At 34.1% G+C, this 115343-nt stretch carries 92 protein-coding genes and 6 pseudogenes (2 of these 98 cut by a window edge); 81 read left to right on the top strand and 17 right to left on the bottom strand.

Annotated elements, in window-relative coordinates:
• Nucleotides 1-374, top strand: a pseudogene (locus tag LB888_RS02145) (lipopolysaccharide biosynthesis protein) (it extends 1044 nt beyond the left edge of the window).
• A gap of 177 nt (nt 375-551) precedes the next feature.
• Here the strand turns inward: LB888_RS02145 and LB888_RS12130 are convergent.
• The 7 genes and pseudogenes from LB888_RS12130 to LB888_RS02115 all read right to left on the bottom strand — a co-directional run bounded on the left by LB888_RS12130 (nt 552) and on the right by LB888_RS02115 (nt 6550).
• Entirely contained in the window at nt 552-1067 is a 516-nt protein-coding gene (locus tag LB888_RS12130) for a transposase (RefSeq protein ID WP_412928168.1), read from the bottom strand.
• 32 nt (nt 1068-1099) lie between these two features.
• Nucleotides 1100-1834, bottom strand: a complete 735-nt coding sequence (locus LB888_RS12125; RefSeq protein WP_412928166.1) for a transposase — start codon at nt 1832-1834, stop codon at nt 1100-1102.
• 130 nt (nt 1835-1964) lie between these two features.
• Nucleotides 1965-2543 carry a YdcF family protein gene (locus LB888_RS02135; RefSeq protein ID WP_318753423.1) on the bottom strand — a complete coding sequence of 193 codons (579 nt, stop codon included), beginning with the start codon at nt 2541-2543 and terminating at the stop codon, nt 1965-1967.
• Between the two features lie 90 nt (nt 2544-2633).
• Nucleotides 2634-2861, bottom strand: a complete 228-nt coding sequence (locus tag LB888_RS02130) for a hypothetical protein (RefSeq protein ID WP_318753422.1) — start codon at nt 2859-2861, stop codon at nt 2634-2636.
• 75 nt (nt 2862-2936) lie between these two features.
• A pseudogene (locus LB888_RS02125) lies at nt 2937-4271 on the bottom strand (PrpR N-terminal domain-containing protein); the annotation flags it as partial.
• Nucleotides 4272-4910: 639 nt separating this feature from the next.
• Nucleotides 4911-5663 carry a copper homeostasis protein CutC gene (locus LB888_RS02120; protein WP_318753421.1) on the bottom strand — a complete coding sequence of 251 codons (753 nt, stop codon included), beginning with the start codon at nt 5661-5663 and terminating at the stop codon, nt 4911-4913.
• A 2-nt stretch (nt 5664-5665) separates the two neighbouring features.
• Nucleotides 5666-6550 carry an ROK family protein gene (locus tag LB888_RS02115; RefSeq protein WP_318753420.1) on the bottom strand — a complete coding sequence of 295 codons (885 nt, stop codon included), beginning with the start codon at nt 6548-6550 and terminating at the stop codon, nt 5666-5668.
• A 198-nt stretch (nt 6551-6748) separates the two neighbouring features.
• Here LB888_RS02115 and LB888_RS02110 point away from each other — a divergent pair, with 198 nt between their 5' ends.
• Together LB888_RS02110 and LB888_RS02105 are read left to right on the top strand one after the other, a co-directional pair.
• Nucleotides 6749-7729, top strand: a complete 981-nt coding sequence (locus tag LB888_RS02110) for a N(4)-(beta-N-acetylglucosaminyl)-L-asparaginase (RefSeq protein WP_318753419.1) — start codon at nt 6749-6751, stop codon at nt 7727-7729.
• The gene (locus tag LB888_RS02105; protein ID WP_318753418.1) at nt 7716-8852 is read left to right on the top strand and encodes a M20/M25/M40 family metallo-hydrolase; all 1137 of its coding nucleotides are present in this window, start codon (nt 7716-7718) and stop codon (nt 8850-8852) included. The genes LB888_RS02110 and LB888_RS02105 overlap by 14 nt, the downstream gene beginning before the upstream one ends.
• A 51-nt stretch (nt 8853-8903) precedes the next feature.
• On the opposite strand, the gene LB888_RS02100 is transcribed toward LB888_RS02105, so the two are convergent.
• The 3 genes from LB888_RS02100 to LB888_RS02090 form a co-directional block, all read right to left on the bottom strand.
• Nucleotides 8904-11102: an AraC family transcriptional regulator gene (locus tag LB888_RS02100; protein WP_318753417.1), complete on the bottom strand. Its 2199-nt coding sequence runs from the start codon at nt 11100-11102 to the stop codon at nt 8904-8906.
• A 76-nt stretch (nt 11103-11178) separates the two neighbouring features.
• Nucleotides 11179-11718: a DUF624 domain-containing protein gene (locus LB888_RS02095; RefSeq protein ID WP_318753416.1), complete on the bottom strand. Its 540-nt coding sequence runs from the start codon at nt 11716-11718 to the stop codon at nt 11179-11181.
• 3 nt (nt 11719-11721) lie between these two features.
• On the bottom strand, nt 11722-12207 hold the full coding sequence (locus tag LB888_RS02090) for a hypothetical protein (protein ID WP_318753415.1): 486 nt from the start codon (nt 12205-12207) through the stop codon (nt 11722-11724).
• 151 nt (nt 12208-12358) lie between these two features.
• On the opposite strand from LB888_RS02090, the gene LB888_RS02085 reads away from it, so the two are divergent.
• From LB888_RS02085 to LB888_RS01910, 36 genes and pseudogenes are all read left to right on the top strand, one after another.
• Complete coding sequence (locus LB888_RS02085) at nt 12359-13300, top strand: ABC transporter permease (protein ID WP_318753414.1); 942 nt, start codon at nt 12359-12361, stop codon at nt 13298-13300.
• Nucleotides 13301-13315: 15 nt separating this feature from the next.
• Nucleotides 13316-14230, top strand: a complete 915-nt coding sequence (locus LB888_RS02080) for a carbohydrate ABC transporter permease (RefSeq protein ID WP_318753413.1) — start codon at nt 13316-13318, stop codon at nt 14228-14230.
• A gap of 3 nt (nt 14231-14233) precedes the next feature.
• Nucleotides 14234-15238, top strand: coding sequence for a family 20 glycosylhydrolase (locus LB888_RS02075; RefSeq protein ID WP_318753412.1), 1005 nt, complete (start codon nt 14234-14236; stop codon nt 15236-15238).
• A gap of 86 nt (nt 15239-15324) precedes the next feature.
• Complete coding sequence (locus tag LB888_RS02070) at nt 15325-16671, top strand: alpha-L-fucosidase (protein WP_318753411.1); 1347 nt, start codon at nt 15325-15327, stop codon at nt 16669-16671.
• Nucleotides 16672-16684: 13 nt separating this feature from the next.
• Nucleotides 16685-18286: an extracellular solute-binding protein gene (locus LB888_RS02065; RefSeq protein WP_318753410.1), complete on the top strand. Its 1602-nt coding sequence runs from the start codon at nt 16685-16687 to the stop codon at nt 18284-18286.
• 75 nt (nt 18287-18361) lie between these two features.
• The gene (locus LB888_RS02060; protein ID WP_318753409.1) at nt 18362-21406 is read left to right on the top strand and encodes an alpha-mannosidase; all 3045 of its coding nucleotides are present in this window, start codon (nt 18362-18364) and stop codon (nt 21404-21406) included.
• A 9-nt stretch (nt 21407-21415) separates the two neighbouring features.
• Nucleotides 21416-23647: a glycoside hydrolase family 3 N-terminal domain-containing protein gene (locus tag LB888_RS02055; protein WP_318753408.1), complete on the top strand. Its 2232-nt coding sequence runs from the start codon at nt 21416-21418 to the stop codon at nt 23645-23647.
• A 30-nt stretch (nt 23648-23677) separates the two neighbouring features.
• A complete protein-coding gene (locus LB888_RS02050; protein ID WP_318753407.1) occupies nt 23678-25057 on the top strand; it encodes an alpha-L-fucosidase in 1380 nt (459 codons plus the stop codon).
• A gap of 450 nt (nt 25058-25507) precedes the next feature.
• Complete coding sequence (locus LB888_RS02045) at nt 25508-26368, top strand: MurR/RpiR family transcriptional regulator (protein ID WP_318753406.1); 861 nt, start codon at nt 25508-25510, stop codon at nt 26366-26368.
• Nucleotides 26358-27284 carry an N-acetylmuramic acid 6-phosphate etherase gene (gene murQ, locus LB888_RS02040; protein ID WP_318753944.1) on the top strand — a complete coding sequence of 309 codons (927 nt, stop codon included), beginning with the start codon at nt 26358-26360 and terminating at the stop codon, nt 27282-27284. The genes LB888_RS02045 and murQ overlap by 11 nt, the downstream gene beginning before the upstream one ends.
• Nucleotides 27274-28710 (top strand): PTS transporter subunit EIIC, encoded by a 1437-nt coding sequence (locus LB888_RS02035; RefSeq protein WP_318753405.1) that lies wholly within the window; start codon nt 27274-27276, stop codon nt 28708-28710. The genes murQ and LB888_RS02035 overlap by 11 nt, the downstream gene beginning before the upstream one ends.
• Nucleotides 28703-29764, top strand: coding sequence for a MupG family TIM beta-alpha barrel fold protein (locus LB888_RS02030; RefSeq protein ID WP_318753404.1), 1062 nt, complete (start codon nt 28703-28705; stop codon nt 29762-29764). Before LB888_RS02035 ends, LB888_RS02030 begins: the two co-directional genes overlap by 8 nt.
• A gap of 410 nt (nt 29765-30174) precedes the next feature.
• Nucleotides 30175-31908, top strand: a complete 1734-nt coding sequence (locus LB888_RS02025; RefSeq protein WP_318753403.1) for a sensor histidine kinase — start codon at nt 30175-30177, stop codon at nt 31906-31908.
• Nucleotides 31905-32588, top strand: coding sequence for a DUF624 domain-containing protein (locus LB888_RS02020; protein WP_318753402.1), 684 nt, complete (start codon nt 31905-31907; stop codon nt 32586-32588). The genes LB888_RS02025 and LB888_RS02020 overlap by 4 nt, the downstream gene beginning before the upstream one ends.
• Complete coding sequence (locus LB888_RS02015; protein WP_318753401.1) at nt 32581-33879, top strand: hypothetical protein; 1299 nt, start codon at nt 32581-32583, stop codon at nt 33877-33879. Before LB888_RS02020 ends, LB888_RS02015 begins: the two co-directional genes overlap by 8 nt.
• 284 nt (nt 33880-34163) lie before the next feature.
• Nucleotides 34164-35024 (top strand): ABC transporter permease, encoded by an 861-nt coding sequence (locus LB888_RS02010; protein ID WP_318753400.1) that lies wholly within the window; start codon nt 34164-34166, stop codon nt 35022-35024.
• An 11-nt stretch (nt 35025-35035) separates the two neighbouring features.
• Nucleotides 35036-35950 carry a carbohydrate ABC transporter permease gene (locus LB888_RS02005; protein ID WP_078756280.1) on the top strand — a complete coding sequence of 305 codons (915 nt, stop codon included), beginning with the start codon at nt 35036-35038 and terminating at the stop codon, nt 35948-35950.
• Nucleotides 35951-35964: 14 nt separating this feature from the next.
• The gene (locus tag LB888_RS02000) at nt 35965-37617 is read left to right on the top strand and encodes an ABC transporter substrate-binding protein (protein WP_318753399.1); all 1653 of its coding nucleotides are present in this window, start codon (nt 35965-35967) and stop codon (nt 37615-37617) included.
• 91 nt (nt 37618-37708) lie between these two features.
• Nucleotides 37709-39979 (top strand): alpha-xylosidase, encoded by a 2271-nt coding sequence (gene yicI, locus LB888_RS01995; protein WP_318753398.1) that lies wholly within the window; start codon nt 37709-37711, stop codon nt 39977-39979.
• Nucleotides 39980-39988: 9 nt separating this feature from the next.
• Nucleotides 39989-42001, top strand: coding sequence for a beta-galactosidase (locus tag LB888_RS01990; RefSeq protein WP_318753397.1), 2013 nt, complete (start codon nt 39989-39991; stop codon nt 41999-42001).
• 18 nt (nt 42002-42019) lie between these two features.
• Complete coding sequence (locus tag LB888_RS01985; RefSeq protein ID WP_318753396.1) at nt 42020-44683, top strand: beta-glucosidase; 2664 nt, start codon at nt 42020-42022, stop codon at nt 44681-44683.
• Nucleotides 44684-46126 carry an alpha-L-fucosidase gene (locus LB888_RS01980; protein ID WP_078756275.1) on the top strand — a complete coding sequence of 481 codons (1443 nt, stop codon included), beginning with the start codon at nt 44684-44686 and terminating at the stop codon, nt 46124-46126.
• A gap of 10 nt (nt 46127-46136) precedes the next feature.
• Nucleotides 46137-46943, top strand: a complete 807-nt coding sequence (locus LB888_RS01975) for an alpha/beta hydrolase (RefSeq protein WP_318753395.1) — start codon at nt 46137-46139, stop codon at nt 46941-46943.
• A 23-nt stretch (nt 46944-46966) separates the two neighbouring features.
• Complete coding sequence (locus LB888_RS01970) at nt 46967-48388, top strand: response regulator (RefSeq protein ID WP_318753394.1); 1422 nt, start codon at nt 46967-46969, stop codon at nt 48386-48388.
• Entirely contained in the window at nt 48385-48954 is a 570-nt protein-coding gene (locus tag LB888_RS01965; protein ID WP_318753393.1) for a glycoside hydrolase family 3 C-terminal domain-containing protein, read from the top strand. The genes LB888_RS01970 and LB888_RS01965 overlap by 4 nt, the downstream gene beginning before the upstream one ends.
• Entirely contained in the window at nt 48951-50765 is a 1815-nt protein-coding gene (locus LB888_RS01960; protein ID WP_318753943.1) for a beta-glucosidase, read from the top strand. Before LB888_RS01965 ends, LB888_RS01960 begins: the two co-directional genes overlap by 4 nt.
• Nucleotides 50766-51508: 743 nt before the next feature.
• Nucleotides 51509-52336, top strand: a complete 828-nt coding sequence (locus LB888_RS01955) for a glycoside hydrolase family 113 (RefSeq protein ID WP_412928320.1) — start codon at nt 51509-51511, stop codon at nt 52334-52336.
• A 59-nt stretch (nt 52337-52395) separates the two neighbouring features.
• Nucleotides 52396-53646, top strand: a complete 1251-nt coding sequence (locus tag LB888_RS01950) for an ABC transporter substrate-binding protein (protein ID WP_318753942.1) — start codon at nt 52396-52398, stop codon at nt 53644-53646.
• A gap of 207 nt (nt 53647-53853) precedes the next feature.
• Nucleotides 53854-54726 carry a carbohydrate ABC transporter permease gene (locus LB888_RS01945; protein WP_078756269.1) on the top strand — a complete coding sequence of 291 codons (873 nt, stop codon included), beginning with the start codon at nt 53854-53856 and terminating at the stop codon, nt 54724-54726.
• A gap of 6 nt (nt 54727-54732) precedes the next feature.
• On the top strand, nt 54733-55557 hold the full coding sequence (locus tag LB888_RS01940) for a carbohydrate ABC transporter permease (protein ID WP_318753391.1): 825 nt from the start codon (nt 54733-54735) through the stop codon (nt 55555-55557).
• A 207-nt stretch (nt 55558-55764) separates the two neighbouring features.
• The gene (locus tag LB888_RS01935) at nt 55765-56226 is read left to right on the top strand and encodes a hypothetical protein (RefSeq protein WP_318753390.1); all 462 of its coding nucleotides are present in this window, start codon (nt 55765-55767) and stop codon (nt 56224-56226) included.
• Nucleotides 56223-58445 (top strand): alpha-galactosidase, encoded by a 2223-nt coding sequence (locus tag LB888_RS01930; protein WP_318753389.1) that lies wholly within the window; start codon nt 56223-56225, stop codon nt 58443-58445. The genes LB888_RS01935 and LB888_RS01930 overlap by 4 nt, the downstream gene beginning before the upstream one ends.
• 15 nt (nt 58446-58460) lie before the next feature.
• Nucleotides 58461-59173 (top strand): annotated as a pseudogene (locus tag LB888_RS01925) (GntR family transcriptional regulator).
• A gap of 9 nt (nt 59174-59182) precedes the next feature.
• On the top strand, nt 59183-60025 hold the full coding sequence (locus LB888_RS01920) for an ROK family protein (protein WP_318753388.1): 843 nt from the start codon (nt 59183-59185) through the stop codon (nt 60023-60025).
• An 11-nt stretch (nt 60026-60036) separates the two neighbouring features.
• A complete protein-coding gene (locus tag LB888_RS01915; protein WP_318753387.1) occupies nt 60037-60999 on the top strand; it encodes an acetylxylan esterase in 963 nt (320 codons plus the stop codon).
• Nucleotides 61000-61009: 10 nt separating this feature from the next.
• Entirely contained in the window at nt 61010-62401 is a 1392-nt protein-coding gene (locus tag LB888_RS01910) for a glycoside hydrolase family 1 protein (RefSeq protein ID WP_318753386.1), read from the top strand.
• Nucleotides 62402-63161: 760 nt separating this feature from the next.
• Here LB888_RS01910 and LB888_RS01905 read toward each other — a convergent pair.
• Nucleotides 63162-64631 (bottom strand): nucleotide sugar dehydrogenase, encoded by a 1470-nt coding sequence (locus tag LB888_RS01905; RefSeq protein ID WP_318753385.1) that lies wholly within the window; start codon nt 64629-64631, stop codon nt 63162-63164.
• A gap of 187 nt (nt 64632-64818) precedes the next feature.
• Between LB888_RS01905 and galU the strand changes: the two genes are divergently transcribed.
• Nucleotides 64819-65691 carry a UTP--glucose-1-phosphate uridylyltransferase GalU gene (gene galU, locus LB888_RS01900; protein ID WP_318753384.1) on the top strand — a complete coding sequence of 291 codons (873 nt, stop codon included), beginning with the start codon at nt 64819-64821 and terminating at the stop codon, nt 65689-65691.
• A gap of 412 nt (nt 65692-66103) precedes the next feature.
• Nucleotides 66104-69436, top strand: coding sequence for a G5 domain-containing protein (locus tag LB888_RS01895; protein ID WP_318753383.1), 3333 nt, complete (start codon nt 66104-66106; stop codon nt 69434-69436).
• A 224-nt stretch (nt 69437-69660) separates the two neighbouring features.
• Here LB888_RS01895 and LB888_RS01890 read toward each other — a convergent pair whose 3' ends face one another.
• Nucleotides 69661-70515 (bottom strand): AraC family transcriptional regulator, encoded by an 855-nt coding sequence (locus LB888_RS01890; protein WP_318753382.1) that lies wholly within the window; start codon nt 70513-70515, stop codon nt 69661-69663.
• A 373-nt stretch (nt 70516-70888) separates the two neighbouring features.
• Here LB888_RS01890 and LB888_RS01885 point away from each other — a divergent pair, with 373 nt between their 5' ends.
• From LB888_RS01885 to LB888_RS01845, 9 genes are all read left to right on the top strand, one after another.
• Nucleotides 70889-71158 (top strand): YSIRK-type signal peptide-containing protein, encoded by a 270-nt coding sequence (locus tag LB888_RS01885; RefSeq protein ID WP_318753381.1) that lies wholly within the window; start codon nt 70889-70891, stop codon nt 71156-71158.
• Nucleotides 71140-72084 carry a hypothetical protein gene (locus tag LB888_RS01880; RefSeq protein ID WP_318753380.1) on the top strand — a complete coding sequence of 315 codons (945 nt, stop codon included), beginning with the start codon at nt 71140-71142 and terminating at the stop codon, nt 72082-72084. Before LB888_RS01885 ends, LB888_RS01880 begins: the two co-directional genes overlap by 19 nt.
• Entirely contained in the window at nt 72050-76744 is a 4695-nt protein-coding gene (locus tag LB888_RS01875; protein ID WP_318753379.1) for an endo-alpha-N-acetylgalactosaminidase family protein, read from the top strand. The genes LB888_RS01880 and LB888_RS01875 overlap by 35 nt, the downstream gene beginning before the upstream one ends.
• A 237-nt stretch (nt 76745-76981) precedes the next feature.
• Nucleotides 76982-78295, top strand: coding sequence for a carbohydrate ABC transporter substrate-binding protein (locus LB888_RS01870; RefSeq protein ID WP_318753378.1), 1314 nt, complete (start codon nt 76982-76984; stop codon nt 78293-78295).
• Between the two features lie 181 nt (nt 78296-78476).
• Nucleotides 78477-79262, top strand: coding sequence for a sugar ABC transporter permease (locus tag LB888_RS01865; RefSeq protein WP_311919684.1), 786 nt, complete (start codon nt 78477-78479; stop codon nt 79260-79262).
• Nucleotides 79263-79277: 15 nt separating this feature from the next.
• Nucleotides 79278-80138, top strand: coding sequence for a carbohydrate ABC transporter permease (locus tag LB888_RS01860; RefSeq protein WP_311919683.1), 861 nt, complete (start codon nt 79278-79280; stop codon nt 80136-80138).
• 15 nt (nt 80139-80153) lie between these two features.
• Complete coding sequence (gene gnpA, locus LB888_RS01855) at nt 80154-82388, top strand: 1,3-beta-galactosyl-N-acetylhexosamine phosphorylase (protein ID WP_318753377.1); 2235 nt, start codon at nt 80154-80156, stop codon at nt 82386-82388.
• Entirely contained in the window at nt 82388-82570 is a 183-nt protein-coding gene (locus LB888_RS01850) for a DUF6903 family protein (protein ID WP_311919681.1), read from the top strand. The genes gnpA and LB888_RS01850 overlap by 1 nt, the downstream gene beginning before the upstream one ends.
• Nucleotides 82571-82584: 14 nt before the next feature.
• Complete coding sequence (locus LB888_RS01845; protein WP_318753376.1) at nt 82585-83475, top strand: ROK family protein; 891 nt, start codon at nt 82585-82587, stop codon at nt 83473-83475.
• Nucleotides 83476-83661: 186 nt separating this feature from the next.
• On the opposite strand, the gene LB888_RS01840 is transcribed toward LB888_RS01845, so the two are convergent.
• Together LB888_RS01840 and LB888_RS01835 are read right to left on the bottom strand one after the other, a co-directional pair.
• Nucleotides 83662-84147 (bottom strand): hypothetical protein, encoded by a 486-nt coding sequence (locus LB888_RS01840; protein WP_318753941.1) that lies wholly within the window; start codon nt 84145-84147, stop codon nt 83662-83664.
• Nucleotides 84120-84431: a DeoR family transcriptional regulator gene (locus LB888_RS01835; protein WP_318753375.1), complete on the bottom strand. Its 312-nt coding sequence runs from the start codon at nt 84429-84431 to the stop codon at nt 84120-84122. The genes LB888_RS01840 and LB888_RS01835 overlap by 28 nt, the downstream gene beginning before the upstream one ends.
• A 163-nt stretch (nt 84432-84594) precedes the next feature.
• Between LB888_RS01835 and lacD the strand changes: the two genes are divergently transcribed.
• The 10 genes and pseudogenes from lacD (at nt 84595) to LB888_RS01785 (ending at nt 91849) form a co-directional block, all read left to right on the top strand.
• Nucleotides 84595-85590 (top strand): tagatose-bisphosphate aldolase, encoded by a 996-nt coding sequence (gene lacD, locus LB888_RS01830; RefSeq protein ID WP_318753374.1) that lies wholly within the window; start codon nt 84595-84597, stop codon nt 85588-85590.
• 15 nt (nt 85591-85605) lie between these two features.
• Nucleotides 85606-86772, top strand: a complete 1167-nt coding sequence (locus LB888_RS01825) for an SIS domain-containing protein (protein WP_318753373.1) — start codon at nt 85606-85608, stop codon at nt 86770-86772.
• A gap of 17 nt (nt 86773-86789) precedes the next feature.
• The gene (gene nagA, locus LB888_RS01820) at nt 86790-87965 is read left to right on the top strand and encodes an N-acetylglucosamine-6-phosphate deacetylase (RefSeq protein ID WP_318753372.1); all 1176 of its coding nucleotides are present in this window, start codon (nt 86790-86792) and stop codon (nt 87963-87965) included.
• Nucleotides 87962-88396 carry a PTS sugar transporter subunit IIA gene (locus LB888_RS01815; RefSeq protein ID WP_318753371.1) on the top strand — a complete coding sequence of 145 codons (435 nt, stop codon included), beginning with the start codon at nt 87962-87964 and terminating at the stop codon, nt 88394-88396. The genes nagA and LB888_RS01815 overlap by 4 nt, the downstream gene beginning before the upstream one ends.
• On the top strand, nt 88396-88680 hold the full coding sequence (locus tag LB888_RS01810) for a preprotein translocase subunit YajC (RefSeq protein WP_311919674.1): 285 nt from the start codon (nt 88396-88398) through the stop codon (nt 88678-88680). Before LB888_RS01815 ends, LB888_RS01810 begins: the two co-directional genes overlap by 1 nt.
• Nucleotides 88681-88715: 35 nt before the next feature.
• Nucleotides 88716-89192 carry a PTS N-acetylgalactosamine transporter subunit IIB gene (gene agaV, locus LB888_RS01805; RefSeq protein WP_284629726.1) on the top strand — a complete coding sequence of 159 codons (477 nt, stop codon included), beginning with the start codon at nt 88716-88718 and terminating at the stop codon, nt 89190-89192.
• A 14-nt stretch (nt 89193-89206) separates the two neighbouring features.
• A complete protein-coding gene (locus LB888_RS01800) occupies nt 89207-90019 on the top strand; it encodes a PTS sugar transporter subunit IIC (protein ID WP_311919673.1) in 813 nt (270 codons plus the stop codon).
• The gene (locus LB888_RS01795; RefSeq protein WP_284629728.1) at nt 90009-91031 is read left to right on the top strand and encodes a PTS system mannose/fructose/sorbose family transporter subunit IID; all 1023 of its coding nucleotides are present in this window, start codon (nt 90009-90011) and stop codon (nt 91029-91031) included. The genes LB888_RS01800 and LB888_RS01795 overlap by 11 nt, the downstream gene beginning before the upstream one ends.
• Nucleotides 91032-91187: 156 nt before the next feature.
• Nucleotides 91188-91388 carry a type II toxin-antitoxin system HicA family toxin gene (locus LB888_RS01790; RefSeq protein WP_318753370.1) on the top strand — a complete coding sequence of 67 codons (201 nt, stop codon included), beginning with the start codon at nt 91188-91190 and terminating at the stop codon, nt 91386-91388.
• A gap of 15 nt (nt 91389-91403) precedes the next feature.
• Nucleotides 91404-91849, top strand: a pseudogene (locus LB888_RS01785) (type II toxin-antitoxin system HicB family antitoxin).
• Nucleotides 91850-92306: 457 nt separating this feature from the next.
• Here LB888_RS01785 and ald read toward each other — a convergent pair.
• A pseudogene (ald, locus tag LB888_RS01780) lies at nt 92307-93412 on the bottom strand (alanine dehydrogenase).
• Between the two features lie 655 nt (nt 93413-94067).
• Between ald and LB888_RS01775 the strand changes: the two are divergent.
• The 7 genes from LB888_RS01775 to LB888_RS01745 all read left to right on the top strand — a co-directional run bounded on the left by LB888_RS01775 (nt 94068) and on the right by LB888_RS01745 (nt 96793).
• A complete protein-coding gene (locus tag LB888_RS01775; RefSeq protein ID WP_066124577.1) occupies nt 94068-94292 on the top strand; it encodes a helix-turn-helix domain-containing protein in 225 nt (74 codons plus the stop codon).
• Nucleotides 94293-94305: 13 nt separating this feature from the next.
• Entirely contained in the window at nt 94306-94785 is a 480-nt protein-coding gene (locus tag LB888_RS01770; protein WP_276933515.1) for a sigma-70 family RNA polymerase sigma factor, read from the top strand.
• 404 nt (nt 94786-95189) lie between these two features.
• Nucleotides 95190-95390, top strand: a complete 201-nt coding sequence (locus tag LB888_RS01765) for a hypothetical protein (protein ID WP_276933512.1) — start codon at nt 95190-95192, stop codon at nt 95388-95390.
• Between the two features lie 13 nt (nt 95391-95403).
• A complete protein-coding gene (locus LB888_RS01760; RefSeq protein ID WP_318753369.1) occupies nt 95404-95655 on the top strand; it encodes a DUF2922 domain-containing protein in 252 nt (83 codons plus the stop codon).
• Nucleotides 95656-95717: 62 nt separating this feature from the next.
• On the top strand, nt 95718-95960 hold the full coding sequence (locus LB888_RS01755) for a hypothetical protein (RefSeq protein ID WP_318753368.1): 243 nt from the start codon (nt 95718-95720) through the stop codon (nt 95958-95960).
• Entirely contained in the window at nt 95950-96186 is a 237-nt protein-coding gene (locus LB888_RS01750) for a phage holin (RefSeq protein ID WP_066124588.1), read from the top strand. Before LB888_RS01755 ends, LB888_RS01750 begins: the two co-directional genes overlap by 11 nt.
• The gene (locus LB888_RS01745; RefSeq protein ID WP_318753367.1) at nt 96161-96793 is read left to right on the top strand and encodes a CHAP domain-containing protein; all 633 of its coding nucleotides are present in this window, start codon (nt 96161-96163) and stop codon (nt 96791-96793) included. Before LB888_RS01750 ends, LB888_RS01745 begins: the two co-directional genes overlap by 26 nt.
• 199 nt (nt 96794-96992) lie before the next feature.
• On the opposite strand, the gene rpsT is transcribed toward LB888_RS01745, so the two are convergent.
• Complete coding sequence (gene rpsT / locus LB888_RS01740; RefSeq protein WP_318753366.1) at nt 96993-97244, bottom strand: 30S ribosomal protein S20; 252 nt, start codon at nt 97242-97244, stop codon at nt 96993-96995.
• A gap of 275 nt (nt 97245-97519) precedes the next feature.
• On the opposite strand from rpsT, the gene uvrB reads away from it, so the two are divergent.
• Together uvrB and LB888_RS01730 are read left to right on the top strand one after the other, a co-directional pair.
• Entirely contained in the window at nt 97520-99520 is a 2001-nt protein-coding gene (gene uvrB / locus LB888_RS01735) for an excinuclease ABC subunit UvrB (RefSeq protein WP_318753365.1), read from the top strand.
• 589 nt (nt 99521-100109) lie between these two features.
• Nucleotides 100110-101483, top strand: coding sequence for a LysM peptidoglycan-binding domain-containing protein (locus LB888_RS01730; RefSeq protein ID WP_318753364.1), 1374 nt, complete (start codon nt 100110-100112; stop codon nt 101481-101483).
• Nucleotides 101484-101858: 375 nt separating this feature from the next.
• On the opposite strand, the gene LB888_RS01725 is transcribed toward LB888_RS01730, so the two are convergent.
• Nucleotides 101859-102104 (bottom strand): GlsB/YeaQ/YmgE family stress response membrane protein, encoded by a 246-nt coding sequence (locus LB888_RS01725; RefSeq protein WP_318753363.1) that lies wholly within the window; start codon nt 102102-102104, stop codon nt 101859-101861.
• 331 nt (nt 102105-102435) lie between these two features.
• Between LB888_RS01725 and LB888_RS01720 the strand changes: the two genes are divergently transcribed.
• The 12 genes and pseudogenes from LB888_RS01720 to LB888_RS01670 all read left to right on the top strand — a co-directional run.
• Nucleotides 102436-102930, top strand: a complete 495-nt coding sequence (locus tag LB888_RS01720; RefSeq protein ID WP_318753362.1) for a hypothetical protein — start codon at nt 102436-102438, stop codon at nt 102928-102930.
• 266 nt (nt 102931-103196) lie between these two features.
• Complete coding sequence (locus LB888_RS01715; protein ID WP_318753361.1) at nt 103197-105221, top strand: acyltransferase family protein; 2025 nt, start codon at nt 103197-103199, stop codon at nt 105219-105221.
• A 254-nt stretch (nt 105222-105475) separates the two neighbouring features.
• A complete protein-coding gene (gene rpsO, locus LB888_RS01710; protein ID WP_066126785.1) occupies nt 105476-105745 on the top strand; it encodes a 30S ribosomal protein S15 in 270 nt (89 codons plus the stop codon).
• A gap of 174 nt (nt 105746-105919) precedes the next feature.
• Nucleotides 105920-106616: pseudogene (locus LB888_RS12120) on the top strand (polyribonucleotide nucleotidyltransferase); the annotation flags it as partial.
• Nucleotides 106617-106734: 118 nt separating this feature from the next.
• Nucleotides 106735-108021 (top strand): polyribonucleotide nucleotidyltransferase, encoded by a 1287-nt coding sequence (pnp, locus tag LB888_RS12115; protein ID WP_412928145.1) that lies wholly within the window; start codon nt 106735-106737, stop codon nt 108019-108021.
• Between the two features lie 934 nt (nt 108022-108955).
• Complete coding sequence (locus tag LB888_RS01700; protein WP_318753360.1) at nt 108956-109537, top strand: TetR/AcrR family transcriptional regulator; 582 nt, start codon at nt 108956-108958, stop codon at nt 109535-109537.
• The gene (locus LB888_RS01695; RefSeq protein ID WP_318753359.1) at nt 109534-110601 is read left to right on the top strand and encodes a DUF2871 domain-containing protein; all 1068 of its coding nucleotides are present in this window, start codon (nt 109534-109536) and stop codon (nt 110599-110601) included. Before LB888_RS01700 ends, LB888_RS01695 begins: the two co-directional genes overlap by 4 nt.
• A 375-nt stretch (nt 110602-110976) precedes the next feature.
• Complete coding sequence (locus tag LB888_RS01690; protein WP_318753358.1) at nt 110977-111915, top strand: FAD:protein FMN transferase; 939 nt, start codon at nt 110977-110979, stop codon at nt 111913-111915.
• A 165-nt stretch (nt 111916-112080) separates the two neighbouring features.
• Nucleotides 112081-112740, top strand: coding sequence for a Crp/Fnr family transcriptional regulator (locus tag LB888_RS01685; protein WP_318753357.1), 660 nt, complete (start codon nt 112081-112083; stop codon nt 112738-112740).
• A 298-nt stretch (nt 112741-113038) separates the two neighbouring features.
• Complete coding sequence (locus LB888_RS01680) at nt 113039-113641, top strand: NADPH-dependent FMN reductase (RefSeq protein ID WP_318753356.1); 603 nt, start codon at nt 113039-113041, stop codon at nt 113639-113641.
• Between the two features lie 18 nt (nt 113642-113659).
• Nucleotides 113660-114937, top strand: a complete 1278-nt coding sequence (locus tag LB888_RS01675; protein ID WP_318753355.1) for an NAD(P)H-dependent oxidoreductase — start codon at nt 113660-113662, stop codon at nt 114935-114937.
• A 397-nt stretch (nt 114938-115334) separates the two neighbouring features.
• Nucleotides 115335-115343, top strand: the 5' end (the start) of a protein-coding gene (locus LB888_RS01670; protein ID WP_318753354.1) for a hypothetical protein. It continues 162 nt past the right edge of the window; the window shows 9 of its 171 coding nt (coding positions 1-9); the start codon lies at nt 115335-115337; its stop codon lies beyond the right edge, outside the window.

The raw sequence follows: 115343 nt of genomic DNA, 5'->3' as shown, positions 1-115343 counted from the left end.
ATATGAAGGCTCTAAGAATGGAAAAAACTATTTTTAAAGTTAATATTTTTACTTTATTGATAAGTGTAATTTCTACATTTATTTTTACTGTTTATTTCAAAAATTTGGAATTAACAGTTTTAAGCATTGTATTCTTGTTAGCAGTTAGATGTTTTTTTGCAGAATATATTCTATCAAAGATATTAGTTATTAAAGTTATGAAGGATATTTTGTTAGAAACAATTCTTACAATAATATTTGTCTTATCTGGCTGGTTTATTGGAGGAATTGAATCATTCTTATTGTATTTATGTGCATATTGTTTGTATTTAGTCATTAAAGGAAAGGACTTATCCTATCTAATTGAATCTACAACTCTTTTTAAAAATAATTAAAACGGATAATATTTGAAATTTTTGGTTAAAGAAATATTTATTTGCTTAATATGGGCTCTTTGACAATTTTTGTTGGTCATAAAATTTTATAGACTCTACAACTTTTTGTGTAGACCCACAATAAATAGGGCATTTCTTTTTCGAATGTTCGTAATCGATTTACATTTTATTGTTAAATTAGTCTCTTAATATCCAGTTATCTTTATTAATAACATACATCATTCTGTTTCGACAACGTTCGAAGGAATGCATTCCTTTAGCGTTTCGAATCATATCCTTTATCGTTCCATTAGATGCTTCTGTAAAAGCATTTGATATTCGTATGCCGTCTATCCTAGTAAATGAGTTACAAATTTCTATTTTCCACCTTGTTAGTAATTTACCAAATTGCACTAATTCAGGAATGCCTGATTTAAGAAAATTATTGATATAATAATCAATTTCGAGTAACTTTCTTTCAGGTAAGTCATCGTAAGAATTAAAAAGAATGTATTCATCTACTAAACGATAAGCTTTTTCTAAATCAGGATGAATTTGAAGTATCAGTTCGAATAACTGAGCCTTATTGATATAGCGTTTTAATTTACGGTTGTATTGGGGCTTATTATGAAAACTACTTTTTCGATCAAAGAGTAGAAATTTCCAGTTTTTTAGTAGATAATATTCAATAGAATCGGAATGGTATTGGTTCATAATCAGTACTCTGATTTTGTCTAAGCTATCATTTAAGTTTTGATCACGTGGAAGGAATCAATACAAATGATAGCTTTTTTAAAATGTATCCTTGCGATATCATAATAGGTATGATACATAACCATACAAATGTATTGGACTTTCTCTTTTTCTTTCTCATTTAAATGATAAAAATAACGATGAAGATCCGTTTTCTTTCTAGAAGAGATGACTTCAATTAATCGTTTTCTCTCAAAATCATATAGGACACTCAAATAATTAGAGCTAATATTTAAGCTGGGAATATAGACTTCGTCAAAACATAAAACTGAAAGTAAATTGAATTTATACGGATGATAATATTTATCAAAGTACCGTTTTACAGTTGTTTCTGAGACAGAAAAATGTTCGGCAGTCGACTTAAACGTTTCGTTTGGCTTCTTCAGGTTTTCCATAATACTGTCGATTGTTGAATGCGGAATAGCGAAATTTCGAGGCGTAAGCCCGATACTATTCGAGAAAGAATCGTGACATTCTTGACACTTAAAACGTTTAATCTTAAGCAGAACGATCTTGATGTTACTATGATTAAAAGGTAAACGATACTTCTTTTTATAGTACCCCTTACTGTGAAGATGGGAGGAACAACAATAAGGACACTTTTGAATCTTACTATCCAATGAACATGAAAGGGTTGTTTTATCTATCTCGACGACTTCACCAGTATCTTGTAAAGATAAATTTAGTAGTTGCGACAGAATATATTTAATATCATCGATTTTTTCCATAATAATAACCACCTACTGATAATACGAACATTTGATCATTGTCAGTTTAGGAGGTTATTTAACAATAGTCTATTCAAAACACAACATATGGTGAGGAACTTTACTTCCCACTGCCAGTTGTTATTCTATTTTATATATCAACATAATAATACAATCCAAACCAATATCCCCAATATTTGTATATTTCGCGTAATGCCCATTTTCTATTATTTTTATTGGTTAAATAGGAATTTTTATAATCTGATTGTTTTGGATATGCAGATATATAAATAAATTTCAGGTCTTTGTTACGTTTTGCCCGTTCAAAGGTCATTTTGGTTCTTCTAGTGTGAAAATCACTGGTTACCACTATAGCAGTTTTCCAACCATGTTGCTCCATTATTTTTATTGATTCTGTGGCATTTGTCCAAGTAGACGTTGCCACTGGTTCAGCAATTATATTATCGGGATTCACGATATCATCATTGACAGGGGGACGAGCATTTTTTTGATTTTGAGTAATGGGCGAAACTATCACTTTGTTAGAGGTACTGTAACCTTGTTCTAAAAGTTCTTTTGCTTTGGCCTCACGGTATAATTGTCCACCAGCAACAATAATAACATCTGATTTTTCCGGAGATTCGCCAATATCTAAGGTGAAGAATAAAATAAATGAGGAAATAATCATCGTGATTAAGAACGCTATAAAACTTGCTTTAATTAATTTCATATTGCCTCCTTATTTTCTTTTCATTTATCTTATTATAATTGATGGATGATTACAAATTTATTTTATTCGCCTAGAATATGGGTGATACCATTATTTTTGATGGTTGCGCTCTTCTTTATCCAAATAACGATAAATTTTACTCCGACTAATTTTTAGCTCAGTTGCTGTTTCTTTAATACTTCCTTGATTTTCTTCAATTTTATAGCGAATAATCTCTTCAATATATTCTTCTAAGCTAGGGTGATTATAAGATATCACTTTGGTTATTAAATCTTCTCGCATAGGGTGTTTTAATAATTGGTTAAATGCGAATTTCACTTCAGTTTTATTGATGACGCCACTTTTGGTATTGACGACCAGATATTTAATGATACTGGTTAACTCACCATAATTTTATGGAAATTGATAATCTTTTAAAGTATTAATCGCTTCTGTTGTATAAGTACTCACTATCCCTTCGTGTATCGAATTCAAATCAAGTATAAAAATATCAATAATCTCTTCAAAATTTTCTTGTTGCCCTGATAGTGGCTCCATATAGATTCTATAACCTGAATTCCAGTCACTGTGAAGTTTGGGATGATTGGCATTGAGTTCATATATCGCAATCATCGGTAACTGGTGTTTATTATGGCTCATTATTATTTGCGTTTGTGCATGGTCTAGTTGTTCAACGTGTCTCAAGATGATTATGATATTTTCTTGTTTTAATATTTCTGGCCATAACTCCCAAAAAAGTTTATCGATATAGCGACAATCAATTTGATAGATAAGTTGATTAGAAAGCTGACTTGCTAAAAGATTAGCCAGTCTTGATTTTAAAGTGTATTGTTCACCATAAATAACAACGGCTGAATAATGAGTAAACAATTTATTAATATCAAGATTACGACTCTTTTCTTGGACTGTTGAATAAAAGAAATCATTTTGAATTTGATCGTTCAGTGCTTCTATTATTAAAGCTTTAATAGCCGTATGCTTAATCGATGGGTATAGTGGAAGTTTCTCAAATTGATATAAATTAAAAAACGAATCCTTCCAAGTAATCATATTACAGATTACTTGATAACGATTGTTAGCTTCATCAATAATAGTAGGTTGTTCTTCGCTTAAATGTTTTAGTTGTTTCTGTAATTGTTCTCTTTCTAAGTAAGGAAAATGAGAAATAAGAATACGATTTTGTTGGTCAGTGATAGCATATTTCATAGATAATTTTTGAGTTAGTTGATTTTGAATATGTGCTTGTAATAGCGACTGCTTGATGGGCATCACGATATTTATGATTTCGCGATATTTCGATTGGATGGTGGTTTCATCTAGTGTATTGGAGATTTGCTTGACTGGGTATAATTTCAAAATTGAATAAAGGGCAGGACTACAGATGTAATATTGATATTGGTTCAGAATTGAACGTGACATATCTTCTTGAAAATTAGTTAAGGATTTGGTTACGATGGTGGGGTATTCGACATTTAGATGTTGGCATAAATCCGGGCATAACTCAATGAATGCTGTCTCACCGACGATCAGTGTCTTATTATGGTATTGGTTCATGGTAGTGAGAATTCTTAATAGTTCAAGAGGATTATTTTCCACTTTGACGACGGGAAGAGTGGTATATTGCCGAATGTCCGTTAATGGATAACCATAACTTAAGACTGCATCAAAATTTTGTTGATGTTGTTCGAGATATTGGAATGCTTTATTCGGCTTGTCAGTTAGAATTGTTAATTGAAGATTGTGAAAATCCTTGGCTCAGTGCTTGAATTTATCAACTAAATAGTAGTCAGAAGTGATAATAAGAAGATTGACTTTCATAACAAACCTCCGTGTCTCATGTTAAGACATTTTATCACAGTTTATTAAGAAATTCATAAGTTTGTCGCTTAAAAATTTTAAATTTTATGAAAATGAAAATGAATTCAAAAAACATGGGTTTTCGTGCCTCAAGATGAGACACGGTGAAAATTTATGAAAGCGAAATTCGAAGATTTTGCCTAATGTTTTGACAAAAAAGTCAAATGAAAGCTTTTCATGACATCTGTGTGTATTTGTGAAAATAGACTAGTTGCAAAGATGGAAATAAGGATGATTGTGAAAAATGAAAATGGAAGGAATAAAATAATAAAACATGAGTTTAAAAGACAAATAATCAATAAAGGTGAAAAAGTGGGTTGTAAAATATGTAAGGAAAGAATAAACAGCAAATGAGAGTGAAAAAAGCAAAACGTAAAAAATAAAAATAGATGGTGGTGAAAAAATATAGAGTGGAAGATTACAAAAGACAAACTAAAAATATAATAGTGTAAAGATCATTTTGTAATGAAAAAACCTCTAGCAACTTTTGAAGACTACCACAAAAGTATACTAGAGAATAAATCCTTCTTTTGTAACAATTCGCACCAATTCTCGTACTTTTTCTTCCGAAACCACGTCATAGGCCAGTGGAGATGGATTATCGGTATAAGCATAACTGACACCGTGATTTTCAGTTGTAGGGTCTAGGTGCCAATCTTTACAAGAAGAGTGAATATTGGTGATGCCGGTTGTTTGCATTAACTCTACGGCATTCTTCTCATTGACACCACTTCCCATTAAGAAAGTAACTTGTGCTCCGTATTGTGCTTGTATCGATGCGAGTCGTTCAACTGCTTGCGGCGCTTTTTCTTTTTGCCCACTCGTTAAGATACGGTCGATATTGAGTTTAATTAAGTTTTCAATACTGGCTGCGTAATCATTGACCACATCAATCGCCCGGTGAAAGACCGCTTCTTTTTTATACTGATGAATCAGCTCAATCATCTTTTGAGTGCGAATTGTATCAATAGTCAGATCTGGATTTAGAAAACCAAAAGCAATACCGTCAGCACCATTTTCAAGCAATAATTGACAATCAGCCATCATGACTTCAAATTCTTTCTCACTGTAACAAAAGCCACCACCGCGAGGACGCACCATACAGATAACTTTTAAATCGGTATGACGTTTGGTTAGAGTTAAGCTAGCTAAGCTTGGTGTCAGACCACCGAGTGCCAGAGCAGCATTTAACTCAATTTGTTTGGCCCCACCATTATTGGCGGCTAAAGCATCTTCATAACTTCCGCAACAGATTTCGAGCATGATTATTCTCCTTTATTCTTTCCATAAATATTCAACCAATGTTTACTGGCACCAATCAAATTAGCATTGTTTCCAAAGTGACAACGCGCTATTTTGGGGATTATGACATTTGAAGGGATTTTTTCAATGATTTCTTTTATTTTATTTTCTACTAATGGAATGAGTGCTGGTTCTTCACTAACGCCCCCACCAATTAAAATAACATCAGGATCTAATATATATTGCAAGTTGTAACATTGAACGGCTAATTTTTCAACAAACTCATAGACTACTTGTATAGCTTCTGGATTTCCTTGATGGTATTGATGGAAAATTTCGATTCCGCTCGTATGGTGATTGAATTGATTGACCATTCCTTGTGTAGAGCCGACAATGCTCCAAATTTCCCATTGTTGGTTGGGTTGTTTAAATAAAGAATAACCAAATTCTCCTGCTAACAAGTGATTTCCTTTATATAATTGGTTATTAATCATAATGGCACCACCTATCGAAGTCCCAATAACAATCGATATGACATTTTGATATCCTTTGGCGGCGCCTAACCAATGTTCAGCTAATATTGAACAATTGCCATCATTTTCGACACTAATCGGTAATTTAAATTGATTCATTAATAATTGGGGCATGGTTTTGCCGAAAGCTTCTAAAATCGGATTTCCATCGCCAATGGTTAAGTTTTCTTGACTTGCCAATCCAGTACAGCTAATTGCAATTCCTTTGAAAGGTTTTGTAGCATATATTTCAAGATGATTAAGTAATCTTGATTCAAAGGTTTCTAGTTCATGCATTAATGTTGGAAAGTGAGTTTGGTGTGACACTTGACCTTGTTCATCGACTAATCCTAATTTTACATTGGTTCCCCCAATATCAATTGCTAGTAATTGCATATTTCCCCTCCTTATAAGTCATTATCTTCATTGTATCAAATCATCATAACAGTTAAAATATTTTATTTCATGTAGGATAAGGGAATTACCAAGAGCGTGTTTTCCATATTTTTTATAAATCACATATACACACTAAGTGGGTAGTCTGTTAAGATAAAATTGAGAGCATTGAAATTATTTCCAAGGAGGTTATATTAAATGTGGGGAATGATTGGTACATGGCGGATGTCACTTGAAGGGATTACCAAAGCTAGTTTACAACTAAATCAAGGAATCTCAAGTGCAGATGCTGTGGAAATCGCAATTAAAAAAGTTGAGGATTTTCCTTTCTTTAAATCAGTAGGTTATGGAGGATTACCGAATGAATTAATGGAAGTTGAATTGGATGCCGCTTTTATGGATGGTGATAATTTTGATATTGGGGCAGTGGGTGGCATTACGGATTTTGCTAATCCAATCGCGATTGCACGTTCGTTAAGTCAATACCCTGTAAATAATTTTTTGACTGGTGTTGGTGCTGAACGATACGCTAGTCAGATGGGATTCGAAAGAAAAACAATGTTGACTGAAAGAGCTAAAATTCATTATCATAATCGTTTATTTGATGATAAGCAACAAGAATTAAAGCCTTATATCGGTCATGATACGGTTGGTGTTGTGGGTCTTGATCAAGCTGGAAAATTAGTAGCAGGAACGAGCTCAAGTGGTTTATTTATGAAGAAAAAAGGTCGTTTGGGCGATTCACCGATTATTGGTTCGGGACTTTATGCAGATAGTGAAATTGGTGCTGCAACCGCAACAGGACTAGGAGAAGATTTGATGAAAGGCGTTATTTCATATGAGATTGTAAGGCTTATGGAATCTGGACTCTCCCCACAAGCAGCCTGCGAAACAGCGGTTAACAAAACGATGCAAAAATTGACCCCAAAACGTCAAAAAGTGGGTGATCTATCAGTAGTGGCAATGGATAAATCAGGTAATTGGGGAGCAGCGACTAATATTGACAATTTTTCAATAGTGGTTGCTACGTCAAATTTATCTCCAACAGTTTTTTTAGTGAATAAAATAAATGGTGGACATTGTCAAATAGAGCCGGCAAGTGCAGAGTGGTTAGATGAATATATGAAATCACGTACCGCTCCTCTGGAAAGAAAAGGGAATTTAAATGAATTTAATTGAAGAAAAAATCATTGCGAGATGTAAAGAAATCAGACAAGAGTTAATCACTGCAATTCAACAAATCGTGCAAATACCGAGTATTAAATCCGTTCCTTTAGATGATGCTCCGTATGGTAAAGCGATTAAACAAGCGCTAGAACATACACTTTCCTTAGCAAATTCTTTTGGTTTTGAAACTTATAATATTGAAAATCAAGTGGGATTTGCCCAATGGGGGAATAAGCATGATTATGTTGGAGTGATGGGCCATCTTGATGTAGTAGAAGTAGAGGATGGTTGGTTAGTTCCTCCTTTTAGTGGTAAAATAGTAGAAGATAAAATAATAAGTCGTGGTGTTTTAGATAATAAAGGCCCCATATACACCAACTTATTCGCTTTGAAAGTAGTCAAAGAAATATGTGAAGAGGAAAATATTGACCTACCTCTATCGATTCGTATTATTTTTGGTTGTGATGAAGAAAGCGGGTTTCATGATGTTCCTCATTATTTAACAAATGAACGTCCCCCTAAATACGGCTATACCCCTGATTGTAAGTACCCACCTGTTTACAGTGAACGCGGTCGATTAAGAGTCAAATTAAGTTCATCAATGAGTGATATGGATGTTTTCTCGATAGTATTGACAGATTATTTCTTAGCAGCTAATGATTCAGGAGATCGTTTAGGTATCGCAACGGAACATATAGAATATGGCAAATTAGAGATAAGGGGATTTCAACTAGCTTCTGCGGATAAACTAGTAAGTTTTACCTTTTCAATTAGTTATCCACCGACCATTACGTACGATCAACTGATAAAGAACATTCAACATAAATTATCCAATTACCCGATAATAATCGAAGTCATTTCGAATTGGCAACCCGTAGTCTTTGATAAAACTCATCCTCAGATAAAAATAATGTCACAAAGCTACCAAGATGTCACTAGTATGGATGGAACACCGGTTACAACCACTGGCGGCACCTATGCTAAATTAATCCCGAATATCGTGCCCTTTGGACCTAGTTTTCCTGGACAAAAAGGGATTGCTCATCAACCGAATGAATATTGGGATTTAGATGATATATTTCTTAACCTTGAAATATATGCGCTAACGATGTATCGTCTCGCACAATTAGGATAAAAATAAAACTTTCGACAGGATGGAGTAAATATCATTCTGCCGAAAGTTTTTTTATACTTTATTTTTATATTGAGTTCTATATTGTCCAGGTGTGCAACCAAAAAAAGTTCTAAATTGTCTTGTAAAGTTTGAAGCATCTAAGTAACCCGAGTTACGAATGATATCTTTAATGGTTAATTCAGTTGACACCAGTTGTTCCTTAACATAATTGAAACGCAATTGTTGTACATACTTACTGAAAGTAATCCCAACTTTTTCCTTTAATACTTGGTTAATCGCATTAACTGAAACATTTAAATCATCAGCTAGTTGTTCGATGCTAAAGTCAATATTACGGTAATTAGCTAAAATTTGAGTAATGACTTCGTTATTTTGATCTTGTTCTTTCTTCTCAAGGATAGCTTGCATTTGCTCACAAATATAATTGGCAAAGTCTAATAATGGTTGTTTTGCGTTATAGGGATTAAAATTAGCGCCTAATTGATCATAAATCGATTGGGGAATTTTAATCTGGTGTTCTGTAGCATATTTCATCAAGCAATTAACAATTTCGTATAAGAGTGTTTTTGACATTATTTGATTGGTAGTAGGATTCTTGGCGATTTCAATGATTTCTTCTACTGATGTCTGACAAGTACTAATATTTCCATTTTCGATTGAATTTCTTAATTTAATAAAATTAGTTGAGAAAATGTAATTTGCATCAGTTTCCTCTGTCTGATCACTGATATTAAAAAATAAAATGGATTCAGATTCGCCAAATTTTGTTGAATCCTTTTCAAGTAAATACAAAGTGTCTAAATAGGAAGAGTAGAAATCCTGTATTTGATAACCCGATCTACCTACAAGTAATGAAAAGTTTTCTAATTCTTCTTGTAACATATAGTGATATATCGTTTCACTAATGACAGTTGGATTAATATACTTGGCATCATAATGACAAAAGATTAGTTGATATTGTTTGATAAAGCGTTCATTAACGAGAAAAGCTTCAAAATTTTCTGTTTCAAAAGGAAATATATCATCCAATTCTTCCATTAATTCATTTGAATTGATGATGATAGTAAAATATTTTGATTGATCAAACGTTTTAAGATTCGTCATCATAAATTGTTGATCAGTTTCATTCAAGGTATTCCCTTCTAAAACACTTTTATATAAAGAATTAATATACTGATTTTTTTGTCTTTCTAATTGTAGTGATAATTCATTTTGATTTTCAATCATTAAATCAATATTACTCTGTAAGTGGCGATAGATATTCGTATCATCTGCATGAACGTTTACTTCATTGGGTAAGATTGTTCGTAGACTATCGGCAATATTTTTTACTGGGCGATATTGTCGATTAGTAAAGAACCAAGAAATCCATAAGCCAACAGAACTCAAAGCAACGATTCCAAAATAAAATAGGAATTTTAAACGATTGAGAGGGGCTTTAAATTTGTTTTTATTAATTATAGTTACGATTTTAAAAGGAACCCCTATAGTGTCGTAGCTAATGACGTAATCTTTTTCTGCTGTTAGTGTCTTATAATTTTGGTTAGTCTGATGTTGTTTCGCAAGTTGCAGAGTTTCTTCTGTTATATCTTTAGAGCTATAGAGAAACTCATTTTTATGATTAAGTAGGATGATATCGTGTTCATATTCTGACGAAAAATGTTTTACAAAACGTGGTGAATTAATGAAATATATTACTTTCCCACTTTTATAATTACTCGTTTTTAAATTTGATATAAAAACTAATTGCGGTGTGTTTACTTTTTTGATTAGAAATAAACCATAAGCGTCTGAATTAAGTAAGTGATTAAATTCTGCAAATGAATCTTGATCAATTCTTAATTTTTGATTCATAATCGCATCCGAATCATAGAACCCCTGGGAAGAATAGTAATATTCGTCTCCTAAAGGATAGTAAAGTATCATTTCATCGATATTAGAATTAATGTTAGCATATTGCTTTAATAACTCAGAAGTTTCATTTAATACTGCGCGATTGGTTACATAATAACGAGTTAATTTTGGATGATTGCTAATATTATTTGTCATTTGATTTAAGCTAATAATCGTATCATAAATATTATTCTCAGTTTTGAGTATGCTGTTTTTTTCATATTGTTCTAATTGTTCTTGTGTATTGACAATAAAGTAATGATGTAAAAGGAGCGATAAACAAAAGAAAGGAATAAAGAAGACCAGAATGTACGGCAATAAAAAATAAAATTTTGATTTAAAATTGCGTTTTAACATTAAGAACCTCCATTCATTTGATTTCGCTCGAGTTTTGTCACAGCTTGGTAACTAAACCAAGCAAATGGAAAGATAATTAGCGGAATCGATGCAAAAAAGCTAGAAAAGGGAATAGTGCTAAGACAGCTAAGGCTAATGCTGCACCAATAATTCCCGCAATGAATTCAGGGATTGAACACAGTAAAAGAAAAAATCCTTGTTTAAGATGATTATTTATGGATAAATCATAGCGAATTAGACTAGCAAAACTGTAAATAAAAATGCCGATTAATAGGAATAAAATAAACAGTAAAAAAAGACTTAACCATGGCCAATGTAACACTTTTAAGGTTAATAGAATTTCATAACTAATTAATAAGATAAAGACTAATATAATAAACCCAATTAAATTGGCATGTTTAAAATAAGCTTGCCATTTTTTGGAAAATTGAGTTATTTGGGGATCCTTACCAGTATTAAAAGAATCAAAATATAAATCCCAAATGGTTGCCATGGCAGGAAATATACCTAGTATAACTCCGCCTTTTAAAATATGTATTAAGGCTAAAATATGTAATTTCAAAACCGTCAAAATAAAATTACCTAAATTTACTGTTAATGTTGTTAATTTATTCATCGTCTATTCCTTCGCATAATTAAATTTTGTATTTTCCATCATACTTTCCGCTATTAACCACTGATCATTAACTTTTATAAAAGTCATACCAACTGTAGCTTCATGATTGCGATAATCGGCATCATTGTGATTTTCACTTTGTTGTACGACTCTTAATTTGACTCTTTCAGGGGTTTGTTCAACTACTTCAATTGAAATCAGTTCGATGTGTAAATCATATTTTTCAAAGAAAGTGCGTATTTCTTTTTCGGTTTCCTTTCGAGCAGAGGGAATGAGTGTGTTAATATAGTGATCGCTGTTTTCTTCGTTTGAAGCTTTAATATTACTTTTTAGAGTCGCAACGATGCTTTTGAGTGGTGTTTCGTCAACAATGTGTCCGCTTACGGGAAAATCATCTATTATTATCCTATCACTTTTTAAACTTATTAACAAACGTGGTGCGAATAACAATAATAAAAGTAGTAAGAAGATAAGTAAATATTTTTTCATAAGCCTCTCCTTTCTGCGATAGCTATATTATAAAACATTATGAAAATGGTTACAATAAAACCGATAGAATACACATGATCTTAAAAACCACATATTGATAATACGTTGAAAGCGTTTTAAGATGGTGTTATGAGAAGAAAGGGTGAAATTTATGGAACTATCACAACCAATTCGTCGTGTGAATAAAGAAAAAACGATATGGCAAAAAATTTATCACAGTCGTTATTTATACCTCTTTGCATTTCCTGCGTTTCTATATTTTTTAATCTTTGCGTATTTCCCAATGTATGGGGTTATTATCGCTTTTAAAGATTATATGCCTTCATTAGGTATTTTAGGGAGTCCGTGGGTAGGCTTTAAACATTTTCAAAGATTTTTCAATTCATATTATTTTTGGGACTTAGTTAAAAATACTGTCGGCATTAATGTTTATTCATTAATTGTTGGGTTTCCATTGCCGATTATTTTGGCGCTAGCACTAAATGAAGTTAAAGATGGCTTTGCTAAAAAGTTTGTTCAAACGGCAACCTATGCACCCAATTTTATTTCTGTTGTGGTTATTTCAGGGATGATTATTTCATTCTTGTCACCTTCAACCGGGATTATTAACCATTTCTTAAGTTTTTTAGGATTTGAACGCACTGCATTTTTACAAGATCCACGATGGTTTAAAACTATTTACGTTTTATCTGGTGTTTGGCAATCAACAGGTTGGGGCTCAGTCATTTACTTTGCTGTATTATCTGGTGTAGATGAACAATTACATGAAGCTGCAACGATTGATGGGGCAACTAGATGGCAACGTAATTGGTATATTAATATTCCAACCATTATTCCAACAATGGTTATTTTGTTAATTATGAATTTCGGTTCTTTAATGGCAATGGGCTTTGAGAAAATTATTTTATTACAAAACCCTTTAAATATGGATTCATCCAATGTTATTGCGACTTTTGTTTACAAGCAAGGTTTACTTGATGCACAATACAGCTTTGCCGCTGCGGTTGGCTTATTTAATGCTCTTATTAATATGATTTTACTGGTCATTGTAAACCAAATTGCTAAAAAAGTTAGTCAAACTTCATTATTCTAGAAAGGAGTGGTTTAATTGTTTGGAAAAAAATTGTTATTTAAAGACCGTGTATATTTATTTTTTGTTTATCTTTACTTATTAATTGCTTTAATACTGGTCTTATATCCATTAATTTATATATTGAGTGCTTCTGTCAGTAATCCTTATCATGTGAATTCAGGAGAGATGTGGTTATTTCCAAAAGAATTTACTTGGATGGGGTATGAAGCAATTTTTGAAAACAAACAAATTTGGACAGGGTATAAAAATACTATTATTTATACTTTATTAGGAACTGCAATTAACTTAATGGTCACAATTCCTTGTGCTTATGCATTAGCAAGAAAAGATTTTTTTGGACGCAACTTTCTAATGAATTTTATGATAGTTCCGATGTTTATAAGTGGTGGGATGATCCCAACTTATTTATTAATGCGTAATTTAGGCTTGCTTGATACAATTTGGGCGATGGTCTTACCTGGAGCAGCTTCAATGTATAATATTGTTGTGACTCGGACTTTCTTTGAGACAAATGTACCACGTGAATTAGAGGAAGCAGCGATTATCGATGGTTGTAATGATTTAACAATGTTTATCAAAATTATCTTACCACTATCAATGCCGATTATAGCAGTTATGGGATTGTTTTATGGTGTTGGACACTGGAATAGTTTCTTTGGCGCATTAATTTACTTATCGGACAAAGCAAAATATCCATTACAAATGATTCTAAGAGAAATATTAGTGTTACAAGATCTTTCGTCCACTGGTAGTGCAACTTCAAGTATGATGAACTCATCAATGGCAGAGTTAGCTTATTCAAAACAACAGTTAAGTGAAGTCATTAAATATGGTGTTATGATTGTTTCAACATTACCTATTATTATTGTGTATCCATTTTTACAAAAATACTTTGTAAAAGGGGTTATGGTTGGTTCACTGAAAGGATAAGTAATGAAAAAAATTTTAATGGTCGATACGGGACGTAAATATTTTAATTTCAAAGAGATGATAGCAATCCTTGATATTATGGATAAACATCGCTTTGATACGTTACATTGGCATTTTAGTGATAATGAGGGATTCCGTATTGAATGTGACACTTGTTCTGAAATGGTAGCAGAAAATCATTTATCAAAAGAAGAAGTTAAACTGATTATTAGAGAGGCAAAAGCAAAACAAATTAAAATCTTGCCAGAGCTGGACACTCCAGGTCATTTGAAACCATTGCTAGAAGTACAACCTGAATTACGTCTTAAAGTAGAAAATAGTACTCTTAGTATTCCCAATAATGCACTGGACATTACTAATCCCAAGGCAGTGGAATTGGTGCTTTCATTAATAGATGAATATATCGATTTGTTTAATGAAAGTTCAGGATTCCATATTGGGGTAGATGAATTTATTGATTTTGATCAGATTTCAAAGTATCCAGATTTATATCACGGAGCCATCGAAAAGTATGGCACCCAAGCGAGTGGACTTGAACTTTATATTGAATATGTTAATCAATTAATTGAATTTATTTGCTCAAAAGGTTTGCGCCCTCATGTGTGGAGTGATGGACTTTATCGCTTAAATGATTCTGGTCTGGTAGAAGTAGACCATCGTGCTGTTATTCATTATTGGACACGATGGAACAAGAATATGGCACCTCTTTGTACTTTTATTGAAAAGGGACATCAGTTGGTCAACAGCAATGATAAGTATATGTATTTTGTTTTAGGAGAAAATGCGGGGTATCAATATCCTGTACCTGATAAAATCATCCAAGGTTGGCAACCGTTATTATTTTCAGATGATCAAATATTGCCTTCCGGCCACCAGTCTTTACTAGAAGGAGTTGAGTATTGTATTTGGTGTGATAAACCAGATGCTTTAACTGTGGAGGAAATTTTATTTAGATTGGATCAAAATTTAAATGCAATGAATACTGTTATCTCAAACTATAAGAAATAATATTTATCTTACATATTCTATTTGTAGATACATATTGAATAATTACTGTAAGCGTTTTATGATAAAGTAGTGTAAGGAGGGTGATTATGTCAGACTTAGTTCGTGGCGATATTGTCGAAGGTAAGGAAACAAAAGAATTAGATATGAGTCAGTTTCCAGAATCAAAATGGTTGCCACAAAAATTAGAATGGTTTCAAGATCAAAAACTAGGTTTCTTGATTCATTGGGGATTATATTCGCAAGCTGGTATTGTTGAATCATGGCAATTATCAGAAAAAGATGAATGGGCAAGAGAACCTAAAGCTTGGCGTGAGTCGATTGAACAACTCAAGCTAGACTATTGGAATTTAATTGAAGAATTTAATCCGACTGAATTCAATGCTGATGAATGGATGGCTCTTTTAAGTGACTGTGGATTTAAATATGGCATTGTAACGTCCAAACATCATGATGGCTTCAATTTATTTAATACTTTATATAGTGAATTTAAGGTTTGTGGCAAACAAAGTCCCTGTAAAGTTGATTTATATCGAGAAATCATGACAGCGATTCGTCGTCATCATATGGCTGCCGGAGTATATTATTCAAAAGCAGACTGGTACAGTCCATATTATTGGCTAGATGATGATGAGGTAAAAGGACGTCATGCTAGTTATGATACTGCTCAATATCCTGACATTTGGCAACGATATGTAGATTTTGTTCACCGCCAAATCGAAGAACTAATGACCCACTATGGGAAAATTGATTTACTTTGGCTAGATGCAGGTTGGTGTGGTGAAGGCAAGGAAGATTTACAAATGGATCGATTAGCTGATATTGCTCGTAAAAATCAACCCGAGCTCATTATGGTAAATCGAGCAATGGGTGGTCGTCATGAAAACTATGTTACTCCTGAAAGAAAAATTCCTGACTATCATCAGATACCAACGAAACCGTGGGAAAGTAATGTCCCAATTGGCAACGACTGGGGTTATGTACCAGAGGATACGATCAAATCTGGTGATGAATTGATTAGGACAATGGTTGAAATTGTAAGTAAGGGAGGAAATGTGTTATTTGGAGTTGGACCGACTCCGGAAGGAACTTTACTAGCTGAAGAAGTGCAATCACTGAAACGATTAGGTGATTGGATGAAAATTTACGGTGAAGGAATCTATGGAACACGTGCGCTCAAGCATTATCAACCGAAGGATCTGTATTTTTTAACTCAAAAGGATCATGTTATCAATCTGTTTATCGATAAAGCTAGATGTAATCAAAAAATGGCACTCGACGTTTTGTTACCTAGTGAATTAGTCTCTTTAGTACAAGATGTTCAAAGCTTTTCAGATGGAAAAACAATTGAATGGGATGCCCATCATATTACAATACCGGATGATGAAAAGCAATTTCCAATTTATGGCTGTAAAATTATATTAAATAAAAAATAAGGAGAGTTTTAATATGAAAAAACGTTTATTCAAAGCAACAGCAGCAGGTTTATTGTTGTCAACACTGATGAATGTACTACCCGTTAATGCCGACACCTTAACGGAATTTCCTCTTTCTGAAGAACCTTTAGAAATGAGTTTAATTGCTCCAGGTACAGGATTAGCTGAATGGAAAGACATGCCAACTTTACAAGAATATGAAAAAATGACCAATATAAAATGGGAATATATTACACCTCCAATGGCAGATTTTAGTACACGTCTAAATTTGGCGTTTGCCAGTGGTGATCTTCCTGATGTTATTTTTGCAGCAGGTTCGCAAAACTTAACACGAGGGATGGAAGTAGATTACGGTTCTCAAGGAATTTTATTACCATTAGAGGATTTATTAGCAGAAAATGCTCCAAACTTGTCCAAAGTATTAGAAGAAAATCCAGATATTAAAAAATCAATCACAGCTCCGGACGGTCATATTTATAGTTTACCTTATATTAATCATAGTTCAATTAGTATTTGGCCATTAGGTCCAATGTGGTATAACGGTACTTGGTTAGAAGCACTAGGCGTGGAAGAGGTTCCGAAAACAGTTGATGAATTCTATGATTTACTCGTTCGCATGCGTGATGAAGATCCTAATGGTAATGGGCAACAAGATGAAATTCCTTTAACTGATGTTAAACTAGATACGATTCGTTTATATATGATGGCTTCATTTGGAATGAAATCATCTTCTATCGAAGAGGTTGATGGTAAGGTAAGATTTGCTCCTTCAACTGAAAATTATCGTGGCTATTTAGAATTTATGAAAAAATTATATTCTGAAAAATTATTAGACCAAGAAACCTTTATTCAATCTAATGAACAAAAGAAAGCCAAAGGACAAAATAATCAAATCGGAGTATTCCAAGACTACTTCTCATACTTTACTTTAGGCGAAAATGAAAAAGAAGCGATGAATGACCCAATGTTCCAAACATTGACAAGTGAATTTTCACCTGAAACGCTAGCTGTTGCCAGTCCGCGATTCTCAACAGGTACATTCGCAGTGACGAATAAAGCTAAAGATCCTGCAGCTGCCGTTAGATGGGTTGATTATTTCTATTCAGAAGATGGATATGAATTCATTAATCAAGGACCAGAAGGTTTCCTATGGAATAAAGGACAAAATGCCGCAGGTGATGAGATAAAACTCTTTAATGAAGAGAAAGTCGATGTTGAAAAAGCTGAAGATTATCGTGGAACCATCACACCAGCTTATGGTATTTTAGTACCACTTTATGAAACAGACTTAACAGCGATTAAGGTAAATCCTGAGGATCCAGATGTCACTGAATTCACAGAATTCTTACGTGCAGAAACGGAAGAGAAAGTCACACCATATGCTGAAGTTCCATTCCCAATCACTTATTTAACAAAAGATGAACAAGACCAAATTAGTATGAATGCTACTGATATCTCAACTTATGTAACGGAAATGGAAGCTAAATTCATTACTGGAACGGTTGAGTTGAATGATGACACTTGGGCAGATTACTTAAAAACTTTAGAAAACATGGGAATTGAAGACTATGTGAAAGTTTACCAAGGTGCTTATGACCGTTGGGCAAATTCATAAAAGTCGATAATAAATAATTAATAGCCTCTGGTTTCTTATTCCAGAGGCTATTGTTCTAAGCATATGGAGGATTTTATGTTTGAATTTGAATATATAAGAAAACAATATTATAAATTAGCTAATTTTATCAAAAAAGAAGAATATCCAATTCATAATGTTCGATTAGTTAAGGGCGATTTAAATGAAGATTATGTTTTAGGAACTTATTTTGGACAAAAAAATAATTATTATACTTTGTTATCTGAAATTAAGGTTCCACAATTAGATATTGGCGAAACATTCTGGATTGAAGCCTATTCCTCTCTAACAGAATGGGATAATAGCACTAATCCACAGTTGAAATTATATTTAAATGAAGAGCTAATTCAAGGGTTAGATGTTAATCATCGCCATACTGTCGTTCCAGAAAAGTTTTGGGGACAAAAGGTTTCAATGCGATTAGAAATCTTTAGTGGACGAGAAGAAAAGCAATTCCCAATGTATATAAAAGCGTATAAAATTGATCAAGCTACTTATAATACTTATTGGGATTTTAGAGTGGCGGTTGAAGCTTGGCAAGCGATTGAAGAAGATTCTTATAAATTGATTTATCAAGAAACATTATTGAAATGTACTAAGCTATTGGATTTTCGCCAAGTTTATTCTGATGATTACTACCAGCGTTTAGAAACCATTCAGTCTATTTTACAATTGAATTTATATCAAAAATTCAAGGAATTGTCATCAGTGGATGTCTATGCAATAGGTCATACACATATTGATTTGGCATGGTTATGGACTTTTCAGCAGGCCATTGAAAAGGGTGAACGTAGTTTTTCAACGATTTTAAAATTTATGGAAGATTATCCTAATTTTACTTTTATTCAAAGCCAGCCACAATTGTATCAAGATATTAAAGAACAGTATCCAGAACTATATCAATTGATTCAAACCCAAATTAAAGAGGGAAGATGGATACCTGAAGGAGCGATGTGGGTTGAAAGTGATACTAATTTAATTTCAGGTGAGTCCATGGTTCGACAATTTTTATATGGAAAACAGTATTTTAAAAATGAATTAGGAATTGAAAGTAAAATCTGTTGGTTACCAGATGTATTTGGTTATTCACCAACACTGCCACAAATCATGGCTAAAACCAATACTCCGTATTTTATGACCACCAAATTATCGTGGAATCAAATGAATCAAATACCAAATGATTCTTTCACTTGGAAAGGATTAGATGGAAGTGAAGTGTTAGTTCATTTTATACCGACAGTTAGTGTCGGTTATAGTCCTACACCATTTTATACCACCTATAATGGTATGTTAGATCCGTTAACTTTAAAGAAAAGTTGGGATCGTTATATCAATAAAGATAAAAATAACTTTATTATGAATGCCTATGGATATGGTGATGGTGGGGGAGGGCCGACTATCGAAATGTTGGAAACGGCTCAAAGATTAGAAAATGGATTACCAGGAATACCAAAAGTGAAGAATAGTAACGCACTTGATTTTTTTGAAAATTTGGAAAAATCGAGTGAGAAACAAAACTTTAATACATGGGTGGGTGAGCTTTACTTTGAATATCACCGTGGTACTTATACTTCTATCGGTAAAATAAAGCGTCAAAATCGTTTTGCGGAATTTTACTTACAAAACATTGAAAAACTGTATACTCTTTATAAATTGGAAAACTATCCAAAATCAGCAATAGAAAATTTATGGAAAATCGTTTTAAAACATCAATTTCACGATGTTCTACCGGGGAGTTCCATTCAAGAAGTTTATGATGAAGCGGATTCTACTTTCGAAAAATTATTTGCATCATTTGAACAATTATACAACAATCTATTTCCCTCTCCTGAGGAAAAGAATGATTTAATAATCTTTAATCCTAATGGGATTTCACAAAGTGGCTATATTCAATTAAAGGAAACAACAGGAAGTCTACTTTTAAATGGCCAAAAAGAGTTAGAAAGTCAACAGTTGACAAATCACGAACGCTTATATTATTTACCTAACTTGAAACCATTATCCACTGTAAAAGTAGGGCTGGAAGAAACGAAATCGGAAGAAGTCGATTCAAGATTTAAATATAATGACAAAACCCGTCAATTAGAGACTCCTTATTATTGTGTTGAATTTGATAAAGATTACCAAATTATTAGTTTATATGATAAAGAAGTGCAGCGTATGGTGAATGTCGATCGAGGTTTATTAAATGAGTTAGTGGTGTATGAGGATATCCCGATGGATTATGATGCATGGGACATCGATATCTATTATCCCTATAAACGTTGGACTATTCATCATTTAAACAGTGTAAAAGTAAAAGAAAACGGATCTCTGATATTTAGTCTCCTTATTGAACGACATTATCAACATTCTACTATCCAACAGGAAATGATTTTTCATGCATATTCAAGAAGAATTGATTTTAAAACAGAAGTGGATTGGCAAGAAAATCAACAGCTATTGAGGGCTGAATTTAATGTAGATATACATGCATATGAAAGTACTCATGACATTCAATTTGGTAATATTAGGCGTCCAGTGCATCGAAATACCAGTTGGGATATTGCCAAATTTGAAACGTGTGCTCATAAGTGGATTGATTTATCGGAAGAAGATTATGGTTGTGCCCTAATGTCAGATTGTAAATATGGTTACAATACTGAGTATCAGAAATTTGGAATATCTCTAATTAAGTCACCTATTGATCCCTATCCAAAAGCAGATATTGGTTATCATCAATTTTCTTATAGTTTGTATCCGCATCAAGGTGATTGGAAGAATTCGGATGTTGTAGCAGAAAGTTATCAATTAAATAATCCATTAGTGGCTTTACCGGTCGCTGAAAATCAGCAGATAATGTCACCTCCAATTGAATTTGAGAATGATGCGATAATAATTGATACTTTAAAACAATCAGAAGATGGCAAAGGAATTATTGTACGACTTTTTGACTTTAAAGGACGTCGAACCAAAGTGAATGCTAGGGTTATCTCTTCATATACTAAAGTTTATGAATGTAACTTACTTGAAGAAGTTGAAACTGAATTAAGGATTGATTCAAACAATCAATTTATATGTGAAGTTAAGCCCTATGAAATTAAAACAATTAAATTAATGTAAGGTGGTCTTATGATAAATCGATTATTAAAAGAAATGACACTTCGTGAAAAAGTAGGACAACTGAATCAAAAATTATATGGGTGGGATGTCTTCGAAAAAAATAATGGAAAAGTGATTCTAACCGAAACGTTTAAAAAAGAAGTAGAACGATGGGATGGCTTAGGTTTTATTTATGGTGTCTTTCGCGCAGACCCATGGTCAATGATGGATTTTAATCACGGACTGACGAAAGAAGAATCATGGTCTTTAAGTCATGATATTCAAAACTATTTGAAAGAAAATACCCGTTTAGGAATTCCAGTACTGTTAAGTGAAGAGTGTCCGCATGGACATCAAGGACTCTACTCAACAAGTTTTCCAGTCAATTATAGTGTTGGGGCCAGTTGGAATCCCACACTCTATCAAAAAGCACAAGCAATCGTGGCTAACGAAATACGTATGACCGGTGCACATATTGGCTTAATATCTACTTTAGATGTCTCTAGAGATCCTCGTTGGGGTAGAACTGAAGAATGCTTTTCTGAAGATGCTTATTTAACAGGTCGTTTTACAAAAGCAGCTTTAAGAGGACTTCAAGGGGATATTTCTGAACGATTGGGACCAGATAAGGTATTGGCTACCTTGAAACATTTTGCGGGACAAGGAGCGACTTATGGTGGTCATAATGCGGGACCCACTGGTATTGGGAATCGTGAATTATATGAGATTCATTTATTACCTATGAAATATGCTATTGAAGAAAATGTTCGACTGACGATGGCTGCCTATAATGATATTGATGGCATCCCGTGTCATGGTAATGAGAAGTTATTAAATTCAATGCTTCGAGATAGATTAGGTTATGAAGGAGCTGTAATGTCCGATGGTGTTGCATTAGAACGGCTAGTTTCGCTCGTGGATGGCAATCGTGAATTAGCAGCTGCTTGGGCTCTAAAAAGTGGGGTAGATATTAGTCTTTGGGATAATGTTTTCACCTATTTAGAAGGTGCAATTGAAAAGAAATATCTTGAGATGGAGAGTTTAGATCAAGCAGTACTAAGAGTCTTAAAATTAAAAGAAAAATTAGGCTTGTTTGACCCCCCAACTACGAAAATTACAGGATATGATATCCAAGAATCACGCGAAATCAATAAACAACTAGCACAAGAATCAATGGTTTTACTAAAAAATGAAAACAATATTTTACCGATTGATGTTAATAAAATAAAAAAAATAGCGGTTATGGGTCCTAATGCAGATGCACCTTATAATCAGTTAGGGGACTATACACCCTATAAAGAAGATGAAACTGTGTCTACCATTTTACAAGGTATTAACACTCATCTTAAAGACTCCCCCGTTGAAGTATTATATGCTAAAGGCAGTATGATATCATTCGGTTCTAAGGAGCTGATAGAACAGGCAAAAGAAATTGCTGAACAGGCTGATTTTGTTATTCTTGCTTTGGGTGGGGCCAGCGCGCGTGATTTTTCAACTAAATTTGATGAAAATGGCGCTGCCTTAAGTGGCTCTAGTGAAATGACGAGTGGCGAAAATATTGACTTAGCTGATATTGAATTACCACCATGCCAAAAAGAATTAGTTAATGAAATCTATAAAATTAATAAAAATATAATTGTTGCCTTAATTCAAGGACGACCTCATATTATTAATGAAGTTGAGTCGAAAATCAAAGGACTCTTTAATCTAGGATACCCTGGTGAAATGGGAGGGATAGCCTTTGCTGAACTGTTGTTTGGTGAAGTATCTCCAAGTGGTAAATTAGCAATGAGTATACCATTATCAAATGGTTCTTTACCCGTTTATTATAACTATAAAGATAATCACCATAAGTATGCTTATATTGATCAAGAAGAACGTTATGCTTATCCATTTGGTTATGGCTTAACCTACTCAAAATTTGAACTTCGCGACGTTAAAGTTAGCGATAAAATCATTGAGGAAAAGTATCAAGTAGAAATAACAGGACAACTTGCCAATATCGGTGAATTCGATGCTCACGAAGTCGTTCAGGTTTATATTCGAGCTCATCATTTAAAAGTCATACCACGAGTCAAAGAACTGAAAGGGTTCAAGAAACTATTTGTGCCCAAAGGAAAACAGGTTTCGTTTTCCATTATATTAAGCGAACAGGAGTTAAGTGGATTGGATGAAAATCTTGAAGAACGTCGTTACTCTAAAATAAAAGTCATAGTTGAGTGTCAAGAGACTATAATTGAAGAGAATTTAAAGTTTAATTAATGCCAAAACTAGGAGATGACAAATAACACTATGGGAAGGAAAATTGAGGATGTAATAAAAGTTGTACCTACAGAGCGACAATTAAAGTGGCAACAATTGGAATTTATTGGTTTTATCCATTTTGGAATCAATACGTTTTATAACGCTGAATGGGGACAGGGCAATGAAGATATTAGTTGTTTTAACCCCAAGAGATTAGATGCTGAACAATGGGTTCGCGCTTTAAAGGCTGCTGAAATGAAAGGTGTCATATTAACTTGTAAACATCATGATGGATTTTGTTTGTGGCCCAGCCAGTATACTTCACATACTATCGCCAATACACTCTATAAAGATGGTAAAGGTGATATCGTAAAAGAAGTGGCTGATGCTTGCATAAAATATGATATGAAATTTGGAGTTTATCTTTCTCCTTGGGATATGACTGAATCAAGCTATGGTACAGGAAAAGGGTATAATGAATTTTTTGTTAATCAACTTACCGAGCTATTGACGCAATACGGTGACATTTTTGAAATTTGGTTTGATGGAGCGAATGGTGAAGGACCCAATGGAAAAACGCAAGAATATGATTGGTTAGGTTATTATCAAACTATTCGCCAATTACAACCGAATGCCGTAATTGCGATTATGGGACCAGATATTCGATGGATAGGAAATGAAGCAGGCGTTGTAAGAAATAATGAGTGGAGTGTGGTACCAGAAGCGTACTCAGATCCATCCTATACCGCTAGTCACTCCCAACAAGCGGATGATAAGGAGTTTGCTCAAACCTATCGACATGACGATGCAGATTTAGGGAGTCGTTCTGTCATCATGAATTATCCAGGTAAATTAATCTGGTATCCAGCTGAAACAGACACCTCGATAAGACCAGAATGGTTCTATCATCCTGAACAAGATTCACAAGTAAAAAATAGTGAAGAACTATTTAACTTATATAAAAAATCAGTGGGCGGTAATAGTGTCTTATTATTAAATGTCCCTCCTAACAAAGACGGATTGATTTCTGAAGTAGATGCGCAAGAATTAGCAGGATTAGGTGAAAAAATAAGGCAACTAAAAATAAATGACAAAACATTTCCTATTCATTGCGGGAAAAATATTTTGTATAAAAATGATTGCCAATTTGAATTTGTTGAATCCAATGAATTAATTATTGAAGTTGAAGAAACCCAAGATATTCGTTATTTAATCATCCAAGAGGATATTACGAAAGGACAAAGAGTCGAAAAATTCTTAGTTGAAATTGTTAAAAGAGATGGAGAAGTAACAAAATTCTCTTTTGGAACTATTGGCTATAAAAAAATTATTGATTTGCAAAAGGGGATAAAAGTTTCTAGTATCAGGATAATATTTGAAAATTATCGTGGGAAAAAGATCTATTTAAAAAGAGTTAGTGTTAGTTAAGTAATAATACCAATTTCCTATATGAATAGAATTAAACTTTAATCAGAAAATAGGAGTTGATTTCATAATTTTATTCTTTAGTAAAATTATTTAGTCAGTGTTTAGGTGATTTTAGTAGGGTGCTGTAAATTGGTTAGCTCTCACTTGACAATATGTGATGGACATTAAGAGGCTAAGTAAAAACTTTTTTAATTCTGTTCAGGCATATCTATTTAATTCAAAGCGCAGTGGTTGAGTAGCCTCAAACTGCGCTTTAATGGCTTGTTTGAGACCTACTAAACTGTGCGGGGGTGGGCAAGAAGTAGAAAATCAACTGATTTTCTACTTCTTGCCCACTCCCTCTTGCCCATCCTTTTCATTTACCCAAATAATACAGTTTATGGTATAATGTACCATGATTGAAGCGTTTTATAGTAATAAAATTCCACACGTCTTATAATGGAGGTAAGAATGAGTAATACACTGACAAAATTGAGAGTTTATCGACCAACAGCCAGTCAAACAGAGCGGTCGATTATCGACTATGTTTTAAAGAATCCATTGAAAGTAGGAAACATGAGTATTCATCAATTAGCTGAAGCGACTTTTTCATCCCCGACTTCGATTATCCGATTATGCAAAAAGGTTGGATATGACGGGTATAAATCTTTTAATAAGGAATTGCTTTATGAACAAGCGGTGCGAGAAAATGTCTTTGAACTAGATAATCATGTCTTTAGTCTGAATGATAATTCAAGTGAGTTGATTCAAAGTGTGATTTTGAATAACTTATCAATATTAAGAGAACTAACTTTTTTAATTTCGGATTCTTTAATCGACCAATGTGTGAGTGAAATTGAAAAAGCGGATAAAATAGTTTTCTTTGGCATCGGCGCTTCGTTAATTGTCGCAAAAGACGCTCAGATGAAGTTTGCTAGAATTAATAAGATGGTTCACGTATCGGAAGATTGGCATACGCAACTGTTAATGGCACGGAATATGAATGCTAATGATTTAGCTGTTGCGATCTCTTACTCAGGTGAAACAGATGAAGTCATTAAATGTGCACAAGAAGCTAAAAATTTAGGGGCTACGATTATCACCATGACGAAAGAAGGCAACTCACGATTAAGTCAATTATCTACTTATCCTTTATTTGTTCCTAATAGTGAAATAGGAATGAGAAGTGCAGCCATGTCATCGAGAATTGCTCAAATGACTTTAATTGATGTGATCTTTTCTAGTTATTTACATGATATTTATGATGAGGGCATCTTGATGATTGAACGGACGAGAATTTTGAAAGGAGATGAAACACTTGATCAATCTTGAGGGAATGAGTACCGAAACTAGAAATCCAAATACGATGCATTTGGATGAAATGTCCATTCATGAAATATTAACCATAATGAATGAAGAAGACCAAAAAGTGCCTCTAGCTATTAAAAAAGTACTACCACAAATTGAACAAGCCGTTACCGTAATCGATCAAGCATTTAAGAAAGGAGGACGATTAATTTATATAGGTGCTGGAACCAGTGGGCGACTCGGTGTGTTAGATGCAGCAGAATGTGTGCCAACATTTGGGACATCGCCAGAAATGGTTCAAGGCTTAATTGCCGGTGGTCAAGAGGCCATGATGTTTGCGGTAGAAGGAGCAGAAGATAGTCAAGAAATGGCAAAAGCTGATTTGACGGCTATCGATTTAAGTGCAGACGATGTAGTAGTAGGGATTGCTGCTAGTGGCCGAACCCCTTATGTAATTGGCGGATTGAATTATGCTAATCAGGTAGGAGCACATACGGTGTCGATTGCTTGTAACGTGGATAGTGAAATAGGAAAAGTTGCTAAAATCGTAATCGAAGCGGTACCAGGACCAGAAGTCTTGACCGGTTCAACCCGTTTAAAAGCAGGAACGGTTCAAAAATTAATTTTAAATATGTTATCTACCGTTTCAATGGTAAAACAAGGTAAAGTTTATCAAAACTTGATGGTAGATGTTCAAGCAACGAATGAAAAACTGGTTCGCCGTTCACAAAAAATTGTTTGTGAAGCAACAGGAGTTAGTCTTGAAGTTGCTAAACAAACTTTAACCGAAAGCAAAGGTGATGTTAAGACAGCCATTCTAATGATTATATTAGAGGTTGACTTTGAAACAGCCACGACATTGTTGGAAAAATCAGAAGGACATATTAGAGAAGCAATTCGTTTAAACAATACGAATGGAGGAAATGAAAATGGCAAGTAATGTTGAATTAATTAGAAAAATAATAGAAAAAATAGGTGGCGAATCCAATATTGCCTCCGTTACTAACTGTATGACGCGTTTAAGAATCACACCTAAAAATCGTGACTTAATCGATTTTGAAGGCTTAAAAAATATTGATGAAGTGATGGGCGTTGTCGATGCGGACACCGTACAAATAGTAGTAGGACCAGGGAAAGCACGTAAGGTAGCGGATGAAATGATCGAAACCTACAAATTTAAAGCAAGTCCTGAATTAAATATTGATGAATCCAATGAAGATTGGAAATTAAACAAACAATCCGTTAAATCAAAACAACATAAAAGTAAATTAAAACAAGCATTAGAACTTATTGCTAATATCTTTATTCCATTAATTCCAGCTATTATTGCAGCCGGTATTTTCCAAGGCTTTGGTAGTTTACTTGGACAATTGATTACCCAAGGCACTTTAAGTGGCGATTTCTGGGAAGGTACTAGAATTATCTTCTCATTAATCGGGACCAGCTTCCTAGGATACTTTGCTATCTATACTGGTATTAATTCAGCAAAACAATTTGGAGCAACTGAAGCGCTAGGTGGAATGGTTGGGGCAATGTCGATTGCGGCTCCAATCGTAGAATTTTCAACATTGCTTGGTTTATATGATGCGGAAACACCATTAAACTCAATCTTAACGACCGGTAAAGGGGGAATTATTGGGGTTATCTTAGGTGTTTATATCTTATCACGTATTGAAAAAGCAATGCGTAAAGTGGTTCCAGATGTATTAGACTTAATCGTGACACCTGTTGTGAGCTTATTATTGACTGCTATTATTATGGCATTATTAGTAATGCCAGTGTCAGGTTTCTTATCTGATTGGTTAGTTAAATTCTTAAATATCTTTATTGCATCAAATAACCCAATCATTAGCGTACTATCAGGTTATATTTTATCAGCTGTATTCTTACCAATGGTATTATTAGGATTGCACCATGGATTGATTCCAATTTATGCGATTCAATTAGAGCAAATGGGTGGTGTATCACTATTCCCAGTATTAGCGATGGCCGGTGCTGGACAAGTAGGAGCAGCCATTGCTATTTACCTAAAAGCAAGACAAACGAAGGATGAAAGACTACAAAAAGTCATTGCCGGTGCCTTACCAGCAGGATTTTTAGGAATTGGTGAACCCTTAATTTATGGGGTTACTTTACCATTAGGTAAACCATTCATCACAGCAGGATTAGGTGCAGGATTTGGTGGTGCGTATGCAATGTTGATGGGCGTTAGAGCGACTGCGTGGGGACCATCCGGTTTAGTAGCCTTACCATTAATGACTCCAAGTACGATGATTCATTATTTCATCGGTTTAGTTATCGCTTATATTGGTGGCTTTGTGGTAACCAGTATTATGATTAAACCAGAGGACTTAACGAATGTATAAGCCACTTGGCTTTTCCATCTACGCTAGCCATTTTGAAGAGCAAAAGCAATGGTTAACCCAATTAGCGATTAAGGAACGAAGAGTATTCACTTCGTTGCATATCCCCGAAGAGGTATCCAGTGACTATGCTTCAAAAATTAAAACAATGCTAGCGTGGTTGAAAAGCGAACAATTTTATGTCATTGCCGATGTCAGTCACCATACACTAAAGTTTTTAAACGTGAAAAATTTAACTGAACTCGTTGAAGAATACCCGATTGATAACTTAAGAATTGATTTTGGAATTAGTTATGAGGAACTTGCAACATTACCACGGCATATCGATTTAACTATCAATGCTTCAACTCAGCAAAAACAAAGGGAAGAAATTTTACGTTTGAAAGATCAATTAGGTCATAAAATAATGGTCATGCATAATTTTTATCCTCGTCCCGAAACAGGACTCGATATCGAACAGTTTGTAGCCATCAATCAAACTTTCAAAAATGATGGTTTTGAAGTGTTAGCCTTTATCGCTGGCGATACAGCAAAACGTGGACCGCTTGCTTTAGGACTACCAACAGTAGAAGTCACACGTCATTTACCACCAGTTTTGGCCTATTGCAAACTCCTTAAATGGGGTGCGGACGCGGTATTTCTAGGAGATCTTGCATTATCAACGCAACAACTTGAAGCAATTGATAATTATGTCAATCAAGATGTGATGGATTTACCAGTGAACCTTGAAGAATCTTATACATGGTTATATGACCGAGTACTAACCATTCGCTTGGATTCACCGAAAATGCTGTTGAGAGTATCCGATTTAAGAGAAAACTTGATTGCCAATACCTATCAGCCAGATAATATTTCTCAAAAACGGGACAAAGGAAGCATCACAATCGATAATTGCCAATATGGACGCTATGAAGGAGAATTGCAAATTCTAGGCAAAGACTTACCTGCCGATGACAAAGTCAATGTCATTGGGCATCTTACCAGTGACTATCACTCTATTTTTGATTTAGACAATAGTGGCCAGAAAATAAGGTTTAGAAGAGTATCAGATATTTGACTGTTGAATGACGCTGGTCCAAAACTAGATAAATTCAACGAAGTTATTGTACGTTAATAATCGGCGCGGTGGTTGAATGGTATCATACTGCGTCTTAATGACTTGTATGATATATATTCAATTGGTTGCGGCTATGTATATATAGTTAAGCTATCATGTATATTTTGATGACTGAGAAGGCATCGGAGTACATGGTGGCTTTTTAGTATACAAAAATGATGTTGTTGTTTTTTCTATGGTAAAAATTTTAGAATGATCAGTATTCTTAAGAAAAAAGAGTATAATATAATTTGTGACAACAATGAGATAAATTGAAACCCAATAGAAAATGTTTGGGTGAAAAAATATATTGTATTTTGCAAAATAAATGTTAGGATAAAAGTAAGCGTTTTTTTATTCTGGAGGATATTATGAAAATAAATAAATTACTTAATTCGGTAGAACGTAAACTATACTTAATTTATTTTATCATTGCTATTCCTATCTTTGTAATTATTTTTGTTCTAAGTATCTTTGTTAGAAACGATCAAATAGAGAACAAAATAAATGAGATTAATAATGTAACAGCCCAAGTTGCGAGAAATATTTCGGACCTTACTCAAAAAGGAACGGAACTTTCGAATTGGTTATACTATGACACTGAGTTAAGTGATTTAGCTTTACACAATTATCAAACAAATTTTGAAGTTTATGAAAAGTATAAAAATTACACAATTACTTCGGAATATATAAAATACTATCCTGAAATCAGGAAAATTAAGCTATATGTTGAGAATCAGACAGCGTTAAGTGGTAATACCATTATCCCGGTTACAAAGGAAATTAGAGATACGATTTGGTATCGAAACTCTATTAAGAGAAAAACGCGGGAATTATGGGCAGTCTATAAAGATGAAACCAGCACTCATAAAAATCTTACTTTGAATCGCTCAATCTATTTAGAAGATGGCCAGTTAGTAGGTGTATTAGCAATTAGTTTTTTTACTGATAATCTAATTAGTAATTTAAATCAGTCTGATATCCCTATGGCATTAGTTTTAAATGGGCAAGTAATATTTAGTAATTCCTTGTTTGATCAATATAAATACCCACCGAATGGAGAAGACTTAATTGATGCCATTGAAGATGAAAATAATATTTATTCCAAAAAAGTAATAGTTGAAAATCCTGATTCTAAACTTTATATCTATGCAACAATTCCTAAAAAGGTGATAAATGAAGAGGTTAATCGTTATTTAATTTATGCTTATTTGGGCATTTTGACTTCTTTTTTATTCTCTTATTTGCTATTGATTTTATTTGTAAAAAACTTTGGTATACGAGTTACAAAGTTAAAGAAAAATATGGATAAAGTTGCAAATGGTTATTTTAATATACCTAGTAAAATCGAAGGAAATGATGAAATTGCTGAAATTTATAGTAAATTATATATGACTATGCAATCTCAAAGAAAATTAATATACGATCGATATAAATATGAAATAGACAATAAAAATCAAGAATTAATGTTAAAAGAAGCTGAGTTTAGTTTTCTTGCTAGTCAAATTAACCCACATTTTTTGTATAACGCTCTAGAGAATATTCGAATGCAAGCCGTTTTAAACAACGACCGTCAAGTAGCTAATGCAATAAAAATTTTAAGTCGCTTATTGAGACGTGCCTTAGAAACACCACACAAAAAAATTATTGATATTGAAGACGAGTTAAAATTTGTCGACGATTATATGAAAATTCAAAAAATGCGTTTTGAGGAAAGAATTGAATATGTGTTATCCAATAATTTGAATAATGAACAGCCTATTTTACCACTAATTATCCAACCTTTAGTTGAAAATGCTGTAGTTCATGGTATGGAAAATATATCACGAAAGGTTACTGTTTCAGTTAAAATTATGGAATTTAATAATGAGATTTGGATTAAGGTTCATGACAATGGGTCTGGAATTGAAGTGAGTGAACTAATTGCTATTAAAGAAAAAATACATTCAATGAATATGTCTTCTAAAAATATTGGTTTAGTTAATGTTAATAAACGTATTAAACTTTATTATGGAGAACAGTATGGCCTAGAGATTGAAAGTGTTGAAAATGTTTATACCTGTGTCACCTTAAAAATACCTAAGATTGTAGAGGATTTAAAATGAAATTTATCAATGGTGGCTATGATAGCCAGTTTTATAAAATTATTAAATATTTATCGGATTTTCTATTTATAAATCTGTTGTTTTTAGTTGGAAATATGTTATTTTTTATTTGTTTCATTTATTTTGAACCAAGTTTTTCTAACCTAATATTTTATATTCTTAGTTTAGTACCACTGCCGATGGCTACTACTGCTTTATTTTATACGGCAAGTAAAATTGTCGAAGATCGTAGTACCAATGTTATAAAAAGTTATTTAAGAGGTTATAGAGAGAATTTTGTAATTTCATTAAAATTTGGTTTGATGCAAATACTAATTTCAAGTATTTTTGCTATCGATAGTTTATATTTTATAGAGAAGAAACAAATCATCATTGCTTTTATTTTTGGTTTTTTGGCTTTATTATCAATTATATTTAGTTTAATAGGATTAAGTTTGTTGTCGATGATTCACTTGGATTTAAAAAATCTGTATAAGGCGATAGTCGTCTTTATGTTTAATTATTTTTCTTCAATTTTGAAAGTGGTACTATATTTTATATCATTTTCAATTATTTTCTACGCTTATCCAAGTATCATGATGTTATTTGTATTTGCATTATTTGCGTACTTTATGATGCGAGAATTGAAACCAAGGATACTTGATTTTGGAATTAAATTTGGGGGTTGGAAAGATGTTTAAATGGGTTAAAAATATTGTTTTCTTACTACTAATAACTTTTCAGATGCTAAATGTTACTATGATAGATGCAAAGAATACCATGAAAATAGGTGAACTTGGACTTGGTCAACCTCTTGAATGGACCATAATTGAGGATGAACCTAGTCTATCTTATACTTTTACAAAAAATGATGAAAATGTTTGGGAATCTGACTCTATTGCAAAAGTTTTATCAAGTAATGTTGAAAAATTTTTAGAGCTATTATTAGATACCACGATTGAAGAAGTATCAGAATTGAATATCGATGAACTGGTAAAAGCATATGAACTAATCATTAATAATTCAAAAGACACTCTACTATTTGCACATAATGAAGATCAATCGTATTTAATTTTTAGAGATAAAACTTATAAACTATTAAATGCTGTCCCTATAATCGAAGATAATTTTGTTGGTTACTTTACAGAACCACTTTCTAATAGTATGGAAGAGATTACTGAATTTATTTTGCATAATGATTTTGGACAATTGACTTTTAATCAGCAACATCCATATACCAAAATTGAAACAGCTCCATTTATCAGTCAGTGGTATGTTCATACGAATTTGGATACCGTTCTATCTGTTGAATATAAAATAATGGAAAAGATAAAATCTACTTTGATAAATTTGTATAGTGTACAATTAGAAGAACCTATTCAAACGATAAATCAGTCAACTATCCAAATAGATTTCAAGGGTAAAGATACGTACTCATGGCTAATTTCAACTATTAATGATGAATTTAGTCAACTTTTAGATCAAAAAAATAATATCTATTACTTAGTAAAAAATAAAGATATTGATGTTTTTAATTTGCCATTATTAAATTATACAGATAATTTTATTTGTCTTTTACCACTGGATGCTGTCAATACTATTACCATTGAGAGCCAGAATAATAAATATCGATGGGATTTAACCCATAATTTACATCAAGATGACACTCAAATCAAAGCGAATCATACCTTCGAAATTAATGGTAAAGAGATAGAAGAGGAAACGGCACGTAAATTATATCAATATCTAGCTTTACTTAATTATCAAAGAGTAGCTACTGAAAGTGAGTTAAACTCTATTAAAACAACAAAACCTGTAGCTCATATCCAATATGTCTTTAGTTCAGATAAACGGACACATGAACGCAATATTTCATTTTATGATTTAAATGAGTCAGAGTTTGTAGTAAAAAAAGATGACATTATGGAATTCGTTGCCAAAAAAGAGAGCTTCGTCACTTTATTTGAACAAATGAAGCTAGTACTACAGTAAAAATCAAGGAGTAATTTTGCTCTGTTTAACATCTACTATATATAATAGTGGATGTTAAACAGGGCTATTTTGATTATTATAAATAAAAGTCACATTTTTTTAGTAAATAGTCACATAATTTCATTACATAAGCAAGCGTTTACAATTAAAATAAGTATATACTTATTAGGAGGGATTGAAATGGAAATAGTTGGTAATACTCCAATCGTAAAAAGTAAAAAAAGCCAATCAAATCAAAGAAAATTACTTGGAAAAATATTAAAGAGCAAAGAGTTTTAATTTTAATGGCATTACCTTTTGTCATTTGGTTGCTAGTCTTTTCGTATTCGCCATTGATTGGATGGGTCATCGCCTTTCAAAATTATAAACCACAAAATGGTTTCTTTGGTTCAGATTGGGTTGCTTTTAAACATTTTGCTGATTTATTTAAAGAACCACTTTTCTATAAAGCTCTAAAAAATACTTTAGGTATGGGAATTCTAGGATTAGTTTTCGGTACAATCTCATCTATTTCGTTTGCACTAATATTAAATGAAATTCGTTTTACCAAATTTAAAAAATTTACGCAGACAGTTTCTTATTTACCACACTTTGTTTCATGGGTAGTTGTTGCTAATATTGTGTCTCAAACTTTGGCTCCAAGTGGAATTTTTAATCAAATACTTCAGTCTTTACATTTGATTGATAGACCGATTAATTTTTTGGCGGTACCTAAATATTTTTGGGGAATAGTTACATTATCTGATGTTTGGAAAGAAACAGGATGGAATGCCATTATTTATTTAGCAGCAATGACTAGTATTGATCAGGAGATGTATGAGGCGGCTCAAGTAGATGGTGCCAGTCGTTGGGAACAAATGAAAAGTATTACCTTACCTTCCATTCGTCCCATTATTATTGTTTTGTTAATTATGAGTATTGGTAATCTGATTAATATCGGTTTTGAAAAACAAATGCTTTTAGGAAATAATATCGTAGCTGATGAAGCATTGGTAATTGAAAAATACGCATTAGATTACGGTATCGGCATGTTTAGATACTCATTTGGTACCGCAATAGGAATTTTTAAATCAGTGGTCAGTATCTTGTTAATATTTATTTTTAATAATATTGCGAAACGTACTGGTCAAGGTCAATTAATGTAGGAGGATTAAAGATGCAAAGAAAAAGCAAGAAGCCTTTATTAAAAAGACCAACTATGCTGGATTATATACTAGGAGTTTTCTTATTATTAGTTGTGGTAGTCACTTTATATCCGTTCTTAAATGTGTTAGCAATATCGTTAAATAATGCGACAGATACGGCACGGGGAGGACTTCATATTATTCCACGAGATTTTACATTACAAAACTATAAAGAAGTTTTTAGTTCTAACAATAATTTGTTGTTAGCCTTTAGAAATTCTGTATTAAGAACAGTAATAGGAACTATTTGCTCAACTTTTTCCTGTGCGGTTCTAGCTTATGTTGTTAGTCGCAAAAAATTTATTTTTAGAAAACAATTAAATGTTTTACTTACTCTAACAATGTATATCAGCGGTGGTTTGATTCCTTATTATTTATTAATTAAGCAACTAGGGTTAATTAATTCATTTTGGGTTTATATTATTCCGGGGTTAATCAGTGCATTTAATGTAATTGTTATTCGCTCATTTATTGAAGATTTACCTGATGCTTTGGAAGAATCAGCAAAAATAGATGGTGCTTCAGATTGGGTTGTGTTTACAAGAATCATTTTACCGCTCTGTATGCCAGTACTAGCTACCATAGCACTTTTTGTTGCCGTTGGGCAATGGAACAGTTGGTTTGATACTTATTTATACGCAAGAGCAGACAAAAATTTAACAACTTTACAGTTTGAATTGATGAAAATCATGGATAATGCGAATTCGTTATCAGCGCAGGATGTCAATAGTTTAAATCAGAGAGGAGGCCAACAAGGGGTAAGAACGACACCTGAGTCAATAAAAATGGCTATTACAATCGTTGCAACCGTTCCAATTTTAGTTGTTTATCCGTTTTTACAAAAGTATTTTGTTTCAGGTTTAACATTGGGAGCAGTAAAAAGTTAAAAGGAGAAAATTTTATGAAAACAAAACTTATCAAAAAATCTGTATTATCTTTGGGAACGTTAGCTTTATCATTAGGCGGCTTTATAAATATCGGCCAAGTTTCAGCTCAAGAACCGTTAACCTTAACTTTCTTTAGTGCTGATTTAACGACTGATGATCCATTTACTAATCCGGTAGCTCAAGAAATTACCAAACGTACAGGAGTAAAATTAGAATTAAGTCATCCTGTAGGTGGAGATGAACAAGCAATTCCTTTGATGATTGCCTCTGGAGATTATCCTGATATGATTTTTGCTAAAGGTGATTTAAATAAAATGATTGATGCAGGGGCTATTTTACCTCTTGATGATTTAATTGAAGAGAAAGGTGAAAATATTAAGGCGATGTATGGCGATCAAATTGATCGTTTGAGAAATAGTTTAGAAGATCCACAAATATATCATTTAGGAACTGCTGGAGTAAAAAATCAAATTTTAAAAACAGGTGGTACTGTTCAATTACAAATTGAAGTTTTAAAAGAATTAGGTTATCCAGAAATTAAAACTTTAGAAGATTTTGAGAATGCTTTAATAACCTACAAAGAAAAATATCCAGAAATTGATGGACAAGAAACGATTGGATTAAGTTTATTAGGTAGTGATTGGCGTTGGTTAATTACGGTTGGTAATCCTGCTGGCTTTGCTGCAGGATTTCAAGATGATGGACAATGGTATGTTGATGAAGAAACAGGAGAAACTCATTATAAATTTATGATGCCAGAGTTTAAAGAATACTTTAAATGGTTAAATCATATGAATGATATTGGATTATTAGACCCAGAATCATTCACTCAAACATATGATACCTATATTTCAAAATTATCGACTGGTCGTGTTTTAGGGATTGCTGACCAAGAATGGGACTACAATCAAGCATTAGCTGTTTTAAGACAAGATGGAAAAGATAATCGTATTTGGGCACCATTACCAGTAACGTTAAATGAAGATTTAATTTCAATGAGTACTAGAGACAGTGGTTACACTGGTACAACGGGGATTTCAATTACCACGACTTCAGAACATCAAGAAGAAGCATTTGAATTTTTAGATTGGATGGCATCTGAAGAAGCTCAAATTCTTGTGAACTGGGGTGTTGAGGGTATCAACTATGAAATTAAAGATGGTAAAAGAGTTCAGTTAGAAGAAGATCGTAAAAATGCAGAAACAAATCCAAACTATTCAATTGAATCAGGGGTAGGCGCCTATATTTGGCCGTTCCCACAACTTGGTTCTGGACATATTGATTCAACAGGACAAACAATTGGCCGTGACAGCAAGGAGTTAATTGTTGAAAATTATTCTGATGCTGAAAAAGAAGCTTTGGAAGCTTATAATGCTGAATTATGGGTTGATACTTTCCCTAAGACTGAGGATCTAGGGGTTTCAAAACATGGTAGAGCCTATGAATACGTGATTCCTGCAAGTAGTGATGCAGCTATTATCCAACAAAAAGCAGATGATTTAACAACTCAAAAAGTCACCCAAGCTATTTTAGCAAAACCGGAAGAATTTGATGCGATTTGGGATGGCATGATTGAAGAATTAATAGCAATTGGTATCGAAGACGCTGAAAAAGAAATGACTCAATTAACACTCGATCGTATGGAATTATGGGGAACAAAAGAGTAGTATAGCAAAACATTAAAATAATAATAAAACGGGATATTTAATAGAACCTTTGGGACTTTTAAGTATCCCTTTTATATGAAGGAGGAAAATTATGAAATATTCAGACGGTGGTTGGTTAGTAAAAGAAGGATTTGAAGTAAGTTATCCTGCACATGTTTACACAACAAGACAGACAAAGGAAAAGTTGACGCTATTTGCACCTTTCCGCTATACATCCCATAAGGGATATTCTTTAGATGGTGGAATGATGACGATTGAAATCTCAGCTCCAGCACCAAATATTATTGGAGTGAAGGCATATCATCATAAAGGTGTAGTCGATCGATTTCCGAAGTTCGAATTAAATACAGAAACCGTTGATGTTGAAATAAGTGAAACAGAAGAGCACTATATTTTTACCAATGGAAAAATGTCACTTGAAGTCGCAAAAGGTGAACAGTTTCATTTAGTATTTAAATATGAAGGCAGAATATTAACGGAAAGTAAACCAAGAGGGCAAGCTTATATTATAGATAATTTCGGAAAGCCTCATATTAGTGAACAGCTAACAATCGGTGTTGGAGAGTCTATTTACGGATTGGGAGAAAGATTTACTTCTTTTGTAAAAAATGGACAAACTGTTGACATGTGGAATGCAGATGGTGGCACTGGTACTGAGCAATCATATAAGAATATTCCATTTTATGTTAGTAATAATCGATATGGTATATTTGTAAATTCTTCCAATAAAGTTAGTTTTGAAGTCGGAAGTGAAAAAGTATCAAGAGTACAATTTTCAAATCCAGGTGAATCTCTTGAATATTTTGTAGTAGGCGGTCAGACAATAAAGGATGTACTAAAAAATTATACTAATTTAGTTGGGAAACCAGGTTTACCTCCTACTTGGTCTTATGGACTTTGGTTAAGTACTTCATTTTTAACGGATTATGATGAAGAAACAGTCAATCAATTTGTCGATGGAATGGTTGAACGAGACATCCCGTTGGAAGTTTTTCACTTTGATTGTTTATGGATGAAAGAGTTCGAGTGGGTCAACTTTACGTGGGATCCTAGAATGTTCCCAGATCCTGAAGGAATGTTAAGTCGATTGAAAGCCAAAGGTTTAAAAATATGTGTTTGGATTAATCCTTATGTTGCACAAAAATCGATTATGTTTGATGAAGGAATGGAAAAAGGTTACTTCTTAAAACGAGAAAATGGTGATGTTTGGCAATGGGATAAATGGCAAGCTGGTCAAGCAATTGTGGATTTTACTAATCCAGAAGCCACTAAATGGTATGTTGACAAATTAGAAGCATTAATTGATATGGGTGTGGACAGTTTCAAGACAGATTTCGGTGAAAGAATTCCGACAGATTGTGTATATTTTGATGGTTCAGACCCCGATTATATGCATAATTATTATACTCAAATCTATAATGAGGTTGTATATCAATTATTGGAACGAAAACTTGGAAAAAATGAAGCAGTATTATTTGCACGCTCAGCAACAGTTGGTGGGCAAAAATTCCCAGTACATTGGGGAGGAGATAACACAGCTGACTATCCCTCAATGGCTGAATCACTACGAGCGGGATTATCCTTTGGTTTAAGTGGCTTTGGTTATTGGAGTCATGATATTGGAGGATTTGAGTCAGGATGCCAACCAGATATTTATAAACGCTGGACCCAATTTGGCTTGTTATCCTCTCATAGCCGTTATCATGGTAGTTGGGAATACAAAGTTCCATGGTTATTTGGAGAAGAGGCAGTTGAAGTCACTCGAAAATTTACCAAGTTAAAATTGAGCTTAATGCCTTATTTAATTGCGGAATCCAATTATACTCATGAAACTGGTGTTCCAATGATGCGTGCAATGATTATTGATTTTGAACAAGATTTAAATACTCATACTCTTGATCGACAATACATGTTAGGTAGTAATTTGTTGGTTGCTCCTATCTTTAATGAAGAAGGAATTGTACAGTTTTACGTTCCAAACGGAGGCACTTGGACAAATTATTTAACAGGTGAATTATATCTTGGAGGAAAATGGTATACTCAAAAATACGACTATTTTGGATTACCACTATTAGCACGTCCTAATTCAATTATTATTGAAGGAAATGTCAATTCACACGCTGTGTATGATTTTAATAAAGGATTTACAGCTCATTGGTTTGAACCTTCAGAAAACATTGCAAGTGAGGCTAGTATTTATAATCAAGAATCAGAATTAGTTGCAACACTAATAGCTATCAATACTGAAGGAAAATTCCAAGTTGATTTATCAGGTGATGCTGAAGGGAAGTTAATGATTCATATCAAAAATAAAGTGAAGACATTTGAATTGACAAATGGAAGTCAGACATTCGAAATATAGGAGGATAAAATGAGTTTATCTAAATTGTTTTATGGAGGAGATTATAATCCTGAGCAATGGCCATCTTCAATTTGGGAAGAAGATATGCGTTTATTTAAATTAGCAAATATCAATTCTGCAAGTATCAATATTTTTTCTTGGGCTAAACTGCAGCCTAATAAGACTACTTATGACTTTTCTGAATTGGATGAAATAGTTAAATTATTAAAAGAAAATAATATTAATATGGTTATGGCTACCTCAACCGCTGCTTTACCTGCTTGGATGACACGAGAATTTCCGGATGTTAATCGAGTGGATTTTGAAGGAAGACAACATCGTTTTAGTCATCGCCACAATCATTGCCCGAATAGTCCGAGTTTTAAACGCTTTGCTAGCGAATTAGTAAAACAAATTGCTGAACGTTACGGAAAAGAAGAGCACCTTATTTTATGGCATGTATCAAATGAATATAATGGTGAGTGCTATTGTGAAAATTGTGAAAGAGCCTTTAGAAAATGGGTTGAAAATAAATATAAAACAATTGAACAAGTTAATGAAGCATGGAACTTTCATTTTTGGGGTCATACATTACATTCGTTTGAAGATATCGTTGTTCCTAATTTTCTGGGAGATGGTGTAAATGATCGCCAAACAGCATTTGCGGGTATCTCAGTAGATTATCGGCGATTTATGTCTGAGAGCTTATTAAATAATTTCAAAATGGAGCGTGATATCATACGCTCAATGGGCTCTAATGCTCCAATTACTACTAATTTAATGGGAGCTTTCAAAGGAATAAATGCTTTTGAATGGGCGAAAGAGATGGATATTATTTCTTGGGATAATTATCCACATTATATCCCAGACTGGGCATTTGTGTCTTTTAACCACGACTTAATGCGTGGTGTAAAAAGTGGAAAAAACTTTTTAATAATGGAACAAAGTCCAAGTCAACAAAATTGGCAACCTTATAATTTATTAAAACGTCCGGGAGAATTGCACTCGCAAAGTTTCCATGCCATTGCTCATGGTGCTGAAGCAATAAATTATTTCCAATTAAGACAGTCTATTGGAGGGAATGAAAAATGGCATGGAGCTGTAATTGGACATGAAGGTCATGAAAACACTCGGGTTTTTAAAGAAGTTACTCAAATTGGAGAAGATTTGAAAAGAATCGGAGATGAGTTACTAGATGCAACGACTCATGCTAAAGTAGCAATTTTATTTGATTGGGAGAGTTATTGGGCATTAGAATACAGTAGTGGTCCCAATAAAGATATCTATTATGTAGACCAAGTATTTAAATATTATAAAGAACTTTATAAACGAAATATTGCAGTCGATATTATTGGTTATGAAGAAGATTTATCTAAATATAAATTAATATTAGCTCCCTTTATGTATATGGTTAAAGGAAATATTGTTGAAAAGATTGAACAATTTGTTGCAGAAGGTGGACACTTTGTTACGACTACTATGAGCGGACTAGTCAATGAAAATGATAATGTGATATTGGGTGGCTATCCTGGTGCATTTAAAGAGTTATTGGGTATTTGGGTTGAAGAATTTGATGGAATTGCGCCTGAAATGTCCAATAGTATTCATTGGAAAGATCATCGTCCATCTGAAAATGAAAAAGCAACGATGGTCTGTGATATTATTCATCTGCAAAATGCTAAAGCATTAGCTTATTATTCCGAAGATTTTTACGCAGATTTTCCGGTTTTTGTTTATAATAATTTTGGAAAGGGTAAAACTTGGTATGTAGGTACGGTACCTAACAATGAATTTTTAGATGAAATTATTACCTGTATTTTAGAAGAATTAACAATTGAACAATTTGATTTTGTACCATCTAGTATTGAAATTGTTCGTCGTGAAAAAGATGATTTCAGTTTAATTTTCATCATGAATCATTCAAATAAACTAATAGAATTTGATTGGAAATTACCCGGAATTGATCTTCTTTCTGGAAAATCAATTGAGAACGCTATCTCAATCGCGCCATATGGAACCATTATTTTAAAAATATCGGAATAGATAGAGGGAGGGGTAAATATGCAAGAAATTAAGGATTTGGTCCAAGATTTTGTTAAGCAAATGACAATTCTAGAGAAAATTTCATTATTATCAACTCACCAATCTGCTATCCCTCGACTGGGTATTCAGGAATACCATGTAGGAGGGGAAGCAGCGCATGGAGTAGTGGATCGAACTGGGGAGTCGACTACCCTTTTTCCTTTACCAATTGGAATGGCGCAAACATGGAATCCAGAATTAATTCATGAGATGGGTTTTGCGATAGGGAATGAGGCTAGAATTAAGTATTATCAATCTGGTAAATCTAGTTGGCTTACACTTTGGGCTCCTACGATTGATTTAGTTCGGGATAGTCGTTGGGGAAGAAATGAAGAAGGTTATGGTGAGGATCCGTATTTAACTTCAACGATTTCTACTGCATTTATTAAAGGAATGCAAACAGAAAAAGATAACCGCATTTTAATGTCAGCGGCACCTAAACATTTTTTTTGCAATAATAATGAGATGGGGCGAGAAAACACATCTAATTTTATTCCTTTGAGAGTAGAAAGAGAATATTACTTACTTCCTTTTAAGTCAGCTATCGAAAAGGGTGCTGCGACCTCGATGATGACGGCTTATAATGGCATTAACGGTATTCCGGGAATGCAATTACCAGAATTACAAAAGATTGTTCGAGATGAATGGCAGATGGAAGGATTTATTGTATGTGATGGTGGCGCATTGTCTGTCAACGTTGAACAATATCATTATTATGACTCATATGAGGAAGCATTAGCGGATTCTATAAAAAAAGGTGTTGATTGTTTTGTAGATGATAAAGAATTGGTTGAAAATGCAGTAAAACTTGCACTTGAAAAAGGATTAATCAATGAAAATGATATCAATCGTGCTATCACTCGTTCATTAACGGTAAGAGCTAAATTAGGTCATTTTGACCGTCAGGATCCCTTCAGTGATAGTGAAGAAAATTTGCTGAATTCAGAACAACATAGCCTTTTAAGTAGCCGTGTAATGGAAGAACAAGTAGTCTTGTTGAAAAATGAAGCTAATCAACTTCCTATAAAAGAATCGGATAAGATTTTGGTAGTAGGTCCACTTATTGACACTTTTATGAGGGATTGGTATCAAGGTTATCATCATTCTGAAATTACGATAAAACAAGGATTTTCTGAACTATTTGGGGAAAATGTTTCTTTCGACAATGGACATCAATTGATTCATTTAAAACATGGAGATTGTTATTTAGGAATAGTGAATCAGACTCTTACAAAGGTTACAGAACCCTATCTATTCCAAAAAGAACAATGGGATAAGGAATCATTTGTATTAAAAGATATTAAAACTCAACAATATTTAGTCTTCGATGATGAAACAAAAGCTATTATTCTGAATAAATCGGAGATTTTTGATTGGTTTGTAAAAGAACGATTCGTACTTAAAGAAAATCAATTGATCAACTGGCAGGGGGAAACTGTGAACTTCATTGGTTCGGATTCATTTAGCAATGACAAACGGAAAACTGCTAAAATTGAAATTGAAGTTATTTCGTCATTTGAGGATCGGTTAGATTTTAGTCAAAATAATCAAGTGATTGTTTGCTTAGGGAACCATCCGATGTTTAATGCAAAAGAAACACTCGATCGTGATTCTTTTGATTTGTTTCCATTACAAGAGAAGTTATTAAAATATGCAGTGAAACATCATTCGAATGTCACTTTAGTATTAAGTAGTGGCTATCCTTTTAATTTAGAATGGGCGAAAGAAAATGTACCGAGCATTTTGTATACTGCAACGGGATGTCAAAATTTTGGTAGTGTCTTAGCTGAGGTCATCGTTGGTAAAAGAATGCCAAGTGGTAAACTTGCTCAAAGTTGGTTTAAAGATACTAAAAATCTACCTCTCATCACTAATTATGACCTTATTAATTATCCTAGAACGTATCACTATTTATTAGAAGGCATTGTATATCCTTTTGGTTATGGGTTGAGTTATCAATCATTTGAAATTGAGACGTTTAGTTTATTGCAAGAGACAAGTCATGAAATAACATTTGCTGTTACCATCTATAATCCGAGTCAGCAGTTAGCGGTAGATACGGTTCAATTATATTTAAGAGTTAATGACAATTCACGATTATTGACTCGATTGATAGCCTTTAAAAAGGTGTTTTTATCACCAAATGAATCCAAAAAAATTATTTTAACTGTTGATAAGAATCAGTTAACTTATTTTGATGTTCGCACAGAAAAATATGTTGAATTTCAATCGCCTCATGAAATCGTAGTAGGATTTAATTCACAGGATATAATTAAAACAATTCAATTGAATAGCAATAATACCAATGTTGAATCTTCAATTCGTAATGTGAAGCATGAATTAAATATTTTTTCTTTTGATCATTATTTAAATATCGATATCCAAGCACCGGAAAGAAATGTTCGTGAATTAGTCTTATTAAATAATGGATGGGTTGAATATTTGCAAAACTCTTTTGCATTTGAAAAGTATGAATTAACTTTACGTGTTTTTGAAAACACCTTTGTGAAGGTCAATGACAGGGAGTATGAACTAGAGCCGGGGATACAAAAATTAGATATTTTCGTAGAACCAACCGCTAATTTGAGAATTTCAACCAACTATCAAATCAATGTTCTCAATTTTATGTCGGGAGGGATGTAAATGTTATCTTTTAAAGAAATTCAAGAGATTGCACATAAAGGCCCGTTTCAACCTAATTGGGATTCATTATCAAAGCATCAAGTACCAACTTGGTTTAAAGAATTAAAATTTGGTATTTTTATTCATTGGGGCTTATATAGCATCCCGGCTTTTAATAATGAATGGTATTCAAGAAATATGTATATCCAGGGATCACCAGAATTTGAACATCACATTAGTACATATGGACCTCATAAAAATTTTGGGTATAAAGATTTCATTCCTTTATTTAAAGCAACTAAATTTGATGCGAAAGAGTGGGTGAGATTATTTAAAAAAGCTGGTGCAAAATATATATTCCCAGTTGCTGAGCATCACGATGGCTTTCAAATGTATAAGAGTCAATTATCGAAATTTAATGTTTTTGATATGGGACCTAAGCGTGACGTGTTAATGGAATTAAAAATCGCAAGCGAAAAAGAGAATCTAGTTTTTTGTGCGTCTTCCCATAGAGCAGAACACTTCTTTTTCTTTGGTCATGGAAATGATTTTGATTCAGATGTACAAAGTAATAAAGAAAGAGACCAGTTTTATTGGCCAGCAAAAGTTGAACAAAATCACTTTGACAAATTTAGCAAACCTTATCCAGATGATGAATTCTTATTAGATTGGTTAATGAGAACAGTAGAGTTAGTTGAAAACTATCAACCTAAAATTATTTATTTTGATTGGTGGATTCAACATGAAGCGTTCAAGCCATACCTTAAATTATTCGCTGCTTATTATTATAATCGAGCACAAGAATGGGGTTTTGATGCTTCTATTGCATATAAGCATGATGCGATGGTTTATGGAAGTGGTATAATAGATGTAGAAAAGGGTAAATTTTCTGTTCCACCAATACAATATTGGCAAGGTGATACTTCTGTAGCTCATAATTCTTGGTGTTATACTCATAATTTAGAGTATAAACAGCCTCGTGATATTATTTATGATTTAATTGAAGTAGTGTCAAGAAATGGAAATTTGTTACTTAATATAGGACCAACTGGGGATGGAAGTATACCGAAACAAGATCAAAAAATTCTTTTGGAAATTGGTAAATGGTTAGAGCTTAATGGAGAAGCTATTTTTTCAACTCAACCTTGGAAAAAATGCCAAGAAGGACCAACAAAAATAAAAGAAGGTAAATTTAATGAGGAAATAAATACTTATTCTTCCGAAGATATTCGTTTTACCGCTAAAGGAGATGCTATCTATGCATTTATTATGCAACCCAATACATCAACGATTAAAATAAAAAGTTTCCGAGAATATGGAGTTTTTGAAGGTATCATTCGTAATGTTGAAATTTTAGGGCAAGAACAGGAAATCTCTTGGAACATTAATATAGAAGCATTAATAATTGAAAATCCAATTGTAGGCAATGAGTATCCAATTGTCGTAAAAATTAACATAGATTAGAGGGAATATCATGTTTCATCAAAAAATTTTAATTGAAGGCAAAGAGAAAAAGGCATTCCTTACAACTTATATATTAGATAATTACGATGAATTTAGTAAAAATCGTATACGACCTATCGTGATAATTTGTCCTGGTGGTGGATATGCTATGACTTCGGATAGAGAAGCTGAAGCAGTTGCCATTCGAATGAATAATTTTGGATATCATGCAGCTGTATTAAAGTATTCAGTAGCACCCTCTCGTTACCCGGAATCTTTAATACAGTTAGCTAAATCATTAAAACTATTAAGAGAATCAGCTGTAGAATGGAATATTGATTCACAAAAAATAATCATAGCTGGATTTTCTGCTGGCGGACATTTAGCTGCAAGTTTAGGTGTATCATGGCATAATGAAGCAATTTATCGTCCGTATGGATTATCTAGTCATCAAATTCAACCAAATGGATTGTTACTTTCTTATCCTGTAATATCTTCTAAAACTTATGGACATAAGGATTCTTTTCTAAATTTATTAGGAGAAAATTATGAGGCAGAGCATCATTTACATTCTCTAGAAGATCTAGTTACTGGACATACCCCTAAATCGTTTATATGGCATACAGATGAAGATGACTTAGTGGTTGCAGAAAATAGTTTGAATTTTGTACTTAATCTAAGAAAAGCAAAAGTCCCAGTTGAATTTCATTTATTTACTCAAGGAGGTCATGGATTATCACTTGCGAATTATGAAACAAATATTGGAGGGTACGGAATTGTTGATGGGGCAGCAGTGTGGCCTGAACTATTCAGGACATGGGTTGAAAATAATCTCTAGATAAGAAAGAAATGAGGCTCATGATGAAAACAATTTTGATTGTTGATGATGAAAAAATTACCAGAGAAGGTATTAGTCAACTTATTGATTGGCAACAATATGGTTTTAAAGTAATCGGTCTAGCTGAAAATGGAAAAGTAGGACTTGAAATGACTAGAAAATTGTTACCAGATTTAATTATTACAGATATTAAAATGCCTGAAATGACTGGTTTAGAAATGATTGAGATATTACGGCAGGAAAATATCACATCAGAATTTATCATTTTATCTGGCTATTCAGATTTTGAATATGCAAAAAAGGCAATCAAAACAGGTGTCATTTCGTATATATTAAAGCCGATTGATGAAGATGAATTAATTGAAAGTTTAAAAAAATATAATGAAAGATTTCAACATACAAATATCAATTTAAAAACACTACTTATCAATAAACTGTTTGGTCCTGATGATACAGGTTTAGAGCAATATTCTCAAATAAATTTTTGTTGGGTAATTGAAGGTGATAGCAACGATATCAAACAACGTTTAGACAATTTACAGATTGAATATATAGAGTTGGAATATTTGAAAAAAGTACTTTTTGTTCTACTAGCAAAAGAAATGACCGATGATTTTTCAAGTTTATTTATCAATATTTTTACGGGCGATGGTTCGGTAATTAGTACAGGTTGGCAAGCTGCAGAAACTTCGTTAAATGATGTTCTGCCAAAATTGATGGATCTTAATAAACAACGGTATCTTTTTGATAATAGTTTAATTTGGCCAGAAGGGATAAAGCGCTTTAGAAATTCTGTCGATGCAAAGGAAGGTAGTATTGATGACTATATTGATGAGATTTTAAATCCACCATTTACAGATAAAACAAATATTAAATATTCTAATCGTATAAAGAGTTTAGCTTTTAATAAAGACGAAGCTATAAATTTCATTTTATTTGATTTTCATCAAATTAGAACTCAAATACAACAAACACTTAATATCGGATTAATTGATTACCATTTTGAAATAAAAAATGAATTATATGAAACAAAGGAATTGAACGAAGCTGTTAAAATTTTGAATATATATATGAAGAAATATCAAGACCAAATTGCTCGTGAATTTGGAAGTAAAAGTGCAATTCATCAAATCATTCAATATATTGATACTAATTATGCGGATGAAATGACGTTAAAAAGCATAGCAAAACAGTTCGGATATAATCGCTCCTATTTAGGAAAGAAGATTAAAGAGGAAACAAAGAAAAGTTTTAATCGCTACCTTGAAGATAAAAGAATGGAACAAGCTATTAAATTATTGACAGCTACTAACTTACCTATATATGAGATAAGCAATCAAATTGGATACAAAAATGAAGAGTACTTCTATAAAATTTTTAAAGAGCATTTTTTTGTATCACCAACTGAATATCGAAAAAATAGAATACAAGGAGGAAACCAATGACAGATAAAAAACTAATAGTCGAGAATGAATTGGCACAGCATCTTAACATTAGAGATGTTAAAGGAGAAAAAATAATTAATACTAAAATGTCTCAATTATGCTGTCAATTAGCTGAAGAAGGCATCGTTCTATTAGAAAACAATGGAGTTTTACCTTTACAGAAGGAAGATAATATTGCTTTATTTGGGAGAAGTCAATTTGATTATTTTTATGTTGGATACGGTTCAGGAGGAGAAGTGAATCCACCTTATAAAATTAATTTAGTTGATGGTTTAAAAGCCGAAAATGAAATGTTAAATGAACTTTTGTTAGATAAATATCAAAAATTTATTGAAAACCATCCAATCCAAGATAGCTTATGGGGACAATGGCCACGCCATTTAGATGAATTTGAATTAGAAGATGGATTGTTAAAAACAGTTAGTGAGCAGTCTAATGTAGCAGTGGTGGTTATAGGAAGGGCCGCAGGTGAGGACCGTGAAAACGAACTTGAACCTGGAAGTTATTATTTAACAGAAACTGAAAGAAGTAATTTGGATAGAATCACAAATTTTTTGAAAATATAATTATCATTATCAATAGTGGAAATATTATTGATTTATCTTGGTTAAATAATTATAAAGATAAAATATCAGCCTTATTACTTGCATGGCAAGGAGGCATGGAAAGTGGCAGAGCGCTTGCTAATATTTTAGTGGGAAATGCTAATCCATCAGGAAAATTACCTGATACTATTGCTCAAAAATATGATTATTACCCAAGTTCTAATAGTTTCGGACAACCTGAAATAACGGAATATGTTGAAGATATTTATGTGGGATATCGATATTTTGAAACATTTCACCCTGAACAAGTACTTTACCCGTTTGGTTATGGATTAAGTTATTCTCAATTTACCGTGAATTCCAATGCGTCTATACAAGATGACTCTATTTTAATTAAGGTTCAAGTTGAAAATGTTGGAGAAGTTGCTGGGAAAGAGGTCGTGCAAGTTTATTACAATCCGCCTCAAGGTAAACTAGGTAAATCATTAAGAAATTTAATTAGATTTGATAAGACAGTTGAGTTAAAACCAAAAGAATCAGAAGAGCTGGAATTTAAAATTAATATTTCAGAAATGGCGTCTTATGATGACTCGGGTGCTACAGGTAATCCTTATTGTTATGTATTAGAACCTGGTCAATACGATATTTTGGTGGGAACTAGCTTATTAGATTTAAAATTGGTTTGTACATATGACTTAAAAAAAATAAGAGTTACTGAAAAATTAAGCCAAAAAGCACCCGCGGAATATGAATTTAACCGAATGTTTCCAAAAAGAGTTGGAAACGACCTAGAAGTAGCTTTTCAAAAAGTACCTGTTAGAATCGAAAATTTAAAAGAAAAAATTATTCAAAGTTTACCCCCAAAAATAACTATTCCAAATAAAGATAACCTTTATTTATCAACCAGTAAAACTATTGAAGAATTAATTTTATCTTTGACACCAACCGAATTAGATTCACTTACACGTGGTGAGGGAAAAATGGATAGTCCTTTGGGGCCTAAAGGTAATGCTGGAATATTAGGTGGTACAACAGATTCCCTCAGAGAGAAAGGGATTCCACCAATTACTACAACGGATGGGCCAGCGGGTATTAGATTGAATTATTATACTGCTTTATTACCATGTGGTACAGCGTTAGCTAGCAGCTGGAATACCGCGTTAGTGGAGGAATTGGGTAAAGTTTTTGGAGCTGAAATGAAGGCTTTAAAGACTCAAGTTATATTAGCGCCAGGGATGAATATTCATCGTAATCCTTTAGGTGGACGAAATTTCGAATATTTTTCAGAAGATCCTTATTTATCTGGAAAAATGGGGGCTCATTATGTTTTAGGAGTACAGTCGAATAAAGTGGCCGCATGTCCAAAACATTTTGTCTGTAATAATCAAGAAACTAATAGAAATAAAAACGATTCGAGAGTTTCAGAAAGAGCATTGAGAGAAATTTATTTAAAAGGATTTGAAATTTGTATTAAGGAAGCAAAACCTTATTCTATCATGACGTCCTACAATAAAATAAATGGGGTATGGGCACATTATCATTATGATTTAGTTACGGATATTCTCAGAAATGAATGGAAATATGATGGTTGTGTGATGACAGACTGGTGGATGCAATTAGCACAAGATCCAAACTTTGAACACTTAACTAATAATGCATATCGACTACGTGCGCAAGTCGATATATTAATGCCAGGTGGCTTAAGTTTTACAGTTAAAGAAAATGATAATAGTTTAATTGAATCTCTTGAAAAGGAGAATGGAATTACTATTGAAGAAGTTCGACGTTCGGCTGCCAACATATTAAGATTTATTGAAAAGATTTATGCATAAAAATTGAAATTAGGATTAGCTCGAAACGACACTTTCTTAATAGAATTTGTTATGCTTACTTAATCTCTACATAATCAAAATATTAAAATGAGGGACTGAAATTATATTGTTTCCTTTTATATTAGTACCTTATGTGGTAAATACATATATTTATAATGAAGATTAAATAAAACAAACCAGAGTAGGTTGAGAGTAGTTGAAGTATGAAAATTTCGCTACTTTCCCTATTTTTTTAGTTGATACACAAAATTTTTGATACTTAAGAATAATTAGCATTGCACGCTATGAAATATTATTTTATCATTTAAAATCACAATTTTGCTCACGAACATAAAGATTATCTTTCTAGATGCTGGGCATAAACTTGATAAATTTAGTTAAGATCATTGTTCATTAATTAATAGCGCAGTGGTTGAGTGGTCTCAAACTGCGTCTTAATGACTTGTTTGAGGCCACTCCCATTTCCTCTATTGCTTTAGCTTATGATGGTTTGATTGCTTAATAAATTGACGGAATAAAATAAATTAATAAAAATAAAAAAAACACTTTACATTTAAATGAAAGCGTTATATAATTAATTTAAGTTAAAAGTATATACTTTTAAACTATAAAGTTAAAACTTATAACAGGAGGGTGATATGGAATTTATAAAAGCTGTCACTTTTGGCTATATGAGTAGAAGAGGAGATTTGAATACACTTGATGCAGAACAGTCTTTATTAGCTTAAAAAAATCGTTGTGCTATTAATACGATTATTTTACCAATTGTAGTTGAACAAGACACAATCCACTCAACTATAATCAATTGGCGTTCTAAAGATGTCTTATCAGATAAAGAAGTAGAGAATACAATTTTGAAAGCACATCAATTGGGTTTAAAAGTCTTCTTAAAGCCAATGGTTAATGTCTCAGATGGAACTTGGCGTGCACATATAAACTTTTTTGACCACGATGCTGTTTGCGAACCGAAATGGTCCGATTGGTTTAAATCTTATAATGAATTTATTGTTCATTATGCAGAAATTGCAGAAAGAACTCAATGTGAAATGTTTGTTATTGGTTGTGAGTTAGTAAATGCAATGCGACGGGAACAAGAATGGCGTGAATTAGTTAAATTAGTTAGAGAAAAATATACGGGATTAATCACTTATAATTGTGATAAGTATCAAGAGGAAGCAGTTAAATGGTGGGATGCAGTAGATGTCATTTCATCATCTGGTTATTACCCGATTGATAAATGGGAACAAGAGTTACAACGAATCAAAAGAACCGTTGAGAACTACAATAAGCCATTTTTCTTTTGTGAAGCTGGCTGTCCAAGTCGAGTAGGAAGTGAATACTTACCTAATGATTGGAAATTTGGTCAAGAAGTGGATGTGGAAGTTCAGGCTAATTGGTATCGAGCAATGTTTGAAGCTTGTGATTCTCATAATTGGATGAAAGGATATGGTCTTTGGGATTGGAAGTCAACTTTATATCCATTAGAAAATGCTTATCAAGATCGGGATTATGCTTTATATGGAAAACCTGCTGAAAAAGTCGTTAAAGAATATTTTGAAACAAAAAACTAAAGGAGTATATCATGAAAAAAACACTATTAAAATTTGTTAGTTTATTATCAGTTGGTGCGATGGCAATGCCGTTACATGTAATGCCCATTGCTCATGCTGAAGACCAAGTTGAAATTACTTTTATTAATCATAAAACTGACTGGGCAGGAGACGGTACATGGGATCGTTACCTAGAAGAATTTAATGCTGTTCATCCAAACATAAAAGTTAATATTGAAACAATTACCGATTATGCAGGTCAAGTAAAAACTCGAATGAATTCAGATCAATATGGTGATGTTTTAATGATTCCAGGCGATATTTCACCAGTAGATTATGCAACATTTTTCGAACCGTTAGGTGATAAGGAAGAGTTATCGAAGAAGTATGTTGGATTAAATGATCGTTCTTTTGAAGGAGTTCAATATGGTTTACCAAGTCAAATGAACGCAACCGGTATGGTTGTTAATATGCAAGTCTTTCGCGATGCAGGGATTGAAACATTCCCAACCACACCTGAAGATTTTATTGCAGCATTAAAAACAATTAAAGAAAAAAATCCTGAAGTATCACCTTTATATACCAATTATGCTGCAGGGTGGACTTTATCAAATTGGGATTTTGTCCGCGCAGGGGCTTCAGGTAATTATGATTTTACCAATGAAATGACAACCGATAAAGAACCATTTGCTGATGGTAAAACAATGAATAAAATTTATAAATTATTGTATGATGTCGCAAAAGAAGGGCTTATCGAAGCAGATCCAACTACAACAGATTGGGAACAATCAAAAGTTGATTTAGCAAATGGTAAAATTGGGGTTATGGTTTTAGGAAGTTGGGCAATACCACAGATGCAAGCGGCTAATCCAGATAATGCACAAAATATCGAATTTCATCCTTTCCCAATGGTAGCCGAAGATGGTAAGCAATATTTACCTGTTGGAGGTGACTATAACTATGGTATTAGTGTACATAGTGAGCATAAAGAGGAAGCACGAATCTTCATTGATTGGATGGTAAATGAATCGCCATATGCAGAAGATAATGGTGGATTACCTGCTTTAATTGATGGAGAATATCCAGCCGCTTTAAAATCAATTCAAGAAGCCGGCATAACCTTATTGGAAGAAAATCCAGCTCCAGAAGGAAAAGAGTCATTATTCAGTGATATTAACAATGAATCAGAATTAGGTATTGGATCAACTGATATTGAAAAACAACGTATTATCGATGCAGCAGTTGGAAATACTTCAGAAACATTTGAAGATATGATGGCCGAATTTAATCAACGTTGGGCAGATGCAATCGAGGTTGTTTCAGGAAACTAAGATTTGCTATTGGAGATATGACCGATGCTATAATTGCTTTTAGTCTCTAAACGTGTTAAAAATGCCCAGTGGGTTTGTAGCTTTAAACAACATCTATTTAGATTTGTTTAAAATTTACTCAATTATATAGGGGTGGGCATGTGAAGTAGAAATAATTTGTTTTTCTACTTCTTGTCTACTCCTTTTATTATTTGAAAGGAGAAACAAATGAAAAAAATCTCAAATTCTCTGGAAAAAAAGTTGTTAATCTTTAGTTTTACCGTGATACCAGTCGTGTTGTTATTAACCTTTTCTTACTATCCTTTAGTTAAAATGGTTCAATATAGTTTGACAGATTGGAACGGCTATCGCCCAACAAGTAATTTTGTTGGTTTAAAAAACTATAAAACGATCTTGACTAATCCGAAATATTTCACTGTTTTTAAGACCAGTTTTTATTATTTTATTGCATCATTTTTTCAATTAGGGTTTGCGTTATTATTTGCTACAATTTTATCATTTAAAGTTAAATTTGCTAATTTTTGGAAGGGGATTTTATTTTTCCCTTATCTACTGAACGGAGTCGCAATTGGATTTATCTTTTTATATTTCTATAAAGGTGGCGGTACCCTTGATACAGTGTTGGGTGCATTTGGTCTAGATAATCAAATCCGTTTATGGTTAGGTGATCGTTCAATTAATAATATATCCCTTGCTTTTACATCAGTCTGGCGATATACGGGATTTAATTTTCTTATATTTTTAGGAGCAATTCAATCCGTTAATCCAGAAATTTATGAAGCTGCTGAGATTGATGGTGCGAATCGATGGGATCAGTTTAAATATATTATTATTCCTAGCATTCGAAAAATTGTTTTTTTAAATATCATTTTGAGTGTTAGTGGTTCATTAAGTGTTTTCGATATTCCATATATTATGACGGGTGGTTCAAATGGAACGACAACTTTTGTTATCGAAACTATTAATACCGCATTTAAATATAATAAAGTAGGACTTGCTTCCGCAATGGCAGTTATCTTATTGTTAATTGTCTTGGTGGTAACATTGATGCAAAGAGTCCTTATTCGTGAGAAGGAGTAAACTATAATGAAACAAAAAGTTACCTTTGGAACTATTTTGAAATATTTTATTTTGGTAGTAGGAGCAATCGTAGCGCTATTACCATTACTCGTTGTATTTATTGGGTCGTTTAAAAGCAATGAAGAATTTTTATCAACAGGGGTGCTTTCATTACCCAAACAATTTGATTTAACTAACTATAAGACGGCTTTTATTAATGGACAAATGTTGCTTGGGTTTAAAAATACTTTGTTTATTTTTATTGTGAGTATGCTTGGTAAATTAACATTAGGTTCCATGTTTGCTTATGCTGTAAATCGTTTTGATTTTAAATTCAAGAAATTAATTATGACATTATTTATGGTAGCAATGTTAATTCCAGGTATTACTTCGCAAGTTGCGACATTTCAGGTGATTGAAGGATTAGGATTATTTAATTCGATTTGGTCAGTAATTATTTTAAATTTAGGTACCGATGTTGTTTCACTTTATATCTTTATGCAGTATTTAGATGAAATTCCGATATCATTGGATGAATCTGCATACTTAGATGGAGCAGGTTATTTTAAAATTTTCTGGAAAATTATTCTACCAAATTTAAAAGCACCAATTGTTACCATGCTGATTATTAGTGGAGTAGGTGTTTATAATGACTTTTATAATCCATTCTTATATATGCCATCGGCTAATTTAAAAGTGATTTCTACAGCGTTATTTGCTTTTAAAGGTCCTTATGGTACTAACTGGCCAGTTATTTTAGCAGGTGTTATTATTGTTATTATGCCTATTTTGATAGTATTTGTTACATTACAAAAATACATCTATAATGGAGTGGCTGGTTCTGTGAAGTAAGCATAAGATTGTTCGGTAAATCAAGAGAAACAGAGATGATCAGGAGGGTGTGAAATGACCTTCTAAATATATATTACGAGAGGTGAGGAAAATGAAAACAAATCGAGTGGTAAAAGTTGTTGATTTTTTTACACCTTGGTAAAGTCCTCGCTAATATTTTGGCGAGCAATGCTCAAAAATGGCATCATTTTTGGTTTAGTAGAGGCGATGATTGAAATGCTAAACTATATCGATCAAATGGTATTGGAAAAAAACATCTTAAAGTTAGAAAAAACGACAGATAAAAAAGTGAGCTATGCATTATCCTTGCTATTCATGTTCTTTACGATGGCCACATTTATTGGTGTAAGCACAATTGCAGTGGAATATCAGCAATTGATAGGTATGGCGATATTGATTTGTAGTGCAGAAGCTTTGATTGTGTTACTGGTTAGTCTACACTATACAATAGTAAAAGACAGAATCAGCTTAAAGCGTTTATATAACGCCATTAAAAATATAATTAAAGATTGGTCTTTAACACTACTTTTTATCGGTTGCATTTTTTTGGGATTAATTATCATATACTTTAGTCCCATCTTAGCATTTTTCGTTTATCCAGGCCTAATGGGAAATGTAATATGTCTATATTTAATTAAAATTTATTCAAAAAAGGAAGTTTCATTATGATAGAAATTACAGATAAAAAAGAATTTCATCTTTCAAATCAACATGTTAGTTATATATTTCGCGTAATGGAGAAGACCCATATTTTGGAACATTTATATTTTGGTCCTCGAATTAATTCTTATGATAATTATGATTTTTTAATTGAACGTGATGTTAGAACTGGTAATAATTTTATAACGGGAGACTATACAAGCTCGTTTGAACATATAAAACAAGAGGTGCCAGTTTACGGTACAACAGACTTTAGATATCCTAGTATAGAGCTCGAATATTCTGATGGGGATAGGATTTCTCATTTTGAGTATTTTGATTATCGTTTGTCGAAAGGTAAAACAAGAGAAAAGGGACAACCTAGAAGTTTCGCTTCGGAGCAAGAGGCTGAAGTTTTAACGGTAATCCTTAAAAACCGTTATTCAGACATTTTTTTAGAATTGGATTATGGTCTTTATAAAGATTTGCCGATTATTACGCGTCAGCAAAGATTAATCAATAAAAGTCGTGAGAATATTTCGATTGAACAGTTTATGAGTCTAAATTTAGATATTCCGAATGAGAATTACGAATGGGTTCATTTAGATGGAGCATGGGCTCGAGAACGTCATGTTAAAAGGCAAGAAGTTCAACCGGGAGTACAACATATTTCCAGTACACGAGGTGCGAGCAGTCATGTTTATAATCCTTTCTTTGCGTTAGTATCAGCCCAAACTACTGAAAATAATGGAAATGCTATCGGTATAGCATTAATCTATAGTGGGAATTTTTTAGCTCAAATTGAACGAGACAATTTTGAAGTATTACGTCTTCAAATTGGAATAAATCCCTATCAGTTTAATTGGTTATTGAAGCCTAATGAGATGTTTCAAACGCCGGAAGCTGTCGTTTGTTATTCAGATTCCGGTTTAAATGGAATGTCACAAACGTTTCATGATTTTTTCAATTTTCATGTCATAAATAATAAATGGCAAAAAGATCCTCGTCCAGTTTTAATTAATAGTTGGGAGGCTACCTATTTTGATTTTAACGAGGAGAAATTACTTGAAATTGCTCAAACGGCTAAAAGAATTGGAATTGATTTATTTGTCTTAGATGACGGCTGGTTTGGAACACGAGATAGTGATGAGGGTTCATTAGGAAATTGGAAAATCGATTATCGAAAGTTGCCTAATGGCATTAAAGGATTATCGGAAAAAATACATAGTATGGGTTTAAAATTTGGTTTGTGGATAGAACCCGAAATGATTTCTATGGATACACCATTGTATAAAGAACATCCTGAATGGGTTATTGGACATCCGCAAAAAAATATCTCTCATGGTCGTAATCAATATGTATTAAATTTTGCTATTCCTGAGGTAGTAGAAAATATTTATCATCAATTAGAATTAATATTAAATGAGTCCAAGATTGACTATATAAAATGGGATATGAATCGTTATATCTCAGAAGCATATTCAGCTTTATTGCCACGCCAACAGCAAGGAGAATTGTTTCATCGATATATACTAGGTGTTTATCATTTATATGAAATGTTGAACGATAATTTTCCAAATATTATGATTGAATCTTGTGCAGGTGGAGGCGGACGTTTTGATCCTGCTATGCTTTATTATGCACCACAAGCATGGACTAGTGATAATACGGATGCAATTGAACGGTTAAAAATACAATATGGAACAAGTTTTGTTTATCCATTGTCAACCATTGGAGCCCATATTTCAGAAGTACCCAATCATCAAGTAGGTAGAACGACTCCATTAACAACCAGATCTGAAGTAGCCATGTTCGGAACCTTTGGATTTGAATTGGATATCACTAAATTAAATGAGGACGAACTTTCATTATTATCTGATGAAATAAGCAAGTATAAATTATACCAATCATTAATAACACAAGGAAAATTTTATCGATTATTGAGTCCATTTGACTCAGATATTACTGCTTGGATGGTGGTAGCTAAAGACCAATCTGAAGCCTTGGTAGGAATTTATCAACCATTAGCCAAACCAAATGATTATTATCATCGATTAAAATTACCAGGACTTAATCCAAAATTACGTTATCATTGCATGATACATGGAAAGAATGTTATACGATTTGGTGATGATTTAGAAAAAATAGGTTTAATTTTAGCAGATAATTATACCGATAGAGTAGGAGAGTTTTGGAGTAGAGAAAAACAAGGAGATTTTTATTCAAAACTGATTTATTTAAAAACATAAAAGGGGTTGTATTCTTTGGAAAAATATATTTATATCGCTAATGATATGCGAAATAGAATTTTAAAAGGTGAATTTGCTAGTAATGACCAATTACCTTTTGAAAAAGATCTAATAGAAGAGTACAGCGCAAGTAAAATGACAGTAAAAAAAGCGCTTGATATTTTAGTAAATGAAGGTCTTATTATAAAAAGAAGAGGTTCAGGTACATTTGTTAAATCTCTATCTGAATCTGAATTGAAAAAGAGAGTGGTGTCAAATCAATTTAGAGGGACCACAGCTTTAAATGTTGGAAAAACAGTTGAAAGTAAAGTGCTAGAATTTAGTGTCATTGAAGCAAATAAAAAGGTTAGTGAGAAATTGCATATAGAAAAAGGTAGCTTTGTCTATGATATTTATCGTGCACGTTACATTGATAAAGAACCATTAGTTATGGAACAAATGTATATGCCTATCGATTTGATTGTAGGTTTAAAAAAGAAAATGTAAAGGGATCGATTTATGAATTTATTGAAGAAGAATTGAAATTAAAAATTAAGAGCTCACATAGAACAATATATGTTAGAGGTGCTAATGAAACGGAGGCCAAGTACCTTGAAATAGAAGAAGGAAGTCCGGTTGCCGTTGCCGAACAGATTGCTTTTTTAGACACAGGTGAAGCATTTGAGTTTTCTACTTCAGTGCATCGTTCTGATAAATTCTCTATAGAAGTCATCTTAAGTAAAGATTAGGTGATAAAAATGAAAATTTTATGTTTTGATATGGGTGGAACATCGGTTAAATATGGATTATGGGAAAATGAAACCATTACACAAACTAATTCCTTTCCGACACCTTCATCTTGGCAAGAGATGAAAGAATTACTTAAAAATACCGCAGATCAATTCAAAGGAATTGATGGAATTGGCTTTAGTTCACCAGGGTCAGTCGATTCAAAAGCAGGTGTTATTAAAGGTATTAGTGCAATTCCTTATATTCACAATTTTGAGATTGTAAAGGAATTAGAAATGTTATTTGGCAAGCGGATAACCATTGAAAATGATGCTAATGCTGCAGCATTAGCTGAATTATATTATGGTAAAGCGAAGGACTTTCAAAATGTAGTGTTCTTTATTATTGGTTCTGGTATTGGAGGAGCTATCAGTATTAATAAGCAAATCGTAAAAGGAGCAAACTTATTTGGGGGTGAAATCGGTTATATGCTATTGGACCAGGATAATACAGTTAGTCAACTTGCCAGTCCTGTCCAAGTAGCAGAACGTTTTGGTCAATTGACTGGAAAGGAATTGTTTGCACTTTCCGATCAAGGTGATAAAAATGCACGGGAAGCCGTTGAGGGAATTTATGATGCACTCGCTAGAAGTATGTATAATATTTGTTTGTTAGTTGATCCAGAACTCATTTTGATAGGTGGTGGCATTTCTCAGCGTGAAGATTTAATTGAGCCAATTCAAGAAAAATTAAATAACTATTTAAAACTAAATGGCGCTAAAGACTTAAAAATAACGGTTGATAAGTGTCAATTTAAACAAGATGCTAACTTAATAGGAGCAGCTGTTAATTTTCAAAATACTTTTGTATGAGGAGTTAAAGTATGTACATAAAAGATTTAATGGACGACTGGGGGAGTTATCAAGGTAGTCAAAAAAGACCTTTAGATTTCGATCAGTTTTGGAAAGAGAGCAAATTAGAAGTTGATCAATTAGGACTTAGCTATCGACTAGAAAGGCATGAATTATATTCTAATGTTGCTGAAGCCTTTGATTTGATTTTTTTGGGGGTTGATGGAGCAGAAGTTCATGCTCAATTCGTAAAACCAATTAAGGTTGATGGAAAAATACCCATGATATTACAATTTCATGGATATCATACGAATTCGGGAGATTGGACTGACAAAATAGGATATGCTGCGGAAGGTTATGCAAGCTTATCATTAGATGTACGTGGACAAGGCGGGTTATCGCAAGATAATACCCAAACTAAAGGCGGAACTTTAAAAGGTCATATCATTCGTGGCGTTGATGAAGGAAAAGAAAACTTATTATTTAGAAAAGTATTTCAAGATATTTATCAACTAACTCAAATAGCTTTTTCGATGGAATTTATTGATACTGAAAAAATATATGCAACAGGAGCTTCACAAGGCGGTGCACAAGCAATTGTTTGTGCTGCATTAAAACCTGAAATTAAAAAAGTATTTGTATGTTATCCTTTTTTATCTGATTATCGTGAAGCTTATCGCTTAGATGTTAATAATTCAGCCTATGAAGAGATTGCTTATTGGTTCAGATTCCGAGATCCACTTCACGAAAAAGAAGAAAAATTATTTTCTGTTTTAGATTATATTGATATTCAATATTTCGCTAGTCTAATTGAAGCGGAAGTTATTTGGGCCATGGGATTAGAAGATAGAGTTTGTCATCCAAAAACACAATTTGCTACTTATAATCAAATTAATAGTCAAAAAGAACTTATTATTTTACCTGAATACGGTCATGAGTACCTACCTAAATTTGGGGAAATAATCAGAAAGAAATTATATGAAGATAGGGGTTAGAGTGAATAAAATGAAGAAATTTCCAGAAAATTTTTGGTGGGGTGCAGCAACATCTGGACCGCAATCAGAAGGACGATTTAATAAAAAACATGCTAACATGTTTGACTATTGGTATGAAATAGAACCAGAAGCATTTTATAATCAAGTGGGACCTGATACGGCTTCAAATTTTTATAATAGTTATAAAGAAGATATAGATTTAATGAAAGAAATCAATTTAAATTCAGTCCGCACCTCTATCCAATGGTCTCGCTTAATTGATAATCTTGAAGAAAATACAGTAAATGAAGATGCTGTTAGGTTTTATAATAATGTCATTGATGAGTTTCTTGCGAAAGGTATTCGTCCAGTCTTTAATTTACATCACTTCGATCTACCAGTCGAACTATATCATAAGTATGGTGGTTGGGAGTCAAAACATGTTGTCGATTTATTTGTAGGTTTTGCTAAAAAGTGTTTTGAACTTTTTGGCGATCGAGTCAAAGATTGGGTTACTCATAATGAACCAATGGTTGTAGTTGATGGGGAATATTTATACCAATTTCATTATCCTAAATTGGTAGATGGAAATAAAGCTGTGCAAGTAATGTATAACTTAAATTTAGCTTCAGCAAAAGTAATCGAAGTATTCAAAGAATTAAAAATGAATGAAAAAGGCGCTCGAATTGGAACAGTGCTTAATTTGACGCCAACCTATCCAGCCAGTGATAAAGAGGAAGATTTAAGAGCTGCTCATATTGCTGAACTTTGGAATAATAAAAGTTTTTTAGATCCAGCTATTAAAGGAGAATTTCCTAATGAACTAGTGACGTTACTAGAAGATGATGGTGTGTTATGGGAAAGCACTGATGAAGAGCTCAATATAATTAAAAATAATACTGTAGAATTTTTAGGTGTTAATTTTTATCATCCTAATCGCGTAAAAGCACCTGATATTGCACCTGATTCTGTCGGTGATTGGATGCCTAATCGCTATTTTGACCATTATGATATGCCGGGAAGAAGAATGAATATTGATAAAGGCTGGGAAATCTATCCAAAAGCCTTATATGATATTGCGATAAATATTCGAGATAATTATCATAACATTCCATGGTTTGTTTCTGAAAATGGTATGGGAGTTTCTCGCGAGGAGCGATTTATGAATCATGAGGGTGTCATTGAAGATAACTATCGTATTGATTTTATCCAAGAACATTTAGAATGGTTACACAAAGGTATTGAAGAAGGCTCAAACTGTTTCGGCTATCATTTATGGACCCCGATTGATTGTTGGTCTTGGATGAATGCTTATCGAAACCGTTATGGTTTTATTTCAAACAATATTCATACACAAGTGAAGACCATTAAAAAATCGGGCTATTGGATTAAAGAAGTAATTGACCGAAAAGGAATTGAATAAGCTATTTCAATAAAAAAGATGAACCGTTTATAATTTCATTCCTGACTTAGTTTCACTCTATCAATTCGTCGGATTTAATGGTATAGAAGTATATTCAATAAAATTCAATTTACTAATAACTAAAATTTGCAAAGGGTGGAAGATGAAGGCTGGGCATAAACTTGATAAAATTAGTTAAGATTATTGTTCATTATTTAATAGCGCAGTGGTTGGGTGGCCTCAAATGACGACTTAACGAGGTTAGGTATCAATTTGATAAATTCAATCAAGTAAATTGCTCGATATTTAAAAGCGCAGTGGTTGAGTGGTCTCAAACTGCGTTTTAAAGAGGTTAGAAATCAACTTGCAAATTTCTGTCCAGTTCTTGCGCTAATAAAAAGCGCAGTGGTTGAGTGGTCTCAAACTGCGTCTTATTGAGTTAGGCATAAACATAAACATTCAATCAAGTTATTGCTCGATATTTAAAAGCGCAGTGGTTGAGTGGCATCAAACTGCGTCTTATTGAGTTAGGCATAAACATAAACATTCAATCAAGTTATTGCTCGATATTTAAAAGCGCAGTGGTTGAGTGGTCTCAAACTGCGTCTTGATGACTTGCTTGAGACCTACTCAACTTTGCGGGGGTGGACAGACGAAGTGAAAACTATTCAATTTTCTACTTCTAGTCTACTCCCCATTTTTTGAAGTACGAGTAGAAGTCAAATTAAATTATAGACAAAACGAAAAAGAGCCTGAGATTTTTCTCAGACTCTTTTATTTATTAATCTCTCATAAAGATGTCGCGTGTGAATACTTTATCTTTTACATCATCTAGTTGGCTATCATAACGGTTAACAATAATCGCTTGGGATAATTGTTTGAATTCATCTAAGTCGCCAATTACTTCACTGCCAAAGAACGTAGTACCTGCTTCTAAGGTTGGTTCATAGATGACTACTTTAGCACCTTTCGCTTTGATTCGTTTCATAACGCCTTGAATCGCTGATTGACGGAAGTTATCAGAATTACTCTTCATTGTTAAGCGGTAAACACCGATAACCGTTTCTTTTTCTCGCGACTCATCCCAGGTGCCATCATAATGATGCGCTCCACTTAATTCTAATACTCGATCAGCGATATAATCTTTACGAGTACGGTTAGATTCAACAATCGCTGTAATCATATTTTGTGGAACATCATCAAAGTTAGCTAGTAATTGTTTCGTATCTTTTGGTAAGCAATAACCACCATAACCAAATGAAGGGTTATTATAGTGGGTGCCAATACGTGGATCTAAACCAACACCATCGATAATGTCTTTAGTATTTAAACCTTTGGTATCGGCATAAGTATCTAATTCATTAAAGTAAGATACACGTAATGCTAGATAGGTATTGGCAAATAATTTAACAGCTTCAGCTTCAGTGAATCCCATAAATAATGTTGGAATATCTTCGCTTAGAGCACCTTCTTGTAATAATTCTGCGAAGATTTCTGCTTTTTCACGCGATTCTTCATCACAAGAAACGATAATTCGTGAAGGATATAAGTTATCATATAATGCTTTTGATTCACGTAAGAACTCTGGACTGAATAAGATGTTTTTTGTATTGTATTTTTTACGAACGGATTCAGTATATCCAACGGGAATGGTTGACTTAATAATCATCGTCGCATTAGGATTAGCTTTTAATACTAATTCAATCACAGTCTCAACCGCTGAAGTATCAAAGAAATTCAATTTACTATCGTAATTAGTTGGGGCAGCGATAATGACATAATCCGCCTCAGCATAAGCTTTTTCGCCATCTAAAGTAGCCGTTAAATTCAACTCTTTTTCTGCTAAATATTCTTCGATATAGTCGTCTTGAATGGGTGACTTTTTATTATTAATCATGTCTACTTTTTCTTGAACGATATCAACTGCTGTCACTTGATTATGTTGTGCTAATAATACCGCTAAAGATAATCCAACATAACCTGTTCCAGCAACCGCAATTTTATATGATTTTGGTGCTGGTTTTTTCGTTTCAGGTTTTTCTTCGACGAATAATTCGGTCACGTCAAAATCCAATGCTTCTGCTAAACTTTCTAATTGATTGATCATCGGTAAGTAGTCTAAGTTTTCAATACGTCCGATTAAAGAACGGTTGATGCCGGTCAATTCTGATAATTGGGCTTGGGTTAAATCTTTGGCTTTACGTTTGTTCGTAACAGTTTCAGCTAATAATTGAACGGATAATTTTTTCATAATGGACTCCTTTGTTATTTAAAGTAACATTTTTATTTAGTAACAAGCAAAATTATACCGTTAATCGTGTTAAAAAGCAAATTTTTAGTTAGTCTTGATATTTTAAATAACAAAACGCTAGCGTAATATGTTAAAATAGTGTACAATGAAATCAATCATTAAATATTGAATAGAAAGAGGTATATATATGTCTAAAGTTAGAAAAGCTGTGATTCCAGCAGCAGGACTTGGAACACGCTTTTTACCAGCAACCAAAGCAATTGCTAAGGAAATGATTCCAATTGTTGATAAACCATCGATTCAATTTATTGTAGAAGAAGCATTAGCTTCAGGAATTGAAGAGATTTTAATCGTAACTGGAAAAAGTAAACGTGCGATTGAAGACCACTTTGACTCTAACATTGAATTAGAATCTAACCTTGAAATTAAAGGTAAACAAGAGTTATTAGATATCGTCCGTGAAACAACTGGTATTAGAATGTTCTTTGTGCGCCAACCCTATCCAAAAGGATTAGGTGATGCGGTATTACAAGCTAAAAGCTTTATCGGTGATGAACCCTTTGTGGTAATGTTAGGTGATGACATCATGCGTGACGAAGTGCCTCTAACTAAACAATTAATCGATGCTTATGAACAAAATCATGCCTCAAACATTGCGGTTATGAAAATGCCGATGGAAGACATTAGTAAATATGGTGTTATCGACATCGAGAGCCAATTAGAAGAGGGCTTGTATAATGTTAAAAAATTCGTTGAAAAACCTAAAATGGAAGAGGCTCCAAGTGATTTAGCGATTATCGGTCGTTACTTATTAACACCAGAAATCTTCGAGTTATTAGAAAAACAAGAAGTCGGTGCCGGTGGCGAAGTCCAATTAACCGATGCGATTGATACCTTAAATAAAACCCAACGCGTCTTTGCGAAAGAATTTAATGGCCAACGTTTTGACGTCGGAAACAAATTAGAATTCATGAAGTCAAGTATCTTAGTAGGTTTAGAACATCAAGAAATTGGCGACGAACTAAAAGACTTCGTTAAGAAGATTGCAGAGACATTGTAATAATTAAATAAAATGAATCGGCGGGCGGAAGTTCGCCGAATTTTTTTATAAGAAGGGCGTTGCTAAATTCTTAACGCAGATTAAAAATAGAAAGTCATACTTGAAAATAAGGTTTTCCTCATTTCCCTTCGGTAAACAGGGAATCAATGAAGAGGGAGTTGGCAATAAGTAAAATATATTTAACATTGAAAATATTTTTTAACTCAATTTATAAATCATTAGCGTAAAATGCTGTTAATAGAGTATTTAGTTAATTGTAATCAGAAAATCGATTTAAAATAAACTTAAAAAATATTGTAATAAATATTTAATATACAAACTTATATTTTTGTATTGCAAAAAGAGATTTACCTGATAAAATTGATTTTAATGATAAGCTTTGCGTTAAAATAAATATTGGGAGAGTTATCTTATGGAGAGAAAAAATCGGTATGCATTAAGAAAAACCAGTAATGGCTTAGTAAGTTGCATTGTTGGTGTTTTTATGTCGGCAACTATGGTCAACGGATTAGTTGTACCTGTTCAAGCACAAACAACTGAAGAAGAAACTACAGTGACAAGTGAGGTACAAGTTGAAGAAGTATCTTTAGAGGAGACAAGTAGTATAGATGAAACAACTGTTGAGGAAATTACATTTGAAGAAACAATAGATCAAACTACAGTTGAAGACACAACTACGGAAGAAACAACAGTTGAAGTAACAACGATTGAAGAGCCAAATGATGAAAATATTAAGCAAAGTGCAATTGATAATACTAAGGAAGACTTAGAACAATCAGAAATTTATCAAAAAACAGCAGAGGAAGACTTATCAAAACCAGAATTAATAAATATTTCAATTGATAAGACAGAATATAGAGCTGGAGAAAATATAATAGCTACCTTGAAAGTAAAAGATGAGAGTGAATTAACCAGGGTATTCGTCAGTTTTTATAATCTAACACATCCAGACCAACCGACTTTATCAGGAGGTCAATATAATAATTTTGTAAAAAATGAAGATGGTACATATACTGTTAGACTAATCATTGATATTCCGGAAAACACTCCAAATTCAGATTACGTATTAAATTGGGTTTCAATTACTGATAAATGGAATAATGATTTAGATTTATATAAATATAATAATGATTTACCAGAAATAAATATTAAAGTTTCGACTGATAAGATAGAGGATTTGAATAAACCTGAACTTATAGATATTTCAATTGATAAGACAGAATATAAAGTTGGAGAAAGTATTAGAGCTACCTTGAAAGTAAAAGATGAGAGTGAATTAACCAGGGTATTCGTCAGTTTTTATAATCTAACACATCCAGACCAACCGACTTTATCAGGAGGTCAATATAATAATTTTGTAAAAAATGAAGATGGTACATATACTGTTAGACTAATCATTGATATTCCGGAAAATACTCCAAATTCAAATTACGTATTAAATTGGGTTTCAATTACTGATAAATGGAATAATGATTTAGATTTATATAAATATAATAATGATTTACCAGAAATAAATATTAAAGTTTCGACTGATAAGATAGAGGATTTGAATAAACCTGAACTTATAGATATTTCAATTGATAAGACAGAATATAAAGTTGGAGAAAGTATTAGAGCTACCTTGAAAGTAAAAGATGAGAGTGAATTAACCAGGGTATTCGTCAGTTTTTATAATCTAACACATCCAGACCAACCGACTTTATCAGGAGGTCAATATAATAATTTTGTAAAAAATGAAGATGGTACATATACTGTTAGACTAATCATTGATATTCCGGAAAATACTCCAAATTCAAATTACGTATTAAATTGGGTTTCAATTACTGATAAATGGAATAATGATTTAGATTTATATAAATATAATAATGATTTACCGGAATTAAATATTACTGTAATATATAAACTAGATTTTCAGGTAGTTGAAAAATTTGAAGCTATTCCGTTTAAAACAGAAAGAATTGAAACTTCTGATCTTCCAGAAGGCGAAGAAAAAGTTCAAACTGCTGGAGTTAATGGCGAACAAAAAATTACAACCACAACCCCAATGATCAATAATAAACCTTATGGCGAAGCAACCGTTTCAAAAGAAACAACGAAAGCACCAGTAAATCAAGTTGTGTTAGTAGGAACTGGAAAGATTGTGAACGATGTTAAAGTCACAACAGCACCAATTCCATTTACTACTAAATTTATAGAAAACCCAGATGCATTAAAAGGCACAGAAAAAGTGACACAAAAAGGTGTGGATGGCGTTTTAACAACAACAACAACTACCCCAATGTTGAATGGTAAACAATATGGTGAAGTAACTTCTGTTAAAGAAACAACCAAAGAAGCGGTACCACAAATTATCGAAATTGGAACAGGTGTTGTGACAGACAAAGTCGAAGTAACAACTGAAGCTATTCCGTTTAAAACAGAAAGAATTGAAACTGTTGATCTTCCAGAAGGTGAAGAAAAAGTCCAAACTGTTGGTGTTAATGGCGAACAAAAGATTACCACTACTACCCCAATGTTAAATAATAAACCTTATGGCGAAGCAACGGTTTCAAAAGAAACAACGAAAGCACCAGTAAATAAAGTTGTATTGGTCGGTACAGGTAAGATTGAACAAGTCGTTACAACAAGTACTAAACCAATTCCGTTTACTACAAAATTTATCGAAAACCCAGATTTATTAAAAGGTGAAGAAAAAGTTATTCAAGAAGGTGTTGATGGTGTAATGACCATTACAACGACGACTCCAACTTGGAAAGGTCAAGCCTATGGTGAAGCGACAACAACTGAAAAAGTAACGACTCAACCAATTGAAAAAATCGTCGAAGTAGGTGTCGGAACGATTGAAGTCAAAGAAGAAGTGGTTACAAGAGCGATCGATTTTGAAACAGAAGTAGTAGAAAAACCTGATATGTTGAAAGGCACAGAGGAAGTTACTCAAGCGGGCGTAAAAGGTGAGATGACGGTTACGACCACCACCCAATATTTGAATGGCAAAGTTTATGGTGAACCTGTTGTGACGGAAAAACGCATCAAAGAACCTGTTAAAGAAATAATTCAAAAAGGAACAGGTGTCTTAGAAGAAAAAACAGAAGTAATTGAATCTGAATTACTCTTTGAAACGCAATACGAATTAAATGTTGAGTTAGATGATATGGCTAAAGAAACTAAGCAGGCCGGTATTAATGGAAAATCCATTCGTACAGTTGTGACGCAATATTTAAATGGTAAAGTATATGGTGAACCGGTAGTTACAGAGGAAATTACCGCAAAACCAGTTACTGAAGTCATTGAAGTTGGAGAGGGCTTAGTAGAACCTGTTATTGAAAAAACGACTGAAGCAATTGATTATGAAACTGAAACCATTGAAAATGCGGATTTAGAAGTAGGCGTAAAAAATGTTAAGCAAGCGGGTGTTAAAGGTGAATTAACTCGCACAACAACCACTTACTTTATTTTTGGTAAACAATACGGTGAAGCCGAAGTTTCAGAAGATATCACGTTAGAACCAGTGAAAGAGATTATTGAAGTCGGAACAAAAGTAGTAGAAGACAAGCAGTCAACAGAAAAGACTACCGGTTCAGAATCAAATAAATCAGAAGAAGTGGTTAAAGTCAACTCAGCAACTACTTTACCAAACACAGGTGAGATTGACTATCGTCAAGTATTTACTCCAGCAGCATTAACAATTTTAGCAGGCTTAGGCTTAATTGTAACTGATAAAAAGCGTAAACCTGAAAATGAATAAGTAGCAGTCTGTAATAGAGAATAGAAAGTTATAAAATCTAATATTTTATCAGGTATCGAGTAATCTAAAATAAATGAGATTATGATCGATGACTACTAAAGCATTTATTAGAATGCAATAAACCAAAATCTTAATAATAGATTTATAGTCTATTTCATATTATTTTTCGCCTAACAGCGTATCAATTAAGAAAACCGGCAGCAATGCCGGTTTTTTATTGTTATTTATCCTATCGATAAAGCTGCACTTTGGTTTTGATGTTGTTTTCGATATTGCAATGGTGAGACATGGTAGCGCTCTTTGAATTTATTAGAAAAGTAATTACTGGAATAAAAGCCAACCATTTCCGCAATCTGTACAATCGAATGATTAGTTGTTTCTAAAAGGTTTAGCGCATGTTTAAACCGTAAATCTTGTAAGTAATTGATTGGTGAAATGCCTAGTTCTTCTTTAAATAGGTGAGATAAGTGATATTTTGAAATATGGGATCGACTTTCGAGTGTCTCAAGGGTAATTTTTTTCGAATAATTATTGTCAATATAATTTTTTGCTAATGTGACACTTGGACTTAATAGATTTTTATGTTGATTATCCAAATCGGTATTGGCTTCATTGATGATTGAAAAGATTACCGCGTTAACTAAATGCTCAATAATTTGATTAGTATATTGTTGATGTTTAGCACTTTCTTTAATGATTTGTGAGAACAGGGATCTAAATGCGAACGAATCATCATTGAAGATGATTAAGTCATTTTCGCGCATTTGATTTGGAAAGATTATCTCTGGTCCTTTAAAGCCAATGACTACATATTTCATTGGATTCTCAATAGAAGAGTGTTCCGTATGTTCGATAAAAGGGTTTATAATGACCAGACTATTTTTTTGGACAGGTTGCGTCCCGAAATTAGTTTGCATATGTCCCTCACCATTAAGAATGAAAATTATTTCAGTAAAATCATGGTAGTGCATCACGCTATGCCAGTTAGCATCATAACTAGCTTGATTAACAGACCTTATGTCAAAATAAGGCAGATTACTTGGATCTTTTTGTCTTTTAATATTGAAATTATAATACATATTTGACCTCCTAGTAGCTTCATCATCTTAATTATTTACCAAAAAATATCATTATACAATGTAAGCGTATACTATTTAACAAGAAAATGCAACGTTAACACAATATATCACATTTTTTCTGTTTTTGTAAACGTTATACTTGGAGCAAGGAGTGAAAAATAGTGTGATTTGAAAAGAGCGGATAGCTTTTATTGATTAAATATTTTGCTATCTAATAAAAAAGCTCCGTTAAATATTAATGAAAGGGTGAGAAAAGAAAACAAGTTAGTTAAAGTAAACCATCATTAATCCGTATTTGTAGTGTTAATTTATTTTCTAAGTCCTATATATTTTTCTTAATGAAATATATCTATAAAAATTTGGGAGGAATAACATGCGTAATAATAAATTTATGTTTGAAAAGCGACAACGGTTCTCTATACGTAAACTTAGTGTGGGTACTTGTTCTGTAATGATTGGCGCATTTTTATTTGCAGGGCAATCGGTTAGTGCACAGACCGAATTGGATTCCAATGACACACTAGAAAATCCAATTGAAAATACTGCGGTATTAGAAGAACCTATCAATAATAGTATATCTGAAAATACTTCAATCCTTAATGAAGTAAGTTTTGATGAAAAAAGGTGGGTGAAATTAATTTAGGTGCAGAAACTAATCGCGAGATGATAAATGATGAAGATATTGTTGCAGAAACCGATTTAGAAACAGCAGTTGTCCCTGAATCAGGTGTGGATGAATCGATTAACATTAATGATGCTACTGAAGAAGTCATGGATAATAATATCGAGGTTAATACATCTATTGTGGATGAATCGATTCCTGAAAGCACAGTATCTAGCGAAACGAAAGGCCATGAGACAGGTGACGATGAGTTAAGTTTGGAATCTGCAGATGCCATTGAATCGAATGCAGAAGCCATTTTAGTTGATGAAACTCAAAATTTGAAAACTACCCAAGCTGAAATTAATTTAGAACCTTCAGTACAAAATCAAACATTAAATAAAAATGAAGCTGTAACTGAGAACGATCAAGTTCAAACAGAGTGGCAATCAACTTCTACAATTGATGGGGCTATTTCAATCGAAGAGATAGAAGGCGTGCGCTATAATCGTTTATCAGTAACAGATGAACATGACAATGCCAATAATATCGCTGTCTTTGAGAAAGAAGGGTTAAAAGTAGACGCCTCTGGTAATTCTACTCTTACACTAGATTTTGTCGACCGTTCAGACTCCTTAGAAGGCCGTTTCGGTGTTATGCTCAACTATAATGACCCAAACAAATATATTTTTGTAGGTTATGATCGAGGTGGATGGTTCTGGGAATACAAATCAGATGCGGGTTCGGCTTATACAACAGGGCCACGCAGTATCGAGGCTCCAACTAAAGATGTGTTATCTAAATTGATGATTTCTTTGAAATCTGATGGACAACTGAATGCTACAGTAAATGATCAGCAGGCTTTTGATACTGTGAATATTCCTTCAGAAGTATTAAAGGAGGTTCAGTGTTTCAAATCGAATTGGTCTAAGATTGGGACAGTATGCTGGTCAAAAAACAGTGATTGATGTCAAAATGGATAATCAAGAAAATGTAGAACTAGAAGCCCCAACCGATACGGTGGATGATACTATTGTAGAGGCGGAGCCTGAAGACCGTTTTGATGTGATTCAATCTGATCAAGTCATTGCTAAATTCGACAAGCTTTTCCCTCGTATCAAATCTTACGAGTATGCTGGAGAGTATATTCACGGGCAAGTGGTAAGCAGTGATACGGTAAAAGTCAATGATATTGAAGTAAAGCCTGAGGTCTCTTATGAAAAAATTGATGAAGCGACAGTTCTGTATCATTTGAAAATTAAGAATACTGAAAGATTCATTGATGCTGATATTGATTTACAAATCAAAACAGTGAATAATCAAGTTCATTTCGATGTACTTAAAATCAAAAATAACTATAATATTGCTCATGGAGAGCTAATTGATAACCCTAACAAATTAATTAAAACATTTGAAATACCGGGTGCACATTTTGTAGCAGTTAGTTCTGATCAAACCGGAGCAAAATTCTCTGGGTCAACATTATCAACCAATACCAAAATCAATGGTGATATCCATACCGACGTTACTCGCACCATGTCAGATTTGGATAAAGGGTTGATGTATGGTTTTGTCTCAACAGATAAGGTAGCCGTTGGTGTTTGGTCTAATTCACAATATTCAACGAATTTAACGTCTTATGACCGCTTAAGGGCAAATAAATTTTCTGCCAATGGAGAAAATTATGTAGGAATCAAAAGTTCACCTTTTATTTATGAAGGCGAACATCAAAATAAAGTATTCGATGCCCGTACACTTATTTTGCCATCTTCCAAAATAGTTTTTACTGAAGATATTAATGAGGATGAAAAAGTGGATTGGCAAGATGGCGCGATTGCTTATCGTGAGATAATGAATAATCCAATGGGCTGGGAATCTGTTCCAGAATTAGTGGCCTATCGTATCGCAATGAATTTTGGTTCTCAAGCACAGAATCCATTTTTAATGACACTTGATGGTATTAAAAAGATTAATTTACATACGGATGGTTTAGGTCAATCGATTCTACTAAAAGGTTATGGCTCTGAAGGACATGACTCTGGTCACTTAAATTACGCTGATATTGGGCAACGGATTGGTGGCACGAATGACTTCAAAACTTTATTAGCATTATCTAAAGAATATGGAGCTCGTTTGGGAATTCATGTTAATGCATCTGAAACTTATCCAGAGTCTAAATATTTTACAGAAGATCGTCTTCGTCAAAAGGATGGCTCTTTTGCTTATGGTTGGAATTGGTTAGATCAAGGGATTAATATTGATGCACGTTTCGACTTAGCTAATGGTCGCTTTAATCGTTTTGTTGACTTAAAAAATGAAATAGGTGACAACTTGGATTTCGTCTATGTTGATGTATGGGGAAATGGTCAATCGGGTGATAATGGAGCTTGGATGACGCATATATTAGCTAATGAACTTAACGAACTCGGTTGGCGTGCAACCTTCGAGTGGGGTTATGCTGGTGAGTATGATTCTACTTTCCAACATTGGGCTGCGGATTTAACTTATGGTGGTTCAACTCTTAAAGGTATAAACTCTAACATTGCGCGATTTATTCGGAATCATCAGAAAGATTCTTGGGTTGGACAGTTTCCTAAATACGGTGGTTCAGCTGTATCACCGCTTTTATTCGGTTATGATATGAAAGACTTCGAAGGATGGCAAGGACGTTCTGATTATGCTGGCTACATTGATAATTTATTTAAAGTGAATGTCCCAACTAAATTTATTCAGCATTTTGAAGTGACGAATTGGGAAGACGGAGAAGAAGTGACGATGTCAGACGAGGGAAGTAACTATCGTTTTGTTCCTGAAATGAGAATTAAATTGAAAGATAGTGAAGGTCGTCAACTTGAAATTACGCGTAAATCGAATGATCCAACTTCACCAGACTATAATTATCGAACGATAAAATTAGATGGAAAAACGGTTTACGAAAATGATAAGTACTTAATTCCTTGGAATTGGACGGCAATGGGGGATGACCTTGGTCAAGCACAAAGTAAGTTGTATCATTATACTATGACTGCTGGTCAATCCACATGGGAGTTACCAACAGATTGGAACACCGATACCGTTTATCTTTACCGTCTAACCGACTTAGGTCGTGTAGAAGAAAAAGCCATCAAAGTTGTAGATGGGACGATTACGCTCGAAACGGAAGCTAGTACGCCTTATGTGATTTATCAAGCACCCCAAGTAAATAAGGAAATGACTTGGTCTGAGGGAATGCATCTTAATGATACTGGCTTTAATTCGGGAAGTTTAGACCATTGGGATAAGTCGGGACCAAGTGAAGCCGCAACGATTGTACGCTCACAAGGGGATAATCCAATGTTGTCTATCGCAGATAATAAAGAGCAAGTGGTATTATCGCAAAGACTCACTGACTTGAGACCCAATACACAATATGCAGCCTACGTAGGAGTGGATAATCGTTCCAATAGTAAGGCGATTATTAAGGTTCATAATGGCGACAAGAGCGTGAGCAATTATACAGAGCAATCCATTGCTTATAATTATGTTCAAGCTAATAGTCATAACACCTTAAAACAAAATGCTACCGTGGATGATACATCCAATTTCCAAAATATGTATGTATTCTTTACGACTGGAGATGATGTTTCTAATGTAACATTGACATTAATTAAAGAAGCTGGAGAAGGCACAACTTACTTTGATGATCTCCGTATCTTTGAGAATAAATCGACCATGTTTGAAGGAAATCACGATAATGGTGAAGGGGTATTTTTCCAAGATTTTGAAAATGTTGGTCAAGGTATCTTCCCATTCGTTATTGGAGGCGTTGAGGGTGTTCAAGACAATCGTACGCATTTATCAGAAAAAAATGAACCTTATACACAACGAGGCTGGAACAATAAGCGCATCGATGATGTTATTGATGGTAATTGGAGTTTAAAAACGAATGGTTTAGATGGTAGAAATAATTTATTGTATCAAACTATACCACAAAACTTCAGATTTGAAGCTGGAAAAACTTATCGTGTAAGTTTCGATTATGAGTCAGGTTCTGATAATAGTTATGCCTTTGTTGTTGGATCAGGAAGATATAGTGCCCCAGAACATTTGACTTCTTATCTCCTAAATAATACTTGGATGGATTCAGATAAGGCAAAAAGAGTCAATTATTTAGTAACAGGTGATGAAACAGGGCAAACTTGGGTAGGAATATTCTCAACGACTCAAGCGAGAGATAGTCATGGAACTTCAGGTAACCAATCCAACTTTGAAGGATATGGAGACTTTATAATGGATAACTTGTTAATTGAAGAGGTTGAAGTAACGCCAGAATTGATTATCGAACAAGGATTATCCTATCTTATTCCAGTAGAAGATGGTATTTATGATGAAGCAACATTGAGAGCTTATAAGGACGCTATAAGAAAAATAGTCGATGCCGATGCATCAGAATTGACGGTTGATCAGGCTAATGATTTAGTCGATCGTGCTCTTGAAAAGAAATTTGCCTTGAAAGAGAAAAAAGATCAAATTATGTGGGACGATGTGGCTTCTTCAACGGCTAATGAACAGGATGAAGACCAAGCAATTAGTAAAGCACTCGATAAAAATGAAAATTCTTTATGGCACAGTGAATGGAGTGGAGGCGGTGTTGGTCAACCAGCAACCCTCAACCTGAAAGAAGCAATTGGCATTACTCATTTTGATTATATCCCTCGTTCTAGTGGTGTTAACGGACGTGTAAAAGCAGGAAAATTAGAAATAATCGATGATCAAAACCAAAGTTTTATTTTTGATTTTTCAGATTGGGAAAATAATAGTGAAACTAAAACGATTGATTTTGGAAAGATTTTGAATGCTTTTAAAATTATATTTACCGCAACTTCTACCTATGGTAATAATGAAGGAGAGGTTGATAAGTATGTTTCAGCGGCAGAATTAAGATTTAGAACGATTCTTGAATTAGAAGATGAATTAGACCTCAATCCATATGAATCAGCATTAGAAGCAGCAAAAGATCGTCAGGCCCCTGCAGCAGCGATTAAAGAAATTTCGGAACGCTTTGACCGTTATCAAGAATTAAATATCATGACTCAAGCAGCTCAAGAGGAACTAGTAGAGGCGCTCAATGCTTTAGAAGGAGAAGTACCTTCAGATAATGAAGAAAAACCAGTTGAAGAGGAAACACCTTCTGAAGAGGAGGAGGCTCCAAGTGAAGAGGAAACACCATCTGAAGATGAAGAGACTCCAAGTGAAGAAGAAACACCATCTGAAGATGAAGAGGATCCGAGTGAAGAGGAATCACCATCTGAAGATGAGGAGGATCCGAGTGAAGAGGAATCACCATCTGAAGATGAGGAGATTCCAAGTGAAGAGGAAACACCTTCTGACGACGGAGACACTCCTGCCGAAGAGGAAGAAGCACCTGAGAAAGACGATGACTTGACGAAAGATAACGACAACGAAAAAGATAAGAACGCTAATCAAGATAAATCAAGTCTGGTCGTTAGAGACGTAGTAGCTGTAACTAAAGAAAGCTCCTTACCTGAAACGGGAGAAGCTAAACCATATGCTATCTTTGGTGCTGCTGCCACTGCCATTTTAATAAGTTTAGGATTGATTTCACCTGATAGAAAAGAAGAAAATTAATGAGTTTAAGTCAAGTGTTTGAGTCGGCATTAGCATATAAATCATAATTTATCGGATTAGGGGAGAGCTGTAAGCAATGAAAAATCAAGAAAATTTCATCTTATAGCATACTCCCCTTTTTTAATGTACTTGATCATTTTAACAACATAATGCAACGTTATCGCAAGATATTATATTTATTATGGTTATGGAAGCGTTATACTAAAGGTGTAATAAAAAAAGAAAGGAAGATTTTACATGAAAAAAGCCCTAATGTCATTAGCTGTTTCAGTTGTCGCCTTGTCAAGTTTATCAGTTTCAAATATTTCAGCAGAGGAAAAAACAGTCATTGATTTTGCAGCTGTTGAGACGGCATATGGAACCGATGTTTGGAATGAAATAATGGATGCGTATAAAGAAGTTAATCCAAATGTTGAGTTCGAATTTATGCAAGAAAAAGAAATTGAGGATGCATTATCTCCACGTTTACAAGCAGGCGATTTTCCTGATGTAGTCATGTTAGCTCTAAGTCGTCAAAAAGCGCTACCTGAAGCATTAATTAAAGATCATGCTTTAGCAGATATTTCAGATGTTAAAGATTTGACAGTCCCTGGTGAAGAGGTAAAAGTAGCAGATAAATTATTAGATGGCTTTACAGAATCAACGTCAACAAATCCTTATGGAGATGGTAAAACTTACTTAATGCCAATGTTCTACAGTCCAACAGGATTATTCTATAACAAAGGTTTATTTGAAGAAAAAGGATGGGAAGTCCCTCAAACTTGGGACCAAATGTGGGATTTAGCAGAAAAAGCGAAAGCAGAAAATATTGCTTTATTTACTTATCCAACAGCTTCTTATTTAGATACTTTCTTCTCATCAGTTATTTTAGGATCTGGTGGCCAAGAATTATTTGATTCTGCAATGAAATATGATAAAGCGGTTTGGGAAGGTGCTGAATTGACTGACACGTTTAAGGTCTTGGGTCAATTAGCTGAAAATACTGAACCAACAACTGTTGCGAATGCGAATGCAGACGGCTTTACACGTAATCAACAATTAATTTTAGATAATAAAGCATTATTTATGCCAAATGGTACATGGGTAGTAGGCGAAATGGCAGAAGCGCCTCGTGCTGAAGGATTTGAATGGGGAATGGCTCCAATTCCTGCAGCAAGTGAAGACGCAGATCGTTATGCATATACTTTCTTAGAACACATTTGGGTACCTGAAGCGGCTGAAAATAAAGAAGGAGCCAAAGATTTCATTGCTTTCTTATATTCAGATAAAGCAGCAGAAATTTTCGCAAAACATGGTGCGGTTCAACCTGTTAAAGGTATTAATGAAAAATTACCTGAGGATCAACAAGTCTTCTATAATATTTATGCGGATGGCACTTTACCTGGTATGGGAGGATTTGTATCAGTTGAATCCATCGAAGGTGTTGACTTAGGTGGTACCTTATATGGCAGCTTCGACTCAGTCGTATCAGGTGATTTATCAGTAGCAGATTGGCAAAAGAGTGTCGTTGAAATAATGGAAAAATTCCAAGCGGTATTACCTGCTGAATAATGAGACTTTTTTAGAAATGTCTGCTAAATTGGTAGACATTTCTTATTTTTTAAATGAATTAAAGAGAGATGATAAAATGGACACAAAAAAATCAAAAACAAGATTTGCTTTGTTGTGTGTATTTCCAGCTTCTATTTTATTTCTTATTTTTATGCTTTATCCAACGATAGAAGTTTTTAGAATGTCCTTATATAAATGGAGTGGTTATACCGCGACGAAGAAATTCGTTGGCTTAAATAATTTTAAAATACTTATGACTGACATGAAATTTATTCATGCGTTTCAAAATACGATACTTGCTATTGTGATTGTGACAATTGTCACATTAGCAGTCTCAATCTTCTTTGCAGCTGTGTTATCAAGAGAAAAAATTAAAGGGCAGAATTTCTTTAGAATAATATTCTATATCCCTAATATTTTGTCAATCGTTGTTATAGCTGGTATTTTTTCTGCTATCTATAATCCGACTCAGGGCTTACTAAATTCAATCTTAAGTCTTTTCCGTGGAAATGATAACCCGATTTTGTGGTTAGGCGATAAACATTTAGTTAACTATGCCGTAATTGCCGCTTTAATTTGGCAAGCGATTGGATATTACATGGTGATGTATATGGCGGGGATGGCCAATATTCCCGATAGTTTCTATGAAGCTGCTGATTTGGACGGTGCAGGTAAGTTCAAACAATTCTTTGCGATTACCTTGCCATTAGTTTGGAATAATATTCGTACAACGTTAGCCTTTTTCATCATTAGTACGATTAATTTAAGTTTCTTATTAGTTCAAACAATGACGTCTGGTGGACCTAATGGTTCAAGTGAAGTTGTTCTTTCATACATGTTCAGTCAAGCCTATACCAATGGTGTAAGAGGTTATGGAATGGCGATTGGTGTGATTATCTTTATCTTCTCCTTCTTATTGTCAGCTATTATTAGCGTCATAACGAAGCGAGACATTTTAGAATATTAGAAAGGAGGCACCAGTATGAAACAAGAAGGTAATAAATTATATAAAACATTTATTTACGTGGTATTAATTTTATTGGCTATTTCGATAATTGTACCAGTTGGCTGGGTATTTTTAGCCTCCATTAAACAAAATGCGGAATTCTATCATTCTCCTTGGGCATTACCAAAAGGATTCTATTTTCAAAATTTTATCGATGCTTGGAATCGCGCAAGTATGGGAGAAAATTTATGGAATTCAGTAGTCGTGACCGCTTTAGCCTTAACGATTTTATTAGTGACTGCACTACCTGCCGCTTATGTATTAGCACGCTTTAATTTTCCGGGCAAAAAAATATTACAGCAATTATTTAAAGGTGGTTTGTTTATTAACGTAAACTACATCGTCGTGCCGATTTTTCTTATGTTAGTAGATATTCAAAAGTTAAATATTACGCCAATGTTATTAAATAATCGATTTATTCTAGCGTTAGTCTATGCTTCTACCGCATTACCGTTTACGATTCATTTATTGTCTAGTTACTTTATTTCTTTGCCAAGTACTTTTGAAGAAGCAGCTTCTATTGATGGTGCGAGTCACTTTACGACGATGGTGAAGATTATGATTCCGATGGCAAAACCTAGTATCATAACGGTCATTTTATTTAACTTTTTAAGTTTTTGGAATGAGTACATTATTTCATTTACTTTAATGACAAAACAAGAATTAAAAACCTTACCAGTAGGCTTAATGAATTTAATGGCTGCTCAAAATGCAGCCCAACAATATGGTCAAATGTATGCGGGAATGGTACTCGTTATGTTACCAACCTTAATTTTATATATCTTTGTTCAAAAACAATTGACTGAAGGTATGACCGCTGGTGGATCAAAAGAATAGATGAGGAGTTTGAAGATGGCAAAATCAAAAGGACGCGTAACGTTACCAAGTGAAAGTAATTTTTTAGAACAAACAAAAGAATTGATGGATAGATGGGGAGCGGATGCAATTCGTGACTCCGATGGGACTAAATTATCCGATGATATTAAAGAATTAGATGCTAAAATTTATTCTACTTATTTTGTAGCACGTAATCATAATGATTTTATCAAAGACCACATGGAAGAGTGTCAGCAATTATATCTAATGTCTAAATTTAACTTAGCAACCGCTGATACCCTAGAAATTTCCTTTATGGATGGTTATTATCGTGAACAATTAACACCTAATTTTATTAAAAATCCTAAGGAATGGTGGGAAGTAATCGACCGTACCACTAATGAGGTAGTGCCAGTAGGTCAATGGTCAGTGGATGAAGAAACCGAAACGGTAGTTATTCAAAATACGATTCCTTTCCATGAATATACGGTATCGTTTTTAGCTTATAAAATTTGGGATCCAACCCATATGTACAATCATACCACGAATAATTGGGGTGATAGCGTACCGCACGACATTCCTTTTAATGTGACCGGGCACTATTCAAATCAATATATGTCAGATTATTTAGAAAGATGGTGTCAGGAAAATCCGCAAACCGATGTGGTTCGCTTTACAACATTCTTTTATCACTTCACTTTAATTTTTAATGATTTAGCAAAAGAAAAATTTGTGGATTGGTTTGGTTATGGTGCTTCAATTTCTACTGAAGCTTTGGAATTATTTGCTAAAGAGAAAGGTTATCGTCTTCGTCCTGAACATATTGTGGATCAAGGATATTATAATACAACGCATCGCAATCCTAGCAAAGAATACTTAGATTATATTGATTTTACGAGTCATTATGTCGCACAACAAGCGAAGAAATTGGTTGATATTGTCCATAGTTATGGAAAAGAAGCAATGATGTTCTTAGGTGATAACTGGATTGGGACAGAACCTTATGGAAAATATTTTAAAGAAATTGGCTTGGATGCAGTAGTAGGTTCTGTTGGTGGGGGAGCAAGTTTACGATTAATTTCTGATATTCCTCATGTAAAATATACCGAAGGTCGTTTCTTACCGTACTTTTTCCCAGATGTTTTCCAAGAGGGAATCGATCCGACAATTGAGGCTAATAAAAACTGGTTAACGGCAAGACGAGCGATTATGCGAAAACCAGTTGACCGAATAGGGTACGGTGGTTATTTGAGTCTGGCTTATAAATTCCCTAAATTTGTTGATTATATTGAACATGTAACTGATGAGTTCCGTGAAATTTATGATATCGTCGGTGATACAAAACCTTATAGCAAAATTAAAGTTGGTATTTTAAATGCTTGGGGTAAACTGCGTACATGGCAAAGCCACATGGTTGCACATGAATTACCATATAAACAAACCTATTCATATATGGGAATTATGGAAGTCTTGAGTGGTGCTGCGGTTGATGTCGAGTTTATTAGTTTCTCTGATGTAATTGAAAATGGTATTCCAGAAGATATTGATGTGATCATTAATGCGGGGGACGCCGGAACTTCTTTTAGTGGTGGCGAACATTGGAAAAATGAAGCATTAATTACTGCCTTACGTGAATTTGTTTATAATGGCGGAGGTTTGATTGGGGTAGGTGAACCGACAGCTTGTTTAAATGGAGGGCGCTATTTCCAATTAGGTGATATTTTAGGGGTCGAACGTGAAATTGGCTATAGTTTATCAACAGATAAGTACTTTACAAAACAAGTGGAGAATCATTTTATTACGGCTGATGTAAAAGATGTTAACAAGATTGATTTTGGTGAAGGAATTAAGAATGTTTATGCTTTATATCCTCAAACCGAAGTTATTGAATTTAGTAGTGGTCTGTCTAAAAATGAAGAAGACGGTGTCGTATTACCAGCTAATGCAGAAGGTAAAGAATTTGGAGAAGTTCATTTAGCAAGCAATCAATATGGTAATGGACGAGGTATCTATATTGCGGGCTTACCATATAGTGTGGAAAATGCTCGTATTTTAATGAGAGCCATATACTATGCAGCAAGTAAGGAAAATGAATTCTATCAATGGAATAGTAATAATTTAAATGTTGAAGTTCATGCTTACCCAGCAAAAGGAAAATATGCTGTCTTAAATAATACCAATTTACCTCAAAAAGCAACAATCTATCTTGCCGATGGTCAAGCAATTGAAATGGCACTTGAGCCAAGTGAAATTAGATGGGGGGATATCTAATGAAGATTAAAATGAGAACAATTATTCGCTTTATTGTCTTTTTCATTTGTTTATTCGCAGTTATATATTTCCAAAGAACAACAGGAATTAAAGAATTGGGCATGATGTTACTGTCATTAGGTGGTATGTTAGCGGTTATTTATGATTATAATTATGAATTTAATCATCCGACTAGAGAGTAAACCGGTGATGTCATATGAAAAAAGCAATAGGAATTGATATTGGCGGTACTAAAACAGCCATCGCCATTATAAATCAAGATGGAACAATCGCAAAACGCTATGATTATCCAACAGAAACAAATGATAGTGAAAAATTATTTGAATTAATCGTCAATGGTATCAATCGTTTGCTAGTCGAGACGAAGACGACCATGACAAACTATTGTGGAATTGGCTTAGGAGTTCCGGGAAAAGTGGACGAGGTTAGTGGCATCGCAATTTATCAAAATAACATTTTGTGGCATAATTTTCCAATCGTGGAGCGCTTAAGTACCGTTTATCCACAAACAAAAATAAAAATTGATAATGATGTTAAAGTAGCGGCCTATGCTGAGTATCGTTTATTACAACCTGAAGCCAACGATATGTTTACCTATTTAACGATTTCAACGGGTATCGCCTGCACTAACATCATAAATGAGATGATACTTAGAGGCAGTGGCTTTTCAGGAGAAGTTGGCTTTTTACAAATAAAGACACCAAGAGGCACTAGACCGCTCGAATCCATCGCTTCTGGCCCGGCGATTGCTGATTATGGTCAGTTGTTATACGATAATAAAGACGTTACTACAGCTGATGTATTTCGCTTATGGGAGCAAGGTGATGATCAAGCTACTACGATTATTAATGAAAGTATGGATGCGATTGCCAAGACATTATATGCGATTATTTGTCTACTAGATCCAAAATATATTGTACTTGGTGGCAGTGTTGCACTTAAAAATCCTCAGTACATCCATGCTGTTAAGCAAAGATTAGCGCAATATCTTCATCCAGAACAAGAACATATTTTACACAATATTATGCTATCAAAACTGGATGGACATAATGGCTTAATAGGAGCTGGATTATTAGTCATTCCTTAATATTTTATCGTGATTGCACGATAAGAAAAGACCTTAAGAATAGGCCAATGTAATCTATTGGTCTACTTAAGGTCTTTTATTCATTTGCCTTCCGGTGCTCTAGTTATTATCATTTAGTTTTCACAACAACTTGACTGATAGAGCGATAATTATCCGATAGATTTCAAAAATCTATCGTTTAAATCCTTATTTAGTCATAATTTTACAATAATTACGATAGTGTTCTAACGTTTCTACAGGAATCTCATTATCAGTCAAAATAAAATCCAAATCTTGTGTTTGATAAAATTGATAGAAATCTTTTTTATCAAATTTACTTGAATCAACCGCTAAATATTTTAATTTAGCATTTTCGAAAATGATTTTTTGAGTTAGACCTTCTTCGGCAACAGCATCATAAATATTATTATTCAAAATGCCATTGGCTGATATAAAAGCTTTTTGTACGTGGAAGTTTTCTGCTACTTGATCGGAAATCGTTCCATGAAACGAGGCTGAAACATCGCGATAAACACCACCAATCAAGATCGTTTCGTATCGTTTATCTAATTTAAATTTTTCAAATACTAACATTGAATTGGTCACAACCTGAATGTTTGGCACGGTTAAATAATCATACACCATTTCAATAGTTGTTCCTGAACCTAGAAAAACGGTATCACCTTCATTAATTTCTTTGGCGATAAGTTGTGCAACATGTTTTTTCTGTGGTCGATTGATTGTACGCTTACGGATATGGCTAAATTCTTTTTTTGGTTAGTCTCATCTACATCTGTATTAATGCTTTTGGCTCCTCCGTGAATTCGAACCAATAAACCTTTTTCTTCCATTTCTTTTAGATCTCTGCGGATCGTCATTTCAGTCACATTTGATAAATTTAAAATATCCGCATTTGAAATGACACTATTGTTTTTTAGTAATTCTTCAATCAAGCGCTGGCGTTCTTCTTTTAGCATAAATGACTCCTTTCTGAACATGTTTGAATATGTTCGCTTTACCTTTACAATATAATATTATGTTCATTATTTGTCAATGTTATGTTGACTTTTGTTCGTTGTTGCGTTATATTGTTAGTAAAATGATACTAAATGTTTCTTTTTAGAAGGATGGAGGACAAAAATGCACATTATTTCAAAAAGCAAATTCGAAAAGTTAGAAAAACTGTCTACCAATGACCATGTCATCTCAGCTTTAGCTATTGACCAACGAGGTTCAATTCGAAAGATGATTGAATCAAAGGGAGCTGTGGAAGATATTCAAGCAGCAGTTGAAGCATTTAAAATCTCAATTTCAGAAGTCTTAACCCCTTATGCGTCATCGATTTTATTAGATCCTGAGTATGGATTACCGGCGACAAAAGTCAGGGATGCGGATGCAGGATTATTATTAGCTTATGAAGAAACTGGATATGATGCGACTGAACCAGGTCGATTGCCTGATTTATTAGGAGAATGGTCAGCCAAACGTATTAAAGAAATTGGGGCAGATGCCGTAAAATTCTTACTTTACTATGATATCGATGAAAGTGATGCCATTAATGAACAAAAACACGCATTTGTGGAACGAATTGGTTCTGAATGTTTAGCAGAAGATGTCCCATTTTTCTTGGAAATTTTAACCTATGACCATCAAATGGACGATGTTAAATCTAAAGAATACGCAGCTGTTAAACCCCATAAAGTAATTGAAGCGATGAAAGAATTTTCTAAACCTCAGTATAATGCTGATGTTTTAAAAGTAGAAGTGCCGGTTAATATGGAATATGTTGAAGGTTTTGCTAGAGAAGACTTTATTATGTCACAAGACGAAGCAAAAGCCCACTTTAAAGCACAAGACGAGGCGACTCATTTACCATATATTTTCTTATCAGCGGGTGTATCCAGTGAGTTATTCCAAGACACATTAGTTTTTGCTAAGGAAGCAGGCAGCCGATTTAATGGTGTTTTATGTGGACGTGCGACATGGAAAGATTCAGTGGGAATCTTTGTACAAGAAGGTGACCAAGCAGCTCGTCAATGGTTATCTACTCAAGGAAAAGAAAATATTAATGGATTGAATGATGTATTAACAAAAACTGCAACTCCATGGACCGACAAAATTCAAGTTAAAGAATAAGAAAGGTGATAAAACATGTTTAATTTGTCTACTGAAGAATTAGAAAAATTAGGTGCTCTTAATACTACACGTGAAATTAGACAACAACCTAAATTATGGCGTGAAGTATTAGAAACAATCGAATCAAAACGTGATACTATTGAAACCTTTTTAAATAACATTAAGGAAAAACATGATTCTGTAAAAGTCATTTTTACTGGTGCAGGAACTTCTGCTTATGTTGGCGAGACCTTATTGCCACAAATTATGAAAACGCAAGAAGATTTAAGTTGGGAATATTTAGATGTACCGACTACTGATTTAGTAACCAATCCAACGGTATATTTTAAAGCGTCACAACCTACCTTATTAATTTCGTATGCTCGTTCAGGAAATTCTCCAGAGAGTGTCGCGACCGTTAAATTAGCACAACAATTAGTGTCTGACTTATATCAAATTACGATAACTTGTTCAAAAGAAGGCCAATTAGCAAAAAATTCTCATGGTGATGATAAAAACTTACTTTTATTACAACCTGAATTATCGAACGACTTAGGTTTTGCGATGACAGGCGCGTTTTCATGTATGTATTTAACAAGCTTATTAATTTTTGATAATCGTTCATTTGAGCAAAAGAAAGCTTGGGTAGAACAAATGATTGAAACGACTGAAGGTATTTTTGACAAAGAAGCGCAAATTCAAGCATTAGTAGATCAAAATGTTGAACGTGTTGTTTACCTTGGTTCGGGAGTGTTTTTTGGTTTAGCTCATGAAACGCAATTAAAAATTTTAGAGTTAACAGCAGGAGCTAAATCTACTTTATATGAGTCCGTTTTAGGATTTAGACATGGACCAAAATCAATTGTAAATGACCAAACTGCGATTATCTTATATCAATCTGAGGAACCATATGCACGTCAATATGAAATTGATTTGATGGCAGAAATTGCAGCCGATAGGATTGCTAAATCGATGATTGTTGTAGGAGGAAAGAATCCAGAAATCGAAGGGTTTAATCACTTTGAAATAGCATTATCTGACAAAGTAGAGGAAGGTTATTTAGTATTGCCATATGTTGTATTTGGACAAGCTTATGCATTATTAAGTTCAGTATCTGTTGACAATACACCTGATACACCGTCGAAAACTGGTACCGTTAATCGAGTAGTAAAAGGAGTTACTATCCATCCATTTGAAAAATAGATGAAAGCGTGAAGTGAATGTCTGAGATTTATAAAATAGGAAAATTAATTTTAACTGATAAAGTATTAGAAAATGTCTATCTAGAGGTAAAAGACGGAAAATTTATGGGTCTTTATGAAAATGATTCCCAATTGAATGGAGAATATACTTTAATTGATTATTCAAATAAAATTGTGGGACCTGGTTTTGTCGAAACACATATCCATGGATATTTAGGAAAAGATGTTATGGATGGGGAAATAGAAGGCTTAAACACCATCGCACAAGGGTTATTAAGCACAGGTGTAACATCTTGGTTACCTACGACATTAACTTCTAGTCGTCAGTCCTTGAATGATGTTTGTCAATTAATAGGTGAAAATTATCAAAATATTAAAGGCGCAAAAATTCAAGGAATCTTTTTAGAAGGACCTTATTTTACTACCAAACATAAAGGCGCTCAAAATCCTGATTACATGAGTGATCCTGTCATTGAGGAACTTAAAAATTGGCAAGCACTTTCTAATCAAATGATTAAAAAAATTGCCTTAGCTCCAGAACGAGAACACGTTATTTCTTTTGTAGAATATGCTCAAAGTCAAAATATTAAAGTTGGCCTCGCACATAGCGAGGCAAGCTTTAAACAAGCTGAGAAAGCGGTTAAAGCTGGTGCTAATATTTTTGTTCATACATATAATGGAATGTCTGGATTACACCATCGTGAACCTGGTATGGTAGGTGCAGCAATGACTTTGGAACATTGTTATGCAGAAGTGATTGCAGATGGACAGCATGTCCATCCAAAGGCAATTGAAGTATTAGTAAAAAGTCGTGGTGTAGAAGAAGTGATTTTAATTACTGATTCAATGAGAGCGGCTGGATTAGGAGATGGGAGATCAAGACTAGGCGAATTTGAAGTTGAAGTTAAAGATGGTTGCGCTCGATTAGTAGAGGGCGGTTCTTTAGCAGGATCAATCCTAAAAATGAATGAAGCTGTAAAAAATATCGTTGACTGGGGTATTGTAGACTTACCTTCAGCAGTGAGAATGGCTAGTATCAATGCCGCAAAATCTGTTGGAATTGAAGAAAAATGTGGTGCAATTAAACTAGGATTTGATGCTGATTTCATTGTCTTAAATCAAAATAATGAATTAGAAGCCACTTATTTAAATGGTCAAAAAGTATATGAAGCACATTTGGAGGGGAATCAATGATAGGAATTGTCGTAACAGGGCATGGAGAATTTGCAGATGGAATTTATAAATCTTTTGAAATGATTGCGGGACATGCAGATAATGTCTCAATTGTTCGCTTTGAAGATGGAATGGATTTAAATGAGTTTCATCATAAATTGAATGAAGTCTTTACTAAATATAGCAATCAGTATAAAGGCGTTTTAGTTCTTACAGACTTATTAGGAGGAACACCGTTCAATACCTCAATGGTAATAAGTCAAGAGTTTGAAAGAGTTAGAGTCTTAACAGGGACTAATTTATCCATGATGATTGAAGGACAATTATTATCCAAAGTGGAAGATAATGTTGATAAATTAGCCAATCAAATAGTTGAAGTTGGACGTTTAGCAGTTAGTTTTCCAGAGATTATTTTTGACACTGACGAAGAGAAAGTGGAGGAGGGTATTTAATGGCTGTTTGGCAAATCGTGTTCCTAACCGCATTATGTTTTGTAGCTTTCACCATTATCGGGATTTTACTCTATTCATTATCTGTAAGAAAGAAGCTTAATTATCAGAGAGAGAAATTTGAACAAATACATCTTAATCTTAAATCAGGAGATTATGTTGAATTTTCAAATGGTATCTTTGGAACAGTCGTTAAGGTAGACGATGAAACGTGTGATATTTCAATTAAGAGTGGTGCGATAATGACGGTCTCTAGATTTGCCATTTCAGAAATTATCACCCCATAATTATAACCGTTTTATATGAGAAGGAGGAAAAATAAATGCCAAATATTTTATTAACAAGAATTGATAATCGACTAATACATGGTCAAGTTGCGACCCAATGGACTGGTTCAATAGGAGCTAATTTACTTTTAGTTGCTAATGATGAAGTGAGCACTAATAAGACTAGACAAGGCCTAATGGATATGGCGGCGCCAACAGCTGCCCAAACACGTTATTTTTCATTGCAAAAGACCATTGATATTATCCATAAAGCAGCTGATAGACAGAAGATTTTTATTATTTGTGAGACGCCACAAGATGTTTTAACTTTAGTCAAGGGAGGTGTACCGATTAAAAAAGTCAATATTGGTAATATGCACATGGCTGAAGGAAAACGACAAATTGTTGGTTCAGTAGCAGTGGATGATAATGATATTGAAACATTTAAAGAATTAAAACGTCTCGGTGTTGAACTCGAGATTCGAAGAGTACCTCAAGAATCAGCGGAAAATATTGAAAAATTATTTAAATAATGAGGTGAAAAAAGATGCAAGACTTTAATATAATTCAGATATTATTAGTTTTTATTGTAACATTTGTTGCAGCGATCGATCAGTTTAACCTGTTAGAATCTTTGTATCAACCTATCGTATTAGGACCCGTAATCGGTTTGATTTTAGGGGACTTAAGAACAGGTTTAGTCGTTGGTGGGACTTATCAATTAATGACAATTGGTAATATGCCAGTAGGGGGAGCACAGCCACCAAACGCGGTTATCGGTGGTATTATGGCCACAGTTTTAGCAATCTCTCTAAAACTTGATCCAGCTGGTGCTGTTGGGGCAGCGATTCCATTTGCCTTACTAGGACAGTATGGTATTACCATGCTCTTTACAGCAATGTCACCAATGATGACCAAAGCAGATCAAATGGCAGAAGAGGCAGACACTGATGGGATTGTTAAGTTAAATTATTCTGCGATGGCTATTCTGGGAGTGATTTTTGCTCTAATCGTGACGCTATTCTTTATCGGAGGACAACAGTTCGGAAATATCATTACTGGATTCTTCAATCAACATCCTTGGATTATGGCTGGTTTAGGAGCTGCCGGGAATATGATGCGTTTTGTCGGATTTGCGATTTTGCTTAAAGTAATGATTTCACGAGAATTATGGGGCTTCTATTTTATGGGATTCGCCTTAGCGATTATTGTGGATGCAGTTGGAACTTTAGGAAGTTCCGCTTTATTATTACTAGCAATTATTGGATTTGGTTTGGCATATTGGGATTACCAAGTTCAAACAAAATTAGCCAATAATGTTGCAAACAACGATTTTGGAGGTGAAGAAGATGGTATCTAATATTCCAAATAATTATAATGACTTAACACCTGCTGAAACGCTAGATAAGAAAACATTAAATAAAATGATTTGGCGTTCATTGAATTTACAAGCATCCTTTAACTATGAAAGAATGCAAGCAGCAGGGTGGCTTTATTCTATTTTACCTGGATTAAAGAAAATCCATAAAGACAAAGAAGACTTGTCCTCATCTATGAAGCATAACTTAGAATTCTTCAATACACATCCGTTTTTAGTAACGTTTGTAATGGGGATAGTATTATCATTGGAGCAAAATAAAGCGGATATTCCAACAATTCGTGCTGTTAGGGTTGCTGCGATGGGACCATTAGGGGGAATCGGGGATGCTATTTTCTGGCTGACTTTAGTTCCAATTTCAGCGGGTATTACCGCTCAAATGGCTTTAGAAGGAAATTGGTTTGCACCAATTCTATTCTTACTAATCTTTAATATTGTACAATTTATCGTTCGTTACTATCTCATGCATTGGTCATATAGCTTGGGAACAAATGCCATTGGTATTTTAACTCAAAATGCAAAAGCATTTACACGTGCAGCATCAATTTTAGGGGTATTTGTTGTCGGTGCCTTAACTTGTGTTTACGGAGCGACGGCCGTTAACGGATTAGTTATTCCTAATGGTACCACTCAAGAAGCTGTTGAAATTGTAGAGACAGTACCAGCCTCAGAAATAGGTAATTATGAAAATATCATCTATGAAAATGTGGCTGATCAAACTCCAGCAATTGGTCAAGAAGACGCGAGTATAACGGAATTGCCAAGTGGTAATTATAAAGTAACTTATTTTGAGTATGTGGAAACACCTGTTCAAATTAATATTCAAGAGATACTTGATGGGATCATGCCAAAATTAATACCACTAACAATCACCTTACTCTTATATTATTTACTAGCATTTAAAGGATGGACACCAATTAAATGTATTTTATTAATTTTAGTAATCGGATTACTAGGTGCTGGTCCATTTGGTTTATGGACATCTATTTGGTAAGAGAGTCCTCAAATTAAGCTCAATCTATTAACCAAGGCAATTTGCCTTGGTTTTTTTCGAGTGTTATTGAATATATTCCGTATTTTATTTTATAAAGCAAATACACATGTATAATACGTGTTATACGTGCTATAATAAATAGGAGGAAGAATATAAATGCCTTTGACGCAATTAGAGATGATGAAATTGTTCATGTTGCATGGATGGACACCCTATACCAGAGAGGGGAAAGGCTCCCATATAAAAATGAAAAAGAAGGGATGTCGACCAATTATCATTCCACATGGAGAATTAAAAAGAGGTACGGAACGCAATATATTAAAACAGGCTAATTTATTGGCATTATGGCATCGTTAAGAAAGGAAGTTGAGTATGCAAGTAGTTTATCCCGCTTTATTTTATTTTGATCCAAAGGAGAGCAATTATTTTATTACATTTCCTGACTTTGAATATTCTGCTACTCAAGGCGAAAATCTTGCGGATGCGATGATGATGGCCGCCGAGTATTTGGGGATACAAGTAGCCGATTTGATTGAAGAGAATCACACATTGCCTATCCCAACTAATATAAATGAGTTATCATTAATTGAACACAATCCATTTAGAGAAGATTCGGAATTTAGTCAAGATTACGATGAACAGCAATCATTTATTTCAATGGTTACTACAGATGTCACACGATATCTAGGTATGCAAGAGTTAGTAAAAAAACACTCACAATCCCTAAATGGGCTGATATCGCTGGGAAAGAATTGCAATTAAACTTCTCTCAAACTTTAACAGAAGCGATATTAGCGAAGAAGTTTGAATCATCGTAGATTTGTTTCTTAAAATCATTTGAAGTATTTCGTTATTGTTTTACTTATTTGTATGAAAAGGGGAAACAGAAACGTTTTAAAAGCGAATGATTAGTGTATATTTTATAGCGCAGTGTTTGAGAGGCATCTAGAGAGTCAGGGACGAGATTCAGTCGAGTTATTGCGCGTTAATTAAAATCGCAGTGGCAGAGGGGGTTAAAACTTCGTCTTACTGACTCATTTATAACCTCATCTACTTTGCTTTGCGGGAGTGGACAGACGAAGTGAAAATCAATCGGTTTTCTACTTCAAGTCCACTCCCTATTTGCTTTGTATTGGATTAAATGATAGTTTCTAATGCAACAAATTCAAGTAAGATGCGTAATGAAGTCGCGTTTAGCATATTGAATTAAATGAATGTATCTAGTGCTATAAATTTAAGTAAGATGCGTAACAAAGTCACATTTAGCATACTGAATTAAATGAAAGTTTTTAAGGCCACAAATTCGCGGTCTTGTGATTCTGCCACAGCTAAATTGGTTATATGGCCTTGATAAGTATTAATGCCTGTTAAGATGGTGTGATTATCTTTGGCAGCTTGGATGATGCCTTTATTGGCGATTTCTTTTGTATAGAATAATGATGCATTGGTTAAGGCAATGGTAGCTGTTTGTGGTACCGCTCCTGGAATATTGCTAACGGCGTAGTGCGTTACGCCATATTTAACATAGGTTGGTTCTGAATGAGTGGTTTCATGGGTTGTTGCGAAATTTCCTCCTTGATCGACTGCCACATCAATTAGGACAGAACCAGGCTTCATTTGTTGAATGGTACTTTCTTTAACTAGGATGGGGGCACGCCGCCCGGGCACTAAGACGGAACCAATGACTAAGTCCGAATTTATCACCGATTCATGAATATTCGCTTCATTTGATATGAGTGTTTGTACCGGGCTGCCTAAAGTATGTTCAATCTTGGCTAAACGTTGTGGATTGATATCGATAATCGTCACATTGGCACCTAAGCCGCAGGCTAACTTGGCACTATTAAGACCGACAACGCCACCCCCAATAATCGTAACATTCGCCCGTTTCACTCCAGGGACCCCCCTAATAAAATGCCAGGTCCACCATGATTTTTCTCTAATAGATGAGCGCCAATTTGTACCGACATACGTCCGGCTACTTCGGACATGGGCTTCAGTAGTGGAAGCGTGCCTTTGTCAACCATTGTTTCATAAGCGATACTGGTTACTTCACTGTCTAATAAAGCTTGGGCTAAGTCGAGATCGGCTGCTAAATGTAAATAAGTAAATAGAATTAGGCCTTTGTGGAAGTATGCATATTCTTCTTTCAAAGGCTTTTTTACTTTGATAACCATCTCTGCAGCCCAAACTTTGGCAACTTCTTCAACTAAAGTGGCTCCGGCTGCTTGATAAGCTTCATCATTAAATCCAGATTTTAAACCGGCTTGATGTTCAACGATAACTTGGTGGCCGTCGTTGATTAATTCTTTAACATTGTCGGGGGTTAACCCCACACGATTTTCATTGATTTCTTGTTCTCTTGGTAAGCCAATAATCATGGTCATGACTCCTTCAAAATGATGTTTTTATTTGATAATTATATCACAAAACAAAGTAAATAGAACATCCTTAGAAAAGCGTTTTTATAAGAATATCAAACAATCAGCTATTTTTGGAGTATTGAGTATTTAAATCAGCATTCTTAGCGCTTTGTTTCGTTTACTGTAGGAAACTCATCTTATTTTCATCTTTTTCATAGTAAAAACGCAAAAGACATTTGGATGGATTGTTTTCATAGAAGCAAGTTATTACTAAAATTTATTCACAAAGATTAGTGGATATTTCACAAAGTTAGTTTTACGTGACTAATTGTGACCGAATTTGTTTGTAATTTTCATAAAAAATGCTTTCATTGTGATTACACTTTGTACTAGTGATTTTTCAAATTGTTAGCCTCATCATTTTCAAAGCTGTTTTACATTATAAAAACGCTTGCAACACAAATTGAACCTAAGCTATAATTCAGTCAATGTACCAAATTTAGAATTTTTATCGATATATTTATTAAACAATATTGAGAGAGGGGGACTCGGTATATAGGTGTTTTATAGATGAATCTATTAAGCAAAAAATGTTATCGATGCATTATAATACGAGGGAGTACAAGCAAGAAATTTAGAATTTATTTATAGTGAAAAGAGGAGGTGAAAGGGAGTGGAACAACCTTATGAGATTAATCGTTATGCTTTAGAAAAAGCCATCAATCAACGACGTTTAAAGGCTTGTCAGGTTGCAGACCAAGTTGGTATTTCCCGCAACACGATGTCACGTACGCTTCAAGGGCATACGATTCCCAGTTTAGAGGTAGTTAACTTAATTAGTCGCTTTCTGAAATTAACAGACCGTGAGATTATTCGCATTTTTCATCCGAAATTTTAAAGGAGGCTATTCGATGAAGATAGAGTGTTTATTGGAAGAATATGAATTATTGATCCATCAAGTTTTGAAAGAGTACCAGATTTATCCAAACCGTCATGACTATGAAGATTTTGCTCAGGAATTACGCCTTCATTTATTTGAGGAATTAAAACGCTTGTTAACATCAAAACACCAAGTGGAAAATATGGAAGCTTACTTACGGCACGCGATGCGTTGGCGGTTGTTTAAATTGTTACGCCAACAAAAGCGTCATCAATGGGTACCAGTAGAGGAAACCTTTTTGATTAATCAAACCCAAGAAGATGCTAATTTAGTCTTTAAAGAATTTGTCTTGTCTCTACCCAATACGTTAACACCTCGAGAACAGGAATTCTTGCAGTATTTGTATGAAGGCTATCATTTAACGCAGTTAGCCGAGATTTATCACCGTGAATATCGCACGATTCGTCGTTGGCGCGATCGTCTGATTGAAAAGTTGAAGCGCGAAGATTGACTGTGTGGTAAATGAAAAGTTGAAGCGCGAAGATTGACTGTGTGATAAATGAAAAGTTGAAGCGCAAAGATTGATTGTGTGATAAACGAAAAGTTTAGGTCTGATGAGTGACTAAGTGAAATTTAAACGATAGAGCAGAATATGGACTAATTGATGACAGAAAGGAGTGCGCAAAAGGGTTCAGGTACTTATCGAACATTTAGAGCGTAGGGGCATTTTACTCATCATTGATGAGGTTGGGTCACTGTTACTTGGTTCTATGTACGTGTTAAAACTTTGTCAATTCAATATTCACTAGTCAATAAATCATCATTGATGTGTATTTTTGTCCAAAAAACGTGTTTTTGGGGTACTTACTAGGTGTAGCATCCGGAACTACAACAAAATTTTAAGGAGGTTGCCCGATGGCAAAAACATTTAAGAGTGGAAAATTAACCATGAAACTAGTAGGCGAGGATAAAAAAGCAGTTCGTACGATGAATTTTAATAATTTGATGAATGATGCGCCCGAGGAAGAGATTATAAAAGTTCGTAGTGCAATTGAAACATTAGTAGATGAACCGTTTAATAAAACCAACGTAACAGAAAATTACGAAATTGACTAGGAGGAATTAAGTTATGGCAGAAGTAACAACAACGAATTTAGAATTACAAATTAAAAATGCTGCAGGGAAAGCAAAAGTAGTGCGTGTGCCGGAACCAAGTTTAGGTTTAGACCGTGTGACGACTGAAAGAGCGGCTCAAGATTTAATCGAAGCCAATATCTTTGTAGATGACTCAGGGGATCCTTATGTAACCAATGTCGGCGCTCGTTACGTTAAACGTACTGTAGACGAAATCTACAATGTTGAAAACGAACCGGCTGTTTAAGGGTAAGTGAAGGAGTGGGTGCTTTGAACACCTGCTCCTTTTATCAAAAAGGAGGAATTGAAATGAGTCTGATTGAATTAGGCGCTTTAGCTAGTGCGTTAGTCGCCATCATTACCTTAATTACGAAACTCTATAATTTAATTGCAGCTATTCAACAATTAATTGGCCGCTTAGACTTTTTGCAGTCTGAGATTAATCACCATCATTTGATTCAAAAGCAATTAATTAAACTGTATGATCATCATGAACAACGCTTGAATCGCGTAGAACAAATACAGAAAAGAGGTAATCAGGATGCAGCTTAGTAATCAGTCTTATGATTTTCTAAAGTGGGTAGCATTGGTCTTTTTACCAGCATTTTCAGTATTAATTGGGGGATTAGGTCCGATATTTAATTGGTCAATGACCGAAAAGTGGGTAACACTGGTTAATTTATTAGCAGTATTTTTAGGTAGTTTATTACAGTTATCATCTAATAATTATCACAATCAAGGAGGGGGACATTATGCCGTCCAAACAAACTTTGCTTAATGAATTACAACAATATATTGGGATGGTTCAACATTCTTCTAAACATCAAGCAATGGTTGACGCTTATAACCGAGTCGAACCTTTACCAGTAGGCTATCGGGTCAAATATAGTGATGACTGGTGTGATTTATTTGTGACCTATATTGCTGATAAGATCGGTTTATCCAGTCAAATTGGACGTGAGTGTGGCGTTAATCGTCATCGTGAAATAATGCGTCAGAAAGGCATTTGGTTAGGAAAGGTAAGTCCACAAGTGGGAGATATTATCTTTTTTGATTGGGATGGCAATGGTTTTTGTGATCATATAGGATTTGTCATTCAAGTAGGGAATGATTTTGTGATTACAATAGAAGGGAATTCATTGCGCCAAGTTCGTAAGGTTTATTATCAAAAACAAGATTGGCGGATTGCTGGTTATGCTAGACCGGTTTATCAAGAAGCAACGGTCAACGCACCAGGAAAATCAGTTTCAGAGTTAGCATTGGAAGTTATCCGAGGGTTATGGGGCAATGGTGCTGAACGTGTTAGACGCCTTACCCAAGCAGGGTATGATGCGGTTGTAGTCCAGAAGCTGGTGAATCAAAAACTTTTAGGCCTAAAGAATTGAATAGTAACGAAAGGATCGCTGTACCAAGTTGGTAATGGCGATTTTTTTGGTTTAAAATTTGGCAATTTTGTAGTGGTGTTACCACCTTTGCCGATTTTGATACTTCAGTTTAGCTAGATAAAAATGTTTGTTTAGCCATATTCTCACCATCAAAATCAAGCACAAAAAACCACCCTTTAAAAGGATGGTTGAAAATTCATTATTTTACTAATTTTGCTAAACGTGACTTATCACGAGCTGCTTTATTTTTATGGATTAAACCTTTAGTAGCTGCGCTATCAATTTCTTTAGCCGCTAATTTGAATAATTCTTCTAAATTACCTTCGCCAGATTCTACAGCTGCACGGAATCTTTTGATTGCTGTACGCATACCTGATACGTGAGCAGTGTTACGAGCAGTTACAGTTTTTGTTTGACGGATACGTTTGATTGCTGATGGAGTATTTGCCATGTCTCGGTCACCTCTTTCTTCTCTTATTGGTGTGTAAGCCAAATATGACTTAGTCAACTTCCTTATTATACATGATAACTATTATACCTTGCAACTATATAATCAAAAAATCTTTAAATTAACTGTAAATTTTTTTGTGAAATGGGGGGTGATTTACATGAAAAGTATTTTATGACTTTCATTTTCAAGCTAATTTATTTTGAATCGTTCGATTTGCCACACCTTATGAATAAAGGTACAATAGAAGCGAATTGAAAGGATTAGAGGTGTCCAAAATGGATCAATTTAAATTAGTATCTCAATACCAGCCGAGTGGTGATCAACCGACGGCAATTAAACAATTAGTAGAAGGCTTGAATGAAGGCAAACGCGACCAAGTACTCTTAGGGGCTACTGGTACCGGAAAAACATTTACGATTGCGAATGTGATTAAAGAGGTCAATCGTCCTACTTTAGTGTTGGCTCACAATAAAACGCTAGCCGGCCAATTATATTCTGAATTATTGGAATTTTTCCCTGAAAACTCAGTGGAATATTTTGTTTCTTACTATGATTATTATCAACCTGAGGCCTATGTACCTGCCTCTGATACTTATATTGAAAAAGAGTCGAGCGTCAATGATGAAATTGACCGATTACGTCACTCTGCTTCTTCAGCGTTATTGGAAGGTCGTGATGTGATTGTGGTCGCCTCTGTTTCTTGTATTTACGGATTAGTCGATCCTAAAAACTATCGTGAACATGTATTGTCGATTCGTCAAGGCCAAGAAATCAGTCGCAATGCCATTTTAAATCGTCTAGTCGAAATGCAGTTTGTCCGAAATGATATTGATTTTCAGCGGGGAACCTTTCGTGTGCGTGGCGATGTACTGGAAATTTTTATGGCTTCACGTGAATCAGAAGTTATCCGAGTGGAATTTTTTGGCGATGAAATTGATCGTATTCGTGAAGTGGATGTTTTAACCGGTGAAATTCGTCGAGACTTAGAACATTATCCTATCTATCCGGCAACTCACTTTGTGGCCAATGAAGATCAAGTAACGCGTGCAGTCGAAAGCATTCGTCAGGAATTAGAGGAGCGTTTAGAAGAATTACGCAGTGAGCATAAACTATTAGAAGCGCAACGTTTAGAACAACGAACGAATTATGATATCGAGATGTTATTAGAAATGGGTTATTGTAGTGGGATTGAGAATTATTCACGTCATATGGATGGTAGAGCACCAGGACAAGCACCGTATACTTTATTAGACTTTTTCCCAGACGATTATTTAGTGGTAGTCGATGAGTCTCATATTACGATGTCGCAATTAAGAGGGATGTATAATGGAGACCGTGCACGTAAACAACAATTAGTCGACTATGGTTTCCGTCTGCCAAGTGCCATTGATAACCGTCCATTACGCTTAGAAGAATTTGAAGAGCGAGTTAATCAAATCATCTACGTTTCAGCCACTCCAGGTCCTTATGAATTAGAACGTACTAATGGTGAATATGCTGAGCAAATTATTCGTCCGACTGGCTTACTGGACCCATTAGTTGAAGTTCGTCCGATTAAGGGTCAAATTGATGATTTAGTGGGCGAAATAAATAAACGTGTTGAGAGAAATGAACGAGTGTTTATTACGACATTAACGAAAAAAATGTCCGAAGACTTAACCGATTATTTAAAAGAACTTGATATCAAGGTCAAGTATTTACATAGTGACATAGTCACCTTGGAGCGGACAGAAATTATTCGTGACTTACGATTAGGTGTCTTTGATGTTTTAGTCGGGATTAACTTATTACGTGAAGGTTTAGACGTTCCGGAAGTATCTCTTGTTGCGATATTAGATGCAGATAAAGAAGGATTCCTGCGTAGTGAACGCTCGCTAGTGCAAACGATTGGTCGAGCTGCTCGTAATGAGAACGGTCAAGTAATAATGTATGCGGATGTGATCACTCAATCGATGAAAAATGCGATCGATGAAACTAACCGTCGTCGTGGGATTCAAATGGCTTATAATAAAGAACACGGTATTGTTCCAAAAACGATTAAGAAAGAAGTACGCGACTTAATTCGTATTACACATGATGTTCAAGGGGAAGAACGTGAAGAAAACTTATTGGTACAGTTTAAAAACCTTTCAAAAATGCAACGCGAAGAAGAGTTGGAGCGCCTAACGATGGAAATGAAAGAACATGCCAAAAATATGAATTTCGAAGCAGCAGCCGAGTTGCGTGATATTATAATGGAATTAAAAGCCGCTTATGGGCATAAGTTAAATAAATAAAAGCCTGTGAACCAATAAAAAAGACAGTAAGCTGTAGGATGCGAGTGTCATTTATTTTAAAGCGTGTGTGCTTTAGTCATAACAAGACAGACTATTATGTTGCGGATGGTATCAGGTAGTTGCGTAGTATCTGAATGGATTAGCATCAGTGCTAATCATTGTATTCTGCCTAAAGACACGAAAAGTGTTAAATATATATCACCGGCGATAGGCAAGTAGTTGTATGTTGGCTGAAATTACGAAAATTGTTAAGGATTCATATATCGCCGAAGGGCCAATACATATATGTTGGCTGAATTCATGAAAACGTGTCAGAGTGATACAAAGTTAGCGTCAAAACATCAACTTTTAAAATTGTATTATCTGTCAAAAACGTCAGCATCTTTAGAAAATAAAATATATTTTATGATGTTTAACTAAATTTGATGAAAGTGTGAATTAAAAAAGACCTTTTATTAAGTAGTTAGACTTTACAGTGAAATTCATTGAATAAGCTATTTTCCTGTGATATTATAGGCACATAGTTAGAGAGATAGGAATTTAATCATAATTTCTATTATTAAGTAATCAAGTTTATGGAGGTCCTAAAATGAAAAAATTAAGTAAATATTTATTAATCTCAGCGTTGACCTTAGGATTAGTGAATCCAGTTTTCGCACAAGAGGAAACAACGACCGAAGAAGAGGTCACAACCGAAGCAGTGAGTGATACAACGGTTGAGGAAACCGTTGATGAAACAGTATCAGATGGTTTAGATGAAACTGAAGATGTGATAGATGAAATGACCGAAGCTCCGGCACAGTATGTGATTGAAAATAGTTCAACACGCAAGTTTGTCTTTGATAATGAAGAAGTAGTACCTCAACCTTGGGAACAAGTGAAGGATGCTGCGGCCGCAACTGAAGCAGAAGATGGCTTAAAAGACATGAATATCGAATGGGGACGTTTAAATACTGACTTATATAGTAGTGACGAGGTAGTATACGAAGCGGGGACACCGGTTTTCCGTGTGGTAAACCATGACACGAAAAATACCAGTGATTTTGCTATTTTTGGTACGATTACATATCCAGGTGCTGAAACTTATGGACATGTAGCTGCACAATATGTTGACTCTGAAGGCTTTACATATGTAGAAGATGCTGGCACTGAATCAGTAGATGTCTTTACTCAAGCAGAAGCTTTTAAATCAGCAGCTTTAGAAAATGCTACTGCACGTTTGAATCCGGCTTTAGATGACGAATTACCACCATTAACAGAGCAACCATTATTTACTGGAAATGCTGAAGGTGTGTTCGAATTAACTCCAAAAGAAAATGAAGAGACAACTGTTGAGGAATCTGAAGACACAACTGCTGAAGGGGACGAATCAACAGAAGAATCTGAAGAGACAACTGCTGAAGGCGACGAATCAACAGAAGAAGCTGAAGACACAACTGCTGAAGGCGACGAATCAACAGAAGAATCTGAAGACACAACTGCCGAAGGTGATGAAACGACAGAAACAACAACTGAAGACGATGAAACAGCAGAAACAACTGAAGAAACAAGTTCTGAAACGTCTGCTGAAAGCGAAACAACAGCATCTGAAGAACAAACTTATAAAGTTGCCGAAGGTGATACGTTAAATAAAATTGCTAAAGAATTTGGTGTAACAGTAGAAGCATTAAAAGCTGCCAATAATTTGACTGATGATAATATTTTTGTTGGTCAAACACTTAAGATTCCAGCAGAAGGGGAAACTGAAGACACTGGTAACGCAGAAGAAACACCAACTCAAACTGAAACAACTACTTTAGCAGTCTCACAAGAAACTTCTGTAATCACCACTACAACGAAGGATGGCAAATCTTTACCACAAACAGGTGAAAGAAACGCTACAATTGTAATCGTGGGGGCTTTAGTTTTAGCAGGATTAGGTGTCGCTTTAATTACCTTTAATAAGAAAAAGGATAATAAATAATTATTAAGTCTCTCTTTCAACAACCAAAAGTTTGAAACTTTTGGTTGTTTTTTCATTTTAGTGTGTGCGCATACCAAGCAAAAAGCATCAAATTCTCGCTTTATTTGCCTATCTTCGCACAGTTGAGAGTTGGCTAGAAGTAGAAAATTGAATGATTCTCGCTTCGTCCGCCTCCCGCCCACAGTTGAGACCACTCAACCACTGCGCTTTAATTAAATCGATAGAACCAAAAAATAATTTTTAAAGTTCTGGCCCAACCTTTTACACAATAAAAAAAATCCCTAGTTCTTTATGAAAGAGTACTAGGGATTTAAATTTTATTAAGAGAATGAGTATAAAAAATTACTGGCTCACCTTCTTAATGTCTACATCAAATTAGCGAGTAGATTTTAAAATAAATGAAACTACCAGAATAAGAATAATCGCTCCTAATAAGGTTGGAATAATTGCAAAGCCGGCAACTTGTGGTCCAAAGTTAGAGAATAAATTACCACCGATCATTGAACCTATAATTCCCGCAACAATGTTACCAATTACACCACCGGGTAAATCTTTTCCTAAAATTAAGCCTGCTAACCAACCTAATACTCCTCCGACAATTAATTGAATAATTAATCCCACTATAATTACCTCCTAAAATATTTTTATAAACTTTCTTTTATTTAGTTTATATCTATATCATATATGAAAAAGAGGGGTAAATGCAAATATTTTAATTTGATAATCAATTATTATTTTTAAGTAAATTTTTCTAATATGGTCAGTGTCAATTTTTTGTTATAAATACGTTTCCATGTTATAATAGTAATTGTAAAGTACATTCAGAATATAGGTCTAACAACGGATAGCTTGTTTTATCCATGACATAATATTCGGAAAAACCAAGAGAAACAGAGAGACTCAGAAGGGTGTGAAATGACCTTCTAAATATATTTTACGAGGAGTGAATAAAATGGGAAAATTTAAAAAAGGATTAGGTTTTGGTGTCGCAATTGTAGGAGCTTATTTATTAGCAGAGAAATTTTATCCAAAACAAACCGAGCATTATAAAAATGAAATGGGCAAACGATACCAAGATGCTAAAGATGAATTAAATGTATTGAAAGATAAAACAATTGAACAAGGTCAAGATTTTGCTAGTCTTGCAGGTCTTGCATCTGATGAAACAAAAGAAAATTTTGCACATGCTCAAAAAGACGTTGTTAAATCATTAAAAGAATTATCAGGTAAAGTAGGTAAAGTAGTTTCAGATACAAAAAATAATCTTACTGACTTAGATGATAATGATAAAGTGGTAGATACGTTAGTTAAAGGTGTTACACAAGTTAAGGATGAATTAACGAGTTCATTCGATGAAATCTTAAGTAGCTTTAGTACTCTAAAAGATGGGGTAAAAGAAACGACAGATGCTGCTCTTGAGCTTTCAGAAGAAGTCGTGAGTGAGTAATTTAATAATTGTTAGTGAATGATCTACATAATTGACTGAATGGATAGGGCTGGGGATACTTTGAATAGTGGTCTTAGCCCTTTTTCATTCTATAATTATCAAGACTGTCTAATATTAGTATATAGGTGGGTTTGGAAGAACCTTAGGGAACCAAACCTACTTTTTTTGTGTTTTAAGCAAATATTTATATAAATGCCAACATTTTAAAAGTAATTTTTGTTATTATATAATAAGAATATATTTGAAAAGTTGAGCGGGTGAGAGAAATGAGTAAGAAGAAGCGAATACTGAGTTATGATGGGATTAAAGGGATATCGATTATTGCGATTATACTTTATCATCTTTTTCCTAGTTATTTACCGGGTGGTTTTTTAACCGTTAATACCTTTTTAGCACTGGGAGGGTATTTCTTTACTTATAAAGTAGAGCAAATTGAATTTAATAGTGCGAAACGTGATTGGTCATCAATTTGGCATTATTTTAAAAATACCCTATCAAGAATCTTTTTCCCATTGCTTTGGATGATGGGATCAGTCGTAATTGGATTGTTACTTTTTGATCGTACGCAGTTATTATCGATTCGTGATGATTTATTTTCAGGTTTATTTCTCTATAATAATTTGTATCAAATTTCTGCTGATAAATCTTACTTTGTTAGGATGACGGAAGCGTCATTATTTACTCACTTATGGTATAACAGTTTATATATTCAATCGTTTGTTTTGGCGATGGTAGGGGTCTTCATTACTAAATTTTTAAATCTTAAAGGGGCCGTTAAAGCAATTATCTGGTCTTTAATTGCCGGTGTGAGCCATTTTGCATTATTATGGCTTTATGTGCCTGGTCAAGACCCTTCGCGTGTTTACTATGGAATTGATACGCGCTTTTCTTCTTTTGTACTGGGGATTATGACGGCCTATATGATTCCGGTCTTATTAAATCTATTTTATAGAGTCAAAGCCAAAAAAGTATTGTATTACATTATTGGTATCATCAGTTTTATCGGTTTTATGGGCATGCCATTTTTTGTTAAAGACCAACAACCCGAAACCTATTATTTCTTTATGCCCCTGTATTCCGTTTTGAGTATGTTGCTTATCTTTTCGATTACCGTTGGGGTGCCATTAGTGCGTAAAGTCTTTGAAATTCAGCCTTTGCCTTGGATTGGGCGCCGTTCATATTCTTATTACTTATGGTATTATCCGGTTATTGTTTTATGGTTCAAATTACAACGTCAATTTGATGGACGAATGTATTGGCTTTATCTATCGATTGCGATTTCTTTAGCACTAGTCAGTGAATTGACTTATCAATTGATTGAGCGCCAACGTTTGATTCTTCCTTTTACTACCAGTTTTAATTGGAAAGAAGATTGGCGTGAATTTCAATTAAATAATCGTAATCTATGGTTAGCGCCAGTTGGCTTAGTATTATTTGTGATAATGGGAGCGGGTTGGGTGATGGCGCGCAATGATAAACCCTTAACGCAATTTCAATTAGAGTATCAATTAAAGCAAGTTCAACCAAGTTTATTTGAAATTGCTGACAAAGATGAGCGTGCGATTAATAAAGTAAAAACGAGAGTTGAGCAGCTAGAAAAAGAATTAGATACAGTATTGATTTCAAAAATTGAGACGGAAAACTTCTTTGACATCGCTAAAAAGGCTTTAGTTCAAACATCAGGTGTGGGTGAGGAAGTCACTCAAATTACCAATGATAATGCCGATGTTATTAATGAAATCAATGCGCTTGATCCTGAGTTAGCCGCTTTAGTACCAGATGAAGTGAAATTATTTGCTTCGAAGATTCGTGTTAGTTTCTTTGGGGATTCACTGATTTTATTATCAGCTCCCAATGCGTTAAATGTGTTTTTGAACTCTAATGATTTAGGGATTCAAAGTTTACAAATTTGGAAAGCGGTCGGTGTATTGACGGATTGGATTAGTAGTGGAGAAGTGAATGATATACTTGTGATCAACTTGGGTACGAATGCAGGTTTAGACGATCAAGGAATGGAAGATTTTATCGCGGCAGCTGGTGACCGTCAATTGTTCTTTGTGAATTCAGACTCAGCGGTTGAACATCGTGATTCTGTTAACCAAATTATTAAAAAGTTTGCAGAAAAATATGACAATGTCCATGAATTAGATTGGTATAGTTATGCGAAAGACCATCCCGAATTTTACTGGGAAGGTGAAGGCGTTCATCATACACCAGAAGGGGCCGATGAATTTGCTGCCTTTACCGCTAAAGAATTATATCGTTTCTATAATGGGCAAGTGCCAGAGTAAGCAGTGACGGTTGATTTTAACTAGTGAGGTCATCTTTTTGATTCCTTACTTTAATATTTGGTAAAAATATTAAGAAAAGAGCTCTTACCCCTTGCAACTTCTGTCAATTTCATGTAAATTATATAGGTGGTCGTCTGTCGCTGTGTAATACCGATGTTTGACTATGCAATTATTAATTACCCATCCTTAGTTTTGCGAATCACCAACGCATTACTTTGGATGTGGCATACTTTAAAAGAAAGGTGGAAAATATTATGGCAATTTCTAAAGAACGTAAAAACGAAATCATTAAAGAATATGCTATTCATGAAGGAGACACTGGTTCACCAGAAGTACAAATCGCTGTATTAACTGAAGATATCAATGTTTTAAATGATCATATTCGTACACACAAAAAAGATTTCACATCTTATCGTGGACTTATGAAAAAAATTGGTCACCGTCGTAACTTATTAGCTTACTTACGTGATAAAGATGTTCAACGTTACCGTGAACTTATCCAACGTTTAGGTCTACGTCGTTAATTCATCGAGACTTTGAAGGATGGCTCACGCCATCCTTTTGTTTTATTGATTTGTTATTTTACATCCAAGAACCAAACGTACCTATACAAATATGAGCCTATGTTTTAATAGGTAGGTTGATATTTGTTTAGCTATGTTGAAGTCTTGGATAAGATTTTATAAAAGGAGTTTATTATGGCAGAAAAACAAGTTTTTAGTACCACTTTAGGCGGTCGTCCGTTAACCGTCGAAATCGGCGAATTAGCCAAGCAAGCCAATGGTGCGGTTTTAGTCCGCTATGGCGATACCGTTGTCTTAACAGCAGCAGTTGCTTCTAAAAAAGCTACTAGTGGGGATTTTTTCCCATTAACTGTTAATTATGTTGAAAAGATGTATGCGGTAGGGAAAGTACCAGGAGGCTTTATTAAACGTGAAGGGCGTCCTTCCGAGACAGCGACGTTAACGAGTCGTTTAATTGACCGTCCAATTCGTCCAATGTTCCCAGAAGGAGTACGAAACGAAATTCAAATTACCAATACAGTTTTATCAGTTGATCAAGATTGTACGCCAGAGATGGCGGCGATGTTAGGTTCGTCTTTAGCTTTAGCAGTATCTGATATTCCATTTGATGGTCCAATTGCTGGCGTTAATGTAGGACGTGTCAATGGTGAATTAATCATCAATCCAACCGTTGCTCAAGATGAAGAGTCTGATATTGAATTAACGGTAGCTGGAACCGCTACTGCAATTAACATGGTAGAATCGAGTGCTAAAGAAGTTTCAGAAGCGGAAATGCTAGAGGCATTATTATTTGGACATGAAGCAATTAAGGAATTAGTCGCTTTCCAAAATGAAGTAGTAGCTGCTTGTGGTAAAGAGAAATTTGAGTTAACCTTAGCGACACCAAATGAAGAAATTGTCGCAACTGTTAAAGAGCGTTACCAAGATATTATGGTAGCGGCTATCCAAACCGAAGAGAAAAAGCGCGCGAAGCAGCGGTTGAAGCTGTTATGGAAGCAGCCCAAGAATTTTTCAATGATGAATTAGGGGATGCTGCTGATAAAGAAGAATTATTAAAAGACGTCAAAACAGCGTTACATGATTTAGAAAAAGATGAAGTACGTCGTTTAATTACGAAGGAACGTGTACGTCCGGATGGTCGTAAGATTGACGAGATTCGTCCATTAAGTTCATCCGTTGGGTTATTACCGCGTACCCATGGTTCTGGTTTATTTACCCGTGGGCAAACGCAAGCATTATCTGTTGCGACTTTAGCACCTTTGGGTGAACATCAAGTGATTGATGGTTTAGGAGCAGAAGATATGAAACGCTTCATCCATCATTATAATTTCCCTAACTTTTCAGTCGGTGAAACAGGACGTACGGGGAGTCCAGGGCGTCGTGAAATTGGACATGGTGCTTTAGGTGAGCGTGCATTAAAAGAAGTGATTCCTTCTGTTGAAGATTTTCCTTATATGATTCGTGTTGTGTCAGAAGTGTTAGAATCGAATGGTTCATCTTCTCAAGCATCAATCTGTGCGGGAACTTTAGCATTAATGGATGCTGGGGTACCAATTAAAGCGCCAGTAGCTGGGATTGCGATGGGATTAGTGATGGAAGGCGAAGACTATACGGTCTTAACCGATATCCAAGGTTTAGAAGATCATTTAGGAGATATGGACTTTAAAGTGGCGGGTACTGCCAAAGGTATTACGGCTTTACAAATGGATATTAAAATCCAAGGGATTACGGAAGCTATTTTAACAGAAGCTTTAGAGCAAGCGAAAAAGGCGCGTGCTGAAATTCTAGATGAATTAATTAGTACTTTAGCTGAGCCACGTAAGGAATTAAGTCCGTATGCACCGAAGATTGAATTAATCACAATTGATCCTGACAAGATTAAGGTAGTCATTGGTCGTGGTGGTGAAACCATCAACGGCATTATTGATGCGACTGGTGTTAAGATTGATATTGATCAGTCGGGTGCCATCAGTGTGGCGTCATCTGATGCTGAAATGATTCAAAAAGCAATTGATATGATTAATGCATTAGTTAAAGAAGTTGAAGTGGGTGAGACTTACGAAGGGATTGTCCGTCGTATTGAAAAATTCGGTGCTTTCGTAGAAGTGTTACCTGGTAAAGACGGTTTACTTCATATTTCAGAATTAGAGCATCGTCGTGTGAACAATGTGGAAGATGTCTTAAAAGTGGGCGATACGGTTCAAGTGAAAGTAATTGAAATTGACGATAAGGGTCGTATCAATTTATCGCGTAAGGCATTACTACCTAAAGATTAATCGAATAGTCAATGATTTGAATGCTGGATTGTCCGTGTGGATGGTCCAGTTTTTTGTTTTGTTGGTAAGGATGATAGTTGGTTAAAGGATGTTGCGGAGTGAATAATTTTCGCTTATGAGTCATTATTAAAGTGTAATGGTGTTTTTCATAATTCGTTAGTAGATTGTTATTAAAGAGCAATGGCACCGTCTTTCTGTTCACTTCGTGGAACATACAGACTTAAATTCTTGAGGTTTTCTAATTCACTGAAGTGAAAAGAAAACTCATGCAGAATTTATGCTTAACATTGCTAATAACAATCTACTAACTTATTATTATGCTTAGCGTTGCTATAATGACTCATAAACTAACTGTTAATCATTCATAAAAAAGGGAAAGAGAAAGAGAGGGATTTAAGCGGGTGAAATTTTCCTCACGAAAAATTTCTGCTGATGCTTTTCACCTAGGGAAAGGTAATATGTAGATTGCGGTTATATTAGACTTTAGCCGAATGTCATCGGGTCCGACTAGTATAGCTAGCGTCAGTTGATTGTATGTTGCGCTGGTTTAAAAAGTTCGTGCTAGTCTAAAATCAGCGTTTTCGCTTATCTTAATACCTACTGGTTGGTCGCTGTGGTAATGCTGTAGCTCTCCTAATATTCTTCATTAGGCCGGACAAAACTTTAAAAATTCCGTTTGAATCCTTTTTTTATTTTATAGCGCAGTGGTTGAATGAAATCAAACTGCGTCTAAAAGTCTTGTTTGATACCTACTCCCATTCCATTTTAAAGTGACTCCACTAAGTAAAGCAAGGGGCTTTTATCCTTTCCTCTAGGCTATTTTCTTTGAGCATTCCGGTCGGTAGTCTTGATTAATCTTGACAATGTGACACGGTGTCACTTATAATAAATTCAAGCAGAGTGACACTGTGTCATTTTTATAGAAAGTGAGGTGATGGTGGTGCCGAAAGCAACATTTTACAATTTGTCAGCGGACAAACAAGCTAAGATTTTGTCAGTTTTGAAGACTGAATTTTCATCAAAGCCTTTTAGTGAGGTTACGGTGAAGACAATTATTGAGCAATTGGGGATGGCACGGGGCAGTTTTTATCAATATTTTGAGGATTTAGAAGATAGTTATTTTTATGTGCTTGATCAAGAGACTGAAGATATTCATTTAAAATTTTTAGAGTGTCTTACAGAACAGGCTGGCGATCTTCATGCAGCATTGCAGAATTTTGGTCAGGCGATGAGTCAGTTTGTATTCGATCAGGATAAGTATGATTTGTATTATTATCGCTACTTACATTGGACGGATGCTTTGTCGAGCGATTGGCATCAAAAGAAACGTTCATATTACCAATCTTTCTATGCGAAATTAAATGGGCTAGACTTGGATTTAGAAGTGATGCAATATGTAAAAGTGGTCGTTCATGGATTGATTGAGCGTATTTTTCGGGATAATTTATCTCAGGAACAGTTTTTATCTATATATCAACAACAAATGGAATGGATTGAAAAGGGGATTAAGGAATGAATTTTGGCGAGAGTTTATTTGATATCGCTTATTTAGTAATAGTAGTAGCCTTAGGTGTAAGGTTATTATTAGAAAATAAAGCGGGTGCTAAATTATTTGGTTTAATGGCTATTATTTTAGGGGTAGGGGATAGTTTTCATCTACTGCCACGAGTTATTTCACATTTGAGTCCAGGAGGATTTGAAGCTCATACTGCTGCTTTATCATGGGGACAGTTTGTGACGAGTATTACGATGACACTATTTTATGTGCTTTATTTTTATTTCTACCGTCGTCAAAGTGGTGATGATTCCTCAACTAAAAGGTGGCTTGTTTACGGATTAGCAGCCTTAAGAATTATTTTGGTAGCTTTACCACAAAATCAATGGGGAACGGCTGAAGGCAATTATTTATTCGGTATTTTACGAAATATTCCGTTCTTAATTTTAGGCATCTTACTTATTTATTGGTCTTACCAACAACGAGATAAAGAGGGCCTTAAACATATGTGGCTACTTATTTTATTAAGTTTTGCTTTTTATCTACCAGTAGTTTTATTAAGTGATAGTATCCCAGCAATTGGTGCCTTAATGTTACCGAAAACAATTTGTTATTTACTAATTGTGATTTTAGGCTATCGTTACTTTAAGGGAAGTTTTACAGCGCAAGATGTTTTAGGAATGTCCTTTACATTTTTAGTGATGGGATTAGTTGCCGGCGTCTTTTATCGCGAGTTTACTAAAATGAACAACTTTGTCGGCGATACACGCTTAAGTGTGTTACATACGCACACATTAGTACTTGGATTTGTGGTATTATTAATCTTTTATCTACTAATTAGAAATTACTCCTCGGATCGTGTATTAGGTATTAAAAAATCATATTTAATCTATATTAGCGGGTTAACCTTTACTTTAGTCATGATGGTTTTCATTGGCATCTATCAAATTACCGCTCAAGGACAAGATTTAATTAATATTAAAGCAATCGAAGGGATGTCTGGTTTAGGTCACATTATTTTAGCAGTCGGTATGACGAAATTACTGGTGAAAATATATCGTTTAGAAAATATCCAAATTAAATAATATTTACAGGTTTTGCCCTTGTTATGTCCCTGTGGGAATTAGCTCATGCCTATCATTAGGTATGGGCTTTTTATTTGCATTAGGCGCTACAGTATTGTTAAGGGGAGGAGTTTTTAATATGGAGAAAAATATAGTTATCAACCAGGTTGAAATATTTTTATGAACATTGGCTTATACAACCCCAAGTGTTTGTAATTTATTGGTACTATAACTTTATGAAAGATTGCAGAAGAGCCATTAGTTTGTCTCGTAATTAAATGACTTTGAATCCTACTTTTTAGTATTAATAATGATATTGATAAAACTTCACTTGAGGAAACGCTTATAAAAGTCTACAATAGACTTAGTTGATTATGTAAAAGTTAGGAGCATACTATGAAATTCAGCAGTAGAAAAATTCGTTTAATGGGAACTATTATCGAAATTAAAATTTTACATCACGATGCTGAATCGATTTTGGATGAAGCGGAGTCATTATTACACCAATATAATATGCGTTTTAGTGCCAATGATAGTCGTTCCGAGTTGATGCAAATTAACTTAAATGCCGGTGTGCAACCTGTTATGGTCCATCCTGAATTATTTGAGCTAATTGAATTAGGTTTATCACATAGTTTGGCTCCTGGAAGTCATTTGAATATCTTGATGGGACCAGTGGTTCAATTATGGCGTATTGGCTTTGATGATGCGCAATTGCCGACCGATACAGAGATTATGAAGCAATTAGCTTTGACCAATCCTAAAAAGGTTCAGTTAAATAAATGGGATTATTCGGTTTATTTAATGGAACCTGGTATGAAAATCGATTTAGGAGCCATTGCGAAAGGGTATATCGCCGATAAAGTTTGTGCGATGTTAAAAGATCGAGGTGTTATGTCAGGTTTTATCAATTTAGGGGGTAATGTCTTAACCTTTGGCCCAGCGGTGCATCACGCTGATCAATTATGGGTGATTGGAATTCAAAATCCTCAGAAAGCTCGTGGCGAAAATATTGCGCTTTTAAAAATAGCAGAAGAGTCCGTTGTAACATCAGGAGTTTATGAACGGGTGCTTGAATTGAATGGACAGCGGTACCATCATATTTTCGATCCGAAGACAGGGTATCCGATGGCAACTAATATCGACAGTATTACGATTGTTTCTAAAAAATCCGTCGACTGTGAGATCTGGACGACCCGTTTATTTGGGAAAGATATTCAAATGATTATGAACGAAGTAGCACAGCATCCTGAATTAGAGGTAATTGTGATTACTAATGAAAATGAAGTGTTTTGTTCAAAGGGATTACACAATCGTCTGTTTATCAATAATTAGAAAATTTTTAATTGATTTTCAAGGGGTATTGATAAATCAAATAGATAGTACCAACGCTATTTAAATTAATGGTTTAGAGCGACAAATTTGATAAAAATTTAGTCTTAATAATCGAAAGGAGGTTTTAGTATCATTAAATCTAAGTGTTTAACAGAACATCATTGTATGCTGCAAGTCCCAATCTTTAATCATTTAGAAGCAGACTCGTTAGCGCTGATTCACCAAAAGATTCATGCTGTTGAGTTTAAAAAAGGCGAGTATTTGTTTCGTGCTGAGGAGTCTACTAATACTTTATACATTATTCAAAGTGGCGCTGTTCGTTTGTTTCATCTTTTAGAATCTGGAAAGGAACAGCTAATTCGAATTTTGAAACCGGGTGATTTTATTGGAGAATGGAGCTTGTTTTCACAAGATAGGCAATATGAGGACTATGCGTATGCTTTGGTTGATACTAAGGTATGTCAACTTTATGCTGATGATTTTAAAGAGGTTCTTTTAAGTTATCCGGCCGTATCATTAAAAATTTTGGAAGAAATGTCGCGTCGTTTACAAGCTTCAGAAAAGATGACCTCACGCGTAGCGAACGAGTCTGTTGGTACACGACTCGTCAATTATTTATTAGGGCAGCTACCTGGTCAAGCATCTGATGCTCATCTTATCAACTTGGAACTATCAAGAAAAGAGTTAGCCGCTTTTTTGGGGACCACACCTGAAACGATTAGTCGAAAATTTAAAGAATTGGAAACTTTAAATATCATTGAATCTTTATCTCCAAGAAAGATTAAAATTATTAATTTCGACGGCTTACTACAATATGAAAATTAGTAGCTTGACACTATACTAAGTGATTAGGAAAATCTGATGTTTTTTTAAAAAAACATCAGATTTTCATTTGTGAATATATAATTTCAATGTTAAAATAAAATTAATTTATAGATGAAGAATGTTCAAAAGACTAAGAAAATATTAGTGAATTTGTAATATCGATTAAAGCCTAGAACATCGGATTTTTTATAGTTGATGTGCTCTCTTCTTGGAATGTTTTTATTAAAAGTTACAAACTTAGGTATTGTTAGATTTTGGCAAGAGGAATCAAATATTAACAAAATGAGGTGTATAAAAAGTGAAACTGATTGGAATTGTTGGTACGAATTCAATTAAGTCTACTAATAGACAATTATTGGAATTTATACAGAAAAAATTTAGTGATAAAGCAGAAATTGAATTAATTGAGATTTATGAATTTCCAGTTTTTAATAAACCCGTTGATAAAACGGTTCCAGAAGCAGTGCAAAAAGCAGCTGATAAAATTGAATCTGCTGATGGAGTGATTATTTCGACTCCTGAGTATGATCATTCTTGTCCTGCTGTTTTGATGAATGCAATTGCTTGGTTGTCTTATGGTATTTATCCATTATTAAATAAACCTATAATGATTACTGGAGCATCATATGGGACATTAGGATCTTCAAGAGCTCAAAGTCAATTAAGACAAATATTAGATGCCCCTGAAGTAAAAGCACGTGTGCTACCAAGTTCAGAATTTTTATTAGGAAATTCTCTTCAAGCTTTTGATGAAGAAGGTAATTTGAAGGACGAGAAATTAGTAAATGATCTAGAACAAATTTTTGCAGATTTTACACTATTTATCGAATTTACTGCACAATTAGTTGAAGCTAAAAAGGCAATGGAGGAACAAGTTAAAAACTTTTCTTGGGAAAAATAAGTAAAGGAGCGATGTTAAGTGAAATTGATTGGAATTGTAGGTTCAAATGCCGAAATATCTTATAACCGTAAGTTATTACAATTTATACAGAAAGAATTTAAAGATTTATTCGAGTTAGAACTATTGGAAATAAAAGATGTTCCAATGTTTAATCAAGATTTTGATCAGTCAGATAGTTTTGCTGTTCAGTATATTTATAATAAATTAATTCGTTGCGATGGTGTGATTATTGCAACACCTGAACATAATCATACCATCCCAGCGGCTTTAAAAAGCACCTTAGAGTGGTTATCATTTAAATTACACCCATTCAAAAATAAACCGGTCATGATAATGGGGGCTTCGTATTTGGAGCAAGGTACATCACGTGCTCAAGTACATTTACGAAAAATTTTAGATGCACCAGGTGTTCAGGCATATGTTTTACCAGGAAATGAGTTTTTATTAGGTAAAGCAAAAGAAGCATTTGATGATATGGGAAATATTAAAAGTGCTGGGACAGTTACTTTTTTAAGAACTTGTTTGGAAAATTTTGTTAAATATATTGAGGTTATTAAACCTTTACAAGAACCACTACCGACACAACCTGAAGATTTATTTTGTAATAACCCAATCGAAACAACTATCACTGAAGTTGACCCTGATGATCCAGAGTGGGTGGAGAAGGCTGCTGAAGTAGTTGGAGCAGCAGAGGGAAATGATTATGTACGTTTAGACCATGGGGTGCTAACTGTTAATCAATTAGACCGATTCTTACGAGCTTTACCATTTGAAGTCACATTTGCGGATGAAAATAATCAATTCTTATATTATAATCATGCGCAAAATGCTAATACAATGATGGCGCCGCGTATACCGTCTCAATCAGGAAATCGTTTAGGAACCGTTCATCCTCCACGCACATATAAAAATGTGGAATATTTAATTGCGAATTTACGCGCCGGTAATCAAGACTATTTTAGAACCATAGTTCCGGGAACGGGCAAAGATATTATCAATGTGCATCATTATGAAGCCATACATCATGCTGATGGATCGTATGCTGGTATTAATGAAGTAGTCTTTAATTTTAAACCGTGGTTAGACTGGTATTTAAATGAGACTGGACAAAAATTAGTCAGTGCAACAAGTGAAGTGGCGACATCAGTCGATGCAACGAGTGGTGCTTCATCTAAAGGTCATACAGATGTCAGCCCTGAAGCAGATGCAACGAGTGGTGCTTCTGCTCAAGAAGCTAAATCAGCCAATACAACTATCACTGCAGTCGATGCATCTAGTGGTGCTTCAGAAAAATAGATGACCTGTTTGATAGAGATATTAGTCAATCATTCGAAAGTTAACTTAATTAGTTGTCGATAATTCTATCATAGATTAAAGGTGATTTAATAAGTCCAAGGAATTTTTATCAATTATTCTTTGGACTTTTAAATTATTTTCAAACCTTAAAGAATGCTATATAAACTCTCCTTAAAGTAGACAGTTGGAATGACACACTACTTTAGGGAGAGATTTTTTTATCAATTATAAATTTTCGTTGCGGTTAATAGGAGATAGTAGGGACGAAATAATAAATAAGAATTTGATTTTTTTACTTTGCATTTTACTGAATGAGTATAATAATGGACAAATCTTGATGTAGGCCAATTTTTTTAATCAATTCTTAAGATATACTTTGATTGTAAGTGGGTAAAAAATGAAAAGA

This window comes from Globicatella sp. PHS-GS-PNBC-21-1553 (assembly GCF_033564055.1).
GTDB lineage: Bacteria > Bacillota > Bacilli > Lactobacillales > Aerococcaceae > Globicatella > Globicatella sulfidifaciens.
This window is presented reverse-complemented; position numbering and strand designations above follow the sequence as displayed.

Excerpts from the sequence above, each read along its gene's own strand:
- LB888_RS01790 (WP_318753370.1), top strand. The coding sequence starts at position 91,188 with ATGCCTTTGACGCAATTAGAGATGATGAAATTGTTCATGTTGCATGGA.
- LB888_RS02135 (WP_318753423.1), bottom strand. The coding sequence starts at position 2,543 with ATGAAATTAATTAAAGCAAGTTTTATAGCGTTCTTAATCACGATGATT.
- LB888_RS01825 (WP_318753373.1), top strand. The coding sequence starts at position 85,606 with ATGTTTAATTTGTCTACTGAAGAATTAGAAAAATTAGGTGCTCTTAAT.
- LB888_RS02115 (WP_318753420.1), bottom strand. The coding sequence starts at position 6,550 with ATGCAATTACTAGCAATTGATATTGGGGGAACCAATGTAAAATTAGGA.
- LB888_RS01920 (WP_318753388.1), top strand. The coding sequence starts at position 59,183 with ATGAAAATTTTATGTTTTGATATGGGTGGAACATCGGTTAAATATGGA.
- LB888_RS01865 (WP_311919684.1), top strand. The coding sequence starts at position 78,477 with ATGTCCTTATATAAATGGAGTGGTTATACCGCGACGAAGAAATTCGTT.
- LB888_RS01905 (WP_318753385.1), bottom strand. The coding sequence starts at position 64,631 with ATGAAAAAATTATCCGTTCAATTATTAGCTGAAACTGTTACGAACAAA.
- LB888_RS01755 (WP_318753368.1), top strand. The coding sequence starts at position 95,718 with ATGAGTCTGATTGAATTAGGCGCTTTAGCTAGTGCGTTAGTCGCCATC.
- lacD (WP_318753374.1), top strand. The coding sequence starts at position 84,595 with ATGCACATTATTTCAAAAAGCAAATTCGAAAAGTTAGAAAAACTGTCT.
- LB888_RS01915 (WP_318753387.1), top strand. The coding sequence starts at position 60,037 with ATGTACATAAAAGATTTAATGGACGACTGGGGGAGTTATCAAGGTAGT.
- LB888_RS02030 (WP_318753404.1), top strand. The coding sequence starts at position 28,703 with ATGTATAAGCCACTTGGCTTTTCCATCTACGCTAGCCATTTTGAAGAG.
- LB888_RS01700 (WP_318753360.1), top strand. The coding sequence starts at position 108,956 with ATGGTGGTGCCGAAAGCAACATTTTACAATTTGTCAGCGGACAAACAA.
- LB888_RS01750 (WP_066124588.1), top strand. The coding sequence starts at position 95,950 with ATGCAGCTTAGTAATCAGTCTTATGATTTTCTAAAGTGGGTAGCATTG.
- LB888_RS01940 (WP_318753391.1), top strand. The coding sequence starts at position 54,733 with ATGAAACAAAAAGTTACCTTTGGAACTATTTTGAAATATTTTATTTTG.
- LB888_RS01795 (WP_284629728.1), top strand. The coding sequence starts at position 90,009 with ATGGTATCTAATATTCCAAATAATTATAATGACTTAACACCTGCTGAA.
- LB888_RS02090 (WP_318753415.1), bottom strand. The coding sequence starts at position 12,207 with ATGAAAAAATATTTACTTATCTTCTTACTACTTTTATTATTGTTATTC.
- LB888_RS01870 (WP_318753378.1), top strand. The coding sequence starts at position 76,982 with ATGAAAAAAGCCCTAATGTCATTAGCTGTTTCAGTTGTCGCCTTGTCA.
- agaV (WP_284629726.1), top strand. The coding sequence starts at position 88,716 with ATGCCAAATATTTTATTAACAAGAATTGATAATCGACTAATACATGGT.
- LB888_RS02025 (WP_318753403.1), top strand. The coding sequence starts at position 30,175 with ATGAAAATAAATAAATTACTTAATTCGGTAGAACGTAAACTATACTTA.
- LB888_RS01990 (WP_318753397.1), top strand. The coding sequence starts at position 39,989 with ATGAGTTTATCTAAATTGTTTTATGGAGGAGATTATAATCCTGAGCAA.
- LB888_RS01720 (WP_318753362.1), top strand. The coding sequence starts at position 102,436 with ATGGGAAAATTTAAAAAAGGATTAGGTTTTGGTGTCGCAATTGTAGGA.
- LB888_RS01715 (WP_318753361.1), top strand. The coding sequence starts at position 103,197 with ATGAGTAAGAAGAAGCGAATACTGAGTTATGATGGGATTAAAGGGATA.
- rpsT (WP_318753366.1), bottom strand. The coding sequence starts at position 97,244 with ATGGCAAATACTCCATCAGCAATCAAACGTATCCGTCAAACAAAAACT.
- LB888_RS01910 (WP_318753386.1), top strand. The coding sequence starts at position 61,010 with ATGAAGAAATTTCCAGAAAATTTTTGGTGGGGTGCAGCAACATCTGGA.
- gnpA (WP_318753377.1), top strand. The coding sequence starts at position 80,154 with ATGGCAAAATCAAAAGGACGCGTAACGTTACCAAGTGAAAGTAATTTT.
- LB888_RS02070 (WP_318753411.1), top strand. The coding sequence starts at position 15,325 with ATGTCAGACTTAGTTCGTGGCGATATTGTCGAAGGTAAGGAAACAAAA.
- LB888_RS01860 (WP_311919683.1), top strand. The coding sequence starts at position 79,278 with ATGAAACAAGAAGGTAATAAATTATATAAAACATTTATTTACGTGGTA.
- LB888_RS02120 (WP_318753421.1), bottom strand. The coding sequence starts at position 5,663 with ATGCTCGAAATCTGTTGCGGAAGTTATGAAGATGCTTTAGCCGCCAAT.
- LB888_RS01965 (WP_318753393.1), top strand. The coding sequence starts at position 48,385 with ATGACAGATAAAAAACTAATAGTCGAGAATGAATTGGCACAGCATCTT.
- LB888_RS02085 (WP_318753414.1), top strand. The coding sequence starts at position 12,359 with ATGGAACTATCACAACCAATTCGTCGTGTGAATAAAGAAAAAACGATA.
- LB888_RS02095 (WP_318753416.1), bottom strand. The coding sequence starts at position 11,718 with ATGAATAAATTAACAACATTAACAGTAAATTTAGGTAATTTTATTTTG.
- LB888_RS02050 (WP_318753407.1), top strand. The coding sequence starts at position 23,678 with ATGGGAAGGAAAATTGAGGATGTAATAAAAGTTGTACCTACAGAGCGA.
- LB888_RS02065 (WP_318753410.1), top strand. The coding sequence starts at position 16,685 with ATGAAAAAACGTTTATTCAAAGCAACAGCAGCAGGTTTATTGTTGTCA.
- LB888_RS01695 (WP_318753359.1), top strand. The coding sequence starts at position 109,534 with ATGAATTTTGGCGAGAGTTTATTTGATATCGCTTATTTAGTAATAGTA.
- LB888_RS02110 (WP_318753419.1), top strand. The coding sequence starts at position 6,749 with ATGTGGGGAATGATTGGTACATGGCGGATGTCACTTGAAGGGATTACC.
- LB888_RS01765 (WP_276933512.1), top strand. The coding sequence starts at position 95,190 with ATGGCAAAAACATTTAAGAGTGGAAAATTAACCATGAAACTAGTAGGC.
- LB888_RS01850 (WP_311919681.1), top strand. The coding sequence starts at position 82,388 with ATGAAGATTAAAATGAGAACAATTATTCGCTTTATTGTCTTTTTCATT.
- LB888_RS01970 (WP_318753394.1), top strand. The coding sequence starts at position 46,967 with ATGAAAACAATTTTGATTGTTGATGATGAAAAAATTACCAGAGAAGGT.
- LB888_RS01980 (WP_078756275.1), top strand. The coding sequence starts at position 44,684 with ATGTTATCTTTTAAAGAAATTCAAGAGATTGCACATAAAGGCCCGTTT.
- LB888_RS01730 (WP_318753364.1), top strand. The coding sequence starts at position 100,110 with ATGAAAAAATTAAGTAAATATTTATTAATCTCAGCGTTGACCTTAGGA.
- LB888_RS02060 (WP_318753409.1), top strand. The coding sequence starts at position 18,362 with ATGTTTGAATTTGAATATATAAGAAAACAATATTATAAATTAGCTAAT.
- LB888_RS01835 (WP_318753375.1), bottom strand. The coding sequence starts at position 84,431 with ATGCTAAAAGAAGAACGCCAGCGCTTGATTGAAGAATTACTAAAAAAC.
- LB888_RS01985 (WP_318753396.1), top strand. The coding sequence starts at position 42,020 with ATGCAAGAAATTAAGGATTTGGTCCAAGATTTTGTTAAGCAAATGACA.
- LB888_RS01975 (WP_318753395.1), top strand. The coding sequence starts at position 46,137 with ATGTTTCATCAAAAAATTTTAATTGAAGGCAAAGAGAAAAAGGCATTC.
- LB888_RS01800 (WP_311919673.1), top strand. The coding sequence starts at position 89,207 with ATGCAAGACTTTAATATAATTCAGATATTATTAGTTTTTATTGTAACA.
- uvrB (WP_318753365.1), top strand. The coding sequence starts at position 97,520 with ATGGATCAATTTAAATTAGTATCTCAATACCAGCCGAGTGGTGATCAA.
- LB888_RS01935 (WP_318753390.1), top strand. The coding sequence starts at position 55,765 with ATGATTGAAATGCTAAACTATATCGATCAAATGGTATTGGAAAAAAAC.
- LB888_RS01945 (WP_078756269.1), top strand. The coding sequence starts at position 53,854 with ATGAAAAAAATCTCAAATTCTCTGGAAAAAAAGTTGTTAATCTTTAGT.
- LB888_RS01895 (WP_318753383.1), top strand. The coding sequence starts at position 66,104 with ATGGAGAGAAAAAATCGGTATGCATTAAGAAAAACCAGTAATGGCTTA.
- LB888_RS02020 (WP_318753402.1), top strand. The coding sequence starts at position 31,905 with ATGAAATTTATCAATGGTGGCTATGATAGCCAGTTTTATAAAATTATT.
- nagA (WP_318753372.1), top strand. The coding sequence starts at position 86,790 with ATGTCTGAGATTTATAAAATAGGAAAATTAATTTTAACTGATAAAGTA.
- LB888_RS01760 (WP_318753369.1), top strand. The coding sequence starts at position 95,404 with ATGGCAGAAGTAACAACAACGAATTTAGAATTACAAATTAAAAATGCT.
- LB888_RS01890 (WP_318753382.1), bottom strand. The coding sequence starts at position 70,515 with ATGTATTATAATTTCAATATTAAAAGACAAAAAGATCCAAGTAATCTG.
- LB888_RS12130 (WP_412928168.1), bottom strand. The coding sequence starts at position 1,067 with ATGAACCAATACCATTCCGATTCTATTGAATATTATCTACTAAAAAAC.
- LB888_RS01815 (WP_318753371.1), top strand. The coding sequence starts at position 87,962 with ATGATAGGAATTGTCGTAACAGGGCATGGAGAATTTGCAGATGGAATT.
- yicI (WP_318753398.1), top strand. The coding sequence starts at position 37,709 with ATGAAATATTCAGACGGTGGTTGGTTAGTAAAAGAAGGATTTGAAGTA.
- LB888_RS02045 (WP_318753406.1), top strand. The coding sequence starts at position 25,508 with ATGAGTAATACACTGACAAAATTGAGAGTTTATCGACCAACAGCCAGT.
- LB888_RS01930 (WP_318753389.1), top strand. The coding sequence starts at position 56,223 with ATGATAGAAATTACAGATAAAAAAGAATTTCATCTTTCAAATCAACAT.
- LB888_RS01885 (WP_318753381.1), top strand. The coding sequence starts at position 70,889 with ATGCGTAATAATAAATTTATGTTTGAAAAGCGACAACGGTTCTCTATA.
- LB888_RS02000 (WP_318753399.1), top strand. The coding sequence starts at position 35,965 with ATGAAAACAAAACTTATCAAAAAATCTGTATTATCTTTGGGAACGTTA.
- LB888_RS02035 (WP_318753405.1), top strand. The coding sequence starts at position 27,274 with ATGGCAAGTAATGTTGAATTAATTAGAAAAATAATAGAAAAAATAGGT.
- rpsO (WP_066126785.1), top strand. The coding sequence starts at position 105,476 with ATGGCAATTTCTAAAGAACGTAAAAACGAAATCATTAAAGAATATGCT.
- LB888_RS01685 (WP_318753357.1), top strand. The coding sequence starts at position 112,081 with ATGCTGCAAGTCCCAATCTTTAATCATTTAGAAGCAGACTCGTTAGCG.
- pnp (WP_412928145.1), top strand. The coding sequence starts at position 106,735 with ATGGAAGCAGCCCAAGAATTTTTCAATGATGAATTAGGGGATGCTGCT.
- LB888_RS02075 (WP_318753412.1), top strand. The coding sequence starts at position 14,234 with ATGAAAAAAATTTTAATGGTCGATACGGGACGTAAATATTTTAATTTC.
- LB888_RS02015 (WP_318753401.1), top strand. The coding sequence starts at position 32,581 with ATGTTTAAATGGGTTAAAAATATTGTTTTCTTACTACTAATAACTTTT.
- LB888_RS01770 (WP_276933515.1), top strand. The coding sequence starts at position 94,306 with ATGAAGATAGAGTGTTTATTGGAAGAATATGAATTATTGATCCATCAA.
- LB888_RS01950 (WP_318753942.1), top strand. The coding sequence starts at position 52,396 with ATGGCAATGCCGTTACATGTAATGCCCATTGCTCATGCTGAAGACCAA.
- LB888_RS02055 (WP_318753408.1), top strand. The coding sequence starts at position 21,416 with ATGATAAATCGATTATTAAAAGAAATGACACTTCGTGAAAAAGTAGGA.
- LB888_RS01745 (WP_318753367.1), top strand. The coding sequence starts at position 96,161 with ATGCCGTCCAAACAAACTTTGCTTAATGAATTACAACAATATATTGGG.
- LB888_RS02105 (WP_318753418.1), top strand. The coding sequence starts at position 7,716 with ATGAATTTAATTGAAGAAAAAATCATTGCGAGATGTAAAGAAATCAGA.
- LB888_RS01845 (WP_318753376.1), top strand. The coding sequence starts at position 82,585 with ATGAAAAAAGCAATAGGAATTGATATTGGCGGTACTAAAACAGCCATC.
- LB888_RS02010 (WP_318753400.1), top strand. The coding sequence starts at position 34,164 with ATGGCATTACCTTTTGTCATTTGGTTGCTAGTCTTTTCGTATTCGCCA.
- LB888_RS02100 (WP_318753417.1), bottom strand. The coding sequence starts at position 11,102 with ATGTTAAAACGCAATTTTAAATCAAAATTTTATTTTTTATTGCCGTAC.
- LB888_RS02005 (WP_078756280.1), top strand. The coding sequence starts at position 35,036 with ATGCAAAGAAAAAGCAAGAAGCCTTTATTAAAAAGACCAACTATGCTG.
- LB888_RS12125 (WP_412928166.1), bottom strand. The coding sequence starts at position 1,834 with ATGGAAAAAATCGATGATATTAAATATATTCTGTCGCAACTACTAAAT.
- LB888_RS01690 (WP_318753358.1), top strand. The coding sequence starts at position 110,977 with ATGAAATTCAGCAGTAGAAAAATTCGTTTAATGGGAACTATTATCGAA.
- galU (WP_318753384.1), top strand. The coding sequence starts at position 64,819 with ATGTCTAAAGTTAGAAAAGCTGTGATTCCAGCAGCAGGACTTGGAACA.
- LB888_RS01810 (WP_311919674.1), top strand. The coding sequence starts at position 88,396 with ATGGCTGTTTGGCAAATCGTGTTCCTAACCGCATTATGTTTTGTAGCT.